This is a genomic window from Actinoallomurus acanthiterrae, assembly GCF_054775715.1.
The window spans coordinates 1,291,484-1,402,016 of the sequence record NZ_BAAHCO010000001.1; the positions used below are offsets into that span (position 1 = coordinate 1,291,484).

The window sequence follows — 110,533 nt, forward strand, 5'->3', positions numbered from 1 at the left end:
ACTCCGGCAGGCCCATGTGCGCGACGATCGCGATCAGCCGGGGATGGCGGGCCAGGACCTCGGCGAAGGCCGTCGGTCCGGTGTGGCGGCCGGGTTCGGGGCCGGAGCCGCAGTGCACGACGACCGGGGTGCGCGACTCCGCCAGCAGCCCCCAGACGGGGTCCAGGAGCGGGTCGCGAGGGTCGTACCCGCCGACCTGGACGTGTGCCTTGAAGACCCGCGCCCCGGCGTCGATCGCCTCGGCGACGTATGCGCCCGCTGCCGGCTCGGGGAAGAACGTCGAGGTGTGCAGGCAGTCGGGCGTGCGTGCGGCGAAGTCGGCCGCCCAGCCGTTCAGCCAGACGGCCATCGCGGGGCGATGCGGGTAGAGCATCGCCGTGAACCGCCGCACGCCGAACTCCCGCAGCAGACCCAGCCGCCGCTCCTCGTCGTAGCGGTACCGGACCTCCCACGGCAGGCCGGCCTCGGTGAACTGGTCGAAGTACGCCCAGACCTTGGCCAGGACATTCGACGGCATGAAGTGGGTGTGGATATCGATGAGGCCGGGCAGCCCCAGCGACCGCCAGAACGCGGGGATGTCCGCGTCGTCGCCCGGCGGCCGTACGGTCCGGTGATCGGTTGGCGAAGCCATGCCCCGCATGATTCCAGAACCGGATTCGGCCGCCCGGGTGCGGGTGCGGAGCGGCGGTGAGGCCGCCGTAAGGCTCGGGCACGACACTTGACGACCTCAATAGCTAACCGTTATCTATAGGCCGGTGTCAGCGATCACGATCGAGGGACTCACCAGGCGGTACGGCGACCGGGTCGTCGTCGACGGGCTGGGCTTCACCGTCGAGCAGGGCTCGCTCGTCGGATTCCTCGGCCCGAACGGGGCGGGTAAGACGACGACGCTTCGCATGCTCCTCGGTCTCGTCAGGCCGACGTCCGGCCGCGCTCTGGTGTACGGCAGGCCGTACCGTGAGCTGGCCGATCCCGTCAGGGCGGTCGGCGCCGTGGTGGAGACGATGACCGCGCACCCCCGGCGTACGGCACGCCACCACCTGCGCATGCTCGGCATGCGCGTCGGTGTCGGCGCTCGCCGGGTCGACGCGGTCCTCGACCTCGTCGGCCTCACGGACGCGGCCGACCGGCGCGCCGGGGGATTCTCGCTCGGGATGCGGCAGCGGTTGGCGCTGGCCGCGGCGCTGCTGGGCGACCCAGGGGTGCTCGTCCTGGACGAACCGGCCAACGGGCTCGACCCGGAGGGCATCCACTGGCTGCGCGGATTCCTCCGATCGCAGGCCGCCGAGGGACGTACGGTGCTGGTGTCCAGCCATCAGCTGGCGGAGGTCCAGCACACCGTCGACCAGGTGGTCATCGTCGCCGGAGGCCGCCTGGTCGCCGCCGGACCGCTCGATGACCTGCGGAGCCGGGCGTCCGGCCGGGTCCACGTGCGGTCCCCCGAGGCCGAGCGGCTCGCCGCACTGCTGGCCGCCGCCGGTGTCACGGTGCGGCCGGCCGGGCCCGGCCGGCTGGAGGCCCCGCCCGGATGGGCCGAGCACATCGGCCTGCTGTCCGCCGAACATCGGATTCCGCTGTTCGAACTGCGCGAGGACGCCCCAGACCTCGAAGAGGTCTTCTTCCGTCTCACCCGCACCGCCGGAGACCGGGAGCCGCGGTGATCCGGCTGTTGCGGTCCGAGCTGTACGCCCTGCGGACGACACCGGGCCCGTGGCTGACGATGTCCGCCGTCGCCGCCCTCCATGTGTTCCTCGTGGCCGTGATCGGGACGCCGGGCGACCGGGGGGCGGCCTGGCACGGGCTCGGGCCGTCAGCCGGGGAGCTGACGGGATATCCGATGCTGCTCTTGGGCGTCGTGGCGGCCGCCCAGGACCATCGCTTCCGGACGATCGTCCCCATCCTCCTGACCACGCCGGGACGGCGCCGTGTGCTGGCCGCCGAGGCCGCCGCCGTGGCGGTGGTCGCCACGGCGGCGGCCTCGGCCGCGCAGACCCTCTGGCTGGCCGCCGCCGTCAGACGGCACGGCGGCGCCGTCATGCACACCGGCCGCCCCGGCGACCTCCTGCGGCTGTACGCGGTCACCGTCGGCGGGGTGGTCCTGCTGGGCCTGCTCGGCGTGGCACTCGGCGCGATCCTCCGCAACGCGGCGACGGCGTTCGTCATCGTCCCGATCGGTGTGATCGCCGAGGCGGTGGCGCCGCCGACGCGCTACCGCGGTCCCTTCACCAGCGGACTGGCGACCTTCGGCTCGCATCCCGGCTCCGGTGCCCTCCTCCTCGCCGGCTGGACGGTCGTCGCCCTCGCGATCGCCGTCGCCGCCGTGGGCCGGGATGTCACGGACTGACCTCGCAGAACGTCGGCGGGCCGTCAGCGCGTCACCGTCTCCTGGAGCTCGGTGACCCATGTCGCGGGGTCGCCCTGCCCGTAGCGGAGGTAGACCTCGCGCGCCGAGCCGGTGCTGCGGTAGCCGTTCTCCTCGATCCACCGGGCGAGTTGCTGGACGGACGCGTCCACGTCGTCCATGGACCCGTGGTGGATGAGGGTCGCCGCCTGCTCCGCCCCGGGCAGGTCGACGACGTCGAAGTCGTACGCGCCGTCCGGGTCGGCGTTCACCGGGGCCCCGGCGTGCACCCGCACCCCGTCGGGGCCCTGCTCGTAGTACGCGATCGCCGGGGCGACGATGGCCAGCCCCGCCGCGTCGAGGCGCTTGCACAACTCCTCGTACAGCGGCTGGATCACCGGGCTGATCTTCTCGGACTCGAAGCTCTCCGCCGTCGCGCTGAGCTCCGCGAGGCGTACGGCCGGAACACTCTTGATGATGACGTCCGCGGACATGTCACCCTCCGTCTCGATCATTCGGAGCCTCGCCTCGACCCGGGCCAGACGCGCCGTCTCCTCGGCCACATGGACCGCCAGCTCCGCCCGGCGCAGCCGCAGCATGCCGTGCAGCTCCTCCGGGCCGACTTTCTCGTCGAGGATCCGCCCCACCTGTTCCAGGCTGAGGCCGAGGTCCTTGAGCGCGATCAGCCGGTTGAGCCGGGCGAGCTGCGCCGCGTCGTAGGAGCGGTAGCCGGTGGCCGGATCGACCCGGGCGGGCCGCAGCAGGCCGAGTGCGTCGTAGTGCCGCAGCATCCGTACGGACACGCGGCCGAGTCGTGCGAAATCTCCGATGCTGAACATGACGTGTCCCGGTGTAGGTCCTCACACAGTGTCAGGGTCAACGACTGATCGAGCCGGCGACGTCCGATTAGAGTGTTCCCGGACAAGAATCCGATTCGGTTATCGGAGGACGCGTGGACGCCCAGGACTTCGCAGACGTGCTCGACGCCGTACGGACCTTCGTCCGCGAGCGGGTGATCCCGCGCGAGGACGAGATCGAGACGACGGACCGCATCCCGGACGACCTCCGGCAGGCCGCCGCCGAGATGGGCCTGTTCGGGTACGCGCTGCCGGAGGCGTACGGCGGGCTCGGCCTGTCCATGAGCGAAGAGGTGCGCCTGGCCTTCGAACTCGGCTACGCCAGCCCGGCGTTCCGCTCGATGTTCGGCACCAGCAACGGCATCGCCGGCCAGGTCCTCGTCAAGGCAGGCACCGGCGAGCAGCGCGACCACTGGCTGACGAGGCTGGCCGCCGGCCGGGCCGTCGCGGCGTTCGCGCTGACCGAGGCCGAGGCGGGCTCCGACCCCAGCACCCTGACGACCAGGGCCGTACGTGATGAAGATCACTATGTGCTCGACGGGGCCAAGCGCTTCATCACCAACGCGCCCGAGGCGGACGTGTTCATGGTGTTCGCCCGGACCGGCGGCGAGGGGTCGCGGGGGATCTCCACCTTCATCGTCGAGGCGGGCACGCCCGGCCTCACCGTCGGCCCGTCCGACGAGAAGATGGGCCAGCGCGGCGCGCACACCGCCGAGGTGTTCTTCGACGGCGTACGGGTCCCCGCGACGGCGATGGTCGGCGAGGAGGGCACCGGCTACCGCACCGCGCTGACGTCGCTCGCGCACGGCCGGGTGCACATCGCGGCGGTCTGCGTCGGCGTCGCGCAGCGCCTCCTCGACGAGACGGTCGCGTACGCCAAGGAGCGGCGCCAGGGCGGGCAGCGAATCGGGGACTACCAGCTGATCCAGGGCCTGATCGCCGACTCCCAGACGGAGCTGTACGCGGGCCGCTCGATGGTGCTGCGGGCGGCGGAGGCGTACGACACGGGGGAGGACCGCAAGCTCGGCCCCTCCTGCGCGAAGTACTTCTGCTCGGAGATGGCCGGCCGCGTCGCCGACCGCGCCGTCCAGGTCTTCGGCGGCATGGGCTACATGCGCGGCGTCGCCGTCGAGCGGCTGTACCGCGACGTCCGGCTCTTCCGGATCTACGAGGGCACCAGCCAGATCCAGCAGGTCGTCATCGCCCGCGAACTGCTCCGCTGACCGGGGCCGGCCGCGCGAGAGGACGAGCGGCATGCCCGGGGTCTCCCGCGCCCCGAGCACGGGTCCCCGAGCACGAGTCCGTCGCCGGGCCCGCCATGCCACCCAGGCGGGGCCCGGCGAAGGACACCGACCGGTCAGGAGGTGACGGCGGGGCACCTGGTGCCGCGCGGCGGGACCTTCAGGTCGATGAGGTACCGGTCGACGGCGTTCTCCATGCAGGGGCCGTTGGTGACGCTCCCGTGCCCGCCGCCCTCGTACGTCAGCAGCACGCCCGCGCCGCCGAACTGCCGCGCCACCGACTCCGCCCACGGGTAGCCGGTGGCCGGGTCGTGCACGGCGTTGGACAGCAGGATCGGCGGGACGCCGCGCGCCGTGAGCGCGTGCTGCGGGTTCGCGGTCGGCGAGCCGAGGCATGCGGCCGTCATGTGCAGCGGCAGCAGGTACGGCAGATCCGGCGCGGTCGCGGTCATCGTATGGACGAGCGAGGCGTACTCCCGCTGATCGCGTACCGGGAGCCGCCAGTCGGCGCAGAAGACCGGCGTCGCCGACGGAAGCGGCGCGGGGGAGGTGGGCGAGGCCGGTATCGGCTCGCTCGCCTCCAGCTTGGCGACCGTCTCGGCCAGGCCGGCGTAGTCGGCCCGGTAGAAGTACCGGAACGCGATCTTGTTGACCAGGTCCATCGGCGACAGGGCGGTGTCGGGTGCCTTCGGGTCCGCCAGTTCGCCCCGGTCGGCACGGGCCAGCAGCCCCCGCCAGACAGCTCGTACGTCGCGGCCGTGCAGCGCGCAGTCCGGCGTCCTGCCGCACCACTTCACGAACTCCTCGAAGGAGTCCTGCGCGGCGGCGGCCGAGTCGCGCAGGAAGGCGGACGTGCTGGTGACGCTGTGGTCCATCACGCTCTCCAGCACCATCGCCCGGACCCGGCGCGGATACGTCTCGGCGTACTGCGCGCCGAGCACCGTGCCGTACGAGCTGCCGTGGAAGGTCAGCTTCGCCTCGCCGAGAGCGGCCCGGACGGCGTCCAGGTCCCGCACCGTCTGCGCGGTGTCCAGATGATCGAACACCGGGCCGGTGCGCTCCCGGCAGTCCGCGCGCAGCCGCCGGTTGTACGCGAGCGTGGCATTGAACGCCGCCTGATCGTCGATCTTCGGGCTAGGGCGCTGGGCGAGCAGGTCGGGCGAGCAGGTCACCGGGCTGCTCCGGCCCACGCCGCGCGGGTCGAAGCTCACGATGTCGAACCGGCGGCGGACCTCCGCGCTGAACGCGTCGATCCCGGTCACCACCCGGTCCACCCCCGAATCGCCCGGCCCGCCCGGCCCGAACACCAGCGAGCCGACGCGCGGGCCGGGGCCGGTGGCCGTACGGCGGGCCAGCGCCAGGCCGAACCTCGGCCCGTCCGGGTGCGCCCAGTCGACCGGCACCGAGAGGGTGGCGCACTCCGCCCCCGGGTACTCCGGATCGCACGGAGCCCACTGCAGACTCGCCGGTGACGCGTGAGCCGGTGACGCGTGCGCCGATTCGGCGGTGAGGCCCGGCACGGTGGCGGTGACGGCGCCCAACGTGATCACGGCGGCGGCGCCGGCGTGCCGTACAGCGGCGTGACGACGTTCGCGCCTGCCTTCGAACAGCATGATCATTCCTCCTGAACGGACGCCCGGAGGGACGTCCGGTGAGGCGTGAGGACCCGGCCGGGGCACCTTGCGGACCTCGATCACGCTAGAGGCGTGATCACCTCCTCTCCCAGGTTCTCAGGGGCGGACCAGGGGTACGTCAGGGACACCTCAGGGCCGCACCCGAACAGGCTCCGCAGGCCCCCGCTCACAGGCCGGACGAAGGCGGAGAACACCCTGGGCATCGAGCCGCCGACGGCCCCGGCGAATCGATTTCGTGTCCGGGCCGCGCAGCGTGTATGGTTACGGAGCGCGGAAGGGCGCACGCCCCCTTAGCTCAGTCGGCAGAGCGTCTCCATGGTAAGGAGAAGGTCTACGGTTCGATTCCGTAAGGGGGCTCTAGCAGCCGATACCCCGGTCCGCCAACGTGGACCGGGTTTCGTCTGTTCGGGTGTGTCCGGAGAGTCCGGTATTCTTTTCTCCGGTCGTCCCGACCTTCGCGGCGGAGTAGCTCAGTCAGGCAGAGCAAGCGGCTCATAATCGCTGTGTCGCCGGTTCAAGTCCGGCCTCCGCTACCACCTCACCGCCTCCCCTCTCGCAGGGGGGTTGGTGCAGGTCGTTGTCCAGTGTCCCTCACCAGAAAGGCACTCCATCGTGGCTGCCACCGACGTACGGCCAAAGATCACGCTGGCCTGCCAGGAGTGCAAGCACCGCAACTACATCACGCGGAAGAACCGGCGCAACGACCCGGACCGCCTGGAGCTGAAGAAGTACTGCCCGAACTGCCGTAAGCACCAGGCGCACCGCGAGACCCGCTGAGGCGGGAGCGGGCTCGCCGGTCGGCGTTCCCTGACGTTCACAGCCCGTCCCGGCATCGCTGCCGGGGCGGGCTGAACCACGTCTGTTAACGTCGCTGCATCGCCTCCCCTGGCGCGCACGTGGGTATTCCGGGAAGGGACGGATTGAATGGCGCTGAACCGCGATTTCATCGGGCGGGCCTTCCCGCCGTCGGAGCCGTACGAGGTCACCCGGCTGAAGATCAGGGAGTTCGCGGACGCTATCGGCGACCTGAACCCGATCTACCGTGACTCGGAGGCGGCCAAGGCCGCCGGGCATCCCGACGTGATCGCGCCGCCGACCTTCCCGATCGTCATCTCGATCACCGGCGCCGGCCTGACCGACCCCGAGCTCGGCCTCAACTACTCGATGGTCGTCCACGGCGAGCAGCGGTTCGAGTACGCCCGCCCGCTGCACGCGGGCGACGTCGTCACCGCCGAGTCGACGATCGCCGGCATCCGCTCCATCGGCCGCAACGAGCGCCTCGACCTGCAGACGGTGATCAAGACGGTCGACGGCGAGCACGTCTGCACGGCCCACAACGTCATCATCGAGCGAGGTGCCTGAGATGACCGCCACCGTGAAGTACGACGAGGTCGAGGTCGGCCAGGAGCTGCCCGCCAAGACGTACGAGGTCGAGCGCCTCGATCTGATCAAGTACGCCGGCGCGTCCGGGGACTTCAACCCGATCCACTGGAACGAGCCGTTCGCCAAGTCCGTTGGCCTGCCCGACGTGATCGCGCACGGCATGTTCACGATGGCGCAGGGCGGCCGGTACGTCACCGACTGGGCCGGCGACCCCGGTTCGGTCGTCGACTACGGCGTCCGGTTCTCCTCCATGGTCGTGGTGCCCAACGACGGCGGCACCGAGATCACGATCACCGGTGTGATCGAGGACAAGCGCGACGACAACACGGTCGTCGTCGCGCTGACCGCCCGCTCGCGTGGCGAGAAGGTCCTCACCCGCGCCAAGGCGACGGTCCGTCTCGCCTGATGGCGGTCCGCTGCGAGCAGGTCGACCTCGCGGGCTACACCACGCTGCGGCTCGGTGGGCCCGCGCGGTGCTTCGTCGAGGCCACGACCGACGACGAACTGATCGACACCATCCGCCGCGCCGACCGGGAGGGCGAGCCGGTGCTCGTCCTCGGCGGCGGCAGCAACCTCGTCGTCGCCGACGCGGGCTTTCCCGGCACGGCGGTGCACATCGCCACCCGCGGCGCGTCCGTCGCCGCGTTTCACGCTGACCGCCGGCGACGCGACGGCCGCGTGCTCGTACGCGCCCGGGCGGGCGAGGAGTGGGACCCCTTCGTCGCCCGGTGCGTCGAGGAGGGCCTGTCCGGTCTCGAGTCCCTGTCGGGCATTCCCGGTCTGCTCGGCGCCACCCCGATCCAGAACGTCGGAGCATACGGTCAGGACGTCAGCGAGACGATCGTCGAGGTCCGCGCGTACGACCGGGAGCGCGGCGAGGTCGTCGTCCTCGACCGAGACGCCTGCCGGTTCGGCTACCGCACCAGTGCCTTCAAGGGCGCCGACCGGCACGTCGTGCTCGAGGTGACCTTCGCCCTCGAACCGGCCGACCTCTCCGCCCCGGTCCGCTACGCCGAACTGGCCCGGACCCTCGGGGTCGAGCCCGGCGAGCGGGTCCCGCTGCGGGACGCCCGCGACGCGGTGCTCGGCCTGCGCCGGGGGAAGGGCATGGTCGTCGACCCCACCGACCCCGACACGCGCAGCGCCGGATCGTTCTTCACCAACCCGATCCTCGACCCGGACCAGCTCACCGACCTGGAGAAGCGCGTCGCCGACCGGCTCGGCCCGGACGCCGTGTTCCCGCGCTACCCGGAGCCGGACGGCCGTACGAAGACCTCGGCGGCCTGGCTGATCGACAAGGCGGGCTTCACCAAGGGGTACGGCCGGGGCCCGGCCCGGATCTCGACCAAGCACACCCTCGCGCTGACCAACGCCGACGGCGGGCGTACCGACGACCTCCTCGCCCTGGCCCGCGAGGTCCGCGACGGCGTCCGCGACGCCTTCGGCGTCACGCTCGTCAACGAACCGGTCTTCGTCGGCGTCCGCCTCTGACGCCTGGGCGCCGGCCACGGACACCGCCGTGTCCGACGAGCCGTGCACGTCCGCTTCTGACGTCCGGACGTCGGCCACGGGCACCGGCCTTTCCCGGCCGAGCCCTACAGCCGTTCGCTCCTCGACATCGCGGCGTCCCGGGACAGACCGGCTAGCCGTCGGTGAGCGGCACGGTGATCGTAATGATGGTGGGGCCGCCAGGCGGGCTGGACACGTGCAGGTCGGCGTCGACGGCGTCCAGGCGGTCGATGATGCCGCGCAGGCCGGTGCCGCCGGCCGGGTCCGCGCCGCCGGTGCCGTCGTCGGCGACGGTGACCCGCAGGACGCCCGGGTCGTCGGCGAAGGCGACCTCCCCCGCCCCGGCGCCGCTGTGCTTGACGACGTTGCTCAGGCACTCGGCGACCGCGAAGTACACGGCCGTCTCGATGGCGGCGGGCAGGGCCGGCGGCGGGTCGCCGGTCACGGTCACCGGTACGGCGAGGTCGAGCACGAGCGCGCGGACGGCGTCGCCGAGACCGCGGTCGGCGAGGACCGCCGGGTGGATGCTGTGCATCACGGCGCGGAGGTCGTCGAGCGCGGCGACGGCCGTCGCCCGGGCCTCGTCGAGCAGCCGCTCCGCGGCGTCGGGGTCGCGGCGGAGCAACTCGCCGGACATGCCGAGTGTGAGCGCGAGGGACACCATGCGGGCCTGGGCGCCGTCGTGCAGGTCGCGTTCGACGCGCTTGAGCTCGGCGGCCTGCCGGTCCACCGCCCCACGGCGGGACCGGTTGAGCCGGGTGACCCGGGCGGCGAGCTCGCGCTCCCGTTTTCCGGGCGGCCGGCTGACCACCCACGCGTGGAGCGCGAACACGGCGGACAGCCCGAGGGTCTGCCAGATCGGCCAGAAGTACCCGCCGCCGCTCAGTACCCAGACGGCGAGGTCGACGACCACGAGCAGGGCGCACAGCGCGCCGTCGACGGCGAGCCACCGGCGCCGGCCGGGCGGGACGCGCAGCGCCCGGCGCAGCGCGAACTCGGCGGCCAGCACGGTGCCGACCCCGAAGTACACCCAGCGGGGCCAGAACTCGTCGACGCCGGTGACGGCCCAGGCCAGGGTGGCCGCGGCGCAGAGCGCAGCGGCCACCCCGACGACCCGCCGTCGACCGGTCGTCATGCGGTCGTCCGCCGGGCCGGGCGGTAGGTGATCCGCCGCAGGAGTGTCTCCGCCGGTCCGCGGTAGTCCCGCGCGCTCATCGCCTGCGCAGCCGCCAGCGACACCGCCCAGACGGCCACCGCGGCGAGGGTGGCGGCGTAGGTGCCGCCGAGGTGCAGCGCCCACGGGGAGAACAGCGCCAGCCAGGCCACCGACTGGAACAGGTAGCCGCTCAGCGAGCGCTGGCCGAGCGCGGTCACCGGGCCGAGCAGCGCCCGTGCGCGCGGCGCCCTGCTCAGCCTCAGCGCCAGCAGGCCGAACAGGGCGACATAGCCGGGACCGCCGTATTCACCGGTGATCGCGTGGGCGCTGGCCATGGCCTTGACGGTACCGGCGTCGACATGGAGGACGCCGGCGGCCACGAGTGCGTACGGCAGGGCGCCGACGAAGGCGATGCCGAGGCAGACGATGGCGGTGCGACGCAGGAGGGTCCGGTGCACGGCCGGCTCCTCCAGGACACGGCGGCGCGCGGCCCAGATGCCCAGCCACACGATGACGATGAACGGGAGCACGGTCGCGGTGTGCACCGGCCACTCGGTGAGCCGGTCGAGCAGCGCACGCCCGTACGAGGAGGCGGCCAGCGAGGGGTTGGGGGTATTGGTGAGGATGGCGTGGCCGCCACGCGCGCCGCTGAGCGCCTGCCAGCTCAGGACGACGGAGCTGACCATCTGGACGCCCCACAGCCACAGGACCACCCGGTGGAACCGGTCGCCGCGGCGCAGCAGGAGCAGGGTCGCGACGATCCCCACGATCCCGTACGCGCCGAGGAAGTCACCCCAGTACATCAGTGTTCCGTGGACGAGTCCGAAGCCGATGAGCGTGGCGTTGCGGCGCACCAGGATGCGCCGCTCGTCGGTGCCCGCGGCGCGGTGCCGGGAGGCCAGTTGGACGAGCCCGTAACCGAACATGACGGCGAAGACCGGGTACGCCCGGGCCTCGACGAGCGTGGCCATCAGGAAGTTCACGACGCGCTGCGGGCCGTGCGGCGTGCCGTCGAGGCCGGGCTGGCCGGCGAAGGCCTGGTTCCCCGCGTTGGCCAGCGCGATGAACAGCAGCATCGCGCCGCGGGCCAGGTCGGGTGCCAGCGCGCGCTCGGCGCGTCGTACGGGTCCAGCCGGGGCCGCGGACGGTGCTGGAACGGAAGTGTTCGTCATGCCGTCAGCCTCGCCGGGCGCCGGCTCGGCCACGAGGAGGCTGAATCCCCTTAGCCGGGGGTACTGGTACCTCTTTTCGTCGAGGTACGCCTAGAGGTACGCCTATCCGTCGAGGTACGCCAGGACGGCGAGCACCCGCCGGTTGTGGTCGTCGGACGACTGCAGGCCGAGCTTGGCGAAGATGTTGTTGGTGTGCTTCGCGACCGCCTTCTCCGTGATGAACAGGGCGGTGCCGATCGCGGCGTTGGACCGGCCCTGCGCCATGTGGGCGAGCACCTCCCGTTCGCGCGGAGTGAGCCGGTGCAGCGGCAGCGTCCGCTCGCGGTTGTCCAGCAGCTTCGCCACGACCTTGGGATCCAGCGCGGTGCCGCCGGCGGCGACCCGGCGGACCGCCTCGACGAACTCGCCAATGTCGGAGACCCGGTCCTTGAGCAGGTAGCCGATGCCACCCTGGCCGTCGGCGAGCAGTTCGCGCGCGTAGAGCCGTTCCACGTACTGCGACAGCACCAGGACCGGAAGGCCCGGCACCTCGGCGCGCGCCGCCAGCGCGGCCCGCAGACCCTCGTCGGTGTGGGTCGGTGGCAGCCGGATGTCGACGACGGCCACGTCGGGCCGCCGCTCGACCAGCTCGCGGAGCAGGTCCGGCCCGTTGTCGACCGCGGCGACCACCTCGAAGCCGTGCGCCTGCAGCATGCGGATGAGACCGTCCCGCAGCAGCGTCAGATCCTCGCCCACTACGACCTTCACGGCGCCACCGTAGCCGAGGACGCGGGGGATGCCGGACGCCTTACGCCCGCCCGGTCAGGGGAGCAGGACGTACAAGAAATCGTCGACGCGGGTGCCGTCCGGGCCGTCCATTCGGGACCGGTGCAGCGCTTCGCGGACGAACCCGGCCTTCTCCAGCACCCGCTGCGATGCCGTGTTGTCCGGCGCGGTCCCGGCCGCGAGCCGCTGAATGCCGATCTCGAACGCCCACGCGCTGAGCAGTCGTACGGCGCGTGGCACGATGCCCCGGCCCCGGAACGCCGGCAGCAGGCTGTAGCCCACCATCGCCGACCGGCTCCAGGCCTCGTTGTACAGGCCGATGTCGCCGGCGAACTCGCCGTTCACCCGGATCGTGAAGTCGACGCGATTGCCCGCCAGCCACTCGCTCGCGGCGTGCTCACAGCGCCGCGCCACCTCGGCGCGCGTCCGCTCGTGCTTGACGGTCGCCCGGGCGCGCACGTCCGGCAGGTTCATCAGCGTGAGGAGGTCGTCCACGTCGGCGGGGCCCTGCGGGCGCAGGCTCACCTCGCCGTCGCTCAGCTCGCCGCCCCGCAGGTCGGGGAGCGGTCGCGAGGCCGGGCCGGACGGGTCGCCGGGCAGCCAGGCCCAGACGACGTCGTCCGGTCGGCCGCCGTCCGGCCCGCTGTTCCGGCGTACGGCCTCGCGGGTGAACCCGGCGTTCAGCGCGACGCGCTGGGAGACCGTGTCGGCCACGTCGGTGACCATCTCCAGCCGCCCGTCCGCCTGCTCGGTCATGGTCCGCACGGCCTTGCTCCCGACCCCGCGCCGCCGCTCCTCGGGTATCACCCAGATGCTCAGGTCGCGGACTCCGGGGCGGGCCTCGATGAGGCTCAGCCCGCCGACCAGCCGGTCACCGTCGAGGACGGTGTGCGTGACGGGAAGGTAGGGGGTCAGCCTGGCGGCCTCTTCGGCAGTCGCGATACGGATGATCACAGTGTCCGATCATTCCACTTCGTCCGTCGGCGCGCGGCCGGTTCCGGGGCGTTCTCAGGCCCGCGCGGACGCCGCCGTGACGGCGGATTCCGGCTGTCCTCCCTCGCGCGCGGACGCCGTCGTGGGCGTTCTCACGTTGACGAGCGGACACCGCCGTGACGGCGGGTTCTAAGCGGGTTCTCACTCGCGCGCGGACGCCGCCGCGACGGCGGGTTCTGAGGGTCCTCTCACTCGGCGGCTCCGGGTGGTGTGCCGAGCCAGGCGTCGATGCCGTCGAGGAGCCGTTTCTGCGCGTCCGGGGGGGCCGCGGAACCCCGGATCGAACACCGTGCCAGCTCGGCCAGCTCCTCGTCGGTGAACCCGTGGTCCCGGCGCGCCAGCTCGTACTGGCGGGTCAGCCGCGACCCGAACAGCAGCGGGTCGTCGGCGCCCAGTGCGACCGACACGCCGCCCTCGAAGAGGCGCCTGAGGGGAACGTCCTCAGACGCCGCGTAGACGCCGAGACCGACGTTCGAGGACGGGCAGACCTCGAGGGTGACGCCACGGGCGGCGACGGTGTCCATGAGGGCCGGATCCTCGACGACGCGTACGCCGTGCCCGATCCGGTCGGCCCGCAGTGCGTCGAGGCAGGCCCGTACGCTCGCGGGGCCGAGCAGTTCCCCGCCGTGCGGCACGGACAGCAGGCCGGCCCGCTTGGCGATCGTGAAGGCCCGGTCGAAGTCGTACGCGCGGCCGCGCCGCTCGTCGTTGGAGAGCCCGAACCCGACGACCCCCTCTCCGGCGTACTGGGCGGCCAGCCGGGCCAGCGTCCGCGCGTCGAGGGGGTGCCGCGTGCGGTTGGCCGCGATGACGACGCCGATGCCGACCCCGGTGACCTCGGAGGCGTCCCGGGTGGCGTCCATCACCAGGTCGGTGAAGGCCGTCAGCCCGCCGAACCGGCTGCCGTACCCGCTCGGGTCGACCTGGATCTCCAGCCACCCGGAGCCCTCCGCGGCCTCGTCTTCGGCCGCCTCGCGCAGCAGCCGCCGTACGTCCTCCTCGTCGCGCAGTACCGACCGGGCGATGTCGTACAGGCGCTGGAAGCGGAACCAGCCGCGCTCATCCGTCGCGCGCAGGCGGGGAGGCCACTCCTCGACGAGGGCGTCGGGCAGGTGCACGCGGTGCTTGCGGGCGAGCTCGACGAGCGTGGTGTGCCGCATCGAACCGGTGAAGTGAACGTGCAGATGAGCCTTGGGCAGGGTTGCGATCGGACGGGCCTCCATGCACCGATCTTGCCGTATGCGCTGCTCGAGCCTGCGGCGACCTCCCCAGAACAGTGTCGGTGAGGACTCGCGAAAAAAAGTTTGAGAAGCCGTGCAACCCGCTCTGGGACCCACGCGTATATGAGGGGCGCGAGAGTCAAACCGCGCCGAAAGGTATAGATGTGATCAACCTCAAGCTTGCTCTGCTGGCCACCGGCGCCGTTGGCGCCATCACCGCCGGCGGCGTCGCCTACGCGACCGTCTCCAGCAACTCCCCGGCGCCTTCGGTCAAGCCGGTCGCGGACGGCGCGAAGAAGGCCGTCCAGGAGGCCAAGGGCGGCGTCCCGACCGGGGTGCCGACCTGCGTGAGCGTCCCCACCGACAAGCTCCCCAAGGGCAAGCTGCCGAAGGCGGAGCTGCCCAAGAACAAGCTCCCGAAGGGCGAGCTGCCCAAGCCCGGGCTGCCGACGGACAAGCTCCCCAAGGACAAGCTCCCGAAGGCGGAGCTGCCGAAGACCGGCGAGCAGCCGAACGTGCCGCTGCCCGCCGACAAGCTCCCCAAGACCCTGCCCACCGACAAGGTGAAGGCCCCGAACGGCCTCCCGACCGACAAGGTGAAGGTCCCGGGCAACCTGCCGACCTGCGCCCCCTCCGTGGGCCAGCCCTCCGCGGCCTCCGCGCCGACCGACGTCCCGACCGCGAAGCCGGGCCTGCCGAAGGCGAACGTGCCTGACGTGAAGGCCCCGGACTGCTCCGCCGTCCCGCCGGTCATCAACGTGCAGAACAACAAGGCCAAGGACGTCACGCTGCCCAACGGCATGCACCTCGCCGCCTCCCACACCCACGCGATCACCCTCCAGAGCGGTAAGGTCTGCACGATCGTGCAGAAGTTCACGGCCGCGGGCGGTAACTACCTGAACGTCGAGCGGCTGAACACCCCGCCGCAGACCACGGTCAAGGAGCTGGCCGCGGAGCTGAAGCTGCCGGAGACCGGCGGCCTCGCCTCCGTCGCGGGCGCCCAGACGTGGGACACCCCGGCGGGCACCGGCGTGCTGTGGATCACCGACCAGGGCTACGCGGTCTACCTGAGCGGCAGCCCCGCGCTCGCGACCCAGCTCCCGGCGATCGCCACGCAGCTGAACCAGCTTCACTGAGGCTCGGCGCGGGTGGCCCTGCGCGGTGGGCCACCCGCGACCGATCGACATAAATAGAGGGCGTACGACGGACGGAGTGCCTTGGCGCGTCGAGACGACGAGTCATTCGTCGAGTTCGTGGCGGAGCGCGGTAGCGCGCTGCTTCGAACCGCCCAGCTGCTGTGCGGGGGGCGGACGGATGCGGAGGATCTGCTGCAGACGGCCCTGGAGAAGGCGTATCGGCACTGGGGTCGGATGAAGCCCGGCAGTAATCCGGAGCCGTACGTCCGCAAGATCTTGGTCAACCTGTCCGTCAGCCGGGCCCGACGCTGGCGAATCCTCCGCGAGGTCCAGATGGCGGCCCCGCCGGAGACGCCGACGGCCTCCGAGGCGGGCACCGTCGAACTGCGCGGCGTGCTCATGGAGGAGCTGAAAAAGCTCGGGCCACGCCAGCGGGCGGTGCTGGTCCTCCGCTACTGGGAGGACATGTCGGAGGCGGAGACGGCCGCCATGCTCGGCTGTTCGGTCGGCACCGTCAAGAGTCAGGCCGCGCGGGGCCTCGCCCGCCTCCGCGAACGAATGGGACAGTCCGCACAGGCGGCGGCGTCGAGGGGGTGAACCATGGATCTGGAGAACGAACTCCGGCAGGCCATGGCGGAGCATGTCACGGGGGTGTCGGCGTCCGGCACGCTGGCGCATGACGCACGGCGCCGCCATCAGCGGACGGTCCGGCGGAGAACGACGTTCGCGGTCGCCGCGGCCGGGGTCGTGGCCGCGATCGCGGTCATCCCGACCTACCAGGCGATCCATCCGCAGACCGTCAGCAATCGTGGCCCGGAAGGCGGGCACAAGAAGACCAACGGCGGGATGAGCGCCACCCAGGCCACCCCATCCCCCACCGTGTCGCCGAGCATCAGGTCGGCGGCGCCGTCCGCGAGCGCGTCCGCTCCGGGGCACTCGAGCGCACGGCCGTCACGGCATCCGAGCGGCGGGACGCACGTCGACATTCCCGGGGCCGCCAAGGCACTGCTCGGCTACCTGCCTGTGGGCATCGACCCGACCGAGAGCTGCGACGGCACGAAGACCGGCGGGCGCCGGATCACGACCTGCCGCTGGACCGGCCCGGCCGGCTGGATCGAGGTGCGGCTCGTGCGCGACGCCACGCTGCGGAAGCCGGGGGACATGGGGTTCGCCCCGCCCACCGCGGAACACGCCGAGGTGAACGGCCACACCGCGCTGCGCGCCGCCGGCGCCTTCGGCCAGGTCATGTGGATCGAACGTAGCGGTCTCGGCGTCTACGTCGGGGTCAGCCCCACGCTCGGCACCCAGCTGATGCGCGTGGCCGACGGCGTTCGGGCCGACTGACCCGCGCGAGCCCGGCCTGAGCACGGCCGGGAGTCGACTGCGCCCGCCCGGAGTCGACTCCCGGCCGTATCGGCCCTGAGGGTCAGGTGAATCCCCGTCCGGTTACGCGGCGATCCACCCGACACCTTCGGTCGGCGCAGGCCGTACCGAAGACGCCCCGCGAGCACCGTGGCGCTCGCGGGGCGTCGTCATGTCCGTCACCCGGACCGGGAGCGACGGGGGAGACCGGTCGCCGGCCCGGACGTGATCACGCCACGGGCCGACGCGGGATCCGGCCGCCGTCGCCGTACGGGTCAGTGGGCCTCGGCCAGCAGCTTGGCGACCCGGCCGACGCCCTCGGCGAGGTCCTCGTCGCCCAGCGCGTAGGACAGGCGGAAGTAACCCGGAGTGCCGAACGCCTCGCCGGGCACGAGCGCGACCTCGGCCTCCTCGAGGATCAGCGCGGCCAGCTCGACGGAGGTCTGCGGGCGCTTGCCGCGAAGCTCCTTGCCGAGCAGCTCCTTGACCGACGGGTAGGCGTAGAACGCGCCCTTCGGCTCGGGGCAGACGACGCCGGGGATGTCGTTGAGCAGCCGCACGATGGTCTGGCGGCGGCGGTCGAACGCCTTGCGCATCTCCGCCACGGCCGCCAGGTCGCCGCTCACCGCGGCCAGGGCCGCGGCCTGTGAGACGTTCGCCACATTGGACGTCGCGTGCGACTGCAGGTTGGTCGCGGCCTTCACGACGTCCTTCGGGCCGATCATCCAGCCCACGCGCCAGCCCGTCATCGCGTACGTCTTGGCGACCCCGTTGAGCACCAGAGTGCGGTCGGCAAGCTCCGGGACGACCACCGGAATCGAGGAGAACTCCGCGTCCCCGTAGACGAGGTGCTCGTAGATCTCATCCGTGATCACCCACAGGCCGTGCTCGGCGGCCCAGCGGCCGATCTCGGCGACCTGCTCGCGCGTGTAGACGGCGCCCGTGGGGTTGGACGGGGAGACGAACAGCAGCACCTTCGTACGGTCGGTGCGGGCCCGCTCGAGCTGGTCGACGCTCACGAGGTAGCCGGTGGTCTCGTCGGCGACCACGTCGACTGGCACACCGCCCGCCAGCTTGATCGACTCTGGATAGGTCGTCCAGTACGGCGTGGGCACGATGACCTCGTCGCCCGGGTCGAGCAGCGCGGCGAACGCCTCGTACACCGCCTGCTTGCCGCCGTTGGTGATGAGCACCTCCGACGCCTCGACCTCGTAGCCGGAGTCGCGCTTGGTCTTCTCCGCGACCGCCGCCTTCAGCTCGGGCAGCCCCCCGGCCGGCGTGTACTTGTGGAACCGGGGGTTACGGCACGCCTCGACGGCGGCCTCGACGATGTAGTCCGGAGTCGGGAAGTCGGGCTCGCCCGCGCCGAATCCGATCACCGGACGCCCCGCCGCCTTCAGCGCCTTGGCCTTGGCGTCGACGGCGAGCGTCGCGGACTCGGAGATCGCGGCGATCCGAGCGGAGATTCGAGTGCTCATGGTCCCTATCGTCGCAGACATCGCGGCAGCTCTCAGCCCCATATCGGGGGCGGGCGAGGGCGGCGCGAAGGGCGCGATCGGCGTTTGGTTCGACGCGAGGGTGGTTTGAGACGTAGACTGCGTGACCTAGTGGCGTCCCGCATGGTTCTCGCGTGCCATCGGGTCCACTATGAAGGGCAGTAGCTCAATTGGCCAGAGTCCCGGTCTCCAAAACCGGTGGTTGGGGGTTCGAGTCCCTCCTGCCCTGCGGAATACGGTTCGTGCACGGCGCACGTGCGCGGGCGTCCTGAACGCACGCCCACACCGGAAGTTCGCGACACAACCGACGAGGGGATGCGTCGACAGCAATGGCGACCGAGATGAGCGGCGAGACCGCGATCAAGGACAAGGGGAAGTCCGCCAAGAAGCGGACCTCGCCTCTCCTGTTCTACCGCCAGGTGGTCGCCGAGCTCCGCAAGGTGATCTGGCCTACGCGAAACGAGCTCGTCACCTACACGACCGTGTCGCTGATCTTCGTGGTCATCGTCGTGGCGATCGTGTTCGGTCTCGACAACGCGTTCTCCTGGGTTGTGCTGAAGCTCTTCGGCTGATCGCGTGCCGGATTCCATCAGCAACCCGCAGACGAGAGAAAGAGTGACCGTGTCCGAGTCCCCAGAGCTTCACGACGAGGCCCTCGAGGAGGCCGAGTCGGTGGAAGCGCCGGCTTCGGCCGAGGCTGAGGAAATCGCCACGGAGTCCGACGAAACGTCCGCCCAAGCGTCCGAAGAGGCGTCAGACGAGGCGTCCGAAGAGGCGTCAGATGAGGCGTCTGACGAGGCGTCGGACCCGGTCGAAGAGTTCACGACCCAGCTGCGGCTCCTTCCGGGCGAGTGGTACGTCGTTCACTCGTACGCCGGCTACGAGAACCGCGTGAAGACCAACATCGAGCAGCGCACCCAGTCGCTCAACATGGAGGACTACATCTTCCAGGTCGAGGTGCCGCAGCACGAGGTCACCGAGGTCAAGGGCGGCAAGCGTCAGAAGGTCAACGAGAAGGTCCTGCCGGGCTACATCCTGGTCCGCATGGAGCTCACCGACGAGTCCTGGGCGGCCGTCCGCAACACGCCGGGCGTGACCGGCTTCGTCGGGCTGTCCAACACGCCGTCGCCGCTGCACCTCAAGGAGGTCGCGACGCTGCTCGCGCCCGAGCCCGAGGAGCAGGCGAAGACCAAGGAGACGGCGAAGGCCGCGGCCACCGTCGACTTCGAGGTCGGCGAGTCCGTCACCGTCATGGACGGCCCGTTCGCGACCCTTCCCGCGACCGTCAACGAGATCAACGCCGAGGCCCAGAAGCTCAAGGTGCTGGTGTCGATCTTCGGTCGGGAGACCCCGGTCGAGCTGTCCTTCAACCAGGTCTCCAAGATCTGACCGACCAGGTCCGCGAGTCCTGCGCCGGAGCACTTCGCGTCGGCGCGTAGCCTCAAGACGTCCCCGCGTGCCCGCGGGGGAAGCGGTCCCAACGCGGCGGTCGACGTTCCAGCCGCCGCGTCGCCCGTGTCAATGGGAGTAGGGGCCGACGAACCAATCGGAACGAAAGGGTGAGGCATGCCTCCCAAGAAGAAGAAGATCTCCGCGGTCGTCAAGGTCCAGCTGCAGGCCGGCCAGGCCACGCCCGCGCCGCCGGTGGGTACCGCCCTCGGCCCGCACGGCGTCAACATCATGGACTTCTGCAAGCAGTACAACGCGGCCACGGAGTCCCAGCGCGGCAACGTCATCCCCGTAGAGATCACCATCTACGAGGACCGCTCGTTCAGCTTCGTCACCAAGACCCCGCCGGCCGCGCAGCTGATCAAGAAGGCCGCCGGCGTCGACAAGGGCAGCGGCGAGCCGCACAAGAGCAAGGTCGGCTCGATCACCCGCGACCAGCTTCGCGAGATCGCCGCGACCAAGATGCCGGACCTCAACGCCAACTCGCCCGAGCAGGCCGAGAAGATCATCGCGGGCACCGCCCGCTCCATGGGCATCACCGTCGCCGACTGACGACGGCCTACGTAACCCCGGTGGGAGGGCCGCGCGCAGGCCCGCACCACGACCTCCAGATCAGGAGACACCAATGAAGCGCAGCAAGGCATACCGCAACGCCGACACCAAGATCGACAAGTCGGCGCTGTACAGCCCGGCCGAGGCCGTGAAGCTGGCCAAGGAGACCTCGCCGACCAAGTTCGACGCCACCGTCGAGGTCGCGTTCCGGCTCGGGGTGGACCCCCGTAAGGCCGACCAGATGGTCCGTGGCACCGTCAACCTGCCGCACGGCACCGGTAAGACCGCCCGCGTGCTGGTCATCACCGGTGGCGCCAAGGCCGACGAGGCCCGCGACGCCGGCGCCGACTACGTCGGTTCCGACGACATGATCGAGCGGATCCAGGGCGGCTGGCTCGACTTCGACGCCGTCGTGGCGACCCCGGACATGATGGGCAAGGTCGGCCGGCTCGGCCGCGTGCTCGGCCCCCGTGGCCTCATGCCGAACCCCAAGACCGGCACCGTCACCACCGACGTGTCCAAGGCCGTGACCGAGATCAAGGGCGGCAAGATCGAGTTTCGCGTGGACCGCCACGGGAACCTGCACTTCATCGCCGGCAAGACGTCCTTCACGGAGAAGCAGCTCGTGGAGAACTACGCCGCCGCGCTGGAGGAGATCCTGCGGCTCAAGCCGTCGGCGGCCAAGGGGCGCTACATCAAGAAGGCGACCCTGAGCACGACGATGGGCCCGGGCATCCCGGTCGACCCCAACGTCACCCGCAACCTCACCGCGGAGATGGAAGAGTCCGCGGCGAGCTGACGAGCGAGCCTGTGAGCAGCGGGGCAGTGAGCACCGCGGCGAGCTGACGCGTCACCGAACCACGAAGGGGCGTTCCCGTTACGGGGGCGCCCCTTCGCGTCGCTCATCCCGAGGTACGACTCACGTCGCACACGGGGGCGCCGGATCTGGTCCCCTCGGGGGATGTTTAGGAGATCTTGAGCGGCAACACTCGATAGTGGCAGAACCAGGTGTTCGCGCTCATATCGAGCGGGGGGCCGTACGCGATACGCAGGAGGGTTCACAATGGTTCGTCGATATGCCGTTGGTACGGCCGCTGGTGCCGCCCTGGTGGCCGCCCTTGCCGGGTGCGGGAGCGCCGGCGGGGGAGGCGGCACCGGCGCCGTGAACGTATCGGCCGCTCAGGCGATCAGCCTCGCGGCCCAGAAGACCAGCACCGTCAAGTCCTACAAGGTGGACATCACCGAGAGCGGGACCGGGCAGGCGTCTTCCAAGGCGCACGGCGTCGTCCAGGTCCGGCTCCGTCCCGACCTCGCCGCCGTCGGCACGCTCGACCAGGCCGGCTTCGGCGGCCACTCGGTGGAGTCCGGTCTGCGCGCGATCCTGCTCGGCGACAACCTGTACGGGAAGGTCCCCTCGCAGCTCACGCAGTTCACCGGCGGCAAGCCGTGGGTGAAGTTCTCGGTCTCCAAGGCCGCGCAGCAGGCGGGCGTGGACCTGAACCAGATCCTCAAGCAGGCCGACCCGGCGCAGCAGACGAAGATCTTCACCAGCTCGAAGGACGTGCGCAAGGCCGGCACCCAGACGATCGACGGCGTCAAGACCACCCACTACACCGGGACGATCACCGCGAAGGACGCCGCGGCGCAGCTCAACGGCAAGGCCAAGCAGTCGTTCCAGGACCTCTACCAGAAGAGCGGTGGGAAGAGCGTCGCGTTCGACCTGTGGGTCGGCGCGGACAACCTGCCGCGCAAGCTGACGGCGAAGAGCTCCACGTCGGACGGTGCGGCCACCGCCACGATGGTCTACAGCGACTACAACAAGTCCGTCAGCGTGTCCGCGCCGCCGGCGAGCCAGGTGGCGGACGGCAACCAGCTGATGCAGAACCACCGCGGTGGCACGGGCCTCCCGGGCTGACCAAAGCGGCAACGGCCTCCCGGGCTGACAAGGCGGCACGTGCAGCCTGAGCCGACCAAGGCGGCACCGGCTTCCCGGGCCGACCAAGGTGGCACCGGTCGGTCTCTCGGGTTGACCGAGGTCCGGCGGTCCCGGCCGACCACTCTCGCGACGCGCCCCGCGGCTCTCCGCCGCGGGGCGCGTCGCTGTTCGCCCCAGGCGGTTTTGACTCACATTTCGTGGCGGTCGCGGTAACGGTCGCCCAGGCCCCGGGCAAGGCTGCATGTGTTCCCGAAGGCCTTTGCTCTGCTTACGCCGAGTAGGCGGTGGACCGTGCCAGATGTGTACTCAACGTAAGCAGAGCAAAGGGCCGTGGGAGGCGGGGCGGTGAGCGGACAGGTTCGCCTGGTTCGGAGCCGTTCACTCACGAAAATCGAGCCAGAACCCCCAGGCGCGCGCGACCCAGGCCCGAGATGGCGTTCGACCTGCGCATTAGGCTGTGCGCATGGGCCGATCGTGCGAGAGGGCCGGCCTCGATACGTCCGCGTACCCGACCACCTTCATCGGACGTCGATGCGAGATGGCGGAGATCAAAGGCCTGCTCGCGGACAACCGTCTGGTCACGCTGGTCGGCGTCGGTGGGGTGGGCAAGACCCGCCTGGCGCTGCAGGTCGCCGGGAGACTCGACCGGGCCTTCCCAGACGGTGTCTGGTTCGTCCGCCTGGCCAAGCTGACGGATCCGGGCCTGCTGGTCCATGTGGTCACCGCGACACTAGGGTTGCGTGACGAGGTCGGCCAGTGGGACCCGCCGACACTCGCCGACCGGTTGAGCGATCGGCAGCTGCTGATCGTGTTGGACAACTGCGAACACCTGATCAAGGAATGTGCCCGGTTGGTGGGTGTGGTGCTGCGCGGGGCTCGGGGGATCCGGGTCCTCACCACGAGCCGAGAGCCTCTGTTGCTCCCTGGGGAGCAGCTCGTGCAGGTGCCGCCACTGGGGTTGCCGGACGCCGACACCCTTGCACCGCTGGAATCCCTGAAACGGTGCGACAGCGTACGGTTGTTCGCGGAGCGGGCGGCGCAGGTGCTCCCAGGCTTCACCGTGGGCGAGGACAACCGCTCGACGGTGACCGACATCTGCCGGCAGCTGGAAGGGATCCCGCTCGCCATCGAGCTGGCGGTGGCGCAGTTGCGATCTCTTTCGCTCGAACAACTGCGTGCTGGACTTGGGGACCGCTACCGACTGCTGCGGGCCGAGTGGCAGGACCTGCCGGATCGGCAGCGGACACTGCGGGCGCTCATCGACTGGAGCTTCCAGCTGTGCTCCGCCAAGGAGCAGACGGTATGGCTCCGATCGTCGGTGTTCCGTGGGGGATTCGATCTGGAGGCCGCGGAGGCGGTCTGTCCCGACGACGACCTGACGGCCGACGAGGTGCTCGAACAGGTCGGTCTGCTGATCGACAAGTCGGTTCTGCTGTGCGAAGGGTGCAGCGGGCGGAACCGGTACCGGATGCTGGAGACGCTGCGTGAGTACGGCGCCGCGCGCCTGGGCGAGTCCGGCGAGGCCGGAGCGGTGATGCGCCGGCACCGCGACTGGTATCGGCGGCTGGCACGGCATGTGTCCGACGAGATCTTCGGCCCCGACCAGCTCGAATGGTTCACGCGCCTACGCGCCGATCATGCGAACCTGCGGGTGGCATTGGAGTGCGATTCGACCGATCCCGGCGAGGCCGAAGCCGTTCAGCGAGTGGCTGCCGATCTGCGGTCCTACTGGTTGGTGACAGGATTCCTCGGCGAGGGACGGCGGGTGCTGGACCGCGCCCTCGCGATGGACACCCGGCCGACCGGGGCGCGCGCCGCAGCGCTGTGGGTCGATGCGTGGCTCGCGCTGATGCAGGGGGATCTGGATGCCGCGCGGCCGCTTCTGAAGGAGAGCGGTGATCTGGCCGAGAAGGTGCGCGACGAGGTGGCCGGTGCCTGGGCGGCGCAGCTCAGCGGCTATGCGGCGATGGGCGCCGGAGAACTGGAGCAGGCCGAGTCGATGTACCGGGAGGCGTTCCCGCACCACAGGGCCACCGGGGATGAACTGGGCATGGTCTGCGCGCTGGACCGGATGGCGGTGCTGGCCGCTCTCAACGACGACTTCGCCACCGGACTTTCGTTCTGCGAGGAGGCTCTCGCCCTGTGCGAAGCCCGTGGTGAGCGATTCAACCGGGCCGTCATGCTGTGGGTGCTCAGCCTGCTGCACTGGAAGCGTGGGGACGGCGCCGCCGCGCGCGCCGCGGCCATGGACAGCATCCGTCTCGCACTGCCGTTCAACGATCCGATCGCCATCGCCCGGGCGGTGGAGGTACTCGCCTGGATCACCGCGATGGAAGGGCACCACGAGCAGGCCGCCACGCTGTTCGGCGCGCTCGATGGGCTGTGGCGGTCGTTCGGCGGGGCTCCTTTCCCCTATCTGCGGCGCTACCACGAGGAATGCGTCGCGAAGACGCGTGACGGCTTTGGACGCGCCGCTTATCGCGCCGCCTTCCAGCGCGGCGGGTGCATGTCCAGCGCAGACCTGCTCGCCTGCGCACTCGGTGGGTCGGCACCGGGCGCCCCGATGGCATCGGACGGCCCCGTTACGCCGGACAGCAGGTCCGCGACGGCCCTCACCCACCGGGAACGCCAGGTCGCCGAGCTCGTTGCCCAGGGGTTGAGTAACAAGCAGATCGCCGCACGGCTCCTGATCGCCCAGCGCACCGCCGAGAGCCACGTCGAGCACGTGCTCGACAAACTCGGCTTCACCTGCCGCGCGCAGATCGCCGCGTGGTTCGTACGGGAAGACCACGGCTCCACGGACGTGCCGTAAGCGACTGGATTGAACCGAAGCGATCTCTGTGGCGTCGTAATTCTTTGTCCGCCGCAGCAGGCTGCCCCGCAGCGTGCGCACACCAACTCCGAAGGAAACGCGATGATCCGCCGAACCGCCGTCCTCGCCGTCACCGGGTCCACCCTGGCCCTGTCCCTCGCCGCCTGCGGCGGAGGGGGAGGCGGCAAACAGGCGCAGGGAAGCGAACCGAAGTCCGCCAACGCGGCGATCGCGGCCGAGCAGGCCGTGAACAAGGTGTCGCAGAAGGCCAGCGAGATCAAGACGTTCCAGGCCGCGGTCACCTCCCACACCACGATGTCCGGGCAGAAGACGGAGATGACCGGCCGGATCTCCTACCGGCTCAAGCCCAGCCTGGCGATGAAGATGAGCATCCCCAGCATGTCGGTGAACGGCCGGGACACCGGCGGCTTCCAGGAGGTCCTCCTGGGCGACAACCTGTACATGAAGATGGCGGCGCTCTCGAACCGGAGCGGCGGCAAGCCGTGGCTCAAGATGTCGCTCAGCAAGCTGGGCGCCCGGAGCGGCCTCGACATCAAGTCGCTGATGAACCAGTCGCAGCAGGCCGACCCCTCGGCCAACGTACGGATGCTGACCGCCTCCAAGGACGTGCGCAAGGTCGGATCCGAGACCGTCGACGGCACGCCGACCACCCACTACCAGGGCACCTACTCCGTACAGCAGGCGCTGGCCAAGCTCGCCAGTGACCAGCGCGAGAAGATGCAGCAGCTCGTCGCCAAGACCGGGCTGGACAAGATGGAGTTCGACCTGTGGGTCGACGACCAGCAGCTCCCGCGCAAGATGGCGGTCAAGAGCCCGGCGGGCAGCCAGGTGCAGACGAACACCACGACGACGTACAGCGGCTTCAACAAGCCCGTCTCCATCGCGGCCCCGCCCGCGAGCCAGACCGGCTCCGCCGGCTGACGCTCGTGCGTCCGGCGGGCCCGCTCCGTCGATGACCCTGGATCCCTGGCGGTTGCCGCGAGAAGGCGGCGGCCGGCAGGGATCTGCTTGTTTCAGCCTCCCTTCGCCCGCAGGCGCGGCAGCATCGCGGAGCGCGCCGCACGCCCGCGCCGTCGACCTCGCGGGATGGGGAGGTCCACCGCGTCCGTACGCGATTTGGCGTGTGCCGGTGCATCGCGTACTCTGTTCAACGCCGAAGACCGCCGGTCGTCACCCACGGGGTGACTGAAGGTCCCGCAGAGCGGGCGGCCCGCGCAGGTGAGATCGAGAGCTGAGACGTGACCTGGTGCTGGTCATGTTCACGCCCCGTGCGCCTGCGCCGGGGCGTTCTGTATTTTCTGGGCCTTTGACCGGTGGCACATCTGGAAGGAGGCCCATGGCGAGGGCGGACAAGGCGGCGGCGGTCGCCGAGCTCAAGGACGAGTTCGAGAGCTCGAGCGGTGCCGTGCTGACCGAGTACCGCGGGCTCACCGTCGCGCAGATCAGCGAGCTGCGCCGATCGCTCGGTGAGAATGCACGTTTCGCCGTGGTGAAGAACACGCTGACCAAGATCGCCGCGCGCGAGGCCGGGGTCACCGAGGAGCTCGAGCAGCTGCTCCAGGGCCCGTCGGCGATCGCGTTCGTCAAGGGCGATGTGGTCGAGGCCGCCAAGGGCCTGCGTGACTTCGCCAAGGCCAACCCGAACCTGGTGATCAAGGGCGGCGTCGTCGACGGCAAGCCGATGACGTCCGAGGACATCACCAAGCTCGCCTCCCTCGAGTCGCGCGAGGTTCTCCTCGCGAAGCTCGCGGGCGCGATGAAGGCGTCGATGGGCAACGCCGCCGCTCTCTTCAACGCCCTGCCGGTCAAGGCCGCTCAGCTGGCCGAGGCCCTGCGGGTCAAGCGCGAAGAGGAAGGCGGGGCCGCCGCGGCTCCCGCCGAGGCGCCGGCCGAGACGTCGGACGAGGGTTGATCCCGCGGTCGTAACAGACCTGAAGTACCCCACCCGCTCGAGCGACGCGGGTTTTCAACAGGAGGAAGCAACACCATGGCGAAGCTCAGCACGGACGACCTGCTCGACGCTTTCAAGGAGATGACCCTTCTCGAGCTCTCCGAGTTCGTGAAGCAGTTCGAGGACACCTTCGACGTCAAGGCCGCCGCCCCCGTCGCGGTCGCCGCCCCCGGCGCCGGCGCCCCGGGTGCCGCTGCCGAGGCCCCCGAGGAGAAGGACGAGTTCGACGTCGTCCTCGAGGCCGCCGGCGACAAGAAGATCCAGGTCATCAAGGAGGTCCGCGCCCTCACGAGCCTGGGCCTCAAGGAGGCCAAGGACCTCGTCGACGGCGCGCCGAAGCCGCTGCTGGAGAAGGTCAACAAGGAGACGGCCGACAAGGCCAAGGAGGCCCTGGAGAAGGCCGGCGCGACGGTCACCGTCAAGTAAGGCGTCTTCTCCCGCGCTTTCTCAGCGCTCTTCGAGGGCGGTCACCCATCCGGGTGGCCGCCCTTCGGCGTTCTCGCGGCAGACGCTTACCTATCAAGCGCTTGGTTGATAGAATTCGGCCATGCAAGTGATCATTTCTCGACGTTCCGTACGCGCGCACGGGCACCGGGTCACCGGACGACCCCTTCACAACGGAACTGTTGGACCGCTAGTCTCATAAGTCGGACTCGAGTAACGATCTGCTTACAAGGCGGCCCGCGCGCCGATGACTACGGTTTTACCTCTTCCAATCGAGCGAGGGATGACTACGGTAGGTGGACGCGGCACGCACGATGGCCCCCGGCCACTGTTCAGTGGCTCTGTGTGATCCGGCGACGTAACCCATCGGTAACTCGCTCGTTGTACCGGACACCCCCGGGCTGGCTGGACGAAAGGTGACGAGTGGGCGTCGAAATCAGAGTCGAAGGGCTGACCAAGTCCTTCGGGCGTCAGGTCATCTGGGAGGACGTCACGCTGACGCTGCCCGCCGGCGAGATCTCCGTCCTCCTCGGACCCTCCGGCACCGGCAAGTCGGTGTTCCTCAAGACGATGGTCGGGCTGCTCAAGCCGGACCGCGGTCACTGCTGGATCGACGGCAAGGACATGCCGAACCTCCGCGAACACGACATGTACGAGGTGCGGAAGCTCTTCGGCGTCCTGTTCCAGGACGGCGCGCTGTTCGGCTCCATGAACCTCTTCGACAACATCGCCTTCCCCCTGCGCGAGCACACCCGGAAGTCCGAGTCCGAGGTCCGGCGCATCGTCATGGAGAAGATGGAGATGGTCGGCCTCGCCGGGGCCCAGCAGAAGTTCCCCGGTGAGATCTCCGGCGGCATGCGGAAGCGCGCCGGGCTGGCCCGCGCACTCGTGCTCGACCCGGAGATCATCCTCTGTGACGAGCCCGACTCCGGCCTGGACCCGGTCCGCACGGTGCTGCTCAACCAGCTGATCGTCGACCTCAACGCCGAGATCGGGGCGACGATCCTCATCGTCACCCACGACATCAACACCGCCCGTACCGTGCCGGACAACATCGGCATGCTGTTCCGCCGCGAGCTGGTGATGTTCGGGCCGCGCGAGATGCTGCTGTCCAGCGAGGAGCCGGTGGTCCGCCAGTTCCTCAACGCGCGCAAGGTCGGTCCCATCGGCATGTCGGAGGAGAAGGACCTCTCCGAGCTGGAGGCCGAGGCCCGCCTCGGGCGCGACCCGGGACCGCTGCCGCCGATCCCGCCGCAGCTGATGACCAGCGACGGCCGCCTCCGTCGCACGCAGCACGCGCCCGGCGAGTGGCTGCGCGCGCACGGCGTCACGCCGCCGCAGGGGTCGTTCATCGACGAGATGGGCCGTGACTGGCTCCACGAGTGGCCGCGGTACGTCGCGGAGATGTCGGCGGGTGCCGGGCAGCACCACGAAGGGGCCGTCTGATGGCCCGCGCCGGGAAGGTCGCCGACGGTGTGGCCAACGTCACACTGCGCGAGCCCGGCCGGTTCTTCGCGCTGTCGCTCGACACCTTCCGGGCGATGTTCAAGTGGCCGTTCCAGTGGCAGGAGTTCCTGCAGCAGGCGTGGTTCATCGTCAGCGTCACCGTCGCGCCGACGATCATGGTGGCCATCCCGTTCGGCGCGGTGCTGTCGCTGCAGGTCGGCAACCTGATCCGGCAGCTCGGCGCGCAGTCGCAGACCGGCTCGACCGCGGTGCTGGCGATCGTCCGCGAGGCCAGCCCGATCGTCACCGCGCTGCTCATCGCGGCGGCGGCTGGCTCGGCGATCTGCGCCGACCTCGGCGCGCGGAAGATCCGCGAGGAGATCGACGCGATGGAGGTGCTCGGCATCAACCCGCTGCACCGCCTCGTGGTGCCCCGGGTGGTGGCCTGCGCGTTCGTCGGGCTGTTCCTCAACGGGATCGTGTCGGTCACCGGCATCGCCGGCGGCTACGTCTTCAACGTCATGCTCCAAGGAGGCACGCCCGGCGCGTACATCTCCTCCTTCAGCGGCCTCGCCCAGCTGTCCGACCTCTACCAGGCCGAGATCAAGGCGGTCGTGTTCGGCGTCACCGCCGCGCTCGTCGCCTCGTACAAGGGCCTGACCGCCTCCGGCGGCCCGAAGGGCGTGGGTGACGCGGTGAACCAGACCGTCGTCATCGCCGCGATGGCGCTGTTCGTGGAGAACTTCGTGATGAGCGCGCTGTACTTCCAGCTCGTCCCGCAGAAGGGCATGTGATGGCGGCCGGCACGTGGGGCGGGTTCCGGTCCGCCAAGCGCGTCATCGACGCGCCGATGGAGCGCCTGGAGGGCTTCGGCCACCAGATGGCGTTCTACGTCCGGGCGTTCGCCTGGGTCTGGCGGGTCATCTTCCGCTACAAGAAGGAGGTCGTACGCCTGCTGGCGGAGGTCAGCCTCGGCACCGGCGGCCTGGCCGTCATGGGCGGCAGCGTGGCGATCGTCGGCTTCATGACCTTCTTCACCGGCACCGAGGTCGGCCTGCAGGGCTACAACGCCCTCAACCAGATCGGCAGCGCGGCCTTCAGCGGTTTCGTCTCGGCGTACTTCAATACGCGCGAGCTGGCGCCCACCGTGTCGGCGCTCGCGCTGTCGGCCACGGTCGGCTGCGGCTTCACCGCGCAGCTCGGCGCCATGCGGATCAGCGACGAGATCGACGCGCTGGAGGTCATGGGCGTGCCGTCGCTGCCGTTCCTGGTGACGACGCGCCTGGTCGCCGGGATGCTCGCGGTCATCCCGCTGTACGTCATCGGCCTGCTCGCGTCGTTCGTCGCCACCCGGCTGATCGTGACCCTGTCGTTCGGTCAGTCCAGCGGCACGTACGACCACTACTTCTACCTGTTCCTCCCACCACACGACGTGCTGTGGTCGTTCGGGAAGGTCCTGGTCTTCGCGATCCTCGTCATGCTCATCCACTGCTACTACGGCTTCAACGCCAGCGGCGGGCCGCGCGTGGGCCTGGCGGTCGGCCGCGCCGTCCGTACGAGCCTCGTCGTGGTCAACATCGTGGATCTGCTCATGGGGATGGCGATCTGGGGCGCGACCACCACGGTGCGGATCGCCGGCTGAGACGAGAGGTGTGAGTGCGCGATGTCGATTACTGAGCCGGGGGAGGTCACGTGAGTTACACCCCGCCCTTCGGCTCGTGGTCCGAGCGGCTGCGCTACCGCCTGTACGGGCTGGCGTTCGTGCTCGTCGTCGTCCTGCTCGTCGTGCTGATGATCGCGCAGTACAACAAGGCGTTCACGCCCGTCTACCACGTCACCGTGGACAGCGACCGGGCCGGGCTGCAGCTCGTCCCGCACTCCGACGTGAAGGTGCGCGGCCTGATCGTCGGCGAGGTCCGCAAGATCCGGCAGACGCCGAAGGGCGCGGCGATCGACCTGGCGATCGACCCGTCCAAGGCGCCGCTGATCCCGGCGGACTCCTCGGCGCGGATGCTGCCCAAGACGGTGTTCGGCGAGAAGTTCGTCGACATCGTTCCGCCGGCGGGCGCCCTCGGCGGCCGTCACCTGGCGAACGGCGACGTCATCCCGCAGGACCGCTCCACCACCGCCGTCGAGGTCAACCAGGTCCTCGACGACGTCATGCCGATCCTCAACGAGGTCGAGCCGGCCAAGCTCAACGCCACCCTGAACGCCCTGGCCACCGCTCTGCAGGGCCGGGGCGACCAGATCGGGCAGATGCTCGTCGACGCCGACGACTACCTCAAGCGGCTCAACCCGCACCTGCCGACCGTCGTGCACGACCTGCGGCAGCTCGCGGTCGTCAGCGACAACCTCAACGGCGCCGCGCCCGACCTGATCTCGATCATGCAGAACCTCCAGACGACGAACCGGACGATCGTCGACAAGGAGCCCCAGCTCGTGGCCGCCCTCGACAAGGGGATCAACCTCACCGGCCAGGCCACCGAGTTCACCGCCGACAACGAGCCCCGCCTCGTCGGCGCGATGATCGCCAACCGGCAGTCGCTCGCGCTGCTCGCCAAGTACTCCCCGGGCGTGCCGTGCGTCCTGCAGGGCATGGCCAAGCTCACCCCCCGGCTGGTCGACGCGATGGGCGGCAAGCAGCCGGGCGTGCACGTCACGCTCGAGCTGGTCAAGCCGCGACCCGGGTACAAGCCCGGCCTCGACAAGCCGGCGTTCAACGACCATCGCAACCCCCGCTGCTACGGCCTGCCGGACCCGAAGGTGCCGTTCCCGCAGTACCAGCTGCTCGACGGCACCGAGGACGACCAGTGGTGGGCCGGCGGCGCGGGCCGGTCGCTGTCCAGCGTGCTGGTCAAGCCGGGCAGCTCCGCCGACGACGACAGCCTGCTCAAGGGCCTGCTCGGGCCCGCCATGGGCACCCGCGCCGACCAGGTCTCCGACCTCGCCTCGCTGCTCTACAAACCGGCCGCCAACGGAATGGTGGTGACCGTCAAGTGAAGACGACCTCGGCGGCCGTCAAGCTGCTGATCTTCATGGTCATCGCGACGCTGGCCACGGCGGTGCTCGCCGTCGCCATCTCCAACATGCAGTTCGTCGCGAGCCGGAAGTACAACCTGATCTTCACGGACGCGGCCGGCCTGAACTCCGGCGACGAGGTGCGGATCGCCGGCGTGCGCGTCGGCCAGGTCGACGGCATCAAGCTGTACCAGGGGCACCTGGCCAGGGTCACGATCGAGGTGATCAAGGACCAGACCCTGCCGCGCAGCACGCAGGCGCAGCTGCGGTACCGCAACCTGATGGGGCAGCGCTACGTCTCCCTCACCGAGGGCTCCGGGCAGGGCGGCGACCTGCCGGCGGGCGGCACGATCCCCAAGGAGCAGACCCAGCCGGCGCTGGACCTGACCGCGCTGTTCAACGGCTTCCGGCCGCTGCTGCGGGCGATCAAGCCGCAGGACGTCAACCAGCTGACCTACCAGCTCATCCAGGTGCTGCAGGGCGAGGGCGGCACGGTCAACGGGCTGCTCGCGCACGTCGCCAACCTGACCGAGACCCTCGGCAACCGCGACGAGGTCATCGGCCGGGTGATCGACAACCTCGACAAGGTGATCTCCACCATCGACTCGCGCGACCAGGAGGTCTCCGCCCTCATCACGAACCTCAAGAGCCTGGTGTCCGGGCTGGCCACCGACCGCCACGCGATCGGCGAGTCACTCGTCAGCGTCAACCAGCTGGTCTACACGACCAACGGCCTGCTCACCGACGTCCGGCCGTCGGTCAAGGCCGACATCGCCTCGCTCGGCCACCTGTCGAAGGTCCTCGCCGCCAACGGCAACCAGCTGGACAAGGCTTTCAAGACGATGCCGACCAACTTCATGCTGCTGGACCGGGCGGCGTCGTACGGCTCGTGGTTCAACTTCTACCTGTGCAGCCTGGACGCACGCATCGGGCTGCCCGGCAAGGTCTCCTTCAACACTCCGCAGATCCTGAACGAGAACGCCCGATGCAAGGGGTGATCAGGTGAACGAGGCAGCGACGAGGGGAGCGCGGCGGTGAGAGTCTCCTTCCGCGACCGCGACCCCATGGTGATGGGCGTTGTCGGCATGTCGTCGGTCGCCGTGCTCGTGTTCGCCGCGTTCAATCTCACGATCTTCCAGGGCGGCACCGTCTATCACGCGGCGTTCAGCGAGGCCAGCGGGCTCAAGCCGAACGAAGAGGTGCGCATCGCCGGCGTCAAGGTCGGCAAGGTCAAGAGCGTCGGGCTGGAGGGCGACCACGTGAAGGTCGCCTTCACCGCGAACAACGTCCGCTTCGGCACCCAGTCGCAGGTCCGGATCAAGATCTCGACGCTGCTGGGCGCGCACTACCTGGAGGTCGTGCCGAAGGGCGACCGGCACCAGTCCACGCACGCGGAGATCCCCGCGTCGCGCACCGCCCCGTCGTACGAGGTCGTGCCGGCCCTACAGGACCTCTCCGGTCAGCTGCAGAAGATCGACGTGCCGCAGCTCGCGAAGGCGCTCGACACGCTGGACCAGACCCTGAAGTACTCCCCGGACAACGTGCGCCGGACGCTCAGCGGGCTGCGGAAGGTCTCCCAGGCGATCTCCTCCCGCGACGACGAGCTGGGCAGCCTCCTCGGTCACACCCGCAGCCTGACCGGCCTGCTCGCCGACCGCAGCGGCGACCTCGCCCAGCTCGTGTCCGGCGGCGGGCTGCTGCTGCAGGAGCTCAACGACCGGCGCCAGGTGATCACCTCGCTGCTGTCCGGCACGGTCAGCCTCTCCAACCAGATCACCGGGGCGATCGAGGAGAACCGCGCGACGCTGAACCCCGCGATGGTCCAACTCCACCGCGTCGTGAACATCCTGCTGCGCAACCAGGGCAACATCGACAAGTCGCTGAAGACCCTCGGCCCCTTCGTCACCGTCTCGGCGGACGCCACCGCCCAGGGCCGGTGGTTCGACGGCTATCTGCAGAACCTCATCCCGCTCCCGGTCAGGATCGGCCCGGCTCAGCCTCCGATCAATGACCAGAGGAGCGGGACCGGGAAGCGCGCCCCCAGCGGCACGAGCACGGCCGGTACGGGCCGTGAGTGAGATGAGAGGTACGGACGAGGTGTCTCGATCGGAGCGGCCGACGCGCCGCGGGAGAGCGACGCGGATCCTCGCCGCGGCGCTCACGCTGACCGCGGCGGTCTCGGGCTGTTCGTTCCGCGGGGTGTCGTCGCTGCCGCTGCCCGGCGGGATCAACACCGGGTCCGACCCGTACGACGTGAAGATGGTCTTCTCGAACGTCCTCGACCTGGTACCGCGGTCGCAGTGCCGGGTCGACGACGTTCCGGTCGGCCAGGTCACCAAGATCCGCCTGGTGAACTGGCAGGCCGAGGTCACCTGCCGGCTTCGCAGCTCGGTCGACCTGCCCGGCAACGCCGTCGCCACGATCTCCCAGACCAGCCTCCTCGGCGAGAAGTTCGTGGCGCTGTCCGCGCCGCAGGGGCAGGCGCCGCAGGGCAAGCTCGCCCAGGGCGCGGTGATCCCGCTCGAGCGCACCACCCGCAACACCGAGGTCGAGGAGGTGCTGTCGGCGATGTCCATGCTCATCACCGGCGGCGGCCTCGAGCAGGTCTCCACGATCAACCACGAGCTCAACGCCGCGATGCAGGGCCGCACCACGCAGATGCGCGACCTGCTCGACCGCGTGAACACCTTCGTCGGCACGCTCGACCGGCAGAAGGCCCAGATCGTCACCACGATCGACAAGGTCGACCGGCTGGCCGCCACGCTCGCCCGGCACAACCAGACGATCGCCGACACGATCGACAGCACCGGCCCGGCCGTGAAGATCCTCGCCCAGCAGCGGCAGGACCTCACCAAGCTCCTCGTGAACATGGACAAGCTGGGCACCGTGGCCACCCGGGTGATCAACCGCTCGCACGACGACACGGTCGCCAACCTCAGGTCGCTGCAGACGGTGCTGCAGAACACCGACAAGGCGAGCAGCGTCATTCCGAAGGTCCTCGGCGGCCTGTTCACCTTCCCGTTCCCGCAGACGGTCTCTCAGGCGCTCAAGGGCGACTACGGCAACCTGTTCGCCACCCTGGACCTCAACGTGGGCAACATCGCGCACAACTTCCTCGCCGGCACGGCGCTCGACGGCGCGGCCAAGACGGCCGAGAAGCTGCAGGCGTCCCTGCCGGCGCCCCGCACCGCCGTCCCCGACAACCCGCTCGGCGTCCTCCCGCAGGGCGGCACGGGTGGGTCCGACCAGGGCGGGACCAGCGGCTCGCAGCAGGGCGGCGGCGGCATCCTGCCGCCACTGGGCATGCGCGGCGGCGCGCCAGGCGACGACCTGGGCGCCGTGCTGAGCGGAGGCACCGCATGATCATCAAGCGTGGCGTCAAGATCCAGCTGACGATCTTCGCGATCATCACGGTGCTGACCATGGCCTACACCCTCGTGAACATCATCGGGATCGGCCAGTCCGTCCTCGACCTGCGCTACCGCGTCTACGTCGACATGGCCGACTCCGGCGGCATCTTCACCAACGCCGAGGTCACCTACCGGGGGGTCACGGTCGGCCGGGTGGGGCCGCTCCACCTGACGAAGGACGGCGTCCGCGTCGAGTTGCGCATCAACCGCGACACCAAGGTGCCGGACAACGACGTGCAGGCGTACGTTCTCAACCGGTCCGGCGTCGGCGAGCAGTACGTCGACCTGCGTCCCGCCGGCAACGGCCCGTCGCTCAAGAGCGGCGACACCATCCCGCGCAGCCACACGCACCTGCCCGTCCAGACGTACGAGCTGCTGCACAACATCGACGCGCTCGTGCGGACCGTGAACCCCAAGGACCTCGGGACGGTCATCGACGAGCTCGACAAGGGCCTGTCGGGCGAGGGCCCGGACCTGCAGTCGCTGATCGACTCCAACAAGAAGATCCTGGCCGCGCTGAACGACACCTACCCCGAGACGATCGCGCTGCTCAACAACGGCCGTACGGTCCTGGACACGCAGGTCGACGAGGGGTCGGTCTTCCGGGAGTTCTCCGCCAACCTCGCCTCGCTGACGGCCGAGCTCAAGCGTGACGACCCCGACGTCCGCAAGTTCCTGAACGTCACGCCGGGCGCGCTCGACCAAGGCCAGGATCTGCTCGACCGCCTCGAGCCGACCCTGCCCACCCTGCTCGCCAACGGCTCAGTGGTCGGGTCGGTGCTGACCTCGCGCACCACGCAGCTGCGGACGCTGCTCACCACCTACCCGCTCATCGTCGGCGGCGCCTTCAGCGTCACCCCCGGCGACGGCACGGTGCACTTCGGCCTGGAGCTCAACTTCAACCAGCCGCCGGTCTGCACCAAGGGCTACGGGGGCACACGCGTGCGCTATCCGCAGGACACGCGGCCGGCGACCATCAACCCCAACGCCTCCTGCAAGGCACCCAAGGGCGCCACGACAGCCGTTCGCGGCTCCCGCAACGCGCCCCCGGCCGGTCCGTACCCGAAGCTGCCCGAGGGCGCCACGGACGGTGCCGGCTTCCCGTACGAGACCTCGGAGGGGTCGGGCGGCGGCCGTTCGGACGCGGCGAAGCAGACGTCGGCGACCGGCGGGTCGTCGTCGACGGGGGGCGCGCCGACGGGGGGCGCGTCGGCGGGGAGCCCCAGTGCCGGACAGGAGGGATCCTCCGGTCTGCAGACGCTGTTCGTCAGCGGCTACGATCCCCGGACCCGCGTTTACGTGGGGCCCGACGGTAAGCGCTATCGCCTGGGCAAGGTGAGTCAACTGACGGGAGACGCTTCATGGCAGACGCTTCTGCTGAGCCCGATCGTCGGCTGAGCGCCCGCCGCCTCGGGGTGGCGTTCGCGTTCCTGGGGGTGGCCCTCGTGGCCCTCGTTGTGTGGGCGTCGGTCTGGCTCGTGCCCAAGACGTACGCCGCCGACACCCGCAAGTCCGACATCGAGGCAGTGCAGACCGTCGCCCGCCGGGTGGTCACCAACTTCTACTCGATCAGCTACCAGAGCTTCGACGAGGACGCTCAGCGCGTGTACGCCGACATGTCCGACAAGTTCAAGGCGCAGGCCGTCCAGCAACTCGGCACCAACTGGAAGCAGACCGTCGTGACCAACAAGCTGGTCTCCAGCGCGGCGGTCTCCGCCTGCGGAGTGGTCAACATCGACGCCAAGTCGGCCGAGGTCATGGTCACCGTACGGCGGACCGCGCAGTCCGCCCAGGTCACGACGCCGTCCTCGACGTGGCAGAGCGCGCAGGTCCAGCTCACCAAGGTCGGCGGTCACTGGCGGGTCTCCGGGATGGGAGGGCTGCAATGACCGCGGTCACCAGGCGCAAGGACAAGAAGACCGAGGAGACCTCCGGCGAGGAGACGGCGGCGAAGAGCACGCCGCCGCGGTCGTCGGCCACCACACCACTGGTCATCCTGGCCTGTGCGGTCCTCGTCGCGGCCCTCGGCTGCCTGGCCCTGTGGCACCAGCGGAGCGAGGACGACGCGGCCGAGAGCGCCCGCGAGGACGGCCTGGCGGCCGCGCAGTCCGCGGCCAAGGACCTGCTGTCGTACAACTACCGGACGCTGGACTACGACCTCGGCAAGGCGCGCTCCGAGATGACGCCGGCGATGGCGAAGTCCTACGACGAGTACTGGAAGATCTTCCGGCCGTCGGTGGAGAAGAGCCAGACCCAGGCGCTGACCCAGATCCAGGTCGCGGCGGTGACGCAGGCGACGCCCACCCGCCTCGAGGCGCTCTTCTTCGTCAAGATGATCTCGGTGAACGCCGCGCACAAGGAGCCTCAGGTCGACACGTCCTGGCCGCGGCTGCAGATGAAGAAGATCGGCAAGAAGTGGTTGATCGACGGCCCGCGGATGACCACCCCGCCGCCGGCGTCGGGCCCGACCGCGACCCCGACGCCGAGGCCTTCCGCGTCGAAGAAGTGACATTGATCCACATCCGAGCCGCCGCGCGGTCCCGCGCGGGGGCGGCCGGTGGCGTGGGCGGGTACGGACAGGTGCCCGCTTCCCCGTAAACTATGGGCTTCCTCACCCTCGCCCGAGGGGCGGAATGTCCATGTCTAGTCTTGACGTGGGGCCGCTGACGAGCGATGCTGCGGAGCAACTGTGATGCATACCGTGGCACTGCGCTCGACAGCGGTGTAGCGTTCGGCTACACTGCCCCTTTGCGCTGCCCTCTGACTATCCACACATCGACAGCCCCGTTTCGGCGGGGTTCCATCGGCGTGGATCGTCTGGCGTGCGCGCGTCGTCAGTCCGCCGCGAGCCCTCGGAAGGACCACTCTTGGCAGCCTCGCGCAACGCCTCGACAACCGCAACCGGTCCGAACCGCGTTTCTTTCGCGCGAATCAAGGAGCCTCTGGAAGTTCCGGATCTCCTCGCGCTGCAGACCGAGTCCTTTGACTGGTTGCTCGGTAACGAGAGGTGGAAGGCCCGGGTCAATGCGGCCCAGCAGGCCGGTCGTAAGGACGTCCCGACCCAGTCGGGACTCGAGGAGATCTTCGAAGAGATCAGTCCCATCGAAGACTTCTCCGGCACCATGTCCCTCTCGTTCCGGGATCACCGGTTCGAGCCGCCGAAGTACTCCGTCGAGGAGTGCAAAGACAAGGACATGACCTTCTCCGCCCCGATGTTCGTCACGGCGGAGTTCATCAACAACTCCACGGGGGAGATCAAGAGCCAGACGGTGTTCATGGGTGACTTCCCGCTCATGACGCCGCGAGGCACTTTCATCATCAACGGCACCGAGCGTGTCGTCGTCTCACAGCTCGTCCGATCGTCCGGCGTCTACTTCGACCGGGCCCTGGACAAGACGTCCGACAAGGACATCTTCGGCGTCAAGGTCATCCCGTCGCGCGGCGCGTGGCTGGAGTTCGAGGTCGACAAGCGCGACAACGTCGGCGTCCGCATCGACCGCAAGCGCAAGCAGAGCGTCACCGTCCTGCTCAAGGCGCTCGGTTGGGACGACGCCCGCATCCTTGAGCGCTGGGGCGACTACGAGTCCATGCGCGTCACCCTCGAGAAGGACCACACCACCGGGCAGGATGACGCCCTGCTCGACATCTACCGCAAGCTGCGCCCGGGCGAGCCTCCGACGAAGGAGTCCGCGCAGACGCTTCTGGAGAATCTCTACTTCAACCCGAAGCGTTACGACCTCGCCAAGGTCGGCCGCTACAAGGTCAACAAGAAGCTCGGCCTGGACCTGGACCTCACCCAGGGCACGCTGACCGAGGACGACATCGTCACGACCATCGACTACCTCGTCCGGCTGCACGCCGGTGAGGAGGAGGTGACGGGCCCGGCGGGTCGCACGATCCCCGTCGAGACCGACGACATCGACCACTTCGGCAACCGTCGTATCCGCTCGGTCGGCGAGCTGATCCAGAACCAGGTCCGCCTGGGTCTGGCCCGCATGGAGCGCGTCGTCCGCGAGCGCATGACCACGCAGGACGTCGAGGCGATCACGCCGCAGACCCTGATCAACATCCGCCCGGTCGTGGCGTCGATCAAGGAGTTCTTCGGCACCTCGCAGCTGTCGCAGTTCATGGACCAGACCAACCCGCTCGCGGGCCTGACGCACAAGCGGCGTCTGAACGCCCTCGGCCCGGGCGGTCTGTCCCGTGAGCGGGCGGGCATGGAGGTCCGTGACGTCCACCCGTCGCACTACGGCCGCATGTGCCCGATCGAGACGCCGGAAGGCCCGAACATCGGCCTGATCGGTTCGCTGAGCTCGTACGGGCGGGTCAACTCGTTCGGCTTCATCGAGACGCCGTACCGCAAGGTCGTCGACGGCCGGGTCACCGAGCAGATCGACTACCTCACCGCGGACGAGGAGGACCGGCACGTCGTCGCGCAGGCGAACACGCCTCTCGAGGACGACGGCACCTTCGTCGAGAACCGCGTCCTGGTCCGCCGGAAGGGCGGCGAGGTCGAGTTCATCCCGCCGTCCGAGGTCGACTACATGGACGTCTCGCCGCGCCAGATGGTGTCGGTCGCGACCGCCATGATCCCGTTCCTCGAGCACGACGACGCGAACCGCGCGCTCATGGGCTCCAACATGCAGCGCCAGTCCGTCCCGCTGCTGCGCAGCGAGGCGCCGCTGGTCGGCACCGGCATGGAGTACCGCGCGGCCACCGACGCCGGCGACGTCATCACCGCCGAGAAGGCGGGTGTCGTCGAGGAGGTCTCGGCCGACTACATCACCGTGATGAACGACGACGGCACGCGCACGACCTACCGTGTCGCCAAGTTCAAGCGGTCCAACCAGGGCACCTGCTTCAACCAGAAGCCCATCGTCGACGAGGGCCAGCGGGTCGAGGTCGGCACCGTGGTCGCCGACGGTCCGTGCACGGACGACGGCGAGATGGCGCTCGGCAAGAACCTCCTGGTGGCGTTCATGCCGTGGGAGGGCCACAACTACGAAGACGCGATCATCCTCTCCCAGCGTCTGGTGCAGGACGACGTCCTGTCCTCGATCCACATCGAGGAGCACGAGGTCGACGCCCGTGACACCAAGCTGGGCCCGGAGGAGATCACCCGGGACATCCCGAACGTCTCCGAAGAGGTCCTGTCCGACCTGGACGAGCGCGGCATCATCCGCATCGGCGCCGAGGTCACCACGGGCGACATCCTGGTCGGCAAGGTCACGCCGAAGGGCGAGACCGAGCTGACCCCGGAGGAGCGCCTGCTGCGCGCGATCTTCGGCGAGAAGGCCCGCGAGGTCCGCGACACCTCCCTGAAGGTGCCGCACGGCGAAGAGGGCAAGGTCATCGGGGTCCGCGTGTTCAGCCGGGAAGAGGGCGACGAGCTCCCGCCGGGCGTGAACGAGCTGGTCCGGGTGTACGTCGCCCAGAAGCGCAAGATCACCGATGGTGACAAGCTGGCCGGCCGTCACGGCAACAAGGGCGTCATCTCCAAGGTGCTGCCGATCGAGGACATGCCGTTCCTCGAGGACGGCACCCCGGTCGACATCGTCCTCAACCCGCTCGGTGTGCCCGGCCGAATGAACGTCGGCCAGGTACTGGAGACCCACCTCGGGTGGGTCGCCAGCCGAGGGTGGAAGGTCGACGGGGACGACGCCGAGTGGAAGCGCCAGCTGAAGGCCATCGGCGCGGACGCGGCCGACCCGGGCACCAACGTCGCCACTCCGGTGTTCGACGGCGCCCGCGAGGAGGAGATCACCGAGCTGCTCGACGCCACCATGCCGAACCGTGACGGCAACCGCATGGTGCAGAAGACCGGCAAGGCGCGGCTGTTCGACGGCCGCACCGGTGAGCCCTTCAAGGACCCGATCGCGGTCGGTTACATCTACATCCTGAAGCTGCTCCACCTGGTCGACGACAAGATCCACGCTCGTTCGACCGGCCCGTACTCCATGATCACCCAGCAGCCGCTCGGCGGTAAGGCCCAGTTCGGTGGCCAGCGCTTCGGTGAGATGGAGGTCTGGGCGCTGGAGGCGTACGGCGCCGCCTACGCCCTCCAGGAGCTGCTCACCATCAAGTCCGACGACGTCCTCGGCCGCGTGAAGGTGTACGAGGCCATCGTCAAGGGCGAGAACATCCCTGAGCCGGGCATCCCTGAGTCCTTCAAGGTGCTCATCAAGGAGATGCAGTCGCTGTGCCTCAACGTCGAGGTGCTCTCCAGCGACGGCATGTCCATCGAGATGCGTGACACCGACGAGGACGTCTTCCGCGCTGCGGAAGAGCTCGGCATCGACCTGTCCCGGCGTGAGCCGAGCAGTGTCGAAGAGGTCTGAGGGACGGGGAGCCGACGAGTGAACGACGTGGGAGGGCGGCACGGGCGCGCGACAGCGCCCGGCCGCCCACCCGCGGAGTGAGCGAGAAGGCGCCACGGACCTCGGAATCGGCATACGACAACAGGGGACTGGTTAACAAAGTGCTCGACGTCAACTTCTTCGACGAGCTGCGGATCGGCCTGGCCACGGCTGACGACATCCGGCAGTGGTCGCACGGCGAGGTCAAGAAGCCGGAGACGATCAACTACCGGACTCTCAAGCCGGAGAAGGACGGGCTCTTCTGCGAGAAGATCTTCGGTCCGACCCGGGACTGGGAATGCTACTGCGGTAAGTACAAGCGCGTCCGCTTCAAGGGCATCATCTGTGAGCGCTGCGGCGTCGAGGTGACCCGCGCCAAGGTCCGGCGTGAGCGGATGGGCCACATCGAGCTGGCCGCGCCCGTGACGCACATCTGGTACTTCAAGGGTGTGCCGAGCCGGCTGGGCTACCTGCTCGACCTGGCGCCCAAGGACCTCGAGAAGATCATCTACTTCGCGGCGTACATGATCACGCATGTCGACACCGAGATGCGTGAGCGCGACCTGCCGTCGCTGGAGGCCAAGGTCTCCGTGGAGCGGCAGCAGCTCGAGCAGCGCCGTGACGCCGACATCGAGTCCCGGCAGAAGAAGCTCGAGGCCGACCTGGCCGAGCTCGAGGCCGCCGGGGCGAAGGGCGACCAGCGCCGCAAGGTGCGTGAGGGCGCCGAGCGGGAGATGAAGCAGATCCGCGATCGGGCTCAGCGTGAGATCGATCGGCTCGACGAGGTCTGGAACCGCTTCCGCAACCTCAAGGTCCAGGACCTCGAGGGCGACGAGCTGCTCTACCGCGAGATGCGCGACCGCTTCGGCCGCTACTTCGAGGGCGGCATGGGCGCCGCGGCGATCCAGAAGCGCCTGGAGAACTTCGACCTCGACGCCGAGGCCGAGCGGCTGCGGGAGACCATCCGCAGCGGCAAGGGCCAGAAGAAGGCCCGCGCCCTCAAGCGCCTCAAGGTCGTCTCCGCGTTCCTCAACACCCGCAACAGCCCGCGGGGCATGGTGCTCGACTGCATCCCGGTGATCCCGCCGGACCTGCGCCCGATGGTGCAGCTCGACGGTGGCCGGTTCGCGACGAGCGACCTCAACGACCTGTACCGCCGGGTCATCAACCGGAACAACCGGCTGAAGAGGCTGCTCGACCTCGGTGCGCCCGAGATCATCGTCAACAACGAGAAGCGGATGCTGCAGGAGGCCGTCGACGCGCTGTTCGACAACGGCCGCCGCGGCCTGCCCGTCACCGGGCCGGGCAACCGTCCGCTCAAGTCGCTGTCCGACATGCTCAAGGGCAAGCAGGGCCGCTTCCGGCAGAACCTGCTGGGTAAGCGTGTCGACTACTCCGGCCGTTCGGTCATCGTCGTCGGCCCGCAGCTGCGGCTGCACCAGTGTGGTCTGCCCAAGCAGATGGCGCTGGAGCTGTTCAAGCCGTTCGTCATGAAGCGGCTGGTCGACCTCAACCACGCGCAGAACATCAAGAGCGCCAAGCGCATGGTCGAGCGGGCCCGCCCGGCCGTGTGGGACGTGCTCGAAGAGGTCATCACCGAGCACCCGGTGCTGCTCAACCGGGCGCCGACCCTGCACCGCCTGGGCATCCAGGCCTTCGAGCCGCAGCTGGTCGAGGGCAAGGCCATCCAGATCCACCCGCTCGTCTGCACCGCGTTCAACGCGGACTTCGACGGTGACCAGATGGCCGTGCACCTGCCGCTGTCGGCCGAGGCCCAGGCCGAGGCGCGCATCCTGATGCTCTCGACCAACAACATCCTCAAGCCGTCCGACGGCAAGCCGGTCACCATGCCGACCCAGGACATGGTCATCGGTCTGTTCTGGCTGACGACGGAGAAGGAAGGCGCCGACGGCGAGGGCCGCGCGTTCGCCAGCCTCTCCGAGGCGATCATGGCCTATGACCGGGGCGACCTGAACATCCAGGCCAAGATCAACATCCGGCTCAAGGACATCCCGCCGCCGCGCGGCTGGGTCGCTCCGGAGGGCTGGGAGACCGGTCAGCCGATCCGTCTCGAGACGACGCTCGGCCGGGCGCTGTTCAACGAGGCGCTGCCGCCGGACTACCCGTTCGTCAACTACGAGGTCGGCAAGAAGCAGCTGTCGGCGATCGTCAACGAGCTGGCCGAGACCTACCCGAAGGTCGATGTCGCGAACGCGCTGGACGCGCTGAAGGACACCGGCTTCCGGTGGGCCACCCGGTCCGGCGTGACCATCGCGATCGACGACGTCATCGCCCCGCCGAACAAGGCGGAGATCATGGCGTCGTACGAGCGGCGGGCCGACAAGGTCCAGCGCGAGTACGACCGTGGTCTGATCACCGACGACGAGCGCCGTCAGGAGCTCATCGAGATCTGGACCCACGCCACGGCCGACGTCGCCAAGGACATGGAGGCGGCCTTCCCCGCCACCAACCCGATCTGGATGATGATCAACTCCGGTGCGCGCGGTAACCCGCTGCAGCTCCGGCAGATCGCCGGTATGCGTGGTCTGGTCTCCAACCCCAAGGGTGAGACCATCCCGCGGCCGATCAAGTCGTCCTTCCGTGAGGGCCTGTCCGTGGTCGAGTACTTCATCGCCACGCACGGTGCCCGTAAGGGTCTGGCCGACACCGCCCTGCGTACCGCCGACTCGGGTTACCTGACCCGTCGTCTGGTGGACGTCGCGCAGGACGTGATCGTCCGTGAGGACGACTGCGGCACCGACCGTACGATCAAGTTCGCGATCGCGACCAAGGGCGCCGACGGCACCCTGACCAAGATCGCGAACTCCGAGAACAGCCTCGTCGGGCGCAACATCGCGAACGACATCGAGGTGGACGGCACCGTCCTGTTCCGGGCCGGCACGGACCTCAACGACGTGGTGCTCACCCGCCTCATCGAGGCGGGCGTCGCCGAGGTGCGCACCCGCTGCGCGCTGGTCTGCGAGTCCAAGATCGGTGTCTGCGCGATGTGCTACGGCCGTTCGCTGGCCACCGGCAAGCTCGTCGATGTCGGCGAGGCGGTCGGCATCATCGCCGCCCAGTCGATCGGTGAGCCCGGCACCCAGCTGACGATGCGGACCTTCCACACCGGTGGTGTGGCAGGTGTCGACATCACCCACGGTCTGCCGCGTGTCCAGGAGCTGTTCGAGGCGCGCGTCCCCAAGGGCGTCGCCCCGATCAGCGAGGTCGCCGGCCGGATCCGCATCGACGAGACCGAGAAGACCCGCAAGATCGTGGTCATCCCGGACGACGGTGGCGAGGAGATCGCCTACCCGGTGCCGATGCGGTCGCGGCTGAAGGTCCAGGAGGGCGAGCACGTCGAGGTCGGGCAGCAGCTCATCCAGGGCGCGATCAACCCGCACGAGGTGCTGCGCATCCTCGGCCCGCGCGCGGTCCAGCTGCACCTGGTCGACCAGGTGCAGGAGGTCTACCGCTCGCAGGGTGTGTCGATCCACGACAAGCACATCGAGATCATCGTTCGGCAGATGCTGAAGCGGGTCCAGGTGCTGGAGTCCGGCGACACCGACATGCTGCCCGGCGTCGAGCTGGTCGAGCGGCCGAAGTTCGAGGAGCTCAACCGCGCCGTCGTCGCCGAGGGCGGTCAGCCCGCGGTCGGCCGTCCGCAGCTCATGGGCATCACGAAGGCGTCGCTGGCCACCGAGTCGTGGCTGTCGGCGGCCTCCTTCCAGGAGACGACGCGGGTCCTCACGGACGCGGCGATCCACGCCAAGTCCGACCCGCTGGTCGGCCTGAAGGAGAACGTCATCATCGGTAAGCTCATCCCGGCCGGTACCGGCATGCCGCAGTACCGCAACATCCGGGTCGAGCCCACCGAAGAGGCCAAGGCCGCGGTCTACTCCGTCGGGTCCTACGACGAGGGCGCCGAGTACGCCTTCGGCCAGGGCTCCGGCGAGGCCGTTCCGCTGGAGGAGTACGACTTCGGTCAGTACAACCGCTGATTTCCAGCCAGGCCAGGGGCCGCCTCCGGGTTTCCGGGGGCGGCCCCTGGGTCTTTTTCGGGCGACCGCGTACGAGGTCGGTGATTTGCGGTCATGCCGGTGACCAGGCACTCTTGTTCGGTGAACCAGCGGAGGACGCATCGGCCGGTGGCCGACGATCTGACCGGGAAGGCCGTGCGACACCGGCCTTCGGGTGAGGTCGTGCGGCCGGCCTGCCGAAGGCGAGTCGCCCGCGGAGCCAGCGCTGAAGGAGTCTGACGATGACCGAGCAGAACGGCGGCCAGGGATCACACTGGCCACCGCCGGAGCAGCAAGGATCGTCCGAACCGCCCGACAGCGACAAGGGCGCCGCCCCGGGCGGGCAGGACCAGCCGAAGGACCCGGCGCCGCCCACGCCCGAGGAGCCGTCCGCGGACGTCCTCGAGTCGGGCCGCACGGTCATGTTCGGCGCCCCGAGGCGTCCCGCCACTCCGCCCGCGCCCGCTGAGGGCGAGGACAAGGCGGAGAGCGGCGAGAGCACGCCCGGCGAGCAGGCACCGCCGTCGTACGGGACCCCCGGGCAGCCGGGGACGTACGGCCAGCCGGGCACACCGCCCGCCTACGGCACCCCGGGGGCACCGCCCCCGCCGCCTCCCTACGGTCAGCAGCCGTACGGCCAGCCGGGCACACCCCCGCCGTACGGCCAGCAGCCCTATGGACAACAGCCCTACGGCCATCCGGGTGAGCAGCCCCCGCCGCCGTACGGCCAGCAGCCTTATGGCCAGCCGCCCGCCGGCCAGCAGCCGTACGGGCAGCCGGGCACGCCTCCGCCGTACGGTCAGCAGCCGTACGGCCAGCCGGGCACGCCGCCGCCCTACGGTCAGCAGCCCTACGGGCAGCCGGGCGAGCAGGCCTCTCCGTACGCCTCGCCGGGTCAGCAGGCCCCGTACGGTCAGCCGGGCGAGCAGCCGGGCTCGCCCTACGGGCAGCAGGGGGAGCCGCCGGCGTCGCCGTACGGGCAGCCCGGCGAGCAGCCGAACACGTCGTACGGCTCACCGGGAGAGCAGCAGGGCCCGTCCTACGGTCAGCCGGGCCAGCAGCCCGGGGCGCCCTACGGGCAGCAGCCGTACGGACAGCCGCCCGCAGGCCCGTCCTCGTACGGTCAGCCCTCCGGCGAGCAGGGCGGGCAGCAGCAGCCGTCGTACGGCGAGCCAGGGCCCTACGGGCAGCCCGGATACTCCCAGCCGTACGGTCAGCAGCCCTTCGGCCAGAGCGCTCCACCGTTCGGCGAGCCGGGCGGCTCCGCCGGTTCCCGCGAGCCGGAGGCCGGGTCCTCGGCTCCGTCGCCAGGCGCGGAGGAGGACGACGCCGAGCGCACCACGGTCGCGCCGCCGTCGGGCTCAACCGGCGAGCAGCAGGCTCCGACCGCGGATGGCGGCTTCAACGCCGCCGCGACCACGGCCTTCTCGACGGGCGAGCAGCAGGCTCCGCCTGCGGACGGTGGCTTCAACGCCGCCGCGACCACGGCCTTCCGGCCCTCCGAGGGCGAGGAAGGCACCGGGAGCACGGGCGAGCAGTCGCCTCCCTCGTCGTTCGGGGCATCGTCTCCGTCGGCCGGCGGCACCGACCTGCCTCAGCCGCCCTCCACGATGCTGGACCGGCCGCTCGACGCGGAGTCCTCCGGCGGCGAGCCGTCGTCGCAGACCGGCGATCTGCCGGTCTTCGGCGCGCCCGCGGGCGACGTCCCCGCGTACGGCGCCCCGGGCGCGGCCGAGTCCGCGCCGAGCGGGTCCCAGCCGGGCGACGACCAGGGCGACGACGAGAGCGGCGGCACGGAGCGCACGATGCTCGTACCGCCTCCGGAGGCGGGCTTCGCGGCTCAGAGCCGCGTGGACGAGGATCCCCGCCCGTACGGCTCGGACCAGCCCCCTGGCGCGGCGTCGGACATCGACGGCGTCAGCACCACCTCCTTCGGCCAGCCCTCTTCGACCGGGGAGCAGCCGCCGTACGGCGGGCAGCCGGTCGGCGAGTCCGGTCCGCGGCCGTGGGCGCCTCCGACGCCCGGTGGCGAGTCGGGCGGGGGACCGCAGCACGACTCCGGCCCGCAGGCCTTCGGCCAGGGGCCAGGGCAGCCGCAGGGCTTCCCGCAGCAGGGATACGGCCAGCCGGCCTACGGCCAGCAGGGATACGGTCAGCAGCAGGCCCAAGGCCCGCAGGGTCCAGGCCAGCAGGGCACCGGCCCCCAGGGGCAGCCTCAGGGCCAGGGCCAGCAGGCCTATGGTCAGCAGGGATACGGCCAGCAGCAGGACCAGCAGGGCACCGGTCCGCAGGCTCCGGGCCAGCAGGCTTACGGCCAGCAGGGCTACGGCCAGCAGCAGGGTTACGGCCAGCCCGGTCAGCAGCAGCCCGGTCAGCCGGGCTATGGTCAGCAGCAGGCGTACGGTCAGCAGCCGTCGCCGTACGGCGGCCAGCAGTCCTTCGGCGAGGGCGGCTTCCCCGGCTACGGCCAGGCGCAGTCCTCCTCCCGAGAGGACGAGTCGCGGCGCAAGCTCTTCATCGCGCTCGGCGCCGGCGCGGTGGTGCTGGTGATCCTCGTCCTCGTGCTGATCCTCGCCTTGTGAGGCCGGGAGTTCGGGGGTGCCTCTTTCCCCGAGCGGACGCGTAGGACAGAATGCCGACGGGAACATCCGTCGGCATTCTGGCGTTCTCCTAGTGAACGTCCCCCGGCGATTTTCGGCGTGGCGGGGCTTGTTTTGACCTCACGCGCAGGTGTTAGGTAGTCTCTCCCTTCGTGCCCGCGGGTTCGCGGGTTCAACGTGCGTGCACAGTCGGTCGTGGTGACCATCCTCGCGATGGTGAGCCTGACCAGCGTGCGGTGCGGATTCGACTCCCCCGAGTTCGTCGGCCCATTTTCGGGCCGTCGAAGATGTGGCCGGCGCGACACGCCCGACCACGGGGGTGGGGGACGAGGACAAAACTGCAGGTCCTGGCCGCGTAAGTGGTTCGCGACCTGGAGCTGTGCGAGAGCACGGCAGCCAACCAGACTTACCGGCTCAGTACGAGGAAGACGGAGACGCGGTGCCCACGATCCAGCAGCTGGTCCGCAAGGGCCGCCAGGACAAGGTGACCAAGAACAAGACCCCGGCGCTCAAGGGGAGCCCGCAGCGCCGTGGAGTCTGCACGCGCGTCTACACGACGACGCCCAAGAAGCCCAACTCGGCGCTTCGCAAGGTCGCCCGTGTCCGGCTGACGAGCGGGATCGAGGTCACTGCCTACATCCCCGGCGTCGGACACAACCTGCAGGAGCACTCCATCGTGCTCGTGCGCGGTGGCCGTGTGAAGGACCTCCCCGGTGTTCGGTACAAGATCATCCGGGGGTCGCTCGACACCCAGGGTGTTCGGAACCGGAAGCAGGCGCGCAGCCGCTACGGCGCGAAGAAGGAGAAGAGCTGACATGCCTCGCAAGGGTCCCGCAGGCAAGCGCCAGCTGATCGCTGACCCGGTGTACAACTCACCGCTGGTCACCTCGCTGGTCAACAAGGTCCTGCTCGACGGCAAGCGGTCGATCGCGCAGAGTATCGTTTACGACGCACTCGAGGGTTGCCGCGAGAAGACCGGCAACGACCCGGTCGTGACGCTGAAGCGCGCGCTCGACAACGTGAAGCCGACCCTCGAGGTCCGCAGCCGGCGTGTCGGTGGCGCCACCTACCAGGTGCCGGTCGAGGTGCGCCCGGCCCGCAGCACCACCCTGGCGCTGCGCTGGCTGGTGCTGTACGCCCGGCAGCGCCGTGAGAAGACCATGACCGAGCGGCTGATGAACGAGCTGCTCGACGCGAGCAACGGCCTCGGCGCGAGTGTCAAGAAGCGCGAGGACACCCACAAGATGGCGGAGTCCAACAAGGCCTTCGCGCACTACCGCTGGTAATTCCAGCATCTAGTCGTACGAGACAACGAGGACGCAGAAAGTGGCTACCAAGACCGGCGTAGACCTGGCCAAGGTCCGAAACATCGGGATCATGGCCCACATCGACGCGGGCAAGACCACCACCACCGAGCGGATCCTGTACTACACCGGCGTCAACTACAAGATCGGTGAGGTTCATGAGGGCGCTGCCACCATGGACTGGATGGAACAGGAGCAGGAGCGCGGCATCACGATCACGTCCGCCGCGACCACCTGCCACTGGACGGTTGACGACGTCGATCACACCATCAACATCATCGACACGCCCGGTCACGTCGACTTCACCGTCGAGGTGGAGCGCTCGCTGCGGGTTCTTGACGGTGCGGTCGCCGTGTTCGACGGTGTCGCCGGTGTGGAGCCGCAGTCGGAGACGGTCTGGCGGCAGGCCGACCGCTACAACGTGCCGCGGATCTGCTTCGTCAACAAGCTGGACCGCGTCGGCGCGGAGTTCCACCGCTGCGTCGACATGATCGTGGACCGGCTGCACGCCACGCCGCTGGTGCTGCAGATCCCGATCGGCGCCGAGGCCGACTTCAAGGGCGTCGTGGACCTGGTCCGCATGAAGGCCCTGGTGTGGAGCGCCGAGGCTGCCAAGGGCGAGATGTACGACGTCGTCGACATCCCCGACACGCACCTCGACGCCGCCCGCGAGTGGCACGACAAGCTGGTCGAGACGCTGGCCGAGGCCGACGACGAGATCATGGAGCTGTACCTCGAGGGGCACGAGCCCACGACGGAGCAGCTGATCCCGGCCATCCGCCGGGCCACGATCGCGGGCAACCTCACCCCGGTAACCTGCGGCACCGCGTTCAAGAACAAGGGCGTTCAGCCCCTGCTCGACGCGATCGTCAACTACCTTCCCTCGCCGCTCGACGTCGAGGCCATTCAGGGCCACGACATGCGCGACGAGGAGAAGGCGATCGAGCGCAAGCCGAGCGAGGACGAGCCGTTCGCGGCGCTGGCGTTCAAGATCATGAGCGACCCGCACCTCGGCAAGCTGACCTTCATTCGCGTCTACTCGGGCGTGCTGGAGTCCGGTTCCTCGGTCCTGAACAGCGTGAAGGACCGCAAGGAGCGCATCGGCAAGATCTACCGCATGCACGCGAACAAGCGTGAGGAGATCGAGCGCGTGGGCGCCGGCGACATCGTCGCGGTGATGGGTCTCAAGCAGACCACCACCGGCGAGACGCTGGCCGACGACAAGAAGCCGGTCATCCTGGAGTCGATGACCTTCCCCGCGCCGGTCATCAACGTCGCGATCGAGCCGAAGACGAAGGCCGACCAGCAGAAGCTGGGCACCGCGATCCAGCGGCTCGCCGAGGAGGACCCGTCCTTCCAGGTGCGGACCGACGAGGAGACCGGCCAGACCATCATCTCCGGCATGGGCGAGCTGCACCTCGAGGTGCTGGTCGACCGCATGAAGCGCGAGTTCAAGGTCGAGGCCAACGTCGGCCGGCCGCAGGTCGCCTACCGCGAGACCATCCGCCGCAAGGTGGAGAAGGTCGAGTACACCCACAAGAAGCAGACGGGTGGCTCGGGCCAGTTCGGTCGCGTGATCATCGACCTGGAGCCCCTCGGCGGCGGTAGCGACGGCTACGAGTTCGAGAACAAGGTCACCGGTGGCCGCATCCCCCGGGAGTACATCCCGTCGGTGGACGCGGGCTGCCAGGAGGCGGCCGAGTTCGGCGTGCTCGCCGGCTACCCGCTCGTCGGCGTCAAGGTGACGCTGCAGGACGGCGCCTATCACGACGTCGACTCCTCGGAGCTGGCGTTCAAGATCGCCGGGTCCATGGCGTTCAAGGAGGCGGCCCGCAAGGCCGACGCCACGCTGCTGGAGCCGATGATGGCCGTCGAGGTGACCACGCCCGAGGACTACATGGGCGATGTCATCGGCGACCTGAACGGCCGCCGCGGCCAGATCCAGGAGATGGGCGAGCGCTCCGGCGTACGCGTCATCAAGGCGATCGTGCCGCTCTCGGAGATGTTCGGCTACGTGGGTGACCTGCGCAGCAAGACCCAGGGCCGGGCGGTGTTCACCATGCAGTTCGACTCCTACGCCGAGGTTCCGGGGAACGTCGCGCAGGAGATCATCGCCAAGGCGCGGGGCGAATAACCGCACTGCGGCGCAAGACCAACCACTGAAGGAACGCGGTCGTTCAGACGGCCGAGGATCGGAACAAGGAGACACCGGTGGCCAAGGCCAAGTTCGAGCGGACGAAGCCGCACGTAAACATCGGCACCATTGGACACATCGACCACGGTAAGACCACGCTTACCGCGGCGATTACCAAGGTGCTCCATGACAAGCACCCCGACCTCAACCCCTTCACGCCGTTCGAGGACATCGACAAGGCGCCGGAGGAGCGGGAGCGGGGCATCACGATCTCGATCGCCCACGTCGAGTACCAGACGGAGAAGCGTCACTACGCTCACGTCGACTGCCCGGGTCACGCCGACTACATCAAGAACATGATCACCGGTGCCGCCCAGATGGACGGCGCGATCCTGGTGGTCGCGGCGACCGACGGCCCGATGCCGCAGACCAAGGAGCACGTGCTCCTGGCCCGCCAGGTCGGCGTGCCGTACATCGTCGTGGCGCTCAACAAGGCCGACATGGTCGACGACGAGGAGATCCTCGAGCTCGTCGAGCTGGAGGTCCGCGAGCTGCTGTCCGAGTACGAGTTCCCGGGCGACGACGTTCCGGTCGTCCGCGTCTCGGCGCTCAAGGCGCTCGAGGGCGACGCCGAGTGGGGCGCGAAGATCGCCGAGCTCATGGACGCCTGCGACGAGAACATCCCGGAGCCGGTCCGTGAGACCGACAAGCCGTTCCTGATGCCGATCGAGGACGTCTTCTCGATCACCGGTCGCGGCACCGTCGTCACCGGCCGCATCGAGCGTGGCGTCGTCAACGTCAACGAGACCGTCGACATCATCGGCATCAAGGAGACCGCGACCACCACCACGGTCACGGGCGTCGAGATGTTCCGCAAGCTGCTCGACCAGGGCCAGGCGGGCGACAACGTCGGTCTGCTCCTGCGTGGCATCAAGCGCGAGGACGTCGAGCGCGGCCAGTGTGTCATCAAGCCGGGCACGAACACCCCGCACACCGAGTTCGAGGCGCAGGTCTACATCCTGTCCAAGGACGAGGGCGGCCGGCACACGCCGTTCTTCAACAACTACCGCCCGCAGTTCTACTTCCGGACCACGGACGTGACCGGCGTCGTGCACCTGCCCGAGGGCACCGAGATGGTCATGCCGGGCGACAACACCGAGATGCGCGTCGAGCTCATCCAGCCCATCGCGATGGAGGAAGGCCTCCGCTTCGCGATCCGCGAGGGCGGCCGCACCGTCGGTGCCGGCCGTGTGACCAAGATCCTCAAGTAGTAACCACCGCGAGGCGGCGGCCGGGCTCGCCACAGAGTCCGGCCGCCGCACCGCGAGATAGCAGACCCAGCGGCACTAGGAAGCAAAGGACACCGAGGCCACCATGGCGGGACAGAAGATCCGCATCCGGCTCAAGGCCTACGACCACGAGATCATCGACACTTCGGCGCGCAAGATCGTCGAGACGGTGACGCGCACGGGCGCGAAGGTCGCCGGCCCGGTGCCGCTGCCGACCGAGAAGAACGTGTACTGCGTCATCCGCTCGCCGCACAAGTACAAGGACAGCCGCGAGCACTTTGAGATGCGCACGCACAAGCGCCTGATCGACATCATCGATCCGACGCCCAAGACGGTCGACTCGCTCATGCGGCTCGACCTGCAGGCCGGCGTCGACATCGAGATCAAGCTCTAAGGACGCTTCGAGAGATGAGTAAGCAGAGAAAGGGCGTCCTGGGCGAGAAGCTCGGCATGACCCAGGTTTTCGACGATGAGGGCCGGATCGTGCCGGTAACCGTCGTCCAGGCCGGGCCGTGCGTCGTCACCCGGGTCCGCACGCCAGAGACCGACGGCTACTCCGCCGTCCAGCTCGGCTTTGGCCAGATCGACCCGCGCAAGGTGAACAAGCCCTCCACCGGGCACTTCGAGAAGGCCGGCGTCACGCCGCGCCGTCACCTCGTCGAACTGCGCACCGACGACGCCACCGAGTACGAGCTCGGCCAGGAGATCACCGTTGAGGCCTTCGAGGCCGGCCAGCGGATCGACGTCACCGGCCGCAGCAAGGGCAAGGGCACCGCGGGTGTCATGAAGCGCCACGGCTTCAAGGGCCTCAGCGCCTCGCACGGTACCCAGCGCAAGCACCGTTCGCCGGGTTCGATCGGCGGGTGCGCCACCCCGGGCCGCGTGTTCAAGGGCCTGCGCATGGCCGGTCGTCACGGCAACGCCCGTATCACCGTCCAGAACCTCACCGTGCACGCCATCGACACCGAGAAGAACCTGCTGCTGATCAAGGGCGCGGTTCCCGGTCCGAACGGCGGCCTCGTCCTGGTTCGCACCGCCGCGAAGGGGGCGAAGTAAGTGACCACCAAGCTGGACGTCGAGCTGGCCCCGGAGATCTTCGAGGCCAAGGTCAACGTGCCGCTGATTCACCAGGTGGTCGTGGCCCAGCTGGCCGCGGCTCGCCAGGGCACGCACAAGACCAAGACCCGCGGTGAGGTCTCCGGTGGCGGCAAGAAGCCGTACCGGCAGAAGGGCACCGGTCGCGCTCGTCAGGGCTCCACCCGTGCGCCGCAGTTCGCCGGCGGTGGCACCGTCCACGGCCCGCAGCCGCGCTCGTACGAGCAGAAGACGCCGAAGAAGATGAAGGCGGCCGCGCTGCGCGGCGCGCTGTCGGACCGCGCCCGCTACGGCCGGGTGCACGTGGTGTCGAACCTGATCGAGGGAGAGACGCCCAAGACCAAGACGGCGCTGTCGGCGCTGCGCGAGATCAGCGAGGCGGAGAAGATCCTCCTCGTGCTCGACCGCGAGGACGAGCTCACCTGGAAGAGCCTGCGCAACGTCCCCGAGATCCACGTGATCGTCGAGGACCAGCTCAACACGTACGACGTGCTCTGCAGCGATGAGGTCGTGTTCACCGAGGCCGCGTACCAGGCGTTCGTGAGCCGTGTGAGCGGGAAGGAGAGCGCGAAGTGAAGATCGCCGACCCGCGCGACATCCTCATCGCGCCCGTGATCTCTGAGAAGAGCTACGGGCTGCTCGATGAGAACAAGTACACGTTCGAGGTCCGCACCGACGCGAACAAGACCCAGATCCGGCAGGCCGTCGAGGCCGTCTTCGGGGTCAAGGTCACGGGCGTGAACACCATCAACCGGCAGGGCAAGCGCAAGCGCACCCGGTTCGGTTACGGCAAGCGCAAGGACACCAAGCGGGCCATCGTCAGCCTGGCCGACGGTGAGCGGATCGACATCTTCGGCGGCCCGGTCAGCTGACCGGGGGAACCGAAGAGACGAAATAAGGGATGAACGAAAAAGATGGGCATCCGTAAGTACAAGCCGACGACCCCGGGCCGTCGCGGTTCGAGCGTGGCCGACTTTGTCGAGGTCACCCGGACCGAGCCCGAGAAGTCGCTGGTGCGTCCGCTCCCGAAGAAGGGCGGCCGTAACACGCACGGCCGTATCACCGCCCGCCACCAGGGCGGCGGTCACAAGCGCTCGTACCGTGTCATCGACTTCCGGCGCGCCGACAAGGACGGCGTTCCGGCGAAGGTCGCGCACATCGAGTACGACCCGAACCGCACCGCGCGGATCGCGCTGCTGCACTACGCCGACGGGGAGAAGCGCTACATCCTCTGCCCGACCGGCGTGAAGCAGGGCGACCGAATCGAGAACGGTCCGGGCGCCGACATCAAGCCGGGCAACTGCCTGCCGCTGCGCAACATCCCCACCGGTACGGTCGTGCACGCCATCGAGCTGCGGCCGGGCGGCGGCGCCAAGCTGGCCCGGTCGGCCGGCTCCGGCGCGCAGCTGCTGGCCAAGGAGGGCAAGTACGCCACGCTGCGTATGCCCTCCGGTGAGATGCGCATGGTCGACGTCCGCTGCCGCGCCACCGTCGGTGAGGTCGGCAACTCCGAGCAGTCGAACATCAACTGGGGTAAGGCCGGCCGTATGCGGTGGAAGGGCAAGCGCCCGACCGTCCGCGGTGTCGCGATGAACCCGATCGACCACCCGCACGGTGGTGGTGAGGGCAAGACCTCCGGTGGTCGTCACCCGTCGAGCCCCTGGGGCCAGCCCGAGGGCCGCACCCGTAAGGCGAACAAGCCGTCCGATCGGCTCATCGTCCGTCGTCGTAGCAAGAAGAAGCGGTAGGAGCCCACGATGCCACGTAGCCTTAAGAAGGGCCCTTTCGTGGACGTCCACCTTCAGAAGAAGGTGGACGTGCAGAACGAGAAGGGCACCAAGAACGTCATCAAGACGTGGTCGCGGCGCTCCATGATCGTCCCCGACATGCTCGGGCACACGATCGCCGTGCACGACGGCCGCAAGCACGTTCCGGTGTTCGTCACCGAGGCCATGATCGGTCACAAGCTCGGGGAGTTCGCCCCGACGCGGACGTTCAAGGGCCACATCAAGGAAGACCGCCGCAGCCGCCGAGGCTGAGCGAAACCGCAGAAGGTACGAGAGCGAGGAAACAGCGATGGAAGCCAGGGCCCAGGCGCGGTACGCCCGCGTCACGCCCAGAAAGGCCCGCCGCGTGGTGGACCTCATCCGTGGCCTGCCGGCCACGGAGGCTCAGGCGGTGCTGCGGTTCGCCCCTCAGGCTGCGAGCGAGCCGGTGTACAAGGTGCTCTCGAGCGCCATCGCCAACGCCGAGCACAACAGCCAGCTCGAGGCCGACACGCTCTGGGTGAGCCGGGCGTGGGTCGACGAGGGACCGACGCTGAAGCGTTACCGCCCGCGGTCGATGGGGCGTGCGTACCGCATCAACAAGCGCACGAGCCACATCACGGTCGTGGTCGAGTCGCGGTCCGAGGGCGAGAAGTCCAACGGCCGTAAGAAGACTAGGAGGACCCGCTAGTGGGGCAGAAGATCAACCCGCACGGGTTCCGGTTGGGCATCACCACCGACTTCAAGAGCCGGTGGTACGCCGACAAGCTGTACAAGGACTACGTCAAGGAAGACGTGGCGATCCGCCGGATGCTGACCCGCGGCATGGACCGCGCCGGCATCTCCAAGGTCGAGATCGAGCGCACCCGTGACCGCGTCCGCGTCGACATCCACACCGCCCGTCCCGGCATCGTCATCGGCCGGCGGGGCGCGGAGGCCGACCGCATCCGCGGCGACCTCGAGAAGCTGACCGGCAAGCAGGTCCAGCTGAACATCCTCGAGGTCAAGAACCCGGAGGTCGACGCGCAGCTCGTCGCCCAGGGCGTTGCCGAGCAGCTGTCCAGCCGGGTCGCGTTCCGCCGTGCGATGCGTAAGGCCATCCAGAGCGCCATGAAGAGCGGCGCGAAGGGCATCAAGGTCCAGTGCGGCGGCCGCCTCGGCGGCGCCGAGATGTCGCGCTCGGAGTTCTACCGCGAGGGCCAGGTGCCCCTGCACACGCTCCGCGCCGACATCGACTACGGGTTCTACGAGGCCCGGACCACCTTCGGCCGGATCGGCGTGAAGGTCTGGATCTACAAGGGCGAGGCGCCGACGAGCCGCGCCGAGCGCGAGGCGCAGCAGGCCAAGGAGCGGGCCGCCGGTGGCGGTCGTCGCGAGCGGCCGCAGCGTCGTGGCGGTGGCGGCGGCGGTGGCGGCGGTGGCCGTCGCGGCGAGCGCGGTGGCGACCGCGGTGGTCGGCAGCAGCAGACCACGTCCGCGCCCGCCGGTGCCGAGCAGCAGTCGAACGAGGCGGCCACTCCGTCCAGCACGGGTGAGGGGAGCTGAATAACCAATGCTGATCCCTCGCAGGGTCAAGCACCGCAAGCAGCACCACCCGAAGCGGCGTGGGATGGCTAAGGGCGGCACGAAGGTCACCTTCGGCGAGTACGGCATTCAGGCCGTCGAGGGCGCCTACGTGACCAACCGGCAGATCGAGGCCGCTCGTATCGCCATGACCCGGCACATCAAGCGTGGCGGAAAGGTGTGGATCAACATCTACCCCGACCGTCCGCTGACCAAGAAGCCGGCCGAGACCCGGATGGGTTCCGGTAAGGGTTCGCCGGAGTGGTGGATCGCCAACGTCAAGCCCGGGCGCGTGATGTTCGAGCTGGCCGGAGTGCCCGAGCCCCTGGCTCGCGAAGCGCTCCGCCGCGCGATGCACAAGCTCCCGATGAAGTGCAAGTTCGTGAAGCGTGAAGTAGGTGAGGCGTGATGGCCAAGGGCCTTACCGCTGACGATCTGCGGACCCAGCCCGAGGCTGAGCTCGTCACCAAGCTCAAGGAGGCGAAGGAGGAGCTGTTCAACCTCCGCTTCCAGGCTGCGACGGGCCAGCTCGAGACTCACGGACGGCTTCGGGAAGTGAAGCGGGAGATCGCCCGCATCTACACCGTGATGCGGGAGCGGGAGCTCGGCATCGTCGAGTTCGCCGAGGAGCCCGTGGAGGAGTCCACCGATGAGTGAGCAGAACACCGAGACGCGGAACTACCGCAAGATCCGTGAGGGTCTCGTGGTCAGCGACAAGATGGACAAGACCGTCGTCGTCGCCGTCGAGGACCGTGTCAAGCACCCGCTGTACGGCAAGATCATCCGCCGTACGACGAAGTACAAGGCGCACGACGAGGCCAACGCCTGTGGCGTCGGCGACCGGGTTCGTCTCATGGAGACCCGCCCGATGTCCGCCACGAAGCGGTGGCGCGTCGTGGAGATCCTTGAGAAGGCCAAGTAACTGGCAGTCGCCGCCAAGCGGCTGAGGATCGAATCCGCCAGGCTCACAACGAGAACCGGCGGGAAATACAGGAGTAGACGTGATCCAGCAGGAGTCGCGACTCAAGGTCGCCGACAACACGGGTGCCAAGGAGATTCTGTGCATCCGCGTTCTCGGCGGCTCGGGTCGGCGCTATGCGGGCATCGGTGACATCATCGTCGCCACCGTGAAGGACGCCCTTCCCGGTGCCGGCGTCAAGAAGGGTGATGTCGTTAAGGCCGTCGTCGTGCGCACCCGCAAGGAGCGGGGCCGTCCCGACGGCTCCTACATCCGCTTCGACGAGAACGCGGCCGTCCTGATCAAGGACGGCGGCGACCCGCGCGGCACGCGTATCTTCGGCCCGGTCGGCCGGGAGCTGCGTGAGAAGCGGTTCATGCGCATCATCTCGCTGGCGCCGGAGGTGCTGTGATGAAGATCAAGAAGGGCGACGAGGTCGTCGTCATCGCGGGCAAGGACAAGGGTGCGACCGGGAAGGTCATCACGGCCGACCCCAAGCGCGAGCGTGTGGTCGTCGAGGGCGTGAACATGGTGAAGCGCCACACCAAGGAGACGAACCAGGGCCCGCGTGGCGCCAAGGAGGGCGGGGTCGTCACCAAGGAGGGGTCGATCCACGTCAGCAACGTGATGCTGCTGGAGAACGGCAAGCGCACTCGCGTCGGCTACCGCGTCAACGAAGACGGCACGAAGGTTCGCATCTCGCGCCGTACCGGTAAGGAAATCTGATGACCGCCGACACGACTACGCAAGAGACCCCGCAGCCGCGGCTCAAGCTGCGCTACCGCGAGGAGATCGCGAAGGCGCTGAAGGAAGAGTTCGGCTACGCCAACGTCATGCAGATCCCGGGCGTGACCAAGGTCAAGGTCAACATGGGCGTCGGTGACGCCGCCCGCGACTCGAAGCTCATCGAGGGCGCGGTGCGCGACCTGACGACCATCACCGGCCAGAAGCCCGCGGTCGCCCGCGCGAAGAAGTCCATCGCGCAGTTCAAGCTGCGCGAGGGCATGCCGATCGGCGCGCACGTGACGCTGCGCGGCGACCGCATGTGGGAGTTCCTCGACCGGCTGCTCTCGCTGGCCCTGCCCCGCATCCGTGACTTCCGCGGCCTGTCGCCGAAGCACTTCGACGGCAACGGCAACTACACGTTCGGGCTCACCGAGCAGGTGATGTTCCACGAGATCGACCCCGACAAGGTCGACCGCCAGCGCGGCATGGACATCACGATCGTGACCACCGCGAAGACCGACGACGAGGGCCGGGCGCTGCTGCGCGCCCTGGGCTTCCCGTTCAAGGAGAACTGAGATGGCGAAGAAGGCTCTGATCGCCAAGGCGAACCGGAAGCCCAAGCACGCCGTGCGCGCCTACACTCGGTGCTCGCGGTGCGGGCGTCCGCGTGCCGTCTTCCGCAAGTTCGGCCTGTGCCGGATCTGCTTCCGGGAGATGGCGCACCGCGGCGAGCTGCCCGGCATCACCAAGTCCAGCTGGTAACCACCGGCTTCTCGATAATGACCGACCGGGCGCCTGGACGAAAGGCGCCCACGACCGCGTCGTAGGTCCGTGAGGTACGGAAACCGCGGCGAGGAGGGCCAGTAGGCCATGACGATGACCGACCCGATCGCAGACATGTTGACGCGTCTGCGGAACGCGAATTCGGCGTACCACGACACCGTGAATATGCCGTACTCGAAGATCAAGGCGCACATCGCCGAGATCCTCCAGCAGGAGGGTTACATCTCGGGATGGAGCGTCGAGGACGCCGAGGTCGGCAAGAAGCTCGTAGTCGACCTCAAGTTCGGCCCGAGCCGGGAGCGCTCGATCGCCGGGCTCAAGCGGGTGTCCAAGCCGGGCCTGCGGGTCTACGCGAAGAAGGACAACCTGCCGAAGGTCCTCGGTGGTCTCGGCGTCGCGATCATCTCGACGTCCTCCGGCCTCATGACCGACAAGCAGGCCGGCAAGCACGGTGTGGGCGGGGAAGTCCTCGCCTACGTCTGGTGAGGGGAGGGACACAAGCATGTCGCGCATCGGACGTCTGCCCGTTCCCGTTCCCAGTGGCGTCGACGTCAAGGTCGATGGCCAGGAGGTCACGGTCAAGGGCCCCAAGGGCGAACTGAAGCACACGGTGGCTCGGCCGATCGAGGTCGTTCAGGAGAACGGCGAGATCAAGGTCGACCGCCCCAGCGACGAGGGTCCGGTCCGTGCCCTGCACGGCCTCACCCGGTCGCTGATCAACAACATGGTCATCGGCGTGACGCAGGGCTACAGCAAGACGATGGAGATCGTCGGCGTCGGCTACCGCGTTCAGGCCAAGGGCAGCAACCTCGAGTTCTCGCTCGGCTACAGCCACTCGATCACGGTCGAGCCCCCGGCGGGCATCACCTTCCGTGTCGAGCGGCCGACGCAGTTCGTCGTCGAGGGCATCGACAAGCAGAAGGTCGGCGAGGTCGCCGCGAACATCCGCAAGCTGCGCAAGCCCGACCCGTACAAGGGCAAGGGCGTGCGGTACCAGGGTGAGCAGATCCGCCGCAAGGTCGGAAAGGCTGGTAAGTAGACATGGCTGCGAGCAAGACTCAGGTCCGTTCGCGGACCGCTTCGCGCGCCGCGTCGCGGACCCGCCGGCACCTGCGCGTCCGCAAGAAGGTCCAGGGCACGCCGCAGCGGCCGCGCCTGGTCGTGACGCGTTCGACCAAGCACATGTTCGCGCAGATCATCGACGACCTGGCCGGTCACACGCTGGCGTCGGCGTCCACGCTGGACGCCACGCTCCGCACGGCCGAGGGCGACAAGACCGCCAAGGCGCGCAAGGTCGGCGAGCTCCTCGCCGAGCGGGCGCGCGAGGCGGGCATCAGCGCGGTGGTCTTCGACCGCGCCGGGCATCGCTACCACGGCCGTATCGCGGCTCTGGCGGACGGCGCCCGAGAGGGCGGGCTGGAGTTCTGATGGCCTGCGAATCGCACCTGATGACGCATGAGAAGAGGAACCACTAATGGCAGCACCACGTCGTGGCGGCGGCGAGCGGCGCGACCGGCGTGATGACCGCCGCGGTGGCGCCGACAAGGGACAGTCGTACATCGAGCGCGTCGTAGCGATCAACCGGGTCGCCAAGGTCGTCAAGGGCGGCCGGCGCTTCAGCTTCACGGCGCTCGTCGTCGTGGGCGACGGCAACGGCACCGTCGGGGTCGGTTACGGCAAGGCCAAGGAGGTGCCCGCGGCGATCGCCAAGGGCGTCGAGGAGGCCAAGAAGCACTTCTTCAAGGTGCCGCGCATCCAGGGCACCATCCCGCACACCAGCCAGGGTGAGGAGGCCGCGGGCGTCGTCATGCTCAAGCCGGCCAGCCCCGGTACCGGTGTGATCGCGGGTGGCCCGGTGCGCGCGGTCCTGGAGTGCGCGGGCATCCACGACGTCCTGTCGAAGTCGCTGGGCTCGTCCAACGCGATCAACATCGTGCACGCGACGGTCGCGGCCCTCAAGCAGCTCAACCGGCCCGAGGAGATCGCGGCCAAGCGTGGGCTGCCGATCGAGGACGTCGCTCCGGCCGCGATGCTCCGTGCCCGTGCTGCGGGCAGCGAGCCCCGGCAGGAGGCGGCATCGTGAGCAACCTGAAGATCACGCAGGTCAAGTCGCAGATCGGTGGCAAGCAGAACCAGCGTGACACCCTGCGTACGCTCGGGCTCAAGCGGATCGGCCACAGCGTCGTCCGCGAGGACCGCCCCGAGGTGGTCGGGATGATCAACACCGTTCGCCACCTCGTGACCGTCGAGGAGGTCGACTGACATGGGCGCAGAGACCCCGCTGAGGCCGCATCACCTGCGGCCGGCGCCGGGCGCCCACAAGGCCAAGACCCGTAAGGGCCGTGGCGAGGCGTCCAAGGGCAAGACCGCCGGACGTGGCACGAAGGGCACGAAGGCTCGTACCACCGTGCCCGTCGGCTTCGAGGGCGGCCAGATGCCGCTGATCCGCCGGGTTCCGAAGCTCAAGGGCTTCAAGAACCCGTTCCGGGTCGAGTACCAGGTCGTGAACGTGGCCAAGATCGCCGAGCTCTTCCCGGAGGGTGGCGAGGTCACGCCGGAGGGCCTGGTGGCGAAGGGCGCCGTGCGCGCCGGCCGTCCGGTCAAGGTCCTCGGTACCGGTGACATCTCCGTAACGGTTCAGGTCAAGGCGCACGCCTTCTCCGGCTCCGCGAAGGAGAAGATCGCTGGTGCCGGAGGCACGGCCGAAGAGCTGTGAGTCAAAGCCCTTGTGGGATTCGCCCCCGCCGTACGGTGGCGGGGGCGGCAATCCCCACAAGGGCTGTTAGAGTTCGACCGGCGACACTTTCGCCGCAACTTGAGGATCGACTGAGGCCCGTGAGCGGCCATAGGCCGGAAACCGCGCAGGAGGAATGGTGCTGACCGCGTTCACTCGGGCGTTTCGAACACCCGACCTGCGCAAGAAGCTTCTCTTCACGCTGTTCATCATGGCGGTGTTCCGGCTGGGCTCTCAGCTGCCGGCACCGGGTGTGAACACCGGAGCCGTGCATCGCTGCATCGACACGGTGAGCAAGGGGGCCAACGCCAACGTCTATGGCCTGGTCAACCTGTTCAGCGGCGGCGCGCTGCTGAAGCTCTCGATCTTCGCCCTGGGCATCATGCCCTACATCACGGCGAGCATCATCCTGCAGCTGCTGACCGTGGTGATCCCGCGTCTGGAGGCACTCCGCAAGGAGGGCCAGGCCGGGACCACGAAGATCACCCAGTACACCCGTTATCTGACGATCGGGCTGGCGATCCTTCAGGGCACCGGCATCGTCGCCATGGCGAGCACCGGCAACCTGCTGCAGGGCTGCACCGAGGAACTGCTCTGGAACAAGGGCTGGTTCACCATCGTCACGATGGTCGTCACGATCACGGCGGGCACGTCGGTGATCATGTGGCTCGGCGAGCTGGTCACCGACCGGGGCATCGGCAACGGCATGTCGATCCTGATCTTCACCCAGGTCGTGGCGGTCTTCCCGTCCGAGTTCTGGAACATCTACAAGACCAAGGGCGGCTTCGTCTTCGCGATCGTGCTCGCCGTGGGCATCGCGATCGTCGCCGGCGTGGTTTTCGTCGAGCAGGCGCAGCGCCGCATCCCGGTGCAGTACGCCAAGCGGATGGTCGGCCGCCGGATGTACGGCGGCACCTCGACCTACATCCCGCTCAAGGTGAACCAGGCGGGTGTCATCCCCGTCATCTTCGCCTCGTCGCTGCTGTACCTTCCGCAGCTGATCGTGCAGATGTGGCACAGCTCGAACCCGATCGCCACGTTCATCTCCAAGTACCTGGTCAAGGGCGATCACCCGATCTACATGGCCCTGTACTTCCTGCTGATCATCTTCTTCACCTACTTCTACGTCGCGATCACGTTCAACCCGACCGAGGTCGCGGACAACATGAAGAAGTACGGTGGGTTCATTCCGGGCATCCGCCCGGGCCGGCCGACCGCCGAGTACCTCGACTACGTGCTCACGCGGATCACCGCGCCCGGTGCGCTCTACCTCGGACTGATCGCGCTGGTGCCGATGGTGGCGTTCGGCCTCATCGGAGCGAGCCAGAACTTCCCGTTCGGTGGCACCAGCATCCTGATCATGGTCGGCGTCGGGCTGGACACGGTGAAGCAGATCGAGAGCCAACTCCAGCAGCGTAACTACGAGGGCTTCCTGCGGTAGTGCGTATCGTGCTCGTGGGCCCCCCGGGAGCGGGCAAGGGGACTCAGGCCCAGTTCATCTCATCGCATCTGTCGGTCCCGAAGATCTCGACAGGTGACATCTTCCGCGCCAACGTGAGCGGCAACACGCCCCTCGGCCGCAAGGCCAAGGAGTACATGGACCGCGGTGACCTCGTCCCCGACGAGGTCACCATCGCGATGGTGCGCGACCGGCTCGCCGAAGAGGACGCGCAGGAAGGCTTCCTGCTCGACGGCTTCCCGCGCAACGTTCCGCAGGCGGAGACCCTCAAGAAGATCCTCTCCGAGATGGACCAGCGGCTCGACATCGTCCTCGAGCTCGTGGTCGAGAACGACGAGGTCGTACGGCGGCTGTCCGGCCGCCGTACCTGCCGTAAGTGCGGCCGGATCTGGCACGTGGCGTTCGACCCGCCGTCCAAGGAGGGCGTCTGCGACGTCTGCGGCGGCGAGCTGTTCCAGCGTGACGACGACCGCGAGGAGACCATCAGGCACCGCCTGGAGGTCTACCAGGAACAGACTGCGCCTCTCGCGTCGTTCTACGCCGATGAGGGCATCCTGGTCGGTATCGACGCGACAGGGCCCGTCGAAGAGGTCACCGAGAGGGCGCTCGGCGCGCTTCGCCCGTTCACCGACTGACCGCGGTGGGGGAGGCGCGGCCGGATACCCCCGGGCGCGCCCCGGAACTACCCTGCGGAGCATAAGAGTGTGGAAGAAGCGTAAGCCGGCCATTCAGATCAAGACGCCGGGCGAGCTGGACGTGATGCGTGAGGCGGGCCTCGTCGTCGCCCGTACGCTCGAGCGGCTCGTCGAGGCCGTCAAGCCCGGCATCACGACGGCGGACCTCGACGCCATCGCCGAGGAGTCGATCCGGTCCGCGGGTGCGACACCGTCCTTCAAGGGCTACCAGGGGTTCCCGGCCTGCATCTGCACCTCGGTCAACGAGGAGATCGTGCACGGCATCCCCGACCCGTCCAAGGTGCTCGCCGAGGGCGACGTCATCTCCATCGACTGCGGCGCGATCGTCGACGGCTGGCACGGCGACTCGGCCGTGACCGTGCCCGTCGGCGAGATCACGCCCGAGGAACGCAGGCTCCTGGAGGTCTGCGAGGAGTCGCTGTGGCGCGGCCTGGCGGCCGGGCGGGTCGACGGCCGGCTCAGCGACATCGGCAACGCCGTCGAGACGTACGTCCGCGGCCAGGGCGACTACGGCATCGTCGAGGAGTACGTAGGCCACGGCATCGGCACCGAGATGCACATGGACCCGGCGGTGCCCAACTACGGGCAGCCGGGCCGCGGGCCGCTCCTGGTCCCCGGCATGTGCTTCGCGGTCGAGCCGATGGTCAACCTGGGCACGGCCGAGACGCTCCTGCTCGAGGACGAGTGGACGGTCATCACCGCCGACGGCCGCCGCTCGGCGCACTTCGAGCATACCTTCGCCGTCACCGAGGACGGCCCGTGGGTCCTGACCGCCCTGGACGGCGGCCAGGAGCGCCTGAAGAGCGCCTGACCCTCGCCTGCCGCCGGCGTTGACACCGTGACGTCGACGACGCCCGAGGTGCCGCGTCGGGCACGCCCGATGTCCTCCTGACGCTTCGGCCTGGAGGGCGCCGGCGGCCTTGGTGGCGGTGGAAACGGGCGCGGCGCAGCGTAGCCTCTGGATTGTGGGAACTTGGGGGCTTCGGGAGAGGATCAACGATGGCGTTCAATCCTGAGATACGGGCCTCCGACGCGGATCGCGATCGGGTCGCGGCGGGGCTTCGGGAGCACTGTGCTCAGGGACGCATCGGCGTCGACGAGCTCAACGAGCGCCTCGACCTCGCCTACCGCGCGCGGACGCTCGGCGACCTGCAGAAGGTGACGAGCGACCTCCCCGAAGAGGACATGTACGAGCTTCCAGTGCCGGCGTACCGCCGCTCGACGCCGGCGCGCCGGCCATCGGGCGAGGTGTACCGGAAGGGCATGCGCGCGGGCTGGGCGTCGTACGCCTCGATCAACCTGGTCTGCATCGTGATCTGGCTGCTCACCGCCGTGTCCTCGGGTTCCTGGTACCCCTGGTGGATCTGGGTCGCCGGCCCCTGGGGCGCGCTGCTGCTGGCCGGTCAGCTCTTCGGATCCCACGAAGAACGCCGCTGACCCGCGGCGCATCGCCGGGGGTCAGTCGATGAGCGCACGGTGTCGGGGGACGACTCCGGAGGCGTGCAGGTAGGACGGGCGGGCGACCTCCATCGCTGTGGCCGCGTCGAGGAACCCACGGTCACGGGCGGCGGCGTCGAGCCCATCCCCATCCTCCGCCGCCACACGCCACCGGTCGGCGATGTGAGCGCGCAGCAGGTCCTTGCGGAGGAGATGGACGGCCCGATGCGGTGCCGTCGCCGCCACGGCGCCGTTGAGGCTCCAGGCGGCCGTCACCGCCGCTCCCCTGGGAGACCGAGAGCGTCGTTCCCAGCGGGCGGACCGCCATCACGACCGGTGCCGATGACGTCCAGGCCGGTGACATCGGCGAGCCGGGTGATGCCGTAGTCCCTCAGCAGCGGCCGGATCGACTCAAAGGTCTCCTCCGGTGTCCGAATGCGATGGGAGCGGACTAACGGGCGAGCAGGGGGACGAGCACGCGGGCGTTCGGGCCGCCCCAGCCGGTGACCTGGTCGTAGCCAGGTGCCGCTGGGTAGCCGGTGATGGTCTTGTCGGAGACGGTCACGGTGTTGTTTCCCGTGGTCACGTCGTGGAAGGCCGTCCGGGAGCTGCGGCCGATGCGGTAGAGGGCCGGGTTGACGAAGCCCAGGTCGTGTCCGGCGGACTGGTCGGCCAGGGCGACCAGGCCCGCCCAGAGCGGGGTGCTGGCGCTGGTGCCGCTGGCTCCGCGGACGGTGTACTTCTGGTCGCCCTCGCTGATGACCATCGCCATTCCGGTGCTGGGAGCGGCGTCGGCGGCCACGTCGGGCACCGCGCGGGCCGTACCGGAAACGCCTTTCTGGTAGGCGGGCCGGGAGTACAGGTGGCTGAACCCGCCGCCGGTTCCCTGGGAGTGCGACGGGACGCTCCACGTGGTCTCGCCGATGTACGCGCCGGTCTTGTGGTCGGCCGTGAGGATCGTTCCCCCGGCGGCGAGCACGAGCGGGTCCGAAGCCGGTGCGCTGACCTCCTTGACCGGGACCCAAGGGTCCTGGGGCGTGGAGCCGGGGCAGGGCCTGCTCACGGCGCCGGTGTCGCCCGAGCCGGCGACGACCGTGACGTGGCGGTCCCGGGCCGCCCGCAGCACCCCGTGCTGCCGTGCGACCTGAGCGCGGGTGAGGCAGTGCTCGCCCCAACCGGCGCTGATCGAGATCACGTCACCTTGAGAGAGGCCGCGCCGCAGCGCTCCGGTCAGCGCGGCCATGGCACTGGCCGGACTGCTGAGGGCCGTCGGCTCGACCAGGACCACGCGGATGGTCGCGGCGGGGGCGACCGCGTGCAGGATCTGCACGTCTTGCACTTCCTCCGCGGTGGCCAGCCAGGGCGAGACCTTCCCGGCGAGGGTGGCGTCGACCTTGAGCCGCACGGCGGGCAGGCCGAACAGGCCGTCGAACGTCTTCATGTCCTGGCGGATGTCGCTGACCTTCGGCGGGGCCGGCTGCTCGGCGGCGAGTGCGGGGACCACGATGGTCCGGCCGCGGCCGTCGATCCCACGGTCCAGCAACGGCTGGATGCCGTACGCCGCCCGGAGCTGTTGGGGCGTATAGCAGGTGGTCAGGGAATCGCAGGCCGTCGCCACATCGTCGGGTGGACTGGCCGATACGGGTCGGGCGGCGCCTGCGGATCCGCACCCGGCCGCGACGGTGAGCAGCACCGCCGCGGCGAGGCCCGTCGCGACCCGTGTCCGCGGATGCGGTGAGACGCCCGGACGGACGCCGATTCGGACGATCACTTTTTCTCCTTGCCAGGGCATGCCGACAGAGCTCGTGATGCTCAAGGGGTGGGTTTCGGGCGTCAGGCGCTACGGCGGCTCAGCAGCCGGACCGAGACGCCGAGAAGTACGGCGGCGAGGCCGATGAACAGTGCGGCCTCGATGATCTGGAAGGTCCAGAACCGGTTCGCGGGCTGGTAGACGACCCTGAGGTGCAGTCCGAGCCCGCTCAGGTCGGCGTTGCCGCTGAGGGCTCGCCGGCCGATCTGGTCCTGGACGGCGTCGGAGATGGGATGGCCGGTCTTGTCGACGAGTTCCCTGTCGAGGATCCAGCCCGGCGTGCCCGGCGTGTTGGGCACGGCCATCGGGCCGATGCTGCCCCAGTGGCCGGTCGGAGGGAGTAGGCGGGCCGCCGGCGCCTGGTACCGCTGCCGCAGCCAGAACTCGACCGGAAGACGTACCGCCATGAAGGCGGCGAACGCCGCGGCGATCGCCGGGACGGTGCGGCGGAACAGCAGCCCGGCCAGGACGCCCGCCGCGAAGGCGAAGAGGGTGTATCCGGTGAGGGAGAGCCCCTCGAGATCGAATGCCCCTGGCGAGAACCTGCCGGACACGTCGTCGATCGGGCCGCGGAACCAGGCGAAGACGGCGCTGAGGCTCGCGCAGATCACCACGATCCCGAGACCGACCAGCAGGATCTTCATGGTCAGCCAGCGGGTTCGGGGTACGGCCTGGGTCCAGGCCAGCCGCCAGGTGCCGTGCTCGTACTCGCGGCCGAGCAGTCCCGCGCCGACGATCGCGCCGATCAGGCCGGGTATCGGGGTGAACCAGGTCAGCAGGTGGTTGGCGACGCCGTTGAACTGGTCCATGAACGCGGACATGGCCGACTGGCAGGACTCGCCGTCGGTGCCCTGAGCCAGGCACGGTCCGATGCCGTGCTGCGCGTAGGCGTCCCGGATCGCGTGGCCGTACGGCAGGAAGACCAGGGCGGTCAGGCCGATCAGCGCCAGGCCGGCGAGCGCCTGGGCGCGGTGCTGCCGCCAGGTGAGCCAGATCATCGGGCGCTCTCCGTCGGTTGCTCGAGGTAGGCGAGGATGAGCTCTTCCAGCCCGACCGGGTGAGATCGCCACGTCGGGTGCAGTTCGGGCCCGTCGGGCCCGGTGCGGACCAGCAGATCGGTGTGGCGGTCGCTGTGCGTGACCCGTACGAGCCCGGGGACCGGCGGCTCGTCGTCGGTACGGGGCCCGGTGAGCATCCGGTGGCCGGCCAGTACGTCCTCGATCTCACCGGCGATCTGGAGCCGGCCGCCCTTGAGGAGCACCAGCCAGTCACAGACCGGCTCCAGGTCGGCGATCACGTGCGAGGACAGCAGGACGGTGATCTCGTCTTCGGCGACGGCGGCCATCACCGTGCGCATGAAGTCGCGGCGCGCGATCGGATCCAGGTTGGCCAGCGGCTCGTCCAGCACCAGCAGTGCGGGGCGCTTGGCCAGGGCCAGCGCCAGCGCGACCTGGGCCTGCTGGCCGCCGGACAGTGTTCCGGCGCGCTTGGCCAGGGGGATCCCGAGCTCCTCCAGCCGCCGTTCGGCCAGCGGCTGATCCCAGCGCAGGTTGAGCGAGCGGCCCATCCGCAGCAGGTCGGCGACCGAGAAGGCCGGATAGAGCGGATGTTCCTGGGCGACGAAGCCGACACGGGCCAGCGCCTCGGCCGAGCCGGCGCGGGCGTCCTGCCCGAAGACCTCGACGGTGCCCTCGGTCGGGCGGAGCAGGCCGGTGACCAGCTGCAGGAGGGTGGTCTTGCCGGCGCCGTTCGGGCCGACCAAGGCGATCACCGCCCCGGCGGGCAGCCGCACGGAGCAGTCCCGCAGCGCCCACGTCCGGCCGTACCGCATGCCCAGCCCCTTGGTCTCCAGCGCCGGGTTCATGCCACCCCCTCGGCGCGCAGCTCGTTGCGGATGGTGGCGAACATGGCCGTGACCGTCTCGTCGTCCAGTCCGGCGGCATAGGCGTCGCGGACCCACTGCTCGAGCGAGCGCCGCAACCGGGCGTACGGCCCTGGGGCGACGGGCTCGATGGAGGCGGTGATGAAGGTGCCCTGCCCCGGCCGGGCGGTCACCATCCCCTCGTTCTCCAGCTGGCGGTAGGCCTTCACCACCGTGTTCGGATTGATCGCCAAGGAGGCGACCACCTCCTTCACGGTCGGCAGCTGGTCTCCGGTCCGCAGGTAACCCAGCAACAGGGCCTGGCGCACCTGGTGGACGATCTGCAGGTAGGGCGGGACGCCGCTGGATCCGTCCAATCGGAACTGGAACACCCTTCATCCCCTTCTTCTATGATGTTAGTAGAACGGTAGTGATCGCTCTGGTGCGGCGTCAAGGCGAGCTGCAAGTTGGTGGTTCGTGCCGGAATGAAGCGACCCGTCCGTGGGTTGGGGCAGGAGGAGTTACGCCTCCGACACGGAGTCTGGACGCGGATTTCGTATTCCGTGGGCGTGTGACGTAGACTCTTTTGTCGGTCCCGTGTTGGCTCATGCCCGCATGCCTCTGTCGCGTGCCGGGTGCTCCACGGAGGCCGTTCTCCTGACGAACCGATCAGTGAAGCGCGGAGGACATGCCCAAAAAAGAAGGGGCCATCGAGATCGAAGGCACCGTCGTCGAGTCGCTCCCGAACGCCATGTTCCGGGTAGAGCTCGACAACGGGCACAAGGTGCTCGCCCACATCAGCGGAAAGATGCGGATGCACTACATCCGTATCCTGCCCGATGACCGCGTCGTCGTGGAGCTGAGCCCCTACGACCTCACGCGCGGTCGGATCGTCTACCGCTACAAGTAACCCACCCACTGGGGTTGCCTTCCCCGCGTATAGTCGGTTGGTGAGCGGCTTCGGCAGTGATGCCGTCGCGGCTCGCCGGCGGACTCGGCAGCGCGGGGGTGACCCTGCATGAGGAGACCCAGTGAAGGTCAAGCCGAGCGTCAAGAAGATCTGCAGCAAGTGCCGCATCATCCGTCGGCACGGCCGGGTCATGGTTATCTGCGATGACCCGCGCCACAAGCAGCGTCAAGGCTGACAACAGAAGCACGCCGCGCCATCCACATGACGTGACATGGCGCGGCCGTACATATTCCGACGTTCCGCGGCTCCGCTCAAGGAGCAACCCCCGGTCGGAGGCCGGGGCCTCACCCGGGCAGGGGTGGGGATGCGGTGCGCAGACCTCCGTGAAACAGAAGGGAACTGCCCGAGATGGCACGCCTCCTCGGCGTCGACCTCCCGCGCGACAAGCGCCTCGAGGTCGCTCTCACCTACATCTTCGGCATCGGCCGCACCCGCGCGCTCGAGACGCTGAAGGAAACCGGCATCAGCGGTGACCGTCGGGTCCACGAGCTCGGTGACGACGAGCTGATCCAGCTCCGTGACTGGATCGAGGCCAACTACCGGATCGAGGGCGACCTGCGCCGCGAGATCCAGGCCGACATCCGTCGCAAGATCGAGATCGGCTGTTACCAGGGCATCCGGCACCGCCGTGGCCTGCCGGTGCACGGTCAGCGGACGCAGACCAACGCGCGTACGCGCAAGGGCAAGAAGAAGACGGTCGCCGGCAAGAAGAAGGCCGGCAAGAAGTAGTAGTCCTCGGCCCCTCGCCCGGGGCCGACGGATCGACGACCTCCAGGAGACTTGAGAGCAGATGCCGCCAAAGAGCCGCCAAGGCGCCAAGAAGGTGCGCCGCAAGGAAAAGAAGAACGTCGCTCACGGGCACGCCCACATCAAGAGCACGTTCAACAACACGATCGTCACGATCACGGACCCCGTGGGCGCCGTGATCTCTTGGGCCAGCGCCGGCCACGTGGGCTTCAAGGGCTCGCGTAAGTCGACGCCGTTCGCCGCTCAGATGGCCGCCGAGGCCGCCGCGCGCCGCGCCATGGAGCACGGCATGCGCAAGGTCGACGTCTTCGTGAAGGGCCCGGGCTCGGGCCGCGAGACCGCGATCCGGTCGCTGCAGGCGACCGGCCTCGAGGTCGGTTCCATCCAGGACGTCACCCCGGTGCCGCACAACGGCTGCCGTCCGCCGAAGCGCCGCCGCGTCTGAGTTAGGGAAGAAGAGAGATGGCTCGATACACCGGCGCCGACTGCAAGCTGTGCCGCCGCGAGAAGATGAAGCTGTTCCTCAAGGGCAGCAAGTGCGAGGGCCCGAAGTGCCCGATCGAGATCCGGCCGTACCCGCCGGGTGAGCACGGTCGTGGCCGTCCCAAGGAGAGCGAGCACATGCTCCAGCTCCGGGAGAAGCAGAAGGCCCGTCGCATTTACGGCGTCCTCGAGGCGCAGTTCGTCAACTACTACAAGGAGGCGAACCGCCGGACGGGCAAGACGGGTGACAACCTGCTGAGCCTGCTCGAGCGCCGCCTCGACAACGTGGTCTACCGCGCGGGCTTCGCCAAGAGCCGCGACATGGCCCGTCAGCTGGTCAAGCACGGCCACTTCACGGTCAACGGCCGGAAGGTCGACATCCCGTCGTTCCGCGTGAGCGAGCGCGACATCATCGAGGTGCGCCAGAAGTCCCTCGAGGACACCCCGTTCGTGGTGGCCCGGGCCGAGGTCGGCGAGCGTCAGGTCCCGGCCTGGCTCGAGGTCGTCCCCGACCGGATGCGCATCCTCGTGCACTCCATGCCGGTCCGTCAGCACATCGACGCGCCGGTCCAGGAGCAGCTCATCGTCGAGTGGTACGCCAAGCGCTGACCACTCGTGCGGGCGCACGCCTCCTGGCGTGCGCCCCGCAGTGCGAGATCGCGGCAGTCAAATAGCGGGCGCCGCGGGAAGGAAGTAAGAAATGCTCATCGCACAGCGACCGACCCTCACCGAGGAGCAGGTCGACGAGTTCCGATCGCGGTTCACGATCGAGCCGCTGGAGCCGGGCTTCGGCTACACCATCGGCAACTCGCTCCGCCGTACGCTCCTGTCCTCGATCCCGGGTGCCGCGGTCACGAGCATCCGCATCGAGGGCGTCCTGCACGAGTTCTCCACGATCCCGGGGGTCAAGGAGGATGTCACCGACATCATCCTGAACCTCAAGGAGCTCGTCGTCTCCTCCGAGCACGACGAGCCGGTCGTGATGTACCTCCGCAAGCAGGGGCCCGGTGAGGTCACCGCCGCCGACATCGCGCCGCCGGCCGGTGTCGAGGTGCACAACCCCGAGCTGCACATCGCCACGCTGAACAACAAGGCGAAGCTGGAGATGGAGCTCACCGTGGAGCGTGGCCGTGGCTACGTCTCCGCCGCCCAGAACAAGCAGCCGGGTCAGGAGATCGGCCGGATTCCGATCGACTCGATCTACTCCCCGGTGCTGAAGGTCACCTACAAGGTCGAGGCGACGCGTGTCGAGCAGCGCACCGACTTCGACCGGCTGATCGTCGACGTCGAGACCAAGCCCGCGATGCTGCCGCGCGACGCGGTGGCGAGCGCCGGCAAGACCCTGGTCGAGCTGTTCGGCCTGGCCCGGGAGCTCAACGTCGAGGCCGAGGGCATCGACATGGGCCCGTCCCCGACGGACGCCGCGCTCGCGGCGGACCTGGCGCTGCCGATCGAGGAGCTCAACCTCACGGTCCGGTCCTACAACTGCCTCAAGCGCGAGGGCATCCACACCGTGGGTGAGCTCGTGGCCCGCAGCGAGCAGGACCTCCTCGACATCCGCAACTTCGGCGCCAAGTCGATCGAAGAGGTCAAGCAGAAGCTCAACGACATGGGCCTTACGCTCAAGGACTCCCCGCCCGGGTTCGACCCGACGGCGGCGGCGGACGCCTACGGCGACGAGGACCAGAGCTACGCGGAGACCGAGCAGTACTAGATCGGTCGCGGGCGGCCTGTGGGCCGCCCGCGGTCACCGACACTCGGCGGGGCACGCGGCCTCGCCGGACCGACACCGGTACCTCGTACGGCCGGTGCGGGTTGAAACAAGGAGAGGGATTCATGCCCACGCCCACCAAGGGCCCTCGTCTCGGCGGCAGCCCGTCGCACCAGCGGCTGATCCTGGCGAACCTCGCCACGGCCCTGTTCGAGCACGGTCGCATCACGACGACCGAGGCCAAGGCCCGGCGGCTGCGTCCGCTGGCGGAGAAGCTGATCACCAAGGCGAAGCGGGGTGACCTCGCGGCGCGGCGTCAGGTCCTCACCGTCGTGCAGGACAAGGGCGTCGTCCACACGCTCTTCACCGAGATCGGCCCGCGGTTCGAGAACCGCCCGGGCGGTTACACGCGGATCACCAAGCTCGGCCCGCGCAAGGGCGACAACGCCCCGATGGCGCTGATCGAGCTGGTGGAGGAGGCCGCGCCGTCCGCGGTGACGACCCGGACGACGGCCGCTCCGGCCACGGAGGCCCCGGCGCCCGCCGCCGAGGAGACCGAGGAGACCCCGGCAGCGGCGGCCGAGGAGCCGGCGGCGGAGGCTTCGGCGGACGAGGCCGACGAGAAGAAGTAGCTCGACGTTTACGACGACGCCCGCCGTGCCCCTACGGGACGGCGGGCTCGTTGTTTGAAAGACTTGTGCTTCGACCTGCTCTTCCGCCGACGGCGGGAGGCTCGAACATTCATGAAGGGGAAGCCGGGGGACCGCGAGCCGCGGATGGCCGCGGCTCAACGGCGTCCACGGCTCGCTCACGGTAACAGAAGGGGGGCGGCGGCGTTCCCGGTTCGGCGCTTGACCGAAGGCCGGACGCCGCGATCCCGATGACCGCTCTGGTACGTCTCCGGCTCGACCTCGCCTACGACGGGGCGGGCTTCGCCGGCTGGGCGCGTCAGCCCGGGCGACGGACCGTGCAGGGCGTCATCGAGGACGCCCTGGGGCGGGTGCTGCGGCTCGACCCGCCGCCGGTGCTGACGGTCGCGGGCCGTACGGACGCCGGGGTCCACGCGCACGGCCAGGTGGCGCACGTCGTCGTTCCGGTCGCCGCCTACGCGCAGGTCAACGGCACGCTGCCGCGACGCATGGCGGGTGTGCTCCCGCCCGACGTCCGGATCTGGCGCATCGAGCAGGCGCCGGAGGGCTTTGACGCGCGGTTCTCCGCGCTGGCGCGCCGGTACGCCTACCGCGTCTGCGACAACCCGGTCGGCGTGAACCCGCTGCGGCGTCACGAGGTGCTCTGGCACCCGCGCCCCCTCGACCTGGACCGGATGAACGCCGCGAGCGCCCTGCTGCTGGGCGAGAACGACTTCGCCGCGTACTGCCGCAGGCGCGAGGGCGCGACGACGATCCGGCGGCTGGTGCGCTACGACTGGGAGCGCGAGTCGGCCGACGTCGCCGTCGCGACCGTCGTCGCCGACGCGTTCTGCCACTCCATGGTCCGGGCCATCGTCGGCGCGCTGCTGGCCGTCGGCGACCGCCGCAGGCCGGTCGAGTGGCCGGCGGAGGTGCTGGCCGCGGGCGTCCGCGACTCCGCGGTCCAGGTGCTCCCGCCGCATGGCCTGTCGCTGGAGGAGGTCACCTACCCGGAGGCCGGGCTGCTGGCCAGCCGGGCCCAGGAGACCCGCAGGGTCCGGGTCCTCGGCGTGACAACGGCGGAGGAGCGCCAGGCCGGCTGACCCGGGGCGAATGACGACGCCGGGCGTGCACACGCGGCGTCGTCGTGATGGCCGGTGTACTCAGGCCAGTCGTCGTGATGGCCGGTGCACTCAGACCAAGCGTCGTGATGGCCGGTGTACTCAGGCCAAGTGAGCCGTCGGTCGTTCCGGCGCCGTACGGGCCGGCGCGCCGCCTGCCCGTCCCGCTCAGTCGCCCTTCTGGCGAGCCTCGATCGGCTTGATCGTCGTGTCGCGGAAGCCCGTGCTGACGTCCTTGAGGGTCTTGTCGTCCGGCTTCGGCTTGTGCGCGTCGGCGTACATGGCGTACGCGTAGATGATGTAGCGGCCGCGCTGCATGCTCACCGGGTATCCGCCACCCTGGTCGATCTTGGGGGCGTCGGTCGCCTTCATGCCGCGGAACCACTCGTAGTGCGCCATGTCCTGGGCCTTCATCGCGGACGCGGCGGCGGCGTCCGTCGGCATCGCCGCGATGCCGGTGGTCACGGCGATCTTCTTGTCGTCGGAGACGAAGGTCGCCCGGACGACCCTGCGGCAGTGCTGACGGGTCAGCTCTTGGCTGAACGCTCCGTTGGCGGTCAGGTCGCACTGGTTGTTGGGCACGGTCTTCATCAGGACGAAGGTGTGCCCGGCCACCTTGATCTTGGTATTGGGGAAGACCTCGTTGACGCTCAGGGGCTGGGGATCCTTCTTCTCGTCCCTGATGTCGATGGGGGTCGGCTTGGGTTTGGGCTTGGGCTTCTCGGACGTCTTGGCGGGCGTCGGAGAGGTCACGACGGGCGTGGGCGTCGGCTGTGTGGCATGCGTCGGCGGGGCGGCCGTGTGCTTCTTCGGCGCGTCGTCGGACATCGTCGTGTAGGCGAGGACACCGCTCGCCCCGAGCAGGAGCGCCGCCAAGGCACCGCCGCCGATGAGGACCGCCCCGGGCACACCGGCGACGCCCCGCCCCGACCAGCGGGGCCGGCGGGGTCCGTGCGGCCCGCGGGGCCCGCCGGGCTCTCCGGAGCCGATCTGAGGCGTCGGCCGCGTGGCGTCCATCTCGGGCTCGGGCTCCGGCGCCGTGTCCTCGTCCGGGACCGTCCCTGGCGGGAGGATCGCGTCGGGGGTGAGCGGAGGGGTGGTGCTCTCCGCCGCGGACAGCGGCGGTTCGCCGTCGCGGCGCGCCACCGACATGCTCGGCTCCGGCTCCAGCACGTCCGTCACGGTCTTCTCGGCCGCGTCAGCGGCCGTGTCCGCGAACGGGGACGGGGATGCCGCCCCGGCGGCCTGGCCGGACGGAGCGGAGCCGTACGGGGTCGCGAAGGACACGGTCGTGTGTGCGTCCGGATCGGGAGGGAAATGCCCGGGGCGCGGGGGTGGCGCGGTCATGCTCTCCTCGACGTCGGGCGTCGGGGGCGGTCCGGTAGGGGCCGGGTCGCCCGGCGGCGCTTCGGCGGTCTGGGGGGTGACGAGGGGGGCCTCGTCCGGGACGCCGCCGCCGCCCGACCCCGGCGGTGCCGGGGGCGGCGGATACGGCGGCGGAGGCTCCGGCCCTTCCTTTTCGGACGGTACGAAACTCTCGTCACGGCCAGACATGGGTCACTAGATTATTAGCGAATGGCGTTCATTATGCCGGTTTGCCAACCATTGACCGATAGTTCAGGGCTGGTCGCAGATTGCTACCTACTGTCGCATTCTGTACAAACGCGGTGACGCCGGAGTAATCGCTAGTGGCGATCTTCTTTCCGTCCGGGTACTGCACCCAGCTCATGATCAGATAATGGCCCTCGGGATCGGCGGTCGTGAGCGACAGGCCCTTACCGATCTTGCTGGTGCTCCCCGCACCCGGCAGCGGCACGATATACGCGTCCTTTGGGCGGGACGCCTTCTGTGCGGCGCTGGCCACGCTGTCCGTCTTGAGGTTGAGCACGCCGATGGTGCCGATGAACTTGCCGTTGCTGAACGTCGCCCGCAGCACCTGGGTGCAGCCCGCCCGCTTGATGGCCTTGGTGAAGGTCGTGCCGTTCACGCCCTTCGCGCAGTTGGTGTCCGCGCGGCGGGTCGTCAGCACGTAGTTGCGGCCGCCCAACTTGAACGTCTTGTTCTTGAAGACCTCGCTCAGCGTCAGCGGCTTCGGGTCGGTCGCCCGGCTCGCGAGCCGCTCACCCTTTCCGGTCTCGGTCGTCGAGGGCGTCGGGTTCGCCGTCGGCGACTGCTTCGGGGCGGCGGCCGCCTTGCTGGTCGTCGCGGAGGGGTTCGGCTTGTCGTCACCGCCGCCGCCGGACAGCGCCAGGGCCGTTCCACCGCCGAGGACCACGACACCGGCGACGACGGCGGCACCGATGATCAGGGGCTTCTTGCCGGAGCCGGACCGCTCCTCGCCGCCGGGGGCGAAGGACGCCGCGTCCTCGCCGTACCCGCCCGGGACGTCGCCGTACCGGCTGGGGCCTCCAGGGGGCCCGTAGCCGCCCGCTCCACCCCCGTACGGGCCTGCCGCGGAGTTGTTGTCCCAGCCACCGGCCTCCTGGCCGTAGGACCGTGTCTCCTGGTCGGGTCCGCTCGGCTGCTGAGCGCCGTAGGGGGAGGCCTGGTCGTACGAGGGCGGGCCGCCGTACTGGTTCGCGGGCTCCTCGTTCTGGCGAGCGCCGGTGCCGTACGGGCGATCGAATAGAGAGCCGCTGCCGGTGGCCTGGTCCTCGGCCGGGCCGTACTGCGACTGCGGCGGCTGCGGGGGGCCCCAGCCGCCGGGTTGCTGTTTATCACCCGGAAAAGCCATGAAGGCGACCCTACCTGGTCGAATGCGTGATCAGACGCTCACTGATAGCCGAAGTCCTGCGTCCACCAAGGGCCGCCAGAGCCGTATGCGACGCCGATTCCGACGGCCTTGAGCTTGCAGTTAAGGATGTTCGCCCGATGCCCCGGACTGTTCATCCACCCTTGGAGAACGGCCGCCGCGGTCGGGTAACCCTTCGCGATGTTCTCTGCGCCGGGAGTCGTGTACCCGGCCGCCTTGATGCGGTCCCAGGGGCTCCGCCCGTCCGGCGAGTTGTGGTCGAAGTAATTTCGGTCACGCATGTCCGCGGAGTGCAGCCGGGCCGCGGTCCGCAGCTGCGTGTCCACCCGCAGGGCCGTGCAGCCGTGCTGGGCGCGCTGGACGTTGGTGAGGCGGACGGCCTCGCTCTCCGCGCGGGCGGCGGCCGATGTCCCTCCGCTCGCGGGCGGGGCGGCGGCCTTGGCCGAGCGGGTGGCGTGCGGAGTGGCGCTGTGCGAGGGCGACTTCCGCTTCTTGGCCGGGCTCTTGGACCGGCGGGGCGTCGCGGACGGGCTCGCGCTGGGGGTGGAAGGGTGGACCGCCGCGCCCTGGGGGCTGGGGGGAACGACGAGGTCGCGAGCGGGGCTGGTGGCCGGCGACGGAGACTGCCGCTGCGCGGCGCTCCAGAGAGACCGGGCGGCGAAGCCGCCCGAGACGAAGACCGCGATCGCCAGCAACACGAATGCCTGGACGCGGCGTTTCACGCGCTTCGCGGACAGGGGATCCTCCTGGGGGCTGCGGAGGACCAGCACTATATGCCTGCGAAGCGCACCAAGTCCGACGTTCTCGGATACTCCCAGGTATATGGTGTCCAAGAGGGACAGCCGTACGATCGTCGCATCTGACGACGGAAGGACGGCGCACAGCACTCGGGAAGGGCGGCTCGCGGCGCTCGCTTTGCCCGTTGGCGTGTGGGCCGGTATTCTGCTAGTTCGTTGTGTGCGTCAGCGTGCCCGTGATCGGGTCGCTCGACCCACCGGGCCTGCGGCGGCAGAGGCCGTCCGGCGGACCCAGTCTCTGTTGTCAGACCACGAAACGAAGGCTTACGACCGTGCGCACCTACACCCCTAAGCCCGCTGACGTTCAGCGTCAGTGGCACGTCATCGACGCGACCGATGTCGTGCTGGGTCGGCTCGCCAGCCAGGTCGCGACACTGCTGCGGGGTAAGCACAAGCCGATCTACGCCCCGCACCTCGACACGGGTGACTTCGTCATCATCATCAACGCCGACAAGGTGGCGCTGTCGGGCAAGAAGCTCGAGCAGAAGAAGGCCTACCGTCACTCGGGCTACCCGGGCGGTCTGCGTTCCATCGGCTACGGCGAGCTGATGAAGAAGAACCCCGAGCGTGCGGTGGAAAAGGCGATCAAGGGCATGCTTCCCAAGAACTCGCTGGGCCGCAAGATGGCCAGCAAGGTGAAGGTCTACGCCGGCCCGAACCACCCGCACCAGGCGCAGCAGCCGGTTCCCTACGACATCAAGCAGATCGCGCAGTAACGCGCGGCATCGAAAGAGATCTGAGGAGTACCGTGGCCGAGCCCACCGGTGTCGAGACGCCCCTTGAGGGCGCCGAGTTCGAAGAGTACGTGGGGGACTACACCTCCGAGTCCGCGGAGGTCGTCGCCGAAGACGCTCCTCGCCCGGTGCTGACCGGCCCGGCCGCCGGCACCGGCCGCCGCAAGGAGGCCATCGCGCGCGTCCGCATCGTCCCGGGCTCCGGCAAGTGGACGATCAACGGCCGTTCCCTGGACACGTACTTCCCCAACAAGGTCCACCAGCAGGTCGTGAACGAGCCGTTCGTGACCCTCGGCCTTGAGGACCAGTTCGACGTCATCGCCCGCGTCGGCGGCGGCGGCGTCACCGGCCAGGCCGGCGCGCTGCGGCTGGGCATCGCCCGCGCGCTGCAGCTGGTCGACCCCGACAACCGCCCGGCCCTGAAGAAGGCCGGCTTCCTCACCCGTGACGCGCGGGCGAAGGAGCGGAAGAAGTACGGCCTCAAGAAGGCCCGTAAGGCTCCGCAGTACAGCAAGCGTTGATCCTGCCTGTCCGCCGCTCCGTCGGTTCCGCCCGTGTGGCGGCCCGGGTCGGCGGACAGGATCTCGGCGGTCCCGCCACGCGGCGGGGCCGCTGATCGCTTTTCTTCCGCGGTCGCGTCTCGGCGAGCGGATCGGGGCGCGGCCAGTCCGTGCTTTCGATCGTGGGGTGTTGTAGTGGCGCGTCTGTTCGGGACCGACGGCGTACGCGGGGTCGCGAATCGCGACCTGACGGCTCACCTCGCGCTCGACCTGTCGGTCGCGGCCGCCCGCGTCCTCGGCGAGGTCGGCGCGTTCGAGGGACACCGGCCCGTCGCGGTGGTCGGCCGGGACCCGCGCGCCTCCGGTGAGTTCCTCGAGGCCGCCGTCGTCGCCGGCCTCGCGTCCGCCGGCGTCGACGTCCTCCGGCTCGGCGTGCTCCCCACCCCCGCCGTGGCGTACCTCACCCAGTCGCTCGGCGCGGACCTCGGCGTCATGCTCTCCGCGTCGCACAACCCCGCGCCCGACAACGGCATCAAGTTCTTCGGGCGCGGCGGGCACAAGCTCCCCGACGACATCGAGGACCAGATCGAGGCCCACCTCGGCCAGGAGTGGGCCGGCCCGACCGGCGCCGGTGTGGGGCGGGTTCGCGACGCGCAGGGTGAGGTCGAGAGCTACATCGCCCACCTGCTGTCGACGCTGTCCGGCTCCCTGGACGGCGTGCGCGTCGTCGTCGACTGTGCCCACGGCGCCGCCTCGAGCGTCTCCCCGGAGGTCCTGCGCCGCGCCGGCGCGTCCGTCGTCGCCATCGGCGCCTCGCCCGACGGCCTGAACATCAACGACGGCTACGGTTCCACCGACCTGGAGCGGCTGCGCCGCGCGGTGCTCGAGCACGGCGCGGACGTCGGCATCGCCCACGACGGCGACGCCGACCGCTGCCTCGCCGTCACCGCCTCCGGTGAGGCCATCGACGGCGACCAGATCATGGCGATCCTCGCGCTCGAGCTGCGGGAGGCCGGCAAGCTGCCCGGTGACACGGTCGTCGCCACGGTCATGTCCAACCTCGGGTTCAAGCTCGCGATGCGCGACCAGGGCCTGAGCGTCGTCGAGACGACCGTCGGCGACCGCTACGTCCTGGAGGCGATGAAGGCCGGCGGATACGCCTTCGGCGGCGAGCAGTCCGGCCACGTCATCATGCTCGACCACGCCACCACCGGCGACGGCGTGCTCACCGGTCTGCACCTCGTGGCCGCCGTCGCCCGCCGGGGCCGCCCGCTCGACGAGCTCGCCAAGGTGATGACCCGGCTGCCGCAGGTGCTCATCAACGTCAAGGGCATCGACAAGTCCAAGGCGAAGACGTCCCCGGAGCTGGCCGCCGCGGTCGAGGCCGCCGAGACCGAGCTCGGCGACAGCGGACGGGTGCTGATCCGTCCCAGCGGCACCGAGCCGATGGTCCGCGTCATGGTCGAGGCCCCCGAGACGGACCAGGCCCGCACCGTCGCCGAGCGCCTCGCCGAGGTCGTCCGAACCGCTCTCTGACCACCGCTCTCTGACCACCGGGCGTCCCGGGTGCTTCGAGCATCGTCATCACTTTACGTAGGCGGCCGATACGCTCAGCGTGGGTGCGGGTAGACGTCGATCACGACGGCTGTGCCGTCGAGCGGCGGTCACCCATGAGACGAAGGTCGGGCACCCATGGCATCAGTTGCGCGTGTCACCGAGATCAGCGCCATCTCGGAGAAGAGTTTCGAGGACGCGGTGAAGGTCGGCATCAGCCGGGCGGCGGAGACGCTGCGCAAGCTCCAGTCCGCATGGATCAAGGAGCAGCAGGTGATGCTGTCCGCGAGCGGTGAGATCACCGGTTACAAGGTGAACATGCTGGTCACCTTCGTTCTGGAGTGACGAGCCGGGCTCAGGCCGTCAGCAGCCCAACGCCGAGGCTGAGTACGCCCGCGGCGAGGGAGAGCGCTCCCGCCCACACCACCCAGATGAACCGGTTGGGCCCGGTGGCGTCGCGTCCCGCCGAGGCGGCGAAGAATCCCGCCGACATGAGGATCGCCGCGACGGGCACGCCCAGCCGGGCCACCCACAGCAGCACGCCGCTCAGGCCGGTGGCGTCCGCGTAGAGCAGGCCGATCAGACCGAGCAGCACGAGGACCCCGGCGTGCCCGTGGCCGGCGCGCGCGAAGGCCTTCTGGAAGTCGGTCATCGGCACCCCACCACGGGCGATCTTGGTCATGAACCAGCCGCCGAATTCGATGGTGACGATGGTGAGCAGCACGGCGCCGGCGATCATCCGCGACTCGGTGCTGAGGGTCAGAGCGTGCATGGGGATCTCCTAGCGGGACGCGGGCGCCAGGTCGGCCGAGCCGCCGCGCAAGCGCTGAGTGAGGCGCCGGAGCGCCGTGCCGTCGGCCGATCGGGTCGCCCAGACGGCGACGGCGATGTACAGGACCTGCTCGGGGATGCGCGTCCACAGGGACGTCGGCTTGTCGCCGTGGAACGGCACGTGGTCGACGGCCGCGTAGACGTTCGCGGGGAGCAGCAGGACGAACAGCGCGACCAGCGCGAAACCGGCGGCCTGGCGCGTCGCCGGGATCACCAGTCCGGCGGCGCCCAGGAGCTCGAGGACACCCGTCAGGTACACCATCGCGTCGGCGAACGGCACGAACGGCGGAACCATCCGGACGAGGTCCGCGTGGTTCGGCATCGCGGTGACGCTCGCCGGAACGAAGTGCGCGCTCGCGGTCATGACGAGCATGAGCGCCAGCGCGTGCGCGGCACTGGACGACCAGTCGCCGAAGCGGCGTACGCCGAGCGCCCCGAGCAGGCGGAAGCCGAGCAGGCCACCGGCGAGAACGAGGTAGACCATGGTTCTCCGATCACAGCGGATAGTGTCACTATCCAATCTTGGATACTGAAACTATCCAACAGCGCGGAGAATTCCGCAAGGCGTTAGTGCGGGGGGTCAGTCCCGCGTACGGGCGGCCGCTCGCTCGGCAATGCGCCGGATCACGCCGGAACCCGGGGAACCGCCGAGGACGTGCGACAGCGGATGGACGAGCCGGGCGCCGGGCACGCGCAGCGCACCCATGAACGCGAACCTCGTACCGTCCGCCTCGGCCACCGCCGCCATCCCGCCGAGCAGGAACCGGCTCTGCATCCAGCACCACCCCGGGCGGAGGACGCCGTCGAACCGCGCTCGCTGCCCGAACCGTCCCCGCGCCAGCGCCTCGAACCGGTCCCCGTCAGCCCGGGTGACCCGCATGGCGCGGACATCGGTGAGCAGGTGCGGGAACTCGTGCTCCAGGTCGGCGGCGACCGCCCACACCTCGTCGAACGGCAGGGCCAGCACGTCCTCGGCGTACACCGCGCCGGGGGACGACCTCTGACATCGGCTAGCAAAGGCGACTTGCCGGGGTGATTGGTCGTCTGCCTGTGGCTGTCTGCGGGTTGCTGTTAGCTTGCCGCCATGTCGACCAGCCGTGTGAAGCGGGCGTTGAAGTACCGCTTCTACCCGACGCCCGAGCAGGCCGCCGAGCTTGCCCGGACGTTCGGGTGTGTGCGGAAGGTCTACAACATGGCGCTGACCAGCCGTACCGAGGCGTGGCATGGCCGTGGCGAGCGGATGAACTACAACGCGATGTCCGCGCTGCTGACGGCCTGGAAGAAGACCGAGGAACTGGCCTTTCTGAATGAAGTGTCCTGCGTGCCGTTGCAGCAGGCACTGCGCCACCTGCAGACGGCGTTCATGAACTTCTTCGCCAAGCAGGCGAAGTACCCTCGCTTCAAAGCGAAAAAGAAGTCGCGGAAATCCGCCGAGTACACGCGCAGCGCCTTCCGGTTCCGCGACGGCGAGCTGACCCTGGCCAAGATGACCGAGTCGCTGGCCATCGTCTGGTCGAGGCCATTGCCAGATGGCATAGAGCCCTCGACTGTGACCGTTTCCCAGGATTCCGCTGGCCGCTGGTACGTATCCCTATTAGTGGAAGACCCGACCATCACTCCGCTGCCGGCGACCGACGCGGTGGTCGGTGTGGACGCGGGTCTGGATCACCTGCTCACCATGTCCACGGAAGAGAAGATCACCAACCCCCGCCACGAGCGCAAAGACCGCAAGCGCCTGGCCCGCGCGCAACGGGAACTGTCCCGCAAGGCGAAGGGCTCGGCGAATCGGGAGAATGCGCGACGGAAGGTGGCTCGCGTCCACGCCCGGATCGCCGACCGGCGCCGGGACTTGTTGCACAAGCTGACGACTCGGCTCGTTCGTGAAAACCAAACGATCGTGATCGAGGACCTCACCGTCCGGAATATGCTGAAGAACCGCAGCCTGTCCCGGGCGATCTCCGATGCGGCATGGCGCGAGTTCCGCAGCATGCTGGAGTACAAGGCCCGCTGGTACGGCAGGCAAGTGATCGTGGTGGACCGCTGGTTCCCCTCGTCGAAGCTGTGCTCGGCGTGTGGCACCCTGCAAATGGCGATGCCGCTGGGGGTCCGGGAATGGACGTGCGCGTGCGGCATCACCCACGACCGCGATGTGAACGCGGCGAAGAACCTTTTGGCCGCCGGGCTGGCGGTGTCGGCCTGTGGAGCCGGTGTAAGACCCTGTCCGGGATCCCTCCCGGACGGGGCCGTCGGCGCTGAAGCAGGAAGCCCTACGGCGCGAGCCGTAGGAGTCCCCCTCGGAGGGGATGAAGCCAACGCCACGCCTTTCGGAGGCGGCGGCGGAAGCATACGCGATCTCGGCCCTATGGCCGTGGGGCTGATGAGTCGCCTTTCATCCCTATAAAGGACCGAACCACCTGAACTCCCCCATCGACTCCCGGTTTGCTGGCGGGCCGGGTTCGGGTCCGTTACTCGGTGCCCGTGATGGACAGAGTGCGGAGCTTCCAGCCGGCGTACGCGACGCCGGCGACGGTCACGACGATCAGCAGCGGCACGGCGGTGGACGTGCCGACGTCGGCCTTGACCGCGGTCGCGTTGGTGACCATGTCGGTGACGCTGATGCCCCACTGGCGGATCGACAGCGTCTTGGCGCCGGAGGCGTACCGCGCGATGAGGTTCTCCCAGACCAGGGCGTAGATCAGCCCGATGGTCACCGCGAACCGGCTCAGCACCGCGAGGGCGATGAACAGCGCGCAGTACGCGACGCCCGCGACCAGCGCCCCGATCGCGAACCCGGTCGCCAGCCCGGCCGTGAGACCGTTCATGATGACGCCCGAGATGAAGATCGGCACGACGCCGAACGCGACGACGAGGACGACCGCGACGGCGTACTTCGTGGTGGAGATGACCGGGCGCGCGATCGGCTTGGTCATGATGTACATGATCTGGCCGTCGTCGATCTCCGGCCCGATCACCCCGGTGCCCGCGAGCAGCGCGAGCAGCGGCAGCAGCGCCCCGAGCCCGAACTGCGTCAGCAGCATCGTGGCGTTGTCCAGGTCGCTGTGGCCGCTGGCCCGCAGCCCGATGCTGAGGAACAGGAGCAGCGCGGGCAGGGCGAACAGCAGCAGCGCCCGCCGCCGGCTCAGCATCGCGCGGAACGTGATCGAAGCGATGACAGGGTTCATCTCAGGACGCCACCAGGTACGAGAAGACGCTTTCGAGGGACTCGTCGGCGGGGGAGACCTCCCACAGCCGGATGTCGGCCTGCCGGGCCAGCTGCGGCAGCTGCACCGAGAACCGCCGGAAGTCGACGGCCTCGACCTCGAGCCCTCCGGAGGTCAGCTCGACGCCTCGTGTCGACGGGTCGGCGATGAGCGCGGCGGCCAGCCGGCGGTCGTCGCTGGACCGGACGACGAACATGTGCGGGCGGTCGGTCATCAGCCGCCGGATGGCGCGGAAGTCGCCGGAGGCGGCGTGCCGCCCGGCGACGACGACCTCGATGTGGTGCGCGAGCCGCTCGACCTCTTCGAGGATGTGCGAGCTGAACAGCACCGTACGGCCCTCGGCGGCCATCTTCCGGATGAGGTCCATGAGGTGCAGCCGCTGCCGGGGGTCCATCCCGTTGAACGGCTCGTCGAGCAGCAGGACCGGCGGGTCGTGGACGAGCGCGGAGGCCATCTTGACGCGCTGCTTCATGCCCTTGGAATAGGTGCCGATGGCGCGGCCGGCGGGCTCGACCATCTCCACCATCCCGAGGGCGCGTTCGGCGGCGGCCTCGGGGTTGGGCAGGCGGTGCAGCTTGGCCATCGCGCGGACGAACTGGCGGCCGGTGAGGAAGTCGTACGCGCTCTCCCGCTCGGGCACGAGGCCGATCTGCCGGTACACCGAGGGGTTCTTCCAGATCCGCTGACCGTCGACGGTCACCTGCCCGCTGGAGGGGGCGAGGAAGCCGCCCATCATGTGGATCAGGGTGGACTTGCCGGCGCCGTTCGGCCCGAGCAGGCCGGTGACGCCCGGTCCGATCGTCATGGTGACGCCGTTGATCGCGACGACGTTGCCGTACCACCGGGACACGTCCCGGATCTCCAGAACGGTCATCGGGAACCCGCTTTCCGGAACCGCAGGTAGAGGATTGCGACGCAGCCGGCGACGAGGGCCGCGCACACCAGGGCGAACACCGCCCCGCCGAGGCCCGAGGGCGGTGGCTCGGGCGCCGACTGCTTCGCGTGGAGCGCCCAAACCTGGACGCCGTCGACGAGGTTGAACGGCGCGAACAGGCCGGCCCACTGGGCCAGCGTGAACTGCGTCTGGTTCTCGGCGATGCCCTGGACGGCGGCGACCGCCGTCGTGCTGAGCAGGTAGACCGCCATGACGGCGGTCACGCCGAACCCGCGACGCGGCGTGAACGCGGCCACGACGAGGCCGAGGCCGGCGAGCACCAGCGCGAAGATCAGGCAGCCCGCGAGGCCGCCGAGCCAGTGCAGGGTGTGCGTGCCGAGGTGCTTCTGCTTGGTGACGAGCGCGCCGATGTACAGGAGCGTCACGGGCGTGGCCAGCAGGATGAACAGCGCGGTCGTGAAGGCGGTGTACTTGGCCAGCACGTAGTCGAGGCGGCTGAGCGGGCGGGAGAAGTACAGCGGCGTCACGTGGAACCGCAGCTCGCGGGAGGCGAGCACCGGCGCCTGCGCCGCCAGGAAGATCGCGATGAGGGGCTGCAGGTAGATGGCGTAGGCCGAGTAGCGGATGAGGCTCACGTTGGTGCCCGCTCCGACCTGGGCCGCGACCGCTGTGATCGCCACGCTGATCGCGGCGGGCATCAGCATGATCGCGAAGAGCAGGAACGGCATGATCTTCGCCTTGACCGGCCGCCCCAGCCCGTACGCCGCGCGCAGGTTGTACGTGAACAGCGACCGGACCGCGTACGCCCGGCCGAGGCGTCTGCCGTCGTAGTGCCGGTACCCGATGTCATGGATGACGCTCGTCACTGCGAGAACACCTCTTCGATGCGGTGCCGGCGGTTCTCCATGCGGACGAGGGCCAGGCCGAGGTCGGCGACCGAGTCGCGGACGATGTCGTACGTGGTCTCGCCGGCGATGTCGATGAGCAGCAGGCGGCCGTCCGGGTGGACGCGGAGCCCGGTCGCCGCGAGGTGCTCGCCGAGGCGGTCCATCTCCTCTTCGACCTCGACCGCGAGCACGCCGCTCGCCTGCGTGAAGGCGGCGACCGCCTGCGACCGCAGCAGGCGCCCGCCATCGATGATCACCAGGTGGTCGGCGACCCGTTCGAGTTCGCCGAGGAGGTGCGAGGTGACGAGGACGCTGATGCCGAACTGGCTGCCGATCCGCCGGACGAGGGCGAGCATCTCGTCGCGTCCGGCCGGGTCGAGGCCGTTGGTGGGCTCGTCGAGGAAGACCAGCTTCGGGTCGTGGACGAGCGCCTGGGCCAGCTTGACGCGCTGGCGCATGCCCGTGGAGTAGCCGCCGATCGGGCGGTACCGCTCCTCGTACAGCCCGACGTGGCGCAGGGTGTCGGCGGCGCGCTCCCGCGCCGAGGTGGCCGGCAGGCCGGACACCCGGGCGACGTGCACGATGAACTCGGTGGCGGACATGTCCGGCGGAAGGCAGTCGTGCTCGGGCATGTAGCCGACCAGCTCGCGGATCTTCATGGACTCGCGGGCGATGTCGAAGCCGAGCACCTGGGCCTGGCCGCTCGTGGGTTCGAGCAGGCCCAGGAGGATCTTGATGAGCGTGGACTTGCCCGCACCGTTGGCGCCGACGAGTCCGACGACTCCGGGCTCGATGTCGACGGTCAGCTGATCCAACGCGAGCACGCCGGGGAAGCGCATCGTGAGCCCCCGGGTGGCGATGATGGACATGATCCGAACCTAGTGGAGCGGCAGCAGTCGCGTCGTCACTCTTCGGCACTACGCTTCGCCCGTCTTTGGGATGATTCCGCGCCGTCCTTCGGCCGACTCTGCCGCGCCGTACGGACGCCGTCGCCGTCTCGCACGCCACAGCGCTCCGCCCCCGCCGCTCGCCGGCATGTCTAAATCGGCACAAATACCGTCACGCCCCGTGATGATCCTCTATGGCAGCATTCATCCGTCATAGCTGGGCAAAGTAGGAGCAAAAAACCATGGGGTGGTGCGTAATGCGACAGCGATGGCGAACGCGGCTCGGAGTGGTGGCGGCAGTCTTCCCGCTGGTGGTCGCGGGGGCGGGCTGCAAGACGAGCGGTGCGCCCACGAGCGGAGGTGCTCCCGCCTCGGGCTCCGGCAGCGCCAAGCTCCCGATCGGCGACAGTAAGGCGCCGATGCCCTCCCCGGGCACCTGCAAGGTCGGTAAGCGGGACGGCCAGCCGCTCCCCGACCACGACTGCACACCGGGCGCCGTCAACCCGGACGTCACCCAGTCGAACATCAAACGGACCATCTGCAAGGTCGGCTGGACCAAGACCGTACGGCCGCCTTCTTCGGTGACCCGGGTGATGAAGGCCAAGTCCGCGCGCTCCTACAGCCTCGGCCGCGACGCGCAGAGCGAGTACGACCACCTGGTGCCGCTCGAACTGGGCGGCGCGCCGGACGACCCGCGCAACCTGTGGGTCGAGCCGGGGCGCATCCCGAACCCCAAGGACGCCGTCGAGCACAAGCTCAACGACGCGGTCTGCTCCGGCCTCGTCCCCCTCGCGAAGGCTCAGCGGGCCATCGCGGTCCGATGGGTCACCGCGTTCGACGACACCGGCCTGCGGGTGAGCGGCAGCAAGGTGTGCCTGCGCGACAACCCGAGCAAGTGCGCGGACAGCCGGCACGGCGGCAGCAGGGACGGCGACTGATCGGCCAAGGCCAACACAGATCACCGGACCGATCTCGGCCGTGACATTCGTACCGATCGACCGTGGATCGATGGATCTGCCGGGTGACCTCCCGTTCCGGCGAAGCTTGCATCACTAGGCAAGCGAGCGAAGGAACGAAGATGGCGCAGATCACCTCTCCCGTCACGGCCGACCGGTCCGGTGCGAAGGGCGGCGCCCCGCAGTCCAACGGCGGGGAGCTGCTGGGCAACCTGAGACCGCTGGTGGTGGACGTCGCCCTCCCGGTGGGTTCGTACTATCTGCTGCACAAGGGGCTGGGCCTGGACCTGGTCACCTCGCTCGCGCTCAGCAGCGTCGTCCCGGCGGTGCGTACGATCGCCGACGCCGTCCGCCACCGGACCTTCAACGGCCTGGCGGGCCTGATGCTGCTCGTCAACGTGGCCGGGATCGCGCTCAGCTTCGTCACGGGCGACGCCCGCCTGATGCTGGCCAAGGACTCCGGCGTCAGCAGTGTGATCGGTCTGAGCATCCTCGTCATGGCCTTCCGCGGCCGGTTCCTGATGTCCGCCGGCCTCAAGCCCTTCATGACCAAGGGGGACGCGGCGAAGATCGCCGCGTGGGACCGGCTGTCCGCGGGGTCGGCGGCGTTCCGCCGGCTCGAGCGCCGCTTCAGCCTCGTCTGGGGCGGTGCCCTGCTGGGCGAATGCGTCGCCCGCCTGATCGGCGCTTTCACCCTGCCCATCGAGACGATGGCCTGGCTGTCCAGCGTGATGCTGATCGGCGCGATCGCCGTCGGGATCGCCGTCGGCGCGATCGCCACTCAGCCGATCGAGAAGATGATCGAGGCCGAGACCGCCGCCTGACCCGCCGACCCACGCCCCCCTGAAAGGACACGACCATGCGCGCCAAGGGCATCAACTACGACACCGGCTTCTTCCCCGGCGGTGAGAACTCACGGAAGGTCTTCGAGCCCGACGTCGTACGCCGGGAGATGCGGATCATCGCCGACGACCTGCACTGCACCGCCGTACGGATCTCCGGTGGCGACCCCGAGCGGCTGACCATCGCCGCCGAGCACGCGGCGGCGGCCGGCCTGGAGGTCTGGTTCGCGCCGTTCCCCTGTGAGCTCACCCCGGAGCGGATGCTGGACCTGTTCACCGACTGCGCCGAGCGCGCCGAGGCGATCCGGCGCGGCGGCACCGAGACCGTCCTGGTCACCGGCTGCGAGGTCACCCTCTTCGCCGGCGGGTTCATCCCCGGCAAGGACGTCTACGCGCGGATCGCGGCCCTGACCTCCGGCGACCCGGCCGTGTACGCGACGTTCCGCGAGCTTCCCGGCAAGGTGAACGCGTTCTTCGCCGAGACGGTGAAGGCCGCCCGTGAGCGGTTCGGCGGCCGGATCACGTACGCCTCCGGCCCCTGGGAGGACCTCGACTGGACGCCGTTCGACCTCGTCTCCGTCGACGCCTACCGCGCCGAGGAGAACGCCGAACGGTACGTCGAGGAGCTCCGTTCGCACTTCCGGCACGGCAAGCCGGTCGCGGTCTCGGAGTTCGGCTGCTGCACCTACCAGGGCGCCGCCGCGCGCGGCGGCATCGGCTGGACGATCGCCGACCGCGAGTCGGACCCGCCCCGCCTGAACGGCGTCTACGTACGGGACGAGGCCGAGCAGGCGACCTACATGCGCGAGCTGCTGGAGATCTTCGAGCGGGAGGGCGTGGACAGCGCCTTCTGGTTCACCTTCGCCGGGTACGACCTGCCGCACCGCCCGGACGACCCGGTCCACGACCTCGACCTGGCGTCGTACGGCGTCGTCAAGATGCTGGAGAACGGCCACGGGACCGCCTACCCGGACATGGCCTGGGAGCCGAAGGAGTCCTTCCACACCCTCGCCGCCTGGGGAGTGTCTGACAAATCCGGTTCGTAGCGAGCGCCGCCTGGGCACCGCGCAGCCGGACGGCGGATTTGCCAGATACGTCCTACGCCGGCTGATGTCCGCCCCGGGCGTGGAGCGTGCCCACGTCGATCGTCGCGGCCAGCCAGGCCAGCGGCGATCCGGCGGTCCAGGCCAGCCGTGTCCGGCGCCACAGCCGGCCGTCCCCCAGTGGCTTGGTCACCAGACCCGGCCAGGAGCCGCCGGTCGCGGGGAACACGCCGACAGCGCCGCCACCGCTCACGATCGCCGCCGCCGTCGCCTGGTCGGCGCCGAAGTACCGGAACCGCGGCGTGAAGCCCGCCCGCTCGCAGGCGATCCGCAGGCTCAGCCCGAGACCGTCGGAGCGGTCGCCGGGCGCGACCCAGGTCTCCCGGGCCAGATCCTCGAGCGCGACCGCCCTCCGATGGGCCAGCCGATGCGTCGGCGCCAGCCCGACCAGCACTGGCTCGGTGTCGAGATCCCGGCCCTTGAACTCGCGCAGCGAGGGCGCCACCACGTCCGGGAACTCGCTGACGACCGCGAGCGCGATCTTCTCCGTGCGCAGCAGGTCCAGCACCGCCTGCGAGGATGACTCCAGGTAGGTCAGCTGCTCATGGCGGGGAAACCGGTCCTGGACCAGCCCGGCGATCCGGAGCACCCAGGGCCCGTCCACTCCGCCGAGCGCGATGGCCTCCGGCGGTTCGGCCGGCCGGGCGAGCGTCCTGGCCGTCGTGATGAGGTCGCCGAACTCGTCGAGGATCTCCTGGGCCCGGCCCAGGACGTGCACGCCGAGCTCGGTGGGGACGACGCCGTCCGCCCGGCGGCGGAACAGCGGCCCGCCGAAGCCCTGTTCGATCCGTTTGAGCTGCGTCGTCAGGCCGGACTGCGCGATCTTCAAGGTGGTGGCCGCGCGGCTGATGCTGCCCGCCTCAGCGACGGTGAGCACGATCCGCAAGTGGCGTAGCGCGATGTCCACGTCCAACCCCCAGTTCTGATCTCCGTGGCCGGAAGAACCCGACGACGAGTACGGCGCCGGCCAGGGACAGCAGCGCCGTCCACACGGCCGTGACGCGCATGGCGTGCAGGTAGGCGTGGTCCGCGGCGGCGACGAGCTCGGGCCGGTGCAGCGACCTCGCCAGGGCGCGGGTCTCCTCGGCCGAGTCCAGGGCCCGCTCCCGGAGCCGGCGGGGCAGGCCGTCGACCGTGGGCCCGATCGCCCGGCGGTAGCCGGCGGCGAGCACCGAGCCGAGCACGGCGACGCCGAGTGTGCTGCCCACCGGCCTCATCGCCGCACTGACCGCCGCGCCGGCACCGGTCTGGGCGGGCGGCAGGACGGCCATCATCTCCGTGGTCATCGGCGCGACCACGAGGCCGACGGCGGCTCCCTGGACCACCAGCATCACCACGAACCACGCCACCGGGGTGCCCGCGTCGAACGCCACGTACGAGCCGAACGTCGCGCTGGCCAGGAGGATCCCGGTCAGGGCGGTCCAGCGGACGGTCAGCAGCCGCGTGACGGCGGGGGAGACCTGGTTGCCGAGGACGATGCCGCCCGCGGCGGCCATCATGACGGCGCCCGCGGCCGGGGCGGACAGGCCGTGCACTCCCTGCAGGTAGAACGCGCAGTAGAAGAGCTGGCCCGCCAGGCCGAAGAACAGGAGCAGCAGCGTCACGCTGCCGCCCGCGAACCGCGGCTCGGTGAACAGGCGCACGTCGAGGGCCGACCCGGCCCGCGCCCGCTGGACGAGGACGAAGACGGCCAGGACGGCGAGCCCGGCCAGGAGCGGCGTCAGGGTCGCCGGGCTCGACCAGCCGAGCCGGCGGCCGCCCTGGATCACGCCGTACACGAGCAGGCCCAGGCCGAGCATGGACAGCGCCAGGCCCGGCAGGTCGAGCGGCCTGCGCTCGGGGTACCGCAGCGCGGGCACGAACAGGACGGCGCCGACGAGGCACACGGCCACGACCGGCACGTTGAGCAGGAAGATCGCTCCCCACCAGAACCGGCTGATCAGCGCGCCGCCCACCACCGGCCCGAGCGCGACGGCCACGCCGCCCGAGGACGCCCAGATCGCGATCGCGCGGGTCCGTACGGCGGGCGCGGTGCCGCGCGTGACGATCGCCAGCGTCGCCGGGGTGATCAGGGCGCCGCCCGCCCCCATGACGGCGCGGGCCGCGATCAGTTCCGCGGCGTTGGTGGAGAACGCCGCCGGCATCGAGGCGACGGCCAGGGTCGCCAGCCCGGCGACCAGGACGCGGCGCGGCCCGTAGCGGTCGGCCAGCGCGCCGCCCGCGAAGCTGCCCGCGGCGAAGACGAGGGAGAACGACGCGACCGCCCACGCGAGGTCCGAGGCGTCGGCGCCCAGCCCGCGGACCGGATCCGCGAGCGTCTCCATCGCGATGTTGAGGACCGTGTTGTCCAGCAGGACGAGCGTCTGCGCGAGGACCGCCACGGCGACGATCCACCACTGCCTTTCGCTCACGGCTCGAGCGCCCGGCGACCCGCGACGACGATCCTGGTGAACTCCGCGACCCGGCGGCCCAGGTGCTCGGCGGTCGCGAGATCGGACTTATGGATGGTGCCCGTCCGGTCGTCCACATTGGACTGGGCGGCGGCTCCGTGATAAAAGCCGAGTCGATTCAGGTCGAACTCGCTGCCTGACGAGGAATTCCACCCCGGAGGCAGGCCGAGATTGACCCAAATCATGCCGTGCTGGGCCGCGAGCGTGGTGAAATATTCAAGGGTGCTGGACTTGTCGCCCGCCATGGAGCCGGAGTTCGTGAAACCGGCGGCCACCTTGTCCTGCCATCGGCGGGTGAACCAGCGCTTGGCGCTCGCCTCGGCGAACGTGTGGAAGGCCGCCGAGGCGGTGCCCATGTAGGTCGGCGCACCGAAGACGATCGCGTCGGCGTCGTCGAGCCGGTGCCAGTCGGCGGCACCGATCCGGTCGACGTGCACGTGGCCGACCTCGGTCAGTGGGACGCTGCTCGCGCCGACGGCGACGGCCTCGGCCAGTCGTCCGGTGTGGCCGCGCCCGCCGTGGCAGGCGACGGCGACGCGTACGGGGTCGGTGGATGCGGTCAAGCCGGCCTCCTCGAGTACCCGATTCCCGTGGTGCGGGAATGGCCGCCCTGGAGCATCTCAGGCGATTCTCAGAGTTTTCTCAGAAAGCCATAACCCGCGAGTTATCGCGAGCTGGTATCTGCTGCTCTTCGCCGTGGCCGTGTCATTCTGTGCCCGGGTGTGATCATGACGGTGTCCTGCCCGTGTGAAGAGGTGTGTCAGGCCAATGGCAGATATCGGGAAGTCAATGCGGATGCGGAGACTCTCGGCGCCGGGCGATGGAAAATACTTGTTCGTCCCGCTCGACCACAGCGTCTCCGACGGTCCGGTCGTGCCGCAGGCACGCTGGAACGGCCTCGTCCGCGGTCTGGTGGACGGTGGCGCCGACGCGATCGTGGTGCACAAGGGCCGGGCGCGCACGATCCCGCCGGGAGTGCTGCGCGGCTGCGCGCTGGTCGTCCACCTGAGCGCCGGGACCGCCTACGCCGCCGACGTCGACGCGAAGGTACTCGTCGGCGAGGTCGAGGAGGCCGTCCGGCTCGGCGCGGACGCCGTCAGCGTGCACGTGAACCTCGGTTCCGACACCGAGCACCGGCAGCTGACCGACCTGGGGACGGTCGCCGCCTCCTGCGACGCCTGGAACATGCCCCTGCTCGCGATGGTCTATCCGCGGGGGCCGCGCATCGCGGACCCGCACGATCCGACGCTGCTCGCGCACGCCGTGAACGTCGCCGCGGACCTCGGCGCCGACCTGGTCAAGACCGCGGTCGCGCTGCCGCTCGAGCGGATGGCCGAGGTGGTGGACAGCTGCCCCATCCCGATCCTCGCCGCGGGCGGCCCGCCCGACGGCTCGGATCTGGTCGACTACGGGACCGCGCTCATGCTCGCCGGCTGCCGAGGCCTCGCGGTCGGCCGCCGGATCTTCTCGTCCTCCTCGCCCGCCTCGCTGGTGTCCCGGCTCGCCGCCGTGGTCCACGCGGGTCAGGGGAGGGCGGCTGCTGCCCATGACCCGACGATCGCGACAGGTGCCGCATGAAGTTCGCATGGATCGACCTGCGGAACGTCCCGCAGCCACGGCTCGAATCCGTCCTCGACGCCGCCATCCACGCCCGGATCGAGGGCGTGCTCAGCGACGACGAGGCCGTCCTGGGGTCGCTGCCCCCGACCGTCACCGGGGTCAGGACGACGACCGTGACCGAGGAGGCCCAGTTCGCCGACCTCGGCGACGGCACCGTCGCCTGGGTCGACGTGGTGGACGAACCGACGCTGCTGCTCGCCTGCGCCGCCGCCGTCGCGCTGCCCTACACCGTCGTCCACTTCGCGGACCCCACCAAGATCCCCCTGGAGATCGTGCTGGCCGCCGCCGACCGCTCCGCCGGGAAACTGGTCACCGTCTGCGCGGACCTGGAGGAGGCGGCGATCGTCCTGGACGTGCTGGAACGCGGGTCGGAGGGGGTCCTGCTCGCGCCGTCGAGCGCCGACGAGGTGTTCGCGCTGGCCCGGCTGCTGGAGGCCGAGTCCCCGAAGCTGGAGCTGACGACCCTCACCGTCGACGGGATCGAGCACCACGGGCTGGGCGACCGCGTGTGCGTGGACACGTGCTCGCACTTCGCCGAGGACGAGGGCATCCTCGTCGGCTCGTACTCCACCGGCTTCATCCTGTGCTGCAGCGAGACGCACCCGCTGCCGTACATGCCGACGCGTCCGTTCCGCGTCAACGCGGGCGCGCTCCACTCGTACGTGCTCGGCCCGGACAACCGGACCAACTACCTCAGCGAGCTGCGCTCGGGCAGCACGACGCTGGCCGTGGGCGCCGACGGCCGGACCCGCCGCGTCGTCGTCGGCCGGGCCAAGCTGGAGTCCCGGCCGCTGCTGACCATCACGGCGCGGTCCGCCGACGGCGTCGTGGTGAGCCTGACCGTGCAGGACGACTGGCACGTACGGGTGCTGGGCCCCGGCGGGAAGGTCCGCAACGTCACCGAGCTGGCGGCCGGCGACGAGTTGCTCGGCTACCTGGCCACGGACCAGCGGCACGTCGGCATCCCCATCGGCGAGTTCTGCCGGGAGACCTGATGGGCGACATGCGGGAACTCGTCGAGCGACTCTTCGCTGCCCACCCCGGCGAGCTGCCCTTCCTCCTGCACGGCGACCACACGGTGACCCGCGCGGAGACCCGCGCCGCCGTGGAGTGGGAGGCGGGGGTGTTCGCCGGCCACGGCGTCGGCGAGGGGCACACGGTCATGCTCCAGGTGCCGCCCAGCTGCACCCAGATCGAGGCGCTGCTGGCGCTCTGGAGCCTCGGCGCCCAGGTGATGCTGGTCGACCACCGGCTCAAGCCGTCCGAGGTGGACACGCTGCGCGCGCTGTGCCGGCCGCAGTACCTGGTCCGCGCCGGGGCGGGCCGGTCGCCGCTCGGGTTCGAGCCGCGGTACGAGCTGGTCACCGTGTGCTGCGCGGACGGCGCCCCGGCCGCCACCGCGCACCGGCTCGTGCAGTTCAGCTCCGGGTCGACCGGGGTGCCGAAGGTGATCGGGCGGACGCCGGCCTCGCTGTCGGCGGAGATCAACCGGTTCACCCGGCTCGTGGGCATGCCGACGGCCGGTGAAAAGGTGCTGCTGCTCAGCTCGACCGCGCACAGCTTCGGCCTGATCGCGGGTCTGCTGCACTCGCTGGTCGCGGGGGTCGCGGTGGTGTTCGCCCGCCGCGTGTCCGCGAAGGACATCCTGGCCGCCGCCGAGCGGCACGACGTGCACGCGGTGTTCGGCACGCCGTTCCACTACGAGCTGCTCAGCACCGCCCGTACGCTCCCCGAGCTGCCCGCCCTGCGGGTGGCGGTCTCCGGCGGGGAGATCATGCCGCCCGAGACGGCCGCGCGGTTCGCCGACCGGTTCGGCCTCGCGGTCGGCGAGTCGTACGGAACGACCGAGACGGGCGTCATCGCGATGGACGTGAGCGGGGCGACGCGGCCCTCGGTCGGCCCGGCCGCCCCCGGCATCCGGCTGCGGATCCACGCCGGGGAAATCGAGGTACGGCTCCCGGAGGGATCGCCGTACCTGGTCGACCCCGACGGCGACCGGTACGTCGACGGCTGGCTGCGCACCCACGACCGGGCGGCGTTCGACCCCGACGGCAACGTGCGGCTGCTCGGCCGCGGCGACTCCCTGGTCGTCGTCGGCGGCCTCAAGCTCGACCTGGCCGAGGTGGAGGCCGTGCTGCGCGCGCATCCCGGAGTCACCGGGGCCGTGGTCGTGCACGCGGGCGCCGTCGAGGCGTACGTCGCCACCGATGCCGACGGCCCGTCGCCGGGAGAGCTGCTGCGCTGGTGCCGGGACCGCCTGGCCGACTACAAGGTGCCCCGCGTCGTCCGCGTGCTCGCCGACCTGCCGCGCACCTCCAACGGCAAGCTCGTCCGGCGCCGCGACGCCCTGCTCGCCCAGTCTTCCGAGAGCCGATAACCGACAGAAGGGCCCTGCCGTGCAGATCACCTTGCAGGAGGAGATCCGGGCGTTCGTGCTCCACACGATCGTCCAGGACATGAACCATCCGCTGGACCTCGAGGAGGTCACCGACGCCAGCCCCATGGGGACCGGCGGCATCGACCTGGACTCGCTCAGCCTGATCGAGCTGACCATGCGGCTCGAACGCCGGTTCGGCGTGGAGTTCCCCGACACCGACATCGAGCCGGTCGGCGCCATGACGCTGAGCGAGCTGGTCGCCGACGTCGTCGAGCGGGGCGCCGCGGCATGACCGCGGAGTCCGGTTCCCGGGAACGGATCACGACCGACGTCGTACGGGAGCTGCTGTCCGATCCTAAGATCTTCCCCGGCGTGCCCGCCGGGCTCGACGACGACGCCGAGATCGCGCTGGACTCGCTGGGCGTGGTGTGGTTCCTGCACCAGCTGGACCTGCGCTACGGCCTGGAGATCGAACCGGACGAGGAGCACCTCACCGGCTTCACCTCGATCCGCCGGATCACCGAATACCTGGCGGCCGTCCATGAGTCGTGACGTGGTCGTCACCGGGTTCGGGGTCCGTACGGCGTTCGGCACCGGGGCGGACGCCGTACGGGACGGCGTGTTCGACGGCAGGCCCGCGTTCACGCCGATCACCCGCTTCGACACCACGCCGTACCGCACCTCCGTCGCCGCCTCCTACGGGCCGCTCGCCCCGCTGCGCGAGGTGCTGGCCGAGGTCGCCGGGGCGGCGGCCGGCATGGCCGCGCTGCCAAAGGGCGAGCGGGCCGCCGTTCTCGTGGGGACCGCCGGCGACTTCACCGGCCTGACCGGCTTCTGGCGTTCGGCGGAGTCCGCGGGCGACACCGCGGAGACCGTTCCCGCCTGGCAGGCCGGGGCCCTCGCGAACGAGCTCGGCGTGCGCGGCCCTCGCCTGGCGTTCACCAACGCGTGCGTCGCCTCCGCGACGGCGGTCGTCCACGCCTGCTCGCTCATCGCCTCCGGCCGGGCGGACATCGCGGTCTGCGCGGGCGGCTACCTGGTGGAAGAGGAGAACCTCGCCAAGTTCGGCTCCGGGCTCGCGCTGTCCCACGACGGGATGGTGCGGCCGTTCTGCGCCGACCGCAGCGGGCTGCTGCTCGGCGACGGGGCCGCCGCCGTCGTCCTCGAGTCGGCCGAGAGCGCGAGGAGCCGGGGCGCGCGGCCGCTCGCCGCGCTGACCGGCTGGGGCGCCGCCTCCGACGCCCACCACGTCGCGCGCCCCCACCCCAAGGGCGTCGGGCTGGCCACCGCCGCGCGGCGGGCCCTGAACCGCGCGGGCGACCCGCGGATCGACTACGTCAACGCCCACGGCACCGCCACCCGGCACAACGACCCCGCCGAGACCCGCGGTCTGCGTACGGTCCTCGGCCCGGACGCGGACTCGGTGCCGGTCAGCTCGACGAAGAGCACGACCGGCCACCTGCTGGAGGCGTCCGGGGTGGTCGAGCTCGTCATCACCCTGCTCGCGATCCGGGACGGGGTGCTGCCGCCCACCGCGGGCTTCACCGAACCGGACCCGGGGTGCGACCTCGACTGGGTGCCGAACCGGCCCCGCCGCGCCGAGATCCGCCGGGCGATGACCATCAACGCCGCGTTCGGCGGCGCCAACACCGCGCTGGTCCTGGAGCGAGCATGATCGCCGCGTTCGGTGACGCCAACGTCGCACTGGTCTTGGAGCGAGCATGATCACCGGGTTTGGTGACGCCAACGCCGCACTGGTCTTGGAGCGAGCATGATCGCCGCGATCGCCGACGCCTCCGCGCCCATCGTCTCCGGCTTCGTCGAGTCGGCCTTCAACCCGATGGTGCACGACGCCGTGCACCGCTGCCTGACCGAGCGGCCGGGCGACGGCGCCCGGACCGCGATCGTCCTGGCCAGCATGATGGGCGACGCCGCCACCCTCGACCTCGGCAGCCGCCTGCTGTCCGCCGGGCAGACGCACAACCCGCTGCTGTTCATGCAGAGCACCGCGAACGCCATCCTCGGCCGGCTCAGCCTGGAGTTCGCCGTCACCGGGCCGCTGATCTGCCTGTCCACCATGGACGACGTCGCGGCGGAGCTCCTGGCCACCGCCGAGCTCCTGCTGGAGGACGAGGAGCTCGACCGGGTCGTCATCGTCGGCGTCGAGCTCACCGGCACCGACCGCACCGCCGCGGCCTACCGCGAACTCGGCGCGGTCCCGCCCGCCGCCGACCTGGCCGTCGCGATCCTCCTCGACCGCGGCGACCCGTTCCCCGACCCGCCCGCCGACACCCCGTCGGCCGAGCACGGCAACCTGCGCGGCCTGGTCGAGCTGGCCGCCCGTATCCAAGGGACCACGCAATGATCACGAAGGAAGAACGCGCGCAGATCTTCGCCGACGCCTCCCTCGGCGCCGGGAACGTCATTCACCGCGTCAAGGCGTACGGCCGGCCGCTGGACGAACCCGTGCTGTGGACGGACGGGACCTGGCAGGCCCCCGACGGCGGCCACCCCACGGTCCTGACCCTCGGCGAACTGCACGAGGTCGTCGAGACCTACGCGGGCTGGTACCACGCGCACGGCGTCCGGCCCCGTGACCCGGTGGCGATCCAGACGTACTCCAGCACCGAGTTCGCGATCAACTTCCTCGCGCTGACCTCGCTGGGCGCCATCCCGTCCTTCGTCAACGGCAACCTCCGCCCCGAGATCGCCCGCGAGTACGTGCGCCGCCAGGGCGCGGTCGGCGCGATCACCGACCAGGCCCACCACGCCGTGCTGGCCACCGACCTGGACCTTGGTTTCTGCGTCACCGCCGCCGACATCCGCGGCCGTGAACCGCTGCCCGCGACCTACCCGTACGCCCACCACGCCAGCGACCCGATCATCATCTCGCACTCCTCGGGCACGACCGGGATGCCCAAGGCCGTCCCGCACACCCACGAGACGCTGCTGTACGCGCAGCTGCACCGGCTGAAGCTGTCGGTCGGCTCCGCGATGGGTCGGCTCCTGGTCGCGCTGCCCGGCTCCCACAACGCCTCGATCTCGGTCATGCTGTTCGGCTTCCTCCTGCGCTCGCCGGTCCTGCTGCTGTCCAGCCAGCGCGGCGCCGACGTCCTGGACGGCATGGAGGAGTTCCAGCCGACGACGGTGTTCGCGTTCGCCGGGACGTACGGGGAGATGGCCGCGCACGACCTGTCCGCCCGCGACCTGTCCAGCGTCGAGGCCTGGTACAACACCGGCGACGCGGCGCACGAGGCGCACATCAGGGCGCTGATCGCACAGGGCAGCCACCTGACCGTCGGCCAGGACCTGAAACGTCACCGCGTCCCGGGTTCCGTCTTCACCGACGGGCTGGGTTCGTCGGAGACCGGCTACTCGCTCTTCCACAACGGGCACCGGCCCGGCCGCTCGTCGTTCGACCGCTGCGTCGGCAAGCCGATGAGCTTCGCGGAGGCGGCGGTGCTCTCCGAGGACGGCCGCCCGCTGCCGCCCGGCGAGATCGGCCGCATCGGCGTCCGCTCGCCCACGCTCACCCCCGGCTACTGGAACGACTCGCTGACCTTCCACCGGCTGCGGCTCGGCGGCTACTGGCTCACCGGCGACCTCGGCTACCGCGACGAGGACGGCAACTTCTACCACCTCGATCGCGCACCGGACGCCATCCGCACCGCCGCCGGGGTCGTCTTCAGCACCCGCACCGAGGAACTCCTGCTGCGCGAACTGCCCGACCTCGACGACTGCACCGTCGTCGCCGTCGCGCCGGAGGGCGTACGCGCCGACTGGGACGGCGACGGCCTGGCCGACGCGTACGTCCTGCTGCAGGTCAGAGCCGGGTCGGAGGTGGTGGAGTGGACGGCCCGGATCAACCGGATACTGGAGGAGGGCGGCCTGCCGCCGCTCACGGGAGCCCTGCGCATGGACGCGAGCGACGTGGTCAAGGGCGCCACCGGCAAGGTCCTCAAACGCGAGATGCGCGAACGCTTCCGCGCCCGCGTCGCCGCCGGCGAGTTCGGCGGAGCACCCGAATGACCGTGAACGAAACGGGCCCGGCGGCCGGCTCGCCGGGCCCGGCGGCGGAGCCCCGCTCGGCGAACGGCGTCGCCTCGGTGGCGGGCACCGAACCACCGGACCCCCGCCCGGCCGATGACGTGCCGCGCCCGCGCACGATGGACGTGTACCGGCAGTGGTGGCTGCACGACGCCCGTTGGTACCAGGGGGTGGCGAAGCGGTTCGGGCACGCCGCCGCCAACGAGATCAACGCCGAGGCCCTCCGCTACGTAGCCGTCAACGTCGGCAAGCGGGTCCGCCGCCAGTTCGGCGGCGGCCCGGCCGCCGACATCGAGGAACTGAGCCGCCGGTACGACGCGTGCTCGGAGTGGATGTTCCCGAGCGAACTGCGCGACGGCGGCACCGCCGTCGTCGCCGACGACCTGATCGAGCTGACCATGCGGCAGAACTTCGCCGTCACCATGGTCCGGATGGCAGGATCGCTGGACGGCTACGAGTGCCCGTGCACGGACATCCACGCCGGCTGGTCGGAAGGACTCGGCGTCGAACTCACCCGCAACTGCGCCACCGCCTGCCTCCGCACCGGCGACCCGGCCTGCCGCCTCCTGATGGGCATCGCCGACCCACCGATGGAGTAGTAACTGTACTTGTGATTCCTATACCTGTCATAAGTACAGTTACGTTATTCTGACGCCATGGTGGCCCTGGAAAAGCCTGAGCGGGTGTTCGACCGCTCCTTCGAGTGGTCCGCGTTGGCGCGCTTCGCGACCTCTGCAAGTCCGCATGCCCGGCTGGGGCTGGTCAGCGGTCGGCGCAGGCAGGGCAAGACCTTCCTGCTTCGAGCGTTGGCCGAGGCCACCGGGGGTTTCTATTTCACTGCCATCGAGGCCACCGTCACGGATTCGCTGCGTGAGTTCGGTGCGGCTCTCGCCGAGCATGCGGGAAGTCGGGCGCCGTATGCGCTGACCGACTGGACTCATGCGCTCGGGGTGCTCAGCGAGACTGTGGGAGGCGGGCTGGCGATCATTGATGAGTTCCCTTACCTCATCAAGGCGGACGGGGCCATCCCGTCAATCTTCCAGAGAAGGCTCGACGAGCTCGCGTCGCGGCCTGGGGAGGGCAACCCACGCTTCCTGCTGTGCGGCTCGGCGATGTCCGTCATGGGACGGTTGCTCGCCGCGAACGCGCCGCTGCGAGGACGGGCGAGCATGGAACTGCTCGTCAACCCGTTCGGCTATCGGACCGCGGCGGAGTTCTGGCAGATCGACGATCCCAAGCTCGCAGTGCTGGTGCATTCGGTCGTCGGCGGGACGCCCGCTTACCGGGAGGAGTTCGTTAACGGGGACGCTCCGGAGTCTCTGGCCGACTTCGACGACTGGGTCGCGCGTACGGTCCTCAGCCCCTCGGTGCCGCTGTTCCGGGAGGCTCGCTACCTGCTGGCCGAAGAGACGGACATCCGAGATCCGGCGCTGTACAACTCGGTGCTCGGCGCGATCGCCGCCGGCAACGCCACGCGCGGCGGGATAGCGAACTACATCGGTCGTAAGTCGTCGGAGCTCATGCACCCCCTCAATGTGCTGGAAGACGCCGGCCTGATCACTCGTGAGTCCGACCCCTTTCACGCCCGCCGGTCCCGCTTCCGCATCACCGAGCCGCTGATCACCTTCTATGAGGCGGTCATGCGCCGCGCGTGGACACAGCTGGAACAGCGTCAGGCTCCGCAGGTGTGGAAACGGAGTCGTTCGACCTTCCTGGCACAGGTCGTCGGGCCGCACTTCGAAGCCCTGTGCCGCGAGTGGGCGGTTCAGGCGGACGGTGACCTGTTCGGTGACCTGCCCGGCGAGGTCGCGGCCGGTGCCGTCGCGGACTCCGCCAACAGGACTCAGATCGAGATCGACGTCGCGGTCCTGTCTTCGTCCGATGAACGGCGGATCCTGTCGCTCGGCGAGGCGAAGTGGGGCGTCGTCATGGGCATGCGCCATCTCGACCGGCTGCGGCGGGCCCGTGACCTGCTCTCGGTCAAGGGGTACGACACGGCCGAGACCTGGCTCGCCTGCTACTCCGGTGCCGGCTTCGACGACGAACTCCGCGCCGCGGCGGCACGCGACCGTGTCCTCCTGGTCGACCTAGACCGGCTGTACGCGAGGTGAATCGTCAGGTGTCCGGCCCGGGGTCGCCGGTGACGAAGTCGCGGAGCAGGGCGAACGCCTGGTCGGGAACCTCACGGAAGACGCCGTGGCCGGTGTCCGGCAGCACATGCAGGTCGACCGAAGCGTTGGTGAGTCCGGCGGCGACGCGGCGGGCGGCCGATTCGGTCGCCACCGGGTCGTCCGCGCCGGAGAGGACGAGTGTCGGGCAGGTCACCTTGTCGAGCCGGTCCCACGGGTCGAACTGTGTGACGAGAACCTGCCGGAAGTGTTCGAGAACGTCGTAGTTCCACGTGATCCGGCGCAACCGGTCGGCGCCGTCCGGGTCGCCGCCGGGCTTGCGGGAGTACAGCGGAAGACAGATGCGCTCCCACGCCTCCCGGATGGTCTCAGGACGCTCTCCGGCGAAGTAGCGGCGGGCGATCTCGCTGGCCTCCCTGCCGCCGAGCCGTTCGAAGACGGCCAGTCGTTCCTCGACGGGTCCCGGCATGGCGCTGTCGAGGACCAGCTTGCCGATGCGGTCCGGATGACGCAGGGCCGTGATCAGCGCGACCCAGCCGCCACTGGAGGTGCCGACGAGGATGGGGTCGGTGATGCCGAGCGCGTCGCAGAAGCCGACGACGTCATCCGCCCACTGCTCCCAGGTCCAGGATTCCGGGTCACCGCGGTCGGACCGGCCGCTTCCCCGCTGGTCGAGGTACACCACCTGGGCGAACTCGGTCGCCGCGCGGAAGACCGGCTTGAAGACCGAGTGATCGGCGCCCGGCCCGCCGTGCAGCGCGACGATCGTCGGTCGCTCGGCCATCGCCGGCCCGTCCGGGATCAATTGACAGCCGTCGACATCGAAGTAGAGGACCACGTCGCCCACCTTGATCCGCATTTGGTCATTATGCGACGACGGTCGGCCCGGCGACGTCGAACCAGACGTTCACGTGACCGTTCTCGAGGACCTCGAAGCCCCACTCTCGGGCGAGTGCCTGCATGATCGGCAGGCCGCGACCGCACTCGCCGTACGGGTCCTCGACGTAGTGGGGAAGGGTGTCGCCGCCCTGGTCGATGACCTCGACCCGTACGTTGCCTTCCCGCGCGTACGCGGTGACTGTGATGGTGTCTCCGCGGCTGTGCCGGACGCCGTTCGTGAACGCCTCCGAGAGGAGCAGGACGGCGTCGTCGCACGCCGGATGCGCTCCGCCGAGTAGGTCGGTGAGCCATTGCCTCGCGTCCGCCACCGACTCGGGCGTCGCTGGAAAGATCTCGGTGCCGGTGCGCTTCGCCGGGGGCGGGCCCTCGGGGATTCTCCGATTCATGCGCACAGCCTGTCTCCGTCGAATTACTCTCAGCTACGAATTCAGTGCTCCAAGTGAAGATCGAGCCCTCCATCTGTCTGGAGCCCCCATGAGCAACGAGCCCATCGACCCGAAGTCCTCCGCCCGCGCGTTCTATGCGGTCCACCTGAAACGGCTGCGTACCGAGCGCAAGCTGACCCAGGCCGAGCTCGGCGGCCACCCCGCCGTCATGGTCTCCGACAAGCTCATCGGCCACGTCGAGAACTGCTACCGCCCGCCGACCCGGCGCCTCTCCAAGGGCCTGGACAAGGCGTTCGACATACGGGAGTTCTTCGAGGGGCTGTACGCCGCCATCAAACGCGAGTCCGGGCCTGCGCCGAGCTTCTGGGAGTACGAGGAATACGAGGGCATCGCCTCGTCTATCAAGGCGTACCAGAACTTCCTGGTTCCCGGTCTGCTGCAGACTGAGGAATACATGCGCGCGGTAGTCAGCGCAGGGCAACGGCCGGACGTAGTCGATCAACTGGTCGCGACCCGGATGGCCCGGCAGGAGATCTTGCGGCGCGATGACCCGCCGTGGTTGGTCGCGCTGCTGGATGAGTCTGTCATCCATCGCATCGTTGGTGGTCGAGACGTTATGCGTCGACAGCTCGAGTACCTGCTGATGGCCATTTGCCAGCCGAACATCTCGCTCCGGATCGTGCCGGCGAGTGCTCCTGTCTATCCGTCCGGATCGTTCAACCTTCTCGGTTTCCACGAAGATCCCGCGCTCGCCTATCTTGAGAGCGCTGGTGGGCACGGCCAGATCATCGAGCCGGGCAGACACGTCAGTGCCATTGAAGTACTGTTCGATCAGATCGGTGCCGTGGCGCTGCCGGTCGTGGATTCAGAGAAGCTCGTCCGGGCTGTGCTGGAGGCCATGTGAAGGCTGCCAACCGCTCTTACCTTGTCTGGCGTAAGAGCAGCCACAGTGGGATGGAAAGCGGCTCCGATTGCGTCGAGGTGGCGAGGCTCGACGAGTCGTCTGCCGCGAACCCTGAGTGAGCCGAGGACCGACGGTGCGGTAGACCGGCATCTGTGACGGACTACGTGCTCGTACGTGCAGTTGGGATTGTGGGATGCCCACGCTTGCGGTTTTGATAGGGCTGCAGGCGTCGGGGAAGACGACGTTCTATCGCCAAGAGCTTGCGCCCGCGTACGTGCACGTCAGCAAGGACAACTGGCCGAAGGCGCGGCATCGGCAGCGGCGGCAGATGCGGCTCGTCGAGGAGGCGCTGGCGGAGGGCCGGGATGTCGCCGTCGACAACACCAATCCCTCGCCTGAGGAGTGGCGGCCGCTGGCCGAGGCCGCGCGGCGGTATGGGGCGAAGGTCGTCGGTTACTGGTTCCCTCCGGACGTTCCCGGCACGCTGCGGCGCAACGCCGCGCGTACGGGGAAAACCCAGGTGCCCGACGTCGGGATCTATGCCACTCTCAAACGCCTGCGCCGTCCCCGGCGGGCCGACGGGTTCGACGAGATCTACGCCGTCCGGTTCGACGGAGCGGGTGGGTTCGACGTCCGGCCGTCGGCGGAGGAGGGGACGCAGTGAGGAGCAACGAGCTCGAGGCGCGGATGCGGGCGCTCGAGTGGTTCCACTCGTTGACCGTTCTGCCAGGTGCGTGGGCCGTCATCCGGGTCGACGGGCGTTCCTTCTCTCGCTTCACCGAGGACCGTTTCGACAAGCCCTTCGACGCGCGGTTCTCCGGCTTCATGACCGAGGCGGCGCGCGCCCTGGTGACCGAGCTCGGCGGCCGGTACGCCTACACCGAGAGCGACGAGATCTCCGTCCTGCTCGACCGGTCCTCCGACCTGTTCGGGCGGGAGGTGGAGAAGCTGGTCTCGATCGCCGCGAGCGTCGCCACCTCCGCGTTCACTCTCGCCGTCGGCGAGGCCGTCCACTTCGACGCCCGCGTGTGGGTGGGCACCGGCGTGGACGACGTCGTCGACTATTTCTCCTGGCGGCAGGCTGACGCGGCACGGTGCGCCCTCAACGGCTGGTGCTACTGGACGCTGCGCGGTGAAGGCCGGTCACGCCGTGAGGCGACGCGGATGCTGGAGCACACGAGCGTCGCGGACAAGAACGAACTGCTCTTCGCGCGCGGCGTCAACTTCAACGACGTGCCCGTCTGGCAGCGCCGCGGGATCGGGATCTGGTGGGAGAGCTTCGAACGGCCGGGACACGATCCGGTCCGGGGCGCCGTGACCGCCGTCCGGCGACGGATCCACGTCGAGAGCGACCTCCCGATGAAGGACGACTACCGGGATCTCATCCGACGGATCGCCGATGGGTCAGTGGAAGGTCACTTCGACGTGTAGGCCTCCTTCGAGGCCGGGGCGTGCGGTCAGCGTGGCGCCGTGGGAGTGGGCGATGGCGTGCACGATGGCGAGGCCGAGTCCGTGGCCGTCGGTGTGGCGGACGCGTTGGCCGCCGCTCTGTTGGAATGGCTGGAAGAGTCGCTCAACCTCGGCGGGGCCGATTGCCGGGCCGGTGTTGCTGACCGCGAGGTGGGCCTCGTCTCGGACCAGGTCCGTGATGATCTCGACGTGCCCTCCGGGCGTGTTGTGGCGCAGTGCGTTGTCGACGAGGTTTGTCACCAGCCGCTCGATGAGTCTGGGGTCGCCGGTGGCCGGTGCCGGGTCGAGTGCGGCATTGATGGTGATGCCGCGGCGCTCGGCGTGTTGTCTGTGGCCGGCAATGACGGTATCGGTGATCTGGTCGAGATCGACCGGCTCCCAGTGTTCTATGCCGTGTTCGCCGGCTGCGAGGGTGAGCAGCGCCTCGATGAGGCGTTCTTGTTGATCGCCGAGTTGTAGCGCCTGTTCGCAGGCCGTCCGCAGGGCTTGGGCGCCGGCTTCGGGGTCGGCGAGGGCGACTTGCAGGAGGGTTCGTTGTCCTGCGAGAGGGGTGCGCAGTTCGTGGGAGGCGTTGGCAACGAAGTGGCGCTGGGCCTCGAAGGAGGCCTCGAGTCGCGCGAAGAGGTCGTTGAGGATCTTGCCGAGGTCGGTGAGCTCGTCGCCCAGACCGTCGAGGTCGAGCCGGCGGTTGAGGTTCGTGGCGGAGATCTCCTGGGCGGTGGTGGCGATGGCGCGCAGGGGGCGCAGGAATCGTCCGGCCAGCCACCAGGCTCCGGTGAGGGCGGCGATCGCGGCGGCCAAGCCGATGGCGGCTGGAATGAGGTCGAACTGGTGGCTGCCGCCGACCCGGTCGGCACCGGGGGTGACGTTTGCGGGGGCCCGTGCTGCCGTGTGGCCGTACAGGAGGTTGGTGGCCAGGAGCACGGCGGCGAGCAGGCCGAGGAAGAATCCCGAGTACAGCAAGGTGAGCTGTGCCCGGAGCATGGGCCGCTGCCTGCGGCGGAGTAGGGACATGACCTTGTCACGTGGCATCACACGTCTCCGATTCGGTAGCCGCCTTCGCGGACGGTGTGGATGACCGGTGGGTCGCCGAGCTTCGCGCGTAGCCGACGGATTGTCGTCTTGACCGTGGTGGTGAAGGGGTCTGCCTGTTCGTCCCACACTCGTTCGAGGAGCTCTTCGGCGGAGACCACCCGGCCGCCGGAGGCGAGGAGACATTCGAGAACAGAGAACTCCTTCGGGCTGAGCTCCAGGCGCCGCCCGGCGCGGAAGGCGACCCGGCGGCTCGGATCCAGCGTGAGGTCCGCTGCGCTCAGTGTGGGTGGCGTTGCCGGCGTGGAGCGGCGGCCCAGGGCGCGGACGCGGGCGACGAGCTCGGAGAAGTCGAACGGCTTGGGCAGGTAGTCGTCGGCGCCCAGCCCGAGACCGTCGACGCGGTCTTTCACGGTGCTCGCCGCGGTGAGCATCAGCACGCGGCTGCCGGAGCGCTCGGCCACGATGCTCTTGCACACCTCGTCGCCGTGGATCCCGGGCAGGTCCCGGTCCAGGATCACGACGTCGTAACGGGTGGTCGCCAGATGCTCCAGCGCGTCGTTGCCGTCGAGGACCACGTCCACCGCCATGCCCTCGCGGCGAAGGCCGGTGCCGATCGAGCGGGCCAGGATCTCGAAATCCTCGACGACCAGCACTCTCACGAACGTTCTCCGTTCCGCTGCCTGAAGGTGGCGGCCACGCCCGCTTCGGGTCCGAGGCGGGATGCCATCACCGCAACGATGCCAGGGCCCAGGTGTCAGCCCGGTGTCGGCCGCTGACACCGCGCTGACACCGGGCCAGTCGTACATCTATGTCCATCTACGTCGAGCGCCATCGCCAAGACAAGGACGGACGAGCACGTGAACGACGCGATCATCGAAGTCACCGGTCTACGCAAACGGTTCGGGCCCACGCTCGCCCTCGACGGCGTGACCTTCACCGCTTCACCCGGCAAGGTGACCGGCTTCATCGGCCCGAACGGAGCGGGGAAGTCCACCACCATCCGGGTGATCCTCGGTCTCGACGCTCCCGACGAGGGCCGTGCCCGGGTCGGCGGACACCCGTATCAGGACCTGCGGAACCCGCTGCGCCACGTCGGGGCGCTGGTCGACGCCGCCGCCGTCCAGCCCAGCCGCACCGCCCGCAACCACCTGCTGTGGCTGGCCCGCTCCCAGAGCCTGGAGGCCAGCCGGGTCGACGCCGTGATCGAGCTGGTCGGCCTCGCCGCGGCTGCCCGCCGCAAGGCGGGTGGCTTCTCGCTGGGCATGCGCCAACGCCTCGGCATCGCGGCGGCGATGCTCGGCGACCCACCGATCGTCATTTTGGACGAGCCGTTCAACGGCATGGACCCAGAGGGGATCGTCTGGATGCGCAAGCTGCTGCGCACCCTCGCCGCCGAGGGCCGGGCACTGCTCGTCTCCAGCCACCTGATGAGCGAGCTGCAAGGCATCGCCGACCAGATTGTGGTGATCGGCCGCGGCAAGATCCTCGCCGATGCCGGCATCGATGAACTGCTCGCGCACGCCGCCGGTGAGCAGGTCCTGCTGCAGGCGCCGGCGCAGGCCGAGGCGGCCCGGGTGCTGCATCGTGCCGGGGGCGTCACGACGATCCTCGACGACAGCACCCTGAGCGTCTCCGGGCTCGCGGCCCGTCAGGTCGTGGAAGCTCTTGGGCAGTCGGGCGTGGTCTTTACCGAGGTCACCACCCA

122 protein-coding genes, 3 tRNA genes and 1 pseudogene (2 of these 126 cut by a window edge) are annotated in these 110,533 nt (G+C 69.5%); 95 read left to right on the forward strand and 31 right to left on the reverse strand.

The window, feature by feature from the left end; all coding sequences use genetic code 11:
- Positions 1-631 carry the 5' portion of an amidohydrolase family protein gene (locus tag ACYVF7_RS06365; RefSeq protein ID WP_460336290.1) on the reverse strand. The gene continues 275 nt to the left of window position 1, outside the view, so the window shows 631 of its 906 coding nt (coding positions 1-631); it begins with the start codon at positions 629-631; its stop codon lies off the left edge, out of view.
- 124 nt (positions 632-755) lie between these two features.
- Between ACYVF7_RS06365 and ACYVF7_RS06370 the strand changes: the two genes are divergently transcribed.
- Positions 756-1,661: an ABC transporter ATP-binding protein gene (locus tag ACYVF7_RS06370; protein ID WP_460336293.1), complete on the forward strand. Its 906-nt coding sequence runs from the start codon at positions 756-758 to the stop codon at positions 1,659-1,661.
- Positions 1,658-2,344, forward strand: a complete 687-nt coding sequence (locus ACYVF7_RS06375) for a hypothetical protein (protein WP_460336295.1) — start codon at positions 1,658-1,660, stop codon at positions 2,342-2,344. Before ACYVF7_RS06370 ends, ACYVF7_RS06375 begins: the two co-directional genes overlap by 4 nt.
- 23 nt (positions 2,345-2,367) lie before the next feature.
- Here ACYVF7_RS06375 and ACYVF7_RS06380 read toward each other — a convergent pair whose 3' ends face one another.
- On the reverse strand, positions 2,368-3,180 hold the full coding sequence (locus ACYVF7_RS06380) for a MerR family transcriptional regulator (RefSeq protein WP_460336298.1): 813 nt from the start codon (positions 3,178-3,180) through the stop codon (positions 2,368-2,370).
- 113 nt (positions 3,181-3,293) lie between these two features.
- On the opposite strand from ACYVF7_RS06380, the gene ACYVF7_RS06385 reads away from it, so the two are divergent.
- Positions 3,294-4,421, forward strand: coding sequence for an acyl-CoA dehydrogenase family protein (locus tag ACYVF7_RS06385; RefSeq protein ID WP_460336301.1), 1,128 nt, complete (start codon positions 3,294-3,296; stop codon positions 4,419-4,421).
- Between the two features lie 134 nt (positions 4,422-4,555).
- Here ACYVF7_RS06385 and ACYVF7_RS06390 read toward each other — a convergent pair whose 3' ends face one another.
- Complete coding sequence (locus ACYVF7_RS06390; protein WP_460336304.1) at positions 4,556-6,052, reverse strand: alpha/beta hydrolase; 1,497 nt, start codon at positions 6,050-6,052, stop codon at positions 4,556-4,558.
- Positions 6,053-6,357: 305 nt separating this feature from the next.
- On the opposite strand from ACYVF7_RS06390, the gene ACYVF7_RS06395 reads away from it, so the two are divergent.
- The 6 genes from ACYVF7_RS06395 (at position 6,358) to ACYVF7_RS06420 (ending at position 8,947) form a co-directional block, all read left to right on the forward strand.
- Positions 6,358-6,430 (forward strand) — tRNA-Thr (locus ACYVF7_RS06395).
- A gap of 102 nt (positions 6,431-6,532) precedes the next feature.
- A tRNA-Met gene (locus ACYVF7_RS06400) sits at positions 6,533-6,609 on the forward strand.
- Between the two features lie 76 nt (positions 6,610-6,685).
- Complete coding sequence (gene rpmG / locus ACYVF7_RS06405) at positions 6,686-6,850, forward strand: 50S ribosomal protein L33 (protein WP_252780260.1); 165 nt, start codon at positions 6,686-6,688, stop codon at positions 6,848-6,850.
- A gap of 147 nt (positions 6,851-6,997) precedes the next feature.
- Complete coding sequence (locus tag ACYVF7_RS06410; RefSeq protein WP_460336309.1) at positions 6,998-7,435, forward strand: MaoC family dehydratase N-terminal domain-containing protein; 438 nt, start codon at positions 6,998-7,000, stop codon at positions 7,433-7,435.
- Position 7,436: 1 nt separating this feature from the next.
- On the forward strand, positions 7,437-7,862 hold the full coding sequence (locus tag ACYVF7_RS06415; RefSeq protein WP_460336312.1) for a MaoC family dehydratase: 426 nt from the start codon (positions 7,437-7,439) through the stop codon (positions 7,860-7,862).
- Positions 7,862-8,947 (forward strand): UDP-N-acetylmuramate dehydrogenase, encoded by a 1,086-nt coding sequence (locus ACYVF7_RS06420; protein ID WP_460336315.1) that lies wholly within the window; start codon positions 7,862-7,864, stop codon positions 8,945-8,947. The genes ACYVF7_RS06415 and ACYVF7_RS06420 overlap by 1 nt, the downstream gene beginning before the upstream one ends.
- A 151-nt stretch (positions 8,948-9,098) precedes the next feature.
- Here the strand turns inward: ACYVF7_RS06420 and ACYVF7_RS06425 are convergent, their stop codons facing one another.
- The 5 genes from ACYVF7_RS06425 to ACYVF7_RS06445 form a co-directional block, all read right to left on the reverse strand.
- On the reverse strand, positions 9,099-10,100 hold the full coding sequence (locus tag ACYVF7_RS06425) for a sensor histidine kinase (protein ID WP_460336318.1): 1,002 nt from the start codon (positions 10,098-10,100) through the stop codon (positions 9,099-9,101).
- Complete coding sequence (locus ACYVF7_RS06430) at positions 10,097-11,293, reverse strand: DUF418 domain-containing protein (protein WP_460336321.1); 1,197 nt, start codon at positions 11,291-11,293, stop codon at positions 10,097-10,099. Before ACYVF7_RS06430 ends, ACYVF7_RS06425 begins: the two co-directional genes overlap by 4 nt.
- Before the next feature lie 102 nt (positions 11,294-11,395).
- Positions 11,396-12,040: a response regulator transcription factor gene (locus ACYVF7_RS06435; protein ID WP_460336324.1), complete on the reverse strand. Its 645-nt coding sequence runs from the start codon at positions 12,038-12,040 to the stop codon at positions 11,396-11,398.
- 54 nt (positions 12,041-12,094) lie between these two features.
- Entirely contained in the window at positions 12,095-13,012 is a 918-nt protein-coding gene (locus ACYVF7_RS06440; RefSeq protein ID WP_460336326.1) for a GNAT family N-acetyltransferase, read from the reverse strand.
- A gap of 227 nt (positions 13,013-13,239) precedes the next feature.
- Positions 13,240-14,274: an adenosine deaminase gene (locus ACYVF7_RS06445; RefSeq protein ID WP_460336329.1), complete on the reverse strand. Its 1,035-nt coding sequence runs from the start codon at positions 14,272-14,274 to the stop codon at positions 13,240-13,242.
- A 161-nt stretch (positions 14,275-14,435) separates the two neighbouring features.
- Here ACYVF7_RS06445 and ACYVF7_RS06450 point away from each other — a divergent pair, with 161 nt between their 5' ends.
- The 3 genes from ACYVF7_RS06450 (at position 14,436) to ACYVF7_RS06460 (ending at position 16,751) form a co-directional block, all read left to right on the forward strand.
- Complete coding sequence (locus tag ACYVF7_RS06450) at positions 14,436-15,407, forward strand: hypothetical protein (protein ID WP_460336332.1); 972 nt, start codon at positions 14,436-14,438, stop codon at positions 15,405-15,407.
- An 81-nt stretch (positions 15,408-15,488) separates the two neighbouring features.
- Positions 15,489-16,004, forward strand: a complete 516-nt coding sequence (locus ACYVF7_RS06455) for a SigE family RNA polymerase sigma factor (protein WP_460336335.1) — start codon at positions 15,489-15,491, stop codon at positions 16,002-16,004.
- Positions 16,005-16,007: 3 nt separating this feature from the next.
- A complete protein-coding gene (locus ACYVF7_RS06460) occupies positions 16,008-16,751 on the forward strand; it encodes a hypothetical protein (protein WP_460336338.1) in 744 nt (247 codons plus the stop codon).
- A 293-nt stretch (positions 16,752-17,044) separates the two neighbouring features.
- Here the strand turns inward: ACYVF7_RS06460 and ACYVF7_RS06465 are convergent, their stop codons facing one another.
- Positions 17,045-18,247 (reverse strand): pyridoxal phosphate-dependent aminotransferase, encoded by a 1,203-nt coding sequence (locus ACYVF7_RS06465; RefSeq protein WP_460336341.1) that lies wholly within the window; start codon positions 18,245-18,247, stop codon positions 17,045-17,047.
- 173 nt (positions 18,248-18,420) lie between these two features.
- Between ACYVF7_RS06465 and ACYVF7_RS06470 the strand changes: the two genes are divergently transcribed.
- The 52 genes from ACYVF7_RS06470 to ACYVF7_RS06725 all read left to right on the forward strand — a co-directional run bounded on the left by ACYVF7_RS06470 (position 18,421) and on the right by ACYVF7_RS06725 (position 66,219).
- Positions 18,421-18,494, forward strand: a tRNA-Trp gene (locus ACYVF7_RS06470).
- 112 nt (positions 18,495-18,606) lie between these two features.
- Positions 18,607-18,837 (forward strand): preprotein translocase subunit SecE, encoded by a 231-nt coding sequence (gene secE / locus ACYVF7_RS06475; protein WP_460336344.1) that lies wholly within the window; start codon positions 18,607-18,609, stop codon positions 18,835-18,837.
- Between the two features lie 49 nt (positions 18,838-18,886).
- Positions 18,887-19,654, forward strand: coding sequence for a transcription termination/antitermination protein NusG (gene nusG / locus ACYVF7_RS06480; RefSeq protein ID WP_460336347.1), 768 nt, complete (start codon positions 18,887-18,889; stop codon positions 19,652-19,654).
- 177 nt (positions 19,655-19,831) lie between these two features.
- Complete coding sequence (gene rplK, locus ACYVF7_RS06485) at positions 19,832-20,266, forward strand: 50S ribosomal protein L11 (RefSeq protein ID WP_460336350.1); 435 nt, start codon at positions 19,832-19,834, stop codon at positions 20,264-20,266.
- A gap of 73 nt (positions 20,267-20,339) precedes the next feature.
- A complete protein-coding gene (gene rplA / locus ACYVF7_RS06490; RefSeq protein ID WP_460336352.1) occupies positions 20,340-21,065 on the forward strand; it encodes a 50S ribosomal protein L1 in 726 nt (241 codons plus the stop codon).
- A 264-nt stretch (positions 21,066-21,329) separates the two neighbouring features.
- Complete coding sequence (locus tag ACYVF7_RS06495) at positions 21,330-22,181, forward strand: LppX_LprAFG lipoprotein (protein WP_460336355.1); 852 nt, start codon at positions 21,330-21,332, stop codon at positions 22,179-22,181.
- Between the two features lie 559 nt (positions 22,182-22,740).
- A complete protein-coding gene (locus ACYVF7_RS06500) occupies positions 22,741-25,014 on the forward strand; it encodes an ATP-binding protein (protein WP_460336358.1) in 2,274 nt (757 codons plus the stop codon).
- 102 nt (positions 25,015-25,116) lie between these two features.
- Positions 25,117-25,956, forward strand: coding sequence for a LolA-like protein (locus ACYVF7_RS06505; RefSeq protein ID WP_460336361.1), 840 nt, complete (start codon positions 25,117-25,119; stop codon positions 25,954-25,956).
- Between the two features lie 415 nt (positions 25,957-26,371).
- Entirely contained in the window at positions 26,372-26,947 is a 576-nt protein-coding gene (gene rplJ / locus ACYVF7_RS06510; RefSeq protein ID WP_460336364.1) for a 50S ribosomal protein L10, read from the forward strand.
- Between the two features lie 75 nt (positions 26,948-27,022).
- Positions 27,023-27,412 (forward strand): 50S ribosomal protein L7/L12, encoded by a 390-nt coding sequence (rplL, locus tag ACYVF7_RS06515; protein ID WP_460336367.1) that lies wholly within the window; start codon positions 27,023-27,025, stop codon positions 27,410-27,412.
- A gap of 441 nt (positions 27,413-27,853) precedes the next feature.
- Positions 27,854-28,876, forward strand: a complete 1,023-nt coding sequence (locus ACYVF7_RS06520; protein ID WP_460336370.1) for an ABC transporter ATP-binding protein — start codon at positions 27,854-27,856, stop codon at positions 28,874-28,876.
- Positions 28,876-29,670, forward strand: coding sequence for an MlaE family ABC transporter permease (locus ACYVF7_RS06525; protein ID WP_460336373.1), 795 nt, complete (start codon positions 28,876-28,878; stop codon positions 29,668-29,670). The genes ACYVF7_RS06520 and ACYVF7_RS06525 overlap by 1 nt, the downstream gene beginning before the upstream one ends.
- On the forward strand, positions 29,670-30,518 hold the full coding sequence (locus tag ACYVF7_RS06530) for an MlaE family ABC transporter permease (RefSeq protein ID WP_460336376.1): 849 nt from the start codon (positions 29,670-29,672) through the stop codon (positions 30,516-30,518). Before ACYVF7_RS06525 ends, ACYVF7_RS06530 begins: the two co-directional genes overlap by 1 nt.
- A 50-nt stretch (positions 30,519-30,568) precedes the next feature.
- Positions 30,569-31,876, forward strand: coding sequence for an MCE family protein (locus tag ACYVF7_RS06535; protein ID WP_460336379.1), 1,308 nt, complete (start codon positions 30,569-30,571; stop codon positions 31,874-31,876).
- Entirely contained in the window at positions 31,873-32,892 is a 1,020-nt protein-coding gene (locus tag ACYVF7_RS06540) for an MCE family protein (RefSeq protein ID WP_460336382.1), read from the forward strand. Before ACYVF7_RS06535 ends, ACYVF7_RS06540 begins: the two co-directional genes overlap by 4 nt.
- 36 nt (positions 32,893-32,928) lie before the next feature.
- Complete coding sequence (locus tag ACYVF7_RS06545; RefSeq protein WP_460336385.1) at positions 32,929-33,972, forward strand: MCE family protein; 1,044 nt, start codon at positions 32,929-32,931, stop codon at positions 33,970-33,972.
- Between the two features lie 19 nt (positions 33,973-33,991).
- A complete protein-coding gene (locus ACYVF7_RS06550) occupies positions 33,992-35,257 on the forward strand; it encodes an MCE family protein (RefSeq protein WP_460336388.1) in 1,266 nt (421 codons plus the stop codon).
- Positions 35,254-36,702, forward strand: a complete 1,449-nt coding sequence (locus tag ACYVF7_RS06555; RefSeq protein WP_460336391.1) for an MCE family protein — start codon at positions 35,254-35,256, stop codon at positions 36,700-36,702. Before ACYVF7_RS06550 ends, ACYVF7_RS06555 begins: the two co-directional genes overlap by 4 nt.
- Positions 36,666-37,193, forward strand: a complete 528-nt coding sequence (locus ACYVF7_RS06560; RefSeq protein ID WP_460336394.1) for a hypothetical protein — start codon at positions 36,666-36,668, stop codon at positions 37,191-37,193. The genes ACYVF7_RS06555 and ACYVF7_RS06560 overlap by 37 nt, the downstream gene beginning before the upstream one ends.
- Positions 37,190-37,813 carry a hypothetical protein gene (locus ACYVF7_RS06565; protein WP_460336397.1) on the forward strand — a complete coding sequence of 208 codons (624 nt, stop codon included), beginning with the start codon at positions 37,190-37,192 and terminating at the stop codon, positions 37,811-37,813. Before ACYVF7_RS06560 ends, ACYVF7_RS06565 begins: the two co-directional genes overlap by 4 nt.
- A gap of 358 nt (positions 37,814-38,171) precedes the next feature.
- Complete coding sequence (gene rpoB, locus ACYVF7_RS06570) at positions 38,172-41,642, forward strand: DNA-directed RNA polymerase subunit beta (protein WP_460336400.1); 3,471 nt, start codon at positions 38,172-38,174, stop codon at positions 41,640-41,642.
- A 140-nt stretch (positions 41,643-41,782) separates the two neighbouring features.
- The gene (locus ACYVF7_RS06575; RefSeq protein WP_460336402.1) at positions 41,783-45,658 is read left to right on the forward strand and encodes a DNA-directed RNA polymerase subunit beta'; all 3,876 of its coding nucleotides are present in this window, start codon (positions 41,783-41,785) and stop codon (positions 45,656-45,658) included.
- Between the two features lie 260 nt (positions 45,659-45,918).
- The gene (locus ACYVF7_RS06580; protein WP_460336405.1) at positions 45,919-48,258 is read left to right on the forward strand and encodes a DNA polymerase III subunit gamma/tau domain-containing protein; all 2,340 of its coding nucleotides are present in this window, start codon (positions 45,919-45,921) and stop codon (positions 48,256-48,258) included.
- Between the two features lie 457 nt (positions 48,259-48,715).
- Entirely contained in the window at positions 48,716-49,090 is a 375-nt protein-coding gene (rpsL, locus tag ACYVF7_RS06585; RefSeq protein ID WP_019632621.1) for a 30S ribosomal protein S12, read from the forward strand.
- Between the two features lies 1 nt (position 49,091).
- Positions 49,092-49,562, forward strand: a complete 471-nt coding sequence (gene rpsG, locus ACYVF7_RS06590) for a 30S ribosomal protein S7 (RefSeq protein ID WP_252780395.1) — start codon at positions 49,092-49,094, stop codon at positions 49,560-49,562.
- Between the two features lie 40 nt (positions 49,563-49,602).
- Positions 49,603-51,714: an elongation factor G gene (gene fusA / locus ACYVF7_RS06595; protein ID WP_460336410.1), complete on the forward strand. Its 2,112-nt coding sequence runs from the start codon at positions 49,603-49,605 to the stop codon at positions 51,712-51,714.
- A 77-nt stretch (positions 51,715-51,791) separates the two neighbouring features.
- Positions 51,792-52,985 (forward strand): elongation factor Tu, encoded by a 1,194-nt coding sequence (tuf, locus tag ACYVF7_RS06600; protein ID WP_460336413.1) that lies wholly within the window; start codon positions 51,792-51,794, stop codon positions 52,983-52,985.
- 103 nt (positions 52,986-53,088) lie between these two features.
- The gene (gene rpsJ / locus ACYVF7_RS06605; protein ID WP_460336416.1) at positions 53,089-53,397 is read left to right on the forward strand and encodes a 30S ribosomal protein S10; all 309 of its coding nucleotides are present in this window, start codon (positions 53,089-53,091) and stop codon (positions 53,395-53,397) included.
- 14 nt (positions 53,398-53,411) lie between these two features.
- On the forward strand, positions 53,412-54,059 hold the full coding sequence (gene rplC, locus ACYVF7_RS06610; RefSeq protein WP_460336419.1) for a 50S ribosomal protein L3: 648 nt from the start codon (positions 53,412-53,414) through the stop codon (positions 54,057-54,059).
- Positions 54,060-54,674, forward strand: a complete 615-nt coding sequence (rplD, locus tag ACYVF7_RS06615; RefSeq protein ID WP_460336422.1) for a 50S ribosomal protein L4 — start codon at positions 54,060-54,062, stop codon at positions 54,672-54,674.
- Positions 54,671-54,970: a 50S ribosomal protein L23 gene (gene rplW / locus ACYVF7_RS06620; protein ID WP_252780425.1), complete on the forward strand. Its 300-nt coding sequence runs from the start codon at positions 54,671-54,673 to the stop codon at positions 54,968-54,970. The genes rplD and rplW overlap by 4 nt, the downstream gene beginning before the upstream one ends.
- A gap of 42 nt (positions 54,971-55,012) precedes the next feature.
- Complete coding sequence (gene rplB, locus ACYVF7_RS06625; RefSeq protein WP_460336425.1) at positions 55,013-55,846, forward strand: 50S ribosomal protein L2; 834 nt, start codon at positions 55,013-55,015, stop codon at positions 55,844-55,846.
- Between the two features lie 9 nt (positions 55,847-55,855).
- A complete protein-coding gene (gene rpsS, locus ACYVF7_RS06630; RefSeq protein ID WP_460336428.1) occupies positions 55,856-56,137 on the forward strand; it encodes a 30S ribosomal protein S19 in 282 nt (93 codons plus the stop codon).
- A 37-nt stretch (positions 56,138-56,174) separates the two neighbouring features.
- Positions 56,175-56,555, forward strand: coding sequence for a 50S ribosomal protein L22 (rplV, locus tag ACYVF7_RS06635; protein WP_360894410.1), 381 nt, complete (start codon positions 56,175-56,177; stop codon positions 56,553-56,555).
- The gene (gene rpsC, locus ACYVF7_RS06640) at positions 56,555-57,409 is read left to right on the forward strand and encodes a 30S ribosomal protein S3 (protein WP_460336431.1); all 855 of its coding nucleotides are present in this window, start codon (positions 56,555-56,557) and stop codon (positions 57,407-57,409) included. The genes rplV and rpsC overlap by 1 nt, the downstream gene beginning before the upstream one ends.
- Before the next feature lie 7 nt (positions 57,410-57,416).
- Positions 57,417-57,836: a 50S ribosomal protein L16 gene (rplP, locus tag ACYVF7_RS06645; protein ID WP_252780460.1), complete on the forward strand. Its 420-nt coding sequence runs from the start codon at positions 57,417-57,419 to the stop codon at positions 57,834-57,836.
- Entirely contained in the window at positions 57,836-58,084 is a 249-nt protein-coding gene (gene rpmC / locus ACYVF7_RS06650; protein ID WP_252780978.1) for a 50S ribosomal protein L29, read from the forward strand. Before rplP ends, rpmC begins: the two co-directional genes overlap by 1 nt.
- On the forward strand, positions 58,077-58,349 hold the full coding sequence (gene rpsQ, locus ACYVF7_RS06655; protein ID WP_252780482.1) for a 30S ribosomal protein S17: 273 nt from the start codon (positions 58,077-58,079) through the stop codon (positions 58,347-58,349). The genes rpmC and rpsQ overlap by 8 nt, the downstream gene beginning before the upstream one ends.
- 79 nt (positions 58,350-58,428) lie before the next feature.
- Positions 58,429-58,797 carry a 50S ribosomal protein L14 gene (rplN, locus tag ACYVF7_RS06660; RefSeq protein WP_252780494.1) on the forward strand — a complete coding sequence of 123 codons (369 nt, stop codon included), beginning with the start codon at positions 58,429-58,431 and terminating at the stop codon, positions 58,795-58,797.
- Complete coding sequence (gene rplX, locus ACYVF7_RS06665) at positions 58,797-59,111, forward strand: 50S ribosomal protein L24 (protein ID WP_460336437.1); 315 nt, start codon at positions 58,797-58,799, stop codon at positions 59,109-59,111. Before rplN ends, rplX begins: the two co-directional genes overlap by 1 nt.
- Complete coding sequence (gene rplE, locus ACYVF7_RS06670) at positions 59,111-59,686, forward strand: 50S ribosomal protein L5 (RefSeq protein WP_360894420.1); 576 nt, start codon at positions 59,111-59,113, stop codon at positions 59,684-59,686. The genes rplX and rplE overlap by 1 nt, the downstream gene beginning before the upstream one ends.
- Before the next feature lies 1 nt (position 59,687).
- Positions 59,688-59,873 carry a type Z 30S ribosomal protein S14 gene (locus ACYVF7_RS06675; protein ID WP_252780511.1) on the forward strand — a complete coding sequence of 62 codons (186 nt, stop codon included), beginning with the start codon at positions 59,688-59,690 and terminating at the stop codon, positions 59,871-59,873.
- 108 nt (positions 59,874-59,981) lie between these two features.
- Positions 59,982-60,380, forward strand: coding sequence for a 30S ribosomal protein S8 (gene rpsH, locus ACYVF7_RS06680; RefSeq protein ID WP_360894424.1), 399 nt, complete (start codon positions 59,982-59,984; stop codon positions 60,378-60,380).
- A gap of 16 nt (positions 60,381-60,396) precedes the next feature.
- The gene (gene rplF, locus ACYVF7_RS06685; RefSeq protein ID WP_460336442.1) at positions 60,397-60,933 is read left to right on the forward strand and encodes a 50S ribosomal protein L6; all 537 of its coding nucleotides are present in this window, start codon (positions 60,397-60,399) and stop codon (positions 60,931-60,933) included.
- A 2-nt stretch (positions 60,934-60,935) separates the two neighbouring features.
- Positions 60,936-61,322, forward strand: a complete 387-nt coding sequence (gene rplR / locus ACYVF7_RS06690) for a 50S ribosomal protein L18 (protein WP_433176397.1) — start codon at positions 60,936-60,938, stop codon at positions 61,320-61,322.
- A 46-nt stretch (positions 61,323-61,368) separates the two neighbouring features.
- On the forward strand, positions 61,369-61,977 hold the full coding sequence (gene rpsE, locus ACYVF7_RS06695; protein WP_345429315.1) for a 30S ribosomal protein S5: 609 nt from the start codon (positions 61,369-61,371) through the stop codon (positions 61,975-61,977).
- A complete protein-coding gene (rpmD, locus tag ACYVF7_RS06700; protein ID WP_345429316.1) occupies positions 61,974-62,156 on the forward strand; it encodes a 50S ribosomal protein L30 in 183 nt (60 codons plus the stop codon). Before rpsE ends, rpmD begins: the two co-directional genes overlap by 4 nt.
- A gap of 1 nt (position 62,157) precedes the next feature.
- On the forward strand, positions 62,158-62,610 hold the full coding sequence (gene rplO / locus ACYVF7_RS06705) for a 50S ribosomal protein L15 (RefSeq protein WP_460336447.1): 453 nt from the start codon (positions 62,158-62,160) through the stop codon (positions 62,608-62,610).
- Positions 62,611-62,767: 157 nt separating this feature from the next.
- Positions 62,768-64,069 (forward strand): preprotein translocase subunit SecY, encoded by a 1,302-nt coding sequence (gene secY, locus ACYVF7_RS06710; protein ID WP_460357807.1) that lies wholly within the window; start codon positions 62,768-62,770, stop codon positions 64,067-64,069.
- A complete protein-coding gene (locus tag ACYVF7_RS06715; protein WP_460336450.1) occupies positions 64,069-64,722 on the forward strand; it encodes an adenylate kinase in 654 nt (217 codons plus the stop codon). Before secY ends, ACYVF7_RS06715 begins: the two co-directional genes overlap by 1 nt.
- Positions 64,723-64,789: 67 nt before the next feature.
- Positions 64,790-65,593, forward strand: a complete 804-nt coding sequence (map, locus tag ACYVF7_RS06720; RefSeq protein WP_460336453.1) for a type I methionyl aminopeptidase — start codon at positions 64,790-64,792, stop codon at positions 65,591-65,593.
- 188 nt (positions 65,594-65,781) lie between these two features.
- A complete protein-coding gene (locus ACYVF7_RS06725; protein WP_460336456.1) occupies positions 65,782-66,219 on the forward strand; it encodes a DUF1707 domain-containing protein in 438 nt (145 codons plus the stop codon).
- A 21-nt stretch (positions 66,220-66,240) separates the two neighbouring features.
- On the opposite strand, the gene ACYVF7_RS06730 is transcribed toward ACYVF7_RS06725, so the two are convergent.
- The 5 genes from ACYVF7_RS06730 to ACYVF7_RS06750 form a co-directional block, all read right to left on the reverse strand.
- Complete coding sequence (locus tag ACYVF7_RS06730) at positions 66,241-66,495, reverse strand: hypothetical protein (protein ID WP_460336459.1); 255 nt, start codon at positions 66,493-66,495, stop codon at positions 66,241-66,243.
- Between the two features lie 175 nt (positions 66,496-66,670).
- Positions 66,671-67,990: a S53 family peptidase gene (locus tag ACYVF7_RS06735; protein ID WP_460336462.1), complete on the reverse strand. Its 1,320-nt coding sequence runs from the start codon at positions 67,988-67,990 to the stop codon at positions 66,671-66,673.
- A 62-nt stretch (positions 67,991-68,052) separates the two neighbouring features.
- Positions 68,053-69,027, reverse strand: coding sequence for an ABC transporter permease subunit (locus tag ACYVF7_RS06740; protein ID WP_460336465.1), 975 nt, complete (start codon positions 69,025-69,027; stop codon positions 68,053-68,055).
- Positions 69,024-69,893, reverse strand: a complete 870-nt coding sequence (locus tag ACYVF7_RS06745) for an ABC transporter ATP-binding protein (protein ID WP_460336468.1) — start codon at positions 69,891-69,893, stop codon at positions 69,024-69,026. Before ACYVF7_RS06745 ends, ACYVF7_RS06740 begins: the two co-directional genes overlap by 4 nt.
- Entirely contained in the window at positions 69,890-70,282 is a 393-nt protein-coding gene (locus ACYVF7_RS06750) for a GntR family transcriptional regulator (protein WP_252840843.1), read from the reverse strand. Before ACYVF7_RS06750 ends, ACYVF7_RS06745 begins: the two co-directional genes overlap by 4 nt.
- 296 nt (positions 70,283-70,578) lie before the next feature.
- On the opposite strand from ACYVF7_RS06750, the gene infA reads away from it, so the two are divergent.
- The 8 genes from infA (at position 70,579) to truA (ending at position 75,533) form a co-directional block, all read left to right on the forward strand.
- A complete protein-coding gene (infA, locus tag ACYVF7_RS06755) occupies positions 70,579-70,800 on the forward strand; it encodes a translation initiation factor IF-1 (RefSeq protein WP_067912209.1) in 222 nt (73 codons plus the stop codon).
- 121 nt (positions 70,801-70,921) lie between these two features.
- The gene (rpmJ, locus tag ACYVF7_RS06760; RefSeq protein WP_252780562.1) at positions 70,922-71,035 is read left to right on the forward strand and encodes a 50S ribosomal protein L36; all 114 of its coding nucleotides are present in this window, start codon (positions 70,922-70,924) and stop codon (positions 71,033-71,035) included.
- Positions 71,036-71,208: 173 nt separating this feature from the next.
- Positions 71,209-71,589: a 30S ribosomal protein S13 gene (gene rpsM / locus ACYVF7_RS06765; protein ID WP_252780566.1), complete on the forward strand. Its 381-nt coding sequence runs from the start codon at positions 71,209-71,211 to the stop codon at positions 71,587-71,589.
- 61 nt (positions 71,590-71,650) lie between these two features.
- Positions 71,651-72,052, forward strand: coding sequence for a 30S ribosomal protein S11 (gene rpsK / locus ACYVF7_RS06770; RefSeq protein ID WP_460336475.1), 402 nt, complete (start codon positions 71,651-71,653; stop codon positions 72,050-72,052).
- A gap of 17 nt (positions 72,053-72,069) precedes the next feature.
- Complete coding sequence (gene rpsD / locus ACYVF7_RS06775) at positions 72,070-72,699, forward strand: 30S ribosomal protein S4 (RefSeq protein WP_360894464.1); 630 nt, start codon at positions 72,070-72,072, stop codon at positions 72,697-72,699.
- Positions 72,700-72,790: 91 nt separating this feature from the next.
- Positions 72,791-73,804: a DNA-directed RNA polymerase subunit alpha gene (locus ACYVF7_RS06780; protein WP_252780730.1), complete on the forward strand. Its 1,014-nt coding sequence runs from the start codon at positions 72,791-72,793 to the stop codon at positions 73,802-73,804.
- Between the two features lie 122 nt (positions 73,805-73,926).
- Positions 73,927-74,433, forward strand: coding sequence for a 50S ribosomal protein L17 (gene rplQ, locus ACYVF7_RS06785; RefSeq protein ID WP_460336480.1), 507 nt, complete (start codon positions 73,927-73,929; stop codon positions 74,431-74,433).
- A 248-nt stretch (positions 74,434-74,681) separates the two neighbouring features.
- A complete protein-coding gene (gene truA, locus ACYVF7_RS06790) occupies positions 74,682-75,533 on the forward strand; it encodes a tRNA pseudouridine(38-40) synthase TruA (RefSeq protein WP_460336483.1) in 852 nt (283 codons plus the stop codon).
- A 186-nt stretch (positions 75,534-75,719) separates the two neighbouring features.
- On the opposite strand, the gene ACYVF7_RS06795 is transcribed toward truA, so the two are convergent.
- The 3 genes from ACYVF7_RS06795 to ACYVF7_RS06805 form a co-directional block, all read right to left on the reverse strand.
- Entirely contained in the window at positions 75,720-76,898 is a 1,179-nt protein-coding gene (locus ACYVF7_RS06795) for a hypothetical protein (RefSeq protein ID WP_460336486.1), read from the reverse strand.
- Positions 76,899-77,136: 238 nt separating this feature from the next.
- Positions 77,137-78,285, reverse strand: coding sequence for a hypothetical protein (locus ACYVF7_RS06800; protein ID WP_460336489.1), 1,149 nt, complete (start codon positions 78,283-78,285; stop codon positions 77,137-77,139).
- Positions 78,286-78,323: 38 nt separating this feature from the next.
- Complete coding sequence (locus tag ACYVF7_RS06805; protein WP_460336492.1) at positions 78,324-79,025, reverse strand: CAP domain-containing protein; 702 nt, start codon at positions 79,023-79,025, stop codon at positions 78,324-78,326.
- A 347-nt stretch (positions 79,026-79,372) separates the two neighbouring features.
- Here ACYVF7_RS06805 and rplM point away from each other — a divergent pair, with 347 nt between their 5' ends.
- From rplM to ACYVF7_RS06825, 4 genes are all read left to right on the forward strand, one after another.
- A complete protein-coding gene (rplM, locus tag ACYVF7_RS06810; RefSeq protein ID WP_460336501.1) occupies positions 79,373-79,816 on the forward strand; it encodes a 50S ribosomal protein L13 in 444 nt (147 codons plus the stop codon).
- A gap of 32 nt (positions 79,817-79,848) precedes the next feature.
- On the forward strand, positions 79,849-80,355 hold the full coding sequence (gene rpsI / locus ACYVF7_RS06815; protein WP_460336504.1) for a 30S ribosomal protein S9: 507 nt from the start codon (positions 79,849-79,851) through the stop codon (positions 80,353-80,355).
- A 174-nt stretch (positions 80,356-80,529) separates the two neighbouring features.
- Positions 80,530-81,870, forward strand: a complete 1,341-nt coding sequence (gene glmM / locus ACYVF7_RS06820) for a phosphoglucosamine mutase (RefSeq protein ID WP_460336508.1) — start codon at positions 80,530-80,532, stop codon at positions 81,868-81,870.
- A 156-nt stretch (positions 81,871-82,026) separates the two neighbouring features.
- Positions 82,027-82,233, forward strand: coding sequence for a dodecin family protein (locus ACYVF7_RS06825; RefSeq protein ID WP_460336511.1), 207 nt, complete (start codon positions 82,027-82,029; stop codon positions 82,231-82,233).
- 10 nt (positions 82,234-82,243) lie between these two features.
- Here ACYVF7_RS06825 and ACYVF7_RS06830 read toward each other — a convergent pair whose 3' ends face one another.
- The 3 genes from ACYVF7_RS06830 to ACYVF7_RS06840 all read right to left on the reverse strand — a co-directional run bounded on the left by ACYVF7_RS06830 (position 82,244) and on the right by ACYVF7_RS06840 (position 83,701).
- On the reverse strand, positions 82,244-82,660 hold the full coding sequence (locus tag ACYVF7_RS06830; RefSeq protein WP_460336514.1) for a hypothetical protein: 417 nt from the start codon (positions 82,658-82,660) through the stop codon (positions 82,244-82,246).
- A 9-nt stretch (positions 82,661-82,669) separates the two neighbouring features.
- On the reverse strand, positions 82,670-83,203 hold the full coding sequence (locus ACYVF7_RS06835; protein WP_460336517.1) for a DoxX family protein: 534 nt from the start codon (positions 83,201-83,203) through the stop codon (positions 82,670-82,672).
- Positions 83,204-83,299: 96 nt separating this feature from the next.
- On the reverse strand, positions 83,300-83,701 hold the full coding sequence (locus ACYVF7_RS06840; RefSeq protein WP_460336520.1) for a hypothetical protein: 402 nt from the start codon (positions 83,699-83,701) through the stop codon (positions 83,300-83,302).
- Between the two features lie 102 nt (positions 83,702-83,803).
- Here ACYVF7_RS06840 and ACYVF7_RS06845 point away from each other — a divergent pair.
- Positions 83,804-85,004, forward strand: a pseudogene (locus tag ACYVF7_RS06845) (RNA-guided endonuclease InsQ/TnpB family protein).
- A gap of 180 nt (positions 85,005-85,184) precedes the next feature.
- Here ACYVF7_RS06845 and ACYVF7_RS06850 read toward each other — a convergent pair.
- The 4 genes from ACYVF7_RS06850 to ACYVF7_RS06865 are packed head-to-tail and all read right to left on the reverse strand — an operon-like array spanning position 85,185 to position 88,591.
- A complete protein-coding gene (locus ACYVF7_RS06850; RefSeq protein WP_460336523.1) occupies positions 85,185-85,901 on the reverse strand; it encodes an ABC transporter permease in 717 nt (238 codons plus the stop codon).
- Between the two features lies 1 nt (position 85,902).
- Positions 85,903-86,814 (reverse strand): ABC transporter ATP-binding protein, encoded by a 912-nt coding sequence (locus ACYVF7_RS06855; protein ID WP_460336526.1) that lies wholly within the window; start codon positions 86,812-86,814, stop codon positions 85,903-85,905.
- A complete protein-coding gene (locus ACYVF7_RS06860) occupies positions 86,811-87,701 on the reverse strand; it encodes an ABC transporter permease (RefSeq protein ID WP_460336529.1) in 891 nt (296 codons plus the stop codon). The genes ACYVF7_RS06855 and ACYVF7_RS06860 overlap by 4 nt, the downstream gene beginning before the upstream one ends.
- Entirely contained in the window at positions 87,698-88,591 is an 894-nt protein-coding gene (locus ACYVF7_RS06865; RefSeq protein ID WP_460336532.1) for an ABC transporter ATP-binding protein, read from the reverse strand. Before ACYVF7_RS06865 ends, ACYVF7_RS06860 begins: the two co-directional genes overlap by 4 nt.
- A gap of 308 nt (positions 88,592-88,899) precedes the next feature.
- On the opposite strand from ACYVF7_RS06865, the gene ACYVF7_RS06870 reads away from it, so the two are divergent.
- From ACYVF7_RS06870 to ACYVF7_RS06880, 3 genes are all read left to right on the forward strand, one after another.
- The gene (locus ACYVF7_RS06870; RefSeq protein WP_460336535.1) at positions 88,900-89,547 is read left to right on the forward strand and encodes a hypothetical protein; all 648 of its coding nucleotides are present in this window, start codon (positions 88,900-88,902) and stop codon (positions 89,545-89,547) included.
- A gap of 140 nt (positions 89,548-89,687) precedes the next feature.
- A complete protein-coding gene (locus ACYVF7_RS06875; RefSeq protein ID WP_460336538.1) occupies positions 89,688-90,389 on the forward strand; it encodes a VC0807 family protein in 702 nt (233 codons plus the stop codon).
- 35 nt (positions 90,390-90,424) lie between these two features.
- Complete coding sequence (locus tag ACYVF7_RS06880; protein ID WP_460336541.1) at positions 90,425-91,453, forward strand: hypothetical protein; 1,029 nt, start codon at positions 90,425-90,427, stop codon at positions 91,451-91,453.
- Between the two features lie 52 nt (positions 91,454-91,505).
- Here ACYVF7_RS06880 and ACYVF7_RS06885 read toward each other — a convergent pair whose 3' ends face one another.
- From ACYVF7_RS06885 to ACYVF7_RS06895, 3 genes are read right to left on the reverse strand one after another with little or no spacing between them, the layout of a single operon-like run.
- Positions 91,506-92,417: a LysR family transcriptional regulator gene (locus tag ACYVF7_RS06885; protein ID WP_460357809.1), complete on the reverse strand. Its 912-nt coding sequence runs from the start codon at positions 92,415-92,417 to the stop codon at positions 91,506-91,508.
- Complete coding sequence (locus ACYVF7_RS06890; RefSeq protein ID WP_460336544.1) at positions 92,371-93,921, reverse strand: MFS transporter; 1,551 nt, start codon at positions 93,919-93,921, stop codon at positions 92,371-92,373. Before ACYVF7_RS06890 ends, ACYVF7_RS06885 begins: the two co-directional genes overlap by 47 nt.
- Positions 93,918-94,523 carry a flavodoxin family protein gene (locus tag ACYVF7_RS06895; protein WP_460336547.1) on the reverse strand — a complete coding sequence of 202 codons (606 nt, stop codon included), beginning with the start codon at positions 94,521-94,523 and terminating at the stop codon, positions 93,918-93,920. Before ACYVF7_RS06895 ends, ACYVF7_RS06890 begins: the two co-directional genes overlap by 4 nt.
- A gap of 205 nt (positions 94,524-94,728) precedes the next feature.
- Between ACYVF7_RS06895 and ACYVF7_RS06900 the strand changes: the two genes are divergently transcribed.
- The 10 genes from ACYVF7_RS06900 (at position 94,729) to ACYVF7_RS06945 (ending at position 104,115) form a co-directional block, all read left to right on the forward strand.
- Positions 94,729-95,538, forward strand: coding sequence for a 2-amino-3,7-dideoxy-D-threo-hept-6-ulosonate synthase (locus ACYVF7_RS06900; protein WP_460336550.1), 810 nt, complete (start codon positions 94,729-94,731; stop codon positions 95,536-95,538).
- On the forward strand, positions 95,535-96,575 hold the full coding sequence (locus ACYVF7_RS06905) for a 3-dehydroquinate synthase II family protein (protein ID WP_460336553.1): 1,041 nt from the start codon (positions 95,535-95,537) through the stop codon (positions 96,573-96,575). Before ACYVF7_RS06900 ends, ACYVF7_RS06905 begins: the two co-directional genes overlap by 4 nt.
- The gene (locus ACYVF7_RS06910) at positions 96,575-97,957 is read left to right on the forward strand and encodes a class I adenylate-forming enzyme family protein (protein WP_460336556.1); all 1,383 of its coding nucleotides are present in this window, start codon (positions 96,575-96,577) and stop codon (positions 97,955-97,957) included. Before ACYVF7_RS06905 ends, ACYVF7_RS06910 begins: the two co-directional genes overlap by 1 nt.
- A gap of 19 nt (positions 97,958-97,976) precedes the next feature.
- Positions 97,977-98,249 carry an acyl carrier protein gene (locus ACYVF7_RS06915; protein WP_460336559.1) on the forward strand — a complete coding sequence of 91 codons (273 nt, stop codon included), beginning with the start codon at positions 97,977-97,979 and terminating at the stop codon, positions 98,247-98,249.
- On the forward strand, positions 98,246-98,509 hold the full coding sequence (locus ACYVF7_RS06920; protein WP_360892111.1) for a hypothetical protein: 264 nt from the start codon (positions 98,246-98,248) through the stop codon (positions 98,507-98,509). The genes ACYVF7_RS06915 and ACYVF7_RS06920 overlap by 4 nt, the downstream gene beginning before the upstream one ends.
- Positions 98,499-99,632, forward strand: a complete 1,134-nt coding sequence (locus ACYVF7_RS06925) for a beta-ketoacyl-[acyl-carrier-protein] synthase family protein (RefSeq protein WP_460336563.1) — start codon at positions 98,499-98,501, stop codon at positions 99,630-99,632. The genes ACYVF7_RS06920 and ACYVF7_RS06925 overlap by 11 nt, the downstream gene beginning before the upstream one ends.
- Before the next feature lie 96 nt (positions 99,633-99,728).
- Positions 99,729-100,322, forward strand: a complete 594-nt coding sequence (locus ACYVF7_RS06930; protein ID WP_460336566.1) for a beta-ketoacyl synthase N-terminal-like domain-containing protein — start codon at positions 99,729-99,731, stop codon at positions 100,320-100,322.
- Positions 100,319-101,986 carry a class I adenylate-forming enzyme family protein gene (locus ACYVF7_RS06935; RefSeq protein WP_460336569.1) on the forward strand — a complete coding sequence of 556 codons (1,668 nt, stop codon included), beginning with the start codon at positions 100,319-100,321 and terminating at the stop codon, positions 101,984-101,986. The genes ACYVF7_RS06930 and ACYVF7_RS06935 overlap by 4 nt, the downstream gene beginning before the upstream one ends.
- Positions 101,983-102,603, forward strand: coding sequence for a hypothetical protein (locus tag ACYVF7_RS06940; RefSeq protein WP_460336572.1), 621 nt, complete (start codon positions 101,983-101,985; stop codon positions 102,601-102,603). The genes ACYVF7_RS06935 and ACYVF7_RS06940 overlap by 4 nt, the downstream gene beginning before the upstream one ends.
- A gap of 57 nt (positions 102,604-102,660) precedes the next feature.
- Positions 102,661-104,115, forward strand: a complete 1,455-nt coding sequence (locus ACYVF7_RS06945) for an AAA family ATPase (RefSeq protein WP_460336575.1) — start codon at positions 102,661-102,663, stop codon at positions 104,113-104,115.
- Positions 104,116-104,119: 4 nt separating this feature from the next.
- Here ACYVF7_RS06945 and ACYVF7_RS06950 read toward each other — a convergent pair whose 3' ends face one another.
- Entirely contained in the window at positions 104,120-104,992 is an 873-nt protein-coding gene (locus tag ACYVF7_RS06950; RefSeq protein ID WP_460336578.1) for an alpha/beta fold hydrolase, read from the reverse strand.
- A 7-nt stretch (positions 104,993-104,999) separates the two neighbouring features.
- On the reverse strand, positions 105,000-105,419 hold the full coding sequence (locus tag ACYVF7_RS06955) for an ATP-binding protein (protein WP_460336581.1): 420 nt from the start codon (positions 105,417-105,419) through the stop codon (positions 105,000-105,002).
- Between the two features lie 88 nt (positions 105,420-105,507).
- Between ACYVF7_RS06955 and ACYVF7_RS06960 the strand changes: the two genes are divergently transcribed.
- The 4 genes from ACYVF7_RS06960 (at position 105,508) to ACYVF7_RS06975 (ending at position 107,754) form a co-directional block, all read left to right on the forward strand.
- Positions 105,508-106,323: a helix-turn-helix domain-containing protein gene (locus ACYVF7_RS06960; RefSeq protein WP_460336583.1), complete on the forward strand. Its 816-nt coding sequence runs from the start codon at positions 105,508-105,510 to the stop codon at positions 106,321-106,323.
- On the forward strand, positions 106,320-106,442 hold the full coding sequence (locus ACYVF7_RS06965; RefSeq protein WP_460336585.1) for a DUF397 domain-containing protein: 123 nt from the start codon (positions 106,320-106,322) through the stop codon (positions 106,440-106,442). Before ACYVF7_RS06960 ends, ACYVF7_RS06965 begins: the two co-directional genes overlap by 4 nt.
- Before the next feature lie 74 nt (positions 106,443-106,516).
- Complete coding sequence (locus ACYVF7_RS06970) at positions 106,517-106,987, forward strand: AAA family ATPase (RefSeq protein WP_460336588.1); 471 nt, start codon at positions 106,517-106,519, stop codon at positions 106,985-106,987.
- Complete coding sequence (locus ACYVF7_RS06975) at positions 106,984-107,754, forward strand: tRNA(His) guanylyltransferase Thg1 family protein (protein WP_460336591.1); 771 nt, start codon at positions 106,984-106,986, stop codon at positions 107,752-107,754. Before ACYVF7_RS06970 ends, ACYVF7_RS06975 begins: the two co-directional genes overlap by 4 nt.
- Here the strand turns inward: ACYVF7_RS06975 and ACYVF7_RS06980 are convergent.
- Positions 107,728-108,825, reverse strand: a complete 1,098-nt coding sequence (locus tag ACYVF7_RS06980) for a sensor histidine kinase (RefSeq protein WP_460336594.1) — start codon at positions 108,823-108,825, stop codon at positions 107,728-107,730. The two genes, ACYVF7_RS06975 and ACYVF7_RS06980, sit on opposite strands and share 27 nt — an antisense overlap.
- Positions 108,825-109,487 (reverse strand): response regulator transcription factor, encoded by a 663-nt coding sequence (locus tag ACYVF7_RS06985; RefSeq protein WP_460336596.1) that lies wholly within the window; start codon positions 109,485-109,487, stop codon positions 108,825-108,827. Before ACYVF7_RS06985 ends, ACYVF7_RS06980 begins: the two co-directional genes overlap by 1 nt.
- Before the next feature lie 198 nt (positions 109,488-109,685).
- Here ACYVF7_RS06985 and ACYVF7_RS06990 point away from each other — a divergent pair, with 198 nt between their 5' ends.
- A protein-coding gene (locus ACYVF7_RS06990) for an ABC transporter ATP-binding protein (RefSeq protein WP_460336599.1) crosses the window boundary here: on the forward strand, positions 109,686-110,533 show its 5' portion. Its footprint extends 88 nt past the window's final position; only the first 848 of its 936 coding nucleotides appear in the window; it begins with the start codon at positions 109,686-109,688; its stop codon lies off the right edge, out of view.

Coding starts and splice junctions, on each gene's coding strand:
- ACYVF7_RS06380 (WP_460336298.1), bottom strand. CDS start 3,180: ATGTTCAGCATCGGAGATTTCGCACGACTCGGCCGCGTGTCCGTACGG.
- ACYVF7_RS06390 (WP_460336304.1), bottom strand. CDS start 6,052: ATGCTGTTCGAAGGCAGGCGCGAACGTCGTCACGCCGCTGTACGGCAC.
- ACYVF7_RS06410 (WP_460336309.1), top strand. CDS start 6,998: ATGGCGCTGAACCGCGATTTCATCGGGCGGGCCTTCCCGCCGTCGGAG.
- ACYVF7_RS06415 (WP_460336312.1), top strand. CDS start 7,437: ATGACCGCCACCGTGAAGTACGACGAGGTCGAGGTCGGCCAGGAGCTG.
- ACYVF7_RS06420 (WP_460336315.1), top strand. CDS start 7,862: ATGGCGGTCCGCTGCGAGCAGGTCGACCTCGCGGGCTACACCACGCTG.
- ACYVF7_RS06425 (WP_460336318.1), bottom strand. CDS start 10,100: ATGACGACCGGTCGACGGCGGGTCGTCGGGGTGGCCGCTGCGCTCTGC.
- ACYVF7_RS06430 (WP_460336321.1), bottom strand. CDS start 11,293: ATGACGAACACTTCCGTTCCAGCACCGTCCGCGGCCCCGGCTGGACCC.
- ACYVF7_RS06445 (WP_460336329.1), bottom strand. CDS start 14,274: ATGGAGGCCCGTCCGATCGCAACCCTGCCCAAGGCTCATCTGCACGTT.
- ACYVF7_RS06460 (WP_460336338.1), top strand. CDS start 16,008: ATGGATCTGGAGAACGAACTCCGGCAGGCCATGGCGGAGCATGTCACG.
- ACYVF7_RS06465 (WP_460336341.1), bottom strand. CDS start 18,247: ATGAGCACTCGAATCTCCGCTCGGATCGCCGCGATCTCCGAGTCCGCG.
- secE (WP_460336344.1), top strand. CDS start 18,607: ATGAGCGGCGAGACCGCGATCAAGGACAAGGGGAAGTCCGCCAAGAAG.
- rplK (WP_460336350.1), top strand. CDS start 19,832: ATGCCTCCCAAGAAGAAGAAGATCTCCGCGGTCGTCAAGGTCCAGCTG.
- rplA (WP_460336352.1), top strand. CDS start 20,340: ATGAAGCGCAGCAAGGCATACCGCAACGCCGACACCAAGATCGACAAG.
- ACYVF7_RS06495 (WP_460336355.1), top strand. CDS start 21,330: ATGGTTCGTCGATATGCCGTTGGTACGGCCGCTGGTGCCGCCCTGGTG.
- ACYVF7_RS06500 (WP_460336358.1), top strand. CDS start 22,741: ATGGCGGAGATCAAAGGCCTGCTCGCGGACAACCGTCTGGTCACGCTG.
- ACYVF7_RS06505 (WP_460336361.1), top strand. CDS start 25,117: ATGATCCGCCGAACCGCCGTCCTCGCCGTCACCGGGTCCACCCTGGCC.
- rplJ (WP_460336364.1), top strand. CDS start 26,372: ATGGCGAGGGCGGACAAGGCGGCGGCGGTCGCCGAGCTCAAGGACGAG.
- rplL (WP_460336367.1), top strand. CDS start 27,023: ATGGCGAAGCTCAGCACGGACGACCTGCTCGACGCTTTCAAGGAGATG.
- ACYVF7_RS06525 (WP_460336373.1), top strand. CDS start 28,876: ATGGCCCGCGCCGGGAAGGTCGCCGACGGTGTGGCCAACGTCACACTG.
- ACYVF7_RS06530 (WP_460336376.1), top strand. CDS start 29,670: ATGGCGGCCGGCACGTGGGGCGGGTTCCGGTCCGCCAAGCGCGTCATC.
- ACYVF7_RS06555 (WP_460336391.1), top strand. CDS start 35,254: ATGATCATCAAGCGTGGCGTCAAGATCCAGCTGACGATCTTCGCGATC.
- ACYVF7_RS06560 (WP_460336394.1), top strand. CDS start 36,666: ATGGCAGACGCTTCTGCTGAGCCCGATCGTCGGCTGAGCGCCCGCCGC.
- ACYVF7_RS06565 (WP_460336397.1), top strand. CDS start 37,190: ATGACCGCGGTCACCAGGCGCAAGGACAAGAAGACCGAGGAGACCTCC.
- ACYVF7_RS06580 (WP_460336405.1), top strand. CDS start 45,919: ATGACCGAGCAGAACGGCGGCCAGGGATCACACTGGCCACCGCCGGAG.
- rpsG (WP_252780395.1), top strand. CDS start 49,092: ATGCCTCGCAAGGGTCCCGCAGGCAAGCGCCAGCTGATCGCTGACCCG.
- rpsJ (WP_460336416.1), top strand. CDS start 53,089: ATGGCGGGACAGAAGATCCGCATCCGGCTCAAGGCCTACGACCACGAG.
- rplC (WP_460336419.1), top strand. CDS start 53,412: ATGAGTAAGCAGAGAAAGGGCGTCCTGGGCGAGAAGCTCGGCATGACC.
- rplB (WP_460336425.1), top strand. CDS start 55,013: ATGGGCATCCGTAAGTACAAGCCGACGACCCCGGGCCGTCGCGGTTCG.
- rpsS (WP_460336428.1), top strand. CDS start 55,856: ATGCCACGTAGCCTTAAGAAGGGCCCTTTCGTGGACGTCCACCTTCAG.
- rplV (WP_360894410.1), top strand. CDS start 56,175: ATGGAAGCCAGGGCCCAGGCGCGGTACGCCCGCGTCACGCCCAGAAAG.
- rplP (WP_252780460.1), top strand. CDS start 57,417: ATGCTGATCCCTCGCAGGGTCAAGCACCGCAAGCAGCACCACCCGAAG.
- rpmC (WP_252780978.1), top strand. CDS start 57,836: ATGGCCAAGGGCCTTACCGCTGACGATCTGCGGACCCAGCCCGAGGCT.
- rpsQ (WP_252780482.1), top strand. CDS start 58,077: ATGAGTGAGCAGAACACCGAGACGCGGAACTACCGCAAGATCCGTGAG.
- rplX (WP_460336437.1), top strand. CDS start 58,797: ATGAAGATCAAGAAGGGCGACGAGGTCGTCGTCATCGCGGGCAAGGAC.
- rplE (WP_360894420.1), top strand. CDS start 59,111: ATGACCGCCGACACGACTACGCAAGAGACCCCGCAGCCGCGGCTCAAG.
- ACYVF7_RS06675 (WP_252780511.1), top strand. CDS start 59,688: ATGGCGAAGAAGGCTCTGATCGCCAAGGCGAACCGGAAGCCCAAGCAC.
- rpsH (WP_360894424.1), top strand. CDS start 59,982: ATGACGATGACCGACCCGATCGCAGACATGTTGACGCGTCTGCGGAAC.
- rplF (WP_460336442.1), top strand. CDS start 60,397: ATGTCGCGCATCGGACGTCTGCCCGTTCCCGTTCCCAGTGGCGTCGAC.
- rplR (WP_433176397.1), top strand. CDS start 60,936: ATGGCTGCGAGCAAGACTCAGGTCCGTTCGCGGACCGCTTCGCGCGCC.
- rpsE (WP_345429315.1), top strand. CDS start 61,369: ATGGCAGCACCACGTCGTGGCGGCGGCGAGCGGCGCGACCGGCGTGAT.
- rplO (WP_460336447.1), top strand. CDS start 62,158: ATGGGCGCAGAGACCCCGCTGAGGCCGCATCACCTGCGGCCGGCGCCG.
- ACYVF7_RS06725 (WP_460336456.1), top strand. CDS start 65,782: ATGGCGTTCAATCCTGAGATACGGGCCTCCGACGCGGATCGCGATCGG.
- ACYVF7_RS06740 (WP_460336465.1), bottom strand. CDS start 69,027: ATGATCTGGCTCACCTGGCGGCAGCACCGCGCCCAGGCGCTCGCCGGC.
- ACYVF7_RS06745 (WP_460336468.1), bottom strand. CDS start 69,893: ATGAACCCGGCGCTGGAGACCAAGGGGCTGGGCATGCGGTACGGCCGG.
- infA (WP_067912209.1), top strand. CDS start 70,579: ATGCCCAAAAAAGAAGGGGCCATCGAGATCGAAGGCACCGTCGTCGAG.
- rpsM (WP_252780566.1), top strand. CDS start 71,209: ATGGCACGCCTCCTCGGCGTCGACCTCCCGCGCGACAAGCGCCTCGAG.
- rpsK (WP_460336475.1), top strand. CDS start 71,651: ATGCCGCCAAAGAGCCGCCAAGGCGCCAAGAAGGTGCGCCGCAAGGAA.
- rpsD (WP_360894464.1), top strand. CDS start 72,070: ATGGCTCGATACACCGGCGCCGACTGCAAGCTGTGCCGCCGCGAGAAG.
- ACYVF7_RS06780 (WP_252780730.1), top strand. CDS start 72,791: ATGCTCATCGCACAGCGACCGACCCTCACCGAGGAGCAGGTCGACGAG.
- rplQ (WP_460336480.1), top strand. CDS start 73,927: ATGCCCACGCCCACCAAGGGCCCTCGTCTCGGCGGCAGCCCGTCGCAC.
- truA (WP_460336483.1), top strand. CDS start 74,682: ATGACCGCTCTGGTACGTCTCCGGCTCGACCTCGCCTACGACGGGGCG.
- ACYVF7_RS06795 (WP_460336486.1), bottom strand. CDS start 76,898: ATGACCGCGCCACCCCCGCGCCCCGGGCATTTCCCTCCCGATCCGGAC.
- ACYVF7_RS06800 (WP_460336489.1), bottom strand. CDS start 78,285: ATGGCTTTTCCGGGTGATAAACAGCAACCCGGCGGCTGGGGCCCCCCG.
- ACYVF7_RS06825 (WP_460336511.1), top strand. CDS start 82,027: ATGGCATCAGTTGCGCGTGTCACCGAGATCAGCGCCATCTCGGAGAAG.
- ACYVF7_RS06830 (WP_460336514.1), bottom strand. CDS start 82,660: ATGCACGCTCTGACCCTCAGCACCGAGTCGCGGATGATCGCCGGCGCC.
- ACYVF7_RS06835 (WP_460336517.1), bottom strand. CDS start 83,203: ATGGTCTACCTCGTTCTCGCCGGTGGCCTGCTCGGCTTCCGCCTGCTC.
- ACYVF7_RS06850 (WP_460336523.1), bottom strand. CDS start 85,901: ATGAACCCTGTCATCGCTTCGATCACGTTCCGCGCGATGCTGAGCCGG.
- ACYVF7_RS06855 (WP_460336526.1), bottom strand. CDS start 86,814: ATGACCGTTCTGGAGATCCGGGACGTGTCCCGGTGGTACGGCAACGTC.
- ACYVF7_RS06865 (WP_460336532.1), bottom strand. CDS start 88,591: ATGTCCATCATCGCCACCCGGGGGCTCACGATGCGCTTCCCCGGCGTG.
- ACYVF7_RS06875 (WP_460336538.1), top strand. CDS start 89,688: ATGGCGCAGATCACCTCTCCCGTCACGGCCGACCGGTCCGGTGCGAAG.
- ACYVF7_RS06880 (WP_460336541.1), top strand. CDS start 90,425: ATGCGCGCCAAGGGCATCAACTACGACACCGGCTTCTTCCCCGGCGGT.
- ACYVF7_RS06900 (WP_460336550.1), top strand. CDS start 94,729: ATGGCAGATATCGGGAAGTCAATGCGGATGCGGAGACTCTCGGCGCCG.
- ACYVF7_RS06905 (WP_460336553.1), top strand. CDS start 95,535: ATGAAGTTCGCATGGATCGACCTGCGGAACGTCCCGCAGCCACGGCTC.
- ACYVF7_RS06910 (WP_460336556.1), top strand. CDS start 96,575: ATGGGCGACATGCGGGAACTCGTCGAGCGACTCTTCGCTGCCCACCCC.
- ACYVF7_RS06920 (WP_360892111.1), top strand. CDS start 98,246: ATGACCGCGGAGTCCGGTTCCCGGGAACGGATCACGACCGACGTCGTA.
- ACYVF7_RS06925 (WP_460336563.1), top strand. CDS start 98,499: ATGAGTCGTGACGTGGTCGTCACCGGGTTCGGGGTCCGTACGGCGTTC.
- ACYVF7_RS06930 (WP_460336566.1), top strand. CDS start 99,729: ATGATCGCCGCGATCGCCGACGCCTCCGCGCCCATCGTCTCCGGCTTC.
- ACYVF7_RS06935 (WP_460336569.1), top strand. CDS start 100,319: ATGATCACGAAGGAAGAACGCGCGCAGATCTTCGCCGACGCCTCCCTC.
- ACYVF7_RS06940 (WP_460336572.1), top strand. CDS start 101,983: ATGACCGTGAACGAAACGGGCCCGGCGGCCGGCTCGCCGGGCCCGGCG.
- ACYVF7_RS06945 (WP_460336575.1), top strand. CDS start 102,661: ATGGTGGCCCTGGAAAAGCCTGAGCGGGTGTTCGACCGCTCCTTCGAG.
- ACYVF7_RS06950 (WP_460336578.1), bottom strand. CDS start 104,992: ATGCGGATCAAGGTGGGCGACGTGGTCCTCTACTTCGATGTCGACGGC.
- ACYVF7_RS06955 (WP_460336581.1), bottom strand. CDS start 105,419: ATGAATCGGAGAATCCCCGAGGGCCCGCCCCCGGCGAAGCGCACCGGC.
- ACYVF7_RS06960 (WP_460336583.1), top strand. CDS start 105,508: ATGAGCAACGAGCCCATCGACCCGAAGTCCTCCGCCCGCGCGTTCTAT.
- ACYVF7_RS06970 (WP_460336588.1), top strand. CDS start 106,517: ATGCCCACGCTTGCGGTTTTGATAGGGCTGCAGGCGTCGGGGAAGACG.
- ACYVF7_RS06980 (WP_460336594.1), bottom strand. CDS start 108,825: ATGCCACGTGACAAGGTCATGTCCCTACTCCGCCGCAGGCAGCGGCCC.